This window comes from Pseudomonas sp. PDM22 (assembly GCF_014851965.1).
Classification (GTDB): Bacteria; Pseudomonadota; Gammaproteobacteria; order Pseudomonadales; family Pseudomonadaceae; genus Pseudomonas.
On record NZ_JACVAR010000006.1, the window covers coordinates 279,602 to 393,394 of the forward strand.

At 66.3% G+C, this 113,793-nt stretch carries 102 protein-coding genes and 1 riboswitch (1 of these 103 running past the window's edge); of the genes, 45 read left to right on the forward strand and 57 right to left on the reverse strand.

The window, feature by feature from the left end; all coding sequences use genetic code 11:
• The first annotated feature begins 619 nt into the window (after positions 1-619).
• Positions 620-856, forward strand: coding sequence for a hypothetical protein (locus IB255_RS21875; protein ID WP_081516640.1), 237 nt, complete (start codon positions 620-622; stop codon positions 854-856).
• Positions 857-1,119: 263 nt separating this feature from the next.
• On the opposite strand, the gene IB255_RS21880 is transcribed toward IB255_RS21875, so the two are convergent.
• Both IB255_RS21880 and IB255_RS21885 read right to left on the reverse strand, forming a co-directional pair.
• Positions 1,120-2,814, reverse strand: coding sequence for an amidase (locus IB255_RS21880; RefSeq protein WP_081516639.1), 1,695 nt, complete (start codon positions 2,812-2,814; stop codon positions 1,120-1,122).
• Positions 2,815-3,249: 435 nt separating this feature from the next.
• Complete coding sequence (locus IB255_RS21885) at positions 3,250-3,639, reverse strand: hypothetical protein (protein ID WP_225594958.1); 390 nt, start codon at positions 3,637-3,639, stop codon at positions 3,250-3,252.
• A 218-nt stretch (positions 3,640-3,857) separates the two neighbouring features.
• On the opposite strand from IB255_RS21885, the gene IB255_RS21890 reads away from it, so the two are divergent.
• Positions 3,858-4,277: a transcriptional regulator gene (locus IB255_RS21890; RefSeq protein ID WP_081516638.1), complete on the forward strand. Its 420-nt coding sequence runs from the start codon at positions 3,858-3,860 to the stop codon at positions 4,275-4,277.
• An 11-nt stretch (positions 4,278-4,288) separates the two neighbouring features.
• Here the strand turns inward: IB255_RS21890 and IB255_RS21895 are convergent, their stop codons facing one another.
• Positions 4,289-4,789, reverse strand: a complete 501-nt coding sequence (locus IB255_RS21895) for a GNAT family N-acetyltransferase (RefSeq protein ID WP_081516637.1) — start codon at positions 4,787-4,789, stop codon at positions 4,289-4,291.
• A 56-nt stretch (positions 4,790-4,845) separates the two neighbouring features.
• Between IB255_RS21895 and IB255_RS21900 the strand changes: the two genes are divergently transcribed.
• Positions 4,846-5,802 carry a LysR family transcriptional regulator gene (locus IB255_RS21900; protein WP_081516636.1) on the forward strand — a complete coding sequence of 319 codons (957 nt, stop codon included), beginning with the start codon at positions 4,846-4,848 and terminating at the stop codon, positions 5,800-5,802.
• Here the strand turns inward: IB255_RS21900 and IB255_RS21905 are convergent.
• Positions 5,799-6,197: a RidA family protein gene (locus IB255_RS21905; protein WP_081516635.1), complete on the reverse strand. Its 399-nt coding sequence runs from the start codon at positions 6,195-6,197 to the stop codon at positions 5,799-5,801. The genes IB255_RS21900 and IB255_RS21905 overlap by 4 nt on opposite strands.
• Before the next feature lie 162 nt (positions 6,198-6,359).
• Between IB255_RS21905 and IB255_RS21910 the strand changes: the two genes are divergently transcribed.
• Complete coding sequence (locus IB255_RS21910) at positions 6,360-7,283, forward strand: LysR family transcriptional regulator (protein ID WP_081516634.1); 924 nt, start codon at positions 6,360-6,362, stop codon at positions 7,281-7,283.
• Between the two features lie 11 nt (positions 7,284-7,294).
• Here IB255_RS21910 and IB255_RS21915 read toward each other — a convergent pair whose 3' ends face one another.
• Positions 7,295-7,960: an O-methyltransferase gene (locus tag IB255_RS21915; RefSeq protein WP_081516633.1), complete on the reverse strand. Its 666-nt coding sequence runs from the start codon at positions 7,958-7,960 to the stop codon at positions 7,295-7,297.
• A 96-nt stretch (positions 7,961-8,056) separates the two neighbouring features.
• Between IB255_RS21915 and IB255_RS21920 the strand changes: the two genes are divergently transcribed.
• On the forward strand, positions 8,057-8,713 hold the full coding sequence (locus tag IB255_RS21920) for a TetR family transcriptional regulator (protein ID WP_081516632.1): 657 nt from the start codon (positions 8,057-8,059) through the stop codon (positions 8,711-8,713).
• Between the two features lie 4 nt (positions 8,714-8,717).
• On the opposite strand, the gene fos is transcribed toward IB255_RS21920, so the two are convergent.
• Positions 8,718-9,128 (reverse strand): fosfomycin resistance glutathione transferase, encoded by a 411-nt coding sequence (gene fos / locus IB255_RS21925; RefSeq protein WP_081516631.1) that lies wholly within the window; start codon positions 9,126-9,128, stop codon positions 8,718-8,720.
• 69 nt (positions 9,129-9,197) lie between these two features.
• Complete coding sequence (locus IB255_RS21930) at positions 9,198-9,893, reverse strand: B3/4 domain-containing protein (RefSeq protein ID WP_081516630.1); 696 nt, start codon at positions 9,891-9,893, stop codon at positions 9,198-9,200.
• A gap of 432 nt (positions 9,894-10,325) precedes the next feature.
• Between IB255_RS21930 and IB255_RS21935 the strand changes: the two genes are divergently transcribed.
• The gene (locus IB255_RS21935; RefSeq protein WP_151186629.1) at positions 10,326-11,234 is read left to right on the forward strand and encodes an MBL fold metallo-hydrolase; all 909 of its coding nucleotides are present in this window, start codon (positions 10,326-10,328) and stop codon (positions 11,232-11,234) included.
• On the opposite strand, the gene IB255_RS21940 is transcribed toward IB255_RS21935, so the two are convergent.
• Positions 11,228-12,121, reverse strand: coding sequence for a LysR substrate-binding domain-containing protein (locus tag IB255_RS21940; RefSeq protein ID WP_151186628.1), 894 nt, complete (start codon positions 12,119-12,121; stop codon positions 11,228-11,230). The two genes, IB255_RS21935 and IB255_RS21940, sit on opposite strands and share 7 nt — an antisense overlap.
• A gap of 379 nt (positions 12,122-12,500) precedes the next feature.
• Here IB255_RS21940 and IB255_RS21945 point away from each other — a divergent pair, with 379 nt between their 5' ends.
• A complete protein-coding gene (locus tag IB255_RS21945; RefSeq protein ID WP_192210855.1) occupies positions 12,501-14,048 on the forward strand; it encodes a nucleobase:cation symporter-2 family protein in 1,548 nt (515 codons plus the stop codon).
• A gap of 70 nt (positions 14,049-14,118) precedes the next feature.
• Here the strand turns inward: IB255_RS21945 and IB255_RS21950 are convergent, their stop codons facing one another.
• Positions 14,119-15,045, reverse strand: coding sequence for a hypothetical protein (locus tag IB255_RS21950; RefSeq protein WP_192210856.1), 927 nt, complete (start codon positions 15,043-15,045; stop codon positions 14,119-14,121).
• 192 nt (positions 15,046-15,237) lie between these two features.
• Positions 15,238-16,116 carry a putrescine utilization regulator PtrR gene (ptrR, locus tag IB255_RS21955; protein WP_081516626.1) on the reverse strand — a complete coding sequence of 293 codons (879 nt, stop codon included), beginning with the start codon at positions 16,114-16,116 and terminating at the stop codon, positions 15,238-15,240.
• A 143-nt stretch (positions 16,117-16,259) separates the two neighbouring features.
• On the opposite strand from ptrR, the gene IB255_RS21960 reads away from it, so the two are divergent.
• Positions 16,260-17,645 (forward strand): NAD-dependent succinate-semialdehyde dehydrogenase, encoded by a 1,386-nt coding sequence (locus IB255_RS21960; RefSeq protein WP_192210857.1) that lies wholly within the window; start codon positions 16,260-16,262, stop codon positions 17,643-17,645.
• 78 nt (positions 17,646-17,723) lie between these two features.
• Here IB255_RS21960 and IB255_RS21965 read toward each other — a convergent pair whose 3' ends face one another.
• From IB255_RS21965 to IB255_RS21985, 5 genes are all read right to left on the reverse strand, one after another.
• Positions 17,724-18,251, reverse strand: coding sequence for a DUF3828 domain-containing protein (locus IB255_RS21965; protein WP_167523164.1), 528 nt, complete (start codon positions 18,249-18,251; stop codon positions 17,724-17,726).
• Between the two features lie 296 nt (positions 18,252-18,547).
• Positions 18,548-19,864 (reverse strand): NAD(P)/FAD-dependent oxidoreductase, encoded by a 1,317-nt coding sequence (locus IB255_RS21970; RefSeq protein WP_192210858.1) that lies wholly within the window; start codon positions 19,862-19,864, stop codon positions 18,548-18,550.
• A gap of 178 nt (positions 19,865-20,042) precedes the next feature.
• The gene (locus IB255_RS21975) at positions 20,043-20,714 is read right to left on the reverse strand and encodes a S8 family serine peptidase (protein ID WP_192210859.1); all 672 of its coding nucleotides are present in this window, start codon (positions 20,712-20,714) and stop codon (positions 20,043-20,045) included.
• A complete protein-coding gene (locus tag IB255_RS21980; protein WP_192210860.1) occupies positions 20,704-22,431 on the reverse strand; it encodes an ABC transporter ATP-binding protein in 1,728 nt (575 codons plus the stop codon). Before IB255_RS21980 ends, IB255_RS21975 begins: the two co-directional genes overlap by 11 nt.
• Positions 22,431-24,329: a sigma-54-dependent Fis family transcriptional regulator gene (locus IB255_RS21985; protein ID WP_192210861.1), complete on the reverse strand. Its 1,899-nt coding sequence runs from the start codon at positions 24,327-24,329 to the stop codon at positions 22,431-22,433. Before IB255_RS21985 ends, IB255_RS21980 begins: the two co-directional genes overlap by 1 nt.
• A gap of 250 nt (positions 24,330-24,579) precedes the next feature.
• Here IB255_RS21985 and IB255_RS21990 point away from each other — a divergent pair, with 250 nt between their 5' ends.
• From IB255_RS21990 to IB255_RS22040, 11 genes are all read left to right on the forward strand, one after another.
• Positions 24,580-24,984 (forward strand): MerR family transcriptional regulator, encoded by a 405-nt coding sequence (locus tag IB255_RS21990; protein ID WP_081516619.1) that lies wholly within the window; start codon positions 24,580-24,582, stop codon positions 24,982-24,984.
• Positions 24,985-25,152: 168 nt separating this feature from the next.
• Positions 25,153-26,316, forward strand: a complete 1,164-nt coding sequence (locus IB255_RS21995; RefSeq protein WP_024765596.1) for an isovaleryl-CoA dehydrogenase — start codon at positions 25,153-25,155, stop codon at positions 26,314-26,316.
• Positions 26,317-26,478: 162 nt separating this feature from the next.
• Positions 26,479-28,086 carry a carboxyl transferase domain-containing protein gene (locus IB255_RS22000; RefSeq protein ID WP_192210862.1) on the forward strand — a complete coding sequence of 536 codons (1,608 nt, stop codon included), beginning with the start codon at positions 26,479-26,481 and terminating at the stop codon, positions 28,084-28,086.
• 10 nt (positions 28,087-28,096) lie between these two features.
• On the forward strand, positions 28,097-28,894 hold the full coding sequence (locus IB255_RS22005) for a gamma-carboxygeranoyl-CoA hydratase (RefSeq protein WP_138216247.1): 798 nt from the start codon (positions 28,097-28,099) through the stop codon (positions 28,892-28,894).
• Complete coding sequence (locus tag IB255_RS22010) at positions 28,894-30,855, forward strand: acetyl/propionyl/methylcrotonyl-CoA carboxylase subunit alpha (protein ID WP_192210863.1); 1,962 nt, start codon at positions 28,894-28,896, stop codon at positions 30,853-30,855. The genes IB255_RS22005 and IB255_RS22010 overlap by 1 nt, the downstream gene beginning before the upstream one ends.
• A 178-nt stretch (positions 30,856-31,033) precedes the next feature.
• Positions 31,034-31,936 (forward strand): hydroxymethylglutaryl-CoA lyase, encoded by a 903-nt coding sequence (locus IB255_RS22015; RefSeq protein ID WP_192210864.1) that lies wholly within the window; start codon positions 31,034-31,036, stop codon positions 31,934-31,936.
• A 155-nt stretch (positions 31,937-32,091) separates the two neighbouring features.
• On the forward strand, positions 32,092-33,516 hold the full coding sequence (locus tag IB255_RS22020) for a sigma-54 interaction domain-containing protein (protein WP_081516613.1): 1,425 nt from the start codon (positions 32,092-32,094) through the stop codon (positions 33,514-33,516).
• Between the two features lie 323 nt (positions 33,517-33,839).
• Positions 33,840-35,090, forward strand: coding sequence for an OprD family porin (locus tag IB255_RS22025; RefSeq protein ID WP_081516612.1), 1,251 nt, complete (start codon positions 33,840-33,842; stop codon positions 35,088-35,090).
• A gap of 93 nt (positions 35,091-35,183) precedes the next feature.
• Entirely contained in the window at positions 35,184-36,575 is a 1,392-nt protein-coding gene (locus IB255_RS22030) for a GntP family permease (protein WP_081516611.1), read from the forward strand.
• 202 nt (positions 36,576-36,777) lie between these two features.
• Complete coding sequence (locus IB255_RS22035; protein WP_081516610.1) at positions 36,778-37,548, forward strand: 3-hydroxybutyrate dehydrogenase; 771 nt, start codon at positions 36,778-36,780, stop codon at positions 37,546-37,548.
• 101 nt (positions 37,549-37,649) lie between these two features.
• A complete protein-coding gene (locus IB255_RS22040) occupies positions 37,650-39,605 on the forward strand; it encodes an acetoacetate--CoA ligase (protein WP_081516609.1) in 1,956 nt (651 codons plus the stop codon).
• 317 nt (positions 39,606-39,922) lie between these two features.
• On the opposite strand, the gene pcaC is transcribed toward IB255_RS22040, so the two are convergent.
• From pcaC to IB255_RS22085, 9 genes are all read right to left on the reverse strand, one after another.
• On the reverse strand, positions 39,923-40,321 hold the full coding sequence (pcaC, locus tag IB255_RS22045) for a 4-carboxymuconolactone decarboxylase (protein ID WP_045208224.1): 399 nt from the start codon (positions 40,319-40,321) through the stop codon (positions 39,923-39,925).
• A 112-nt stretch (positions 40,322-40,433) separates the two neighbouring features.
• Positions 40,434-41,237: a 3-oxoadipate enol-lactonase gene (gene pcaD, locus IB255_RS22050; protein ID WP_192210865.1), complete on the reverse strand. Its 804-nt coding sequence runs from the start codon at positions 41,235-41,237 to the stop codon at positions 40,434-40,436.
• Positions 41,238-41,246: 9 nt separating this feature from the next.
• On the reverse strand, positions 41,247-42,617 hold the full coding sequence (locus IB255_RS22055; RefSeq protein ID WP_192210866.1) for a 3-carboxy-cis,cis-muconate cycloisomerase: 1,371 nt from the start codon (positions 42,615-42,617) through the stop codon (positions 41,247-41,249).
• Between the two features lie 145 nt (positions 42,618-42,762).
• Complete coding sequence (pcaF, locus tag IB255_RS22060) at positions 42,763-43,968, reverse strand: 3-oxoadipyl-CoA thiolase (RefSeq protein WP_192210867.1); 1,206 nt, start codon at positions 43,966-43,968, stop codon at positions 42,763-42,765.
• The gene (locus tag IB255_RS22065; RefSeq protein WP_081516605.1) at positions 43,965-44,747 is read right to left on the reverse strand and encodes a CoA-transferase subunit beta; all 783 of its coding nucleotides are present in this window, start codon (positions 44,745-44,747) and stop codon (positions 43,965-43,967) included. Before IB255_RS22065 ends, pcaF begins: the two co-directional genes overlap by 4 nt.
• Positions 44,747-45,595 (reverse strand): CoA transferase subunit A, encoded by an 849-nt coding sequence (locus IB255_RS22070; RefSeq protein ID WP_081516604.1) that lies wholly within the window; start codon positions 45,593-45,595, stop codon positions 44,747-44,749. The genes IB255_RS22065 and IB255_RS22070 overlap by 1 nt, the downstream gene beginning before the upstream one ends.
• Positions 45,596-45,988: 393 nt before the next feature.
• Positions 45,989-46,921 (reverse strand): catechol 1,2-dioxygenase, encoded by a 933-nt coding sequence (gene catA / locus IB255_RS22075; protein WP_192210868.1) that lies wholly within the window; start codon positions 46,919-46,921, stop codon positions 45,989-45,991.
• 46 nt (positions 46,922-46,967) lie between these two features.
• Positions 46,968-47,258, reverse strand: coding sequence for a muconolactone Delta-isomerase (catC, locus tag IB255_RS22080; RefSeq protein WP_081516603.1), 291 nt, complete (start codon positions 47,256-47,258; stop codon positions 46,968-46,970).
• Between the two features lie 41 nt (positions 47,259-47,299).
• The gene (locus IB255_RS22085) at positions 47,300-48,421 is read right to left on the reverse strand and encodes a muconate cycloisomerase family protein (RefSeq protein WP_192210869.1); all 1,122 of its coding nucleotides are present in this window, start codon (positions 48,419-48,421) and stop codon (positions 47,300-47,302) included.
• Positions 48,422-48,569: 148 nt separating this feature from the next.
• Here IB255_RS22085 and IB255_RS22090 point away from each other — a divergent pair, with 148 nt between their 5' ends.
• A complete protein-coding gene (locus IB255_RS22090; RefSeq protein ID WP_192210870.1) occupies positions 48,570-49,442 on the forward strand; it encodes a LysR family transcriptional regulator in 873 nt (290 codons plus the stop codon).
• Between the two features lie 18 nt (positions 49,443-49,460).
• On the opposite strand, the gene IB255_RS22095 is transcribed toward IB255_RS22090, so the two are convergent.
• The 19 genes from IB255_RS22095 to IB255_RS22185 all read right to left on the reverse strand — a co-directional run bounded on the left by IB255_RS22095 (position 49,461) and on the right by IB255_RS22185 (position 70,069).
• Positions 49,461-50,234, reverse strand: a complete 774-nt coding sequence (locus tag IB255_RS22095; protein WP_318652769.1) for a 1,6-dihydroxycyclohexa-2,4-diene-1-carboxylate dehydrogenase — start codon at positions 50,232-50,234, stop codon at positions 49,461-49,463.
• A gap of 101 nt (positions 50,235-50,335) precedes the next feature.
• A complete protein-coding gene (benC, locus tag IB255_RS22100) occupies positions 50,336-51,349 on the reverse strand; it encodes a benzoate 1,2-dioxygenase electron transfer component BenC (RefSeq protein WP_081516599.1) in 1,014 nt (337 codons plus the stop codon).
• Positions 51,350-51,427: 78 nt separating this feature from the next.
• A complete protein-coding gene (gene benB / locus IB255_RS22105) occupies positions 51,428-51,913 on the reverse strand; it encodes a benzoate 1,2-dioxygenase small subunit (protein ID WP_081516598.1) in 486 nt (161 codons plus the stop codon).
• Entirely contained in the window at positions 51,913-53,280 is a 1,368-nt protein-coding gene (benA, locus tag IB255_RS22110; protein WP_081516597.1) for a benzoate 1,2-dioxygenase large subunit, read from the reverse strand. Before benA ends, benB begins: the two co-directional genes overlap by 1 nt.
• Before the next feature lie 150 nt (positions 53,281-53,430).
• On the reverse strand, positions 53,431-53,874 hold the full coding sequence (locus IB255_RS22115; RefSeq protein ID WP_192210871.1) for a cupin domain-containing protein: 444 nt from the start codon (positions 53,872-53,874) through the stop codon (positions 53,431-53,433).
• Between the two features lie 355 nt (positions 53,875-54,229).
• Positions 54,230-55,183: an AraC family transcriptional regulator gene (locus IB255_RS22120; protein WP_192210872.1), complete on the reverse strand. Its 954-nt coding sequence runs from the start codon at positions 55,181-55,183 to the stop codon at positions 54,230-54,232.
• A gap of 221 nt (positions 55,184-55,404) precedes the next feature.
• Positions 55,405-55,818 (reverse strand): type IV pilin protein, encoded by a 414-nt coding sequence (locus IB255_RS22125; RefSeq protein ID WP_081516594.1) that lies wholly within the window; start codon positions 55,816-55,818, stop codon positions 55,405-55,407.
• A gap of 12 nt (positions 55,819-55,830) precedes the next feature.
• A complete protein-coding gene (locus IB255_RS22130; RefSeq protein WP_192210873.1) occupies positions 55,831-60,156 on the reverse strand; it encodes a pilus assembly protein in 4,326 nt (1,441 codons plus the stop codon).
• A gap of 31 nt (positions 60,157-60,187) precedes the next feature.
• The gene (locus tag IB255_RS22135; RefSeq protein ID WP_081516592.1) at positions 60,188-60,730 is read right to left on the reverse strand and encodes a PilX N-terminal domain-containing pilus assembly protein; all 543 of its coding nucleotides are present in this window, start codon (positions 60,728-60,730) and stop codon (positions 60,188-60,190) included.
• A complete protein-coding gene (locus tag IB255_RS22140; RefSeq protein WP_192210874.1) occupies positions 60,727-61,503 on the reverse strand; it encodes a PilW family protein in 777 nt (258 codons plus the stop codon). The genes IB255_RS22135 and IB255_RS22140 overlap by 4 nt, the downstream gene beginning before the upstream one ends.
• A 1-nt stretch (position 61,504) precedes the next feature.
• Positions 61,505-62,050: a type IV pilus modification protein PilV gene (gene pilV, locus IB255_RS22145; protein ID WP_192210875.1), complete on the reverse strand. Its 546-nt coding sequence runs from the start codon at positions 62,048-62,050 to the stop codon at positions 61,505-61,507.
• A gap of 8 nt (positions 62,051-62,058) precedes the next feature.
• Positions 62,059-62,571 (reverse strand): GspH/FimT family pseudopilin, encoded by a 513-nt coding sequence (locus IB255_RS22150; protein WP_225594959.1) that lies wholly within the window; start codon positions 62,569-62,571, stop codon positions 62,059-62,061.
• A 279-nt stretch (positions 62,572-62,850) separates the two neighbouring features.
• Entirely contained in the window at positions 62,851-64,200 is a 1,350-nt protein-coding gene (locus IB255_RS22155; RefSeq protein WP_192210877.1) for an MFS transporter, read from the reverse strand.
• A 290-nt stretch (positions 64,201-64,490) separates the two neighbouring features.
• Positions 64,491-65,333: an IclR family transcriptional regulator gene (locus tag IB255_RS22160; protein ID WP_017519476.1), complete on the reverse strand. Its 843-nt coding sequence runs from the start codon at positions 65,331-65,333 to the stop codon at positions 64,491-64,493.
• A gap of 406 nt (positions 65,334-65,739) precedes the next feature.
• Positions 65,740-66,819 carry a cell division protein ZapE gene (zapE, locus tag IB255_RS22165; RefSeq protein ID WP_192210878.1) on the reverse strand — a complete coding sequence of 360 codons (1,080 nt, stop codon included), beginning with the start codon at positions 66,817-66,819 and terminating at the stop codon, positions 65,740-65,742.
• Positions 66,809-67,414: a protocatechuate 3,4-dioxygenase subunit alpha gene (pcaG, locus tag IB255_RS22170; protein WP_081516586.1), complete on the reverse strand. Its 606-nt coding sequence runs from the start codon at positions 67,412-67,414 to the stop codon at positions 66,809-66,811. The genes zapE and pcaG overlap by 11 nt, the downstream gene beginning before the upstream one ends.
• Positions 67,415-67,426: 12 nt before the next feature.
• A complete protein-coding gene (gene pcaH / locus IB255_RS22175; protein WP_081516585.1) occupies positions 67,427-68,146 on the reverse strand; it encodes a protocatechuate 3,4-dioxygenase subunit beta in 720 nt (239 codons plus the stop codon).
• Between the two features lie 117 nt (positions 68,147-68,263).
• The gene (gene pcaQ / locus IB255_RS22180) at positions 68,264-69,193 is read right to left on the reverse strand and encodes a pca operon transcription factor PcaQ (protein WP_081516584.1); all 930 of its coding nucleotides are present in this window, start codon (positions 69,191-69,193) and stop codon (positions 68,264-68,266) included.
• 6 nt (positions 69,194-69,199) lie between these two features.
• Positions 69,200-70,069 (reverse strand): helix-turn-helix domain-containing protein, encoded by an 870-nt coding sequence (locus tag IB255_RS22185; protein WP_168190482.1) that lies wholly within the window; start codon positions 70,067-70,069, stop codon positions 69,200-69,202.
• 117 nt (positions 70,070-70,186) lie between these two features.
• Between IB255_RS22185 and pobA the strand changes: the two genes are divergently transcribed.
• The 8 genes from pobA (at position 70,187) to IB255_RS30855 (ending at position 78,597) form a co-directional block, all read left to right on the forward strand.
• Positions 70,187-71,371: a 4-hydroxybenzoate 3-monooxygenase gene (gene pobA / locus IB255_RS22190; protein WP_081516582.1), complete on the forward strand. Its 1,185-nt coding sequence runs from the start codon at positions 70,187-70,189 to the stop codon at positions 71,369-71,371.
• 473 nt (positions 71,372-71,844) lie between these two features.
• Positions 71,845-72,081, forward strand: a complete 237-nt coding sequence (locus IB255_RS22195) for a hypothetical protein (protein ID WP_081516581.1) — start codon at positions 71,845-71,847, stop codon at positions 72,079-72,081.
• A 264-nt stretch (positions 72,082-72,345) separates the two neighbouring features.
• Positions 72,346-74,253, forward strand: coding sequence for a di-heme-cytochrome C peroxidase (locus IB255_RS22200; protein ID WP_081516580.1), 1,908 nt, complete (start codon positions 72,346-72,348; stop codon positions 74,251-74,253).
• 400 nt (positions 74,254-74,653) lie between these two features.
• Positions 74,654-75,808: a catalase family protein gene (locus IB255_RS22205; RefSeq protein ID WP_081516579.1), complete on the forward strand. Its 1,155-nt coding sequence runs from the start codon at positions 74,654-74,656 to the stop codon at positions 75,806-75,808.
• Positions 75,809-75,865: 57 nt separating this feature from the next.
• On the forward strand, positions 75,866-76,651 hold the full coding sequence (locus IB255_RS22210; protein WP_139791489.1) for a hypothetical protein: 786 nt from the start codon (positions 75,866-75,868) through the stop codon (positions 76,649-76,651).
• Between the two features lie 331 nt (positions 76,652-76,982).
• A complete protein-coding gene (locus IB255_RS22215) occupies positions 76,983-77,489 on the forward strand; it encodes a Bro-N domain-containing protein (protein WP_081516577.1) in 507 nt (168 codons plus the stop codon).
• Between the two features lie 125 nt (positions 77,490-77,614).
• Positions 77,615-78,127 carry a hypothetical protein gene (locus IB255_RS22220; protein ID WP_081516576.1) on the forward strand — a complete coding sequence of 171 codons (513 nt, stop codon included), beginning with the start codon at positions 77,615-77,617 and terminating at the stop codon, positions 78,125-78,127.
• The gene (locus IB255_RS30855) at positions 78,124-78,597 is read left to right on the forward strand and encodes a hypothetical protein (RefSeq protein ID WP_225594960.1); all 474 of its coding nucleotides are present in this window, start codon (positions 78,124-78,126) and stop codon (positions 78,595-78,597) included. The genes IB255_RS22220 and IB255_RS30855 overlap by 4 nt, the downstream gene beginning before the upstream one ends.
• A gap of 294 nt (positions 78,598-78,891) precedes the next feature.
• Here the strand turns inward: IB255_RS30855 and IB255_RS22230 are convergent, their stop codons facing one another.
• The 3 genes from IB255_RS22230 to IB255_RS22240 all read right to left on the reverse strand — a co-directional run bounded on the left by IB255_RS22230 (position 78,892) and on the right by IB255_RS22240 (position 80,260).
• Positions 78,892-79,299: a type II toxin-antitoxin system VapC family toxin gene (locus IB255_RS22230; protein WP_081516575.1), complete on the reverse strand. Its 408-nt coding sequence runs from the start codon at positions 79,297-79,299 to the stop codon at positions 78,892-78,894.
• Positions 79,296-79,547 (reverse strand): type II toxin-antitoxin system Phd/YefM family antitoxin, encoded by a 252-nt coding sequence (locus tag IB255_RS22235; protein WP_081516574.1) that lies wholly within the window; start codon positions 79,545-79,547, stop codon positions 79,296-79,298. Before IB255_RS22235 ends, IB255_RS22230 begins: the two co-directional genes overlap by 4 nt.
• Positions 79,548-79,702: 155 nt before the next feature.
• Positions 79,703-80,260, reverse strand: a complete 558-nt coding sequence (locus IB255_RS22240; RefSeq protein ID WP_177429475.1) for a hypothetical protein — start codon at positions 80,258-80,260, stop codon at positions 79,703-79,705.
• A gap of 290 nt (positions 80,261-80,550) precedes the next feature.
• On the opposite strand from IB255_RS22240, the gene IB255_RS22245 reads away from it, so the two are divergent.
• Positions 80,551-81,789 carry a tetratricopeptide repeat protein gene (locus IB255_RS22245; protein WP_081516573.1) on the forward strand — a complete coding sequence of 413 codons (1,239 nt, stop codon included), beginning with the start codon at positions 80,551-80,553 and terminating at the stop codon, positions 81,787-81,789.
• 163 nt (positions 81,790-81,952) lie between these two features.
• Here the strand turns inward: IB255_RS22245 and ppk2 are convergent, their stop codons facing one another.
• The 5 genes from ppk2 to IB255_RS22270 all read right to left on the reverse strand — a co-directional run bounded on the left by ppk2 (position 81,953) and on the right by IB255_RS22270 (position 85,962).
• Positions 81,953-82,870 carry a polyphosphate kinase 2 gene (gene ppk2 / locus IB255_RS22250; protein WP_081516572.1) on the reverse strand — a complete coding sequence of 306 codons (918 nt, stop codon included), beginning with the start codon at positions 82,868-82,870 and terminating at the stop codon, positions 81,953-81,955.
• Between the two features lie 274 nt (positions 82,871-83,144).
• Entirely contained in the window at positions 83,145-83,597 is a 453-nt protein-coding gene (locus tag IB255_RS22255; RefSeq protein ID WP_138216286.1) for a PaaI family thioesterase, read from the reverse strand.
• Between the two features lie 145 nt (positions 83,598-83,742).
• Entirely contained in the window at positions 83,743-84,135 is a 393-nt protein-coding gene (locus IB255_RS22260) for a hypothetical protein (protein WP_081516570.1), read from the reverse strand.
• A gap of 338 nt (positions 84,136-84,473) precedes the next feature.
• A complete protein-coding gene (locus IB255_RS22265) occupies positions 84,474-84,629 on the reverse strand; it encodes a hypothetical protein (RefSeq protein WP_167523163.1) in 156 nt (51 codons plus the stop codon).
• A gap of 211 nt (positions 84,630-84,840) precedes the next feature.
• Positions 84,841-85,962 (reverse strand): M14-type cytosolic carboxypeptidase, encoded by a 1,122-nt coding sequence (locus IB255_RS22270; protein ID WP_081516569.1) that lies wholly within the window; start codon positions 85,960-85,962, stop codon positions 84,841-84,843.
• 221 nt (positions 85,963-86,183) lie between these two features.
• Between IB255_RS22270 and lpdA the strand changes: the two genes are divergently transcribed.
• From lpdA to IB255_RS22320, 10 genes are all read left to right on the forward strand, one after another.
• Entirely contained in the window at positions 86,184-87,584 is a 1,401-nt protein-coding gene (gene lpdA, locus IB255_RS22275) for a dihydrolipoyl dehydrogenase (protein ID WP_081516568.1), read from the forward strand.
• Positions 87,585-87,828: 244 nt separating this feature from the next.
• Entirely contained in the window at positions 87,829-88,098 is a 270-nt protein-coding gene (locus IB255_RS22280) for a hypothetical protein (protein ID WP_081516567.1), read from the forward strand.
• Positions 88,099-88,405: 307 nt separating this feature from the next.
• Entirely contained in the window at positions 88,406-92,089 is a 3,684-nt protein-coding gene (locus IB255_RS22285; protein WP_192210879.1) for a PAS domain S-box protein, read from the forward strand.
• Positions 92,086-93,087: a two-component system response regulator gene (locus tag IB255_RS22290; protein WP_081516565.1), complete on the forward strand. Its 1,002-nt coding sequence runs from the start codon at positions 92,086-92,088 to the stop codon at positions 93,085-93,087. The genes IB255_RS22285 and IB255_RS22290 overlap by 4 nt, the downstream gene beginning before the upstream one ends.
• Positions 93,088-93,148: 61 nt before the next feature.
• On the forward strand, positions 93,149-93,694 hold the full coding sequence (locus tag IB255_RS22295) for a DUF4256 domain-containing protein (RefSeq protein ID WP_192210880.1): 546 nt from the start codon (positions 93,149-93,151) through the stop codon (positions 93,692-93,694).
• 151 nt (positions 93,695-93,845) lie between these two features.
• Positions 93,846-94,928, forward strand: a complete 1,083-nt coding sequence (locus IB255_RS22300) for an efflux RND transporter periplasmic adaptor subunit (protein WP_081516563.1) — start codon at positions 93,846-93,848, stop codon at positions 94,926-94,928.
• A complete protein-coding gene (locus IB255_RS22305; protein ID WP_081516562.1) occupies positions 94,928-97,981 on the forward strand; it encodes an efflux RND transporter permease subunit in 3,054 nt (1,017 codons plus the stop codon). Before IB255_RS22300 ends, IB255_RS22305 begins: the two co-directional genes overlap by 1 nt.
• Positions 97,982-98,065: 84 nt before the next feature.
• Positions 98,066-99,070, forward strand: coding sequence for a GlxA family transcriptional regulator (locus IB255_RS22310; protein WP_081516561.1), 1,005 nt, complete (start codon positions 98,066-98,068; stop codon positions 99,068-99,070).
• A gap of 29 nt (positions 99,071-99,099) precedes the next feature.
• Complete coding sequence (locus tag IB255_RS22315; RefSeq protein ID WP_081516560.1) at positions 99,100-99,342, forward strand: DUF1272 domain-containing protein; 243 nt, start codon at positions 99,100-99,102, stop codon at positions 99,340-99,342.
• A gap of 9 nt (positions 99,343-99,351) precedes the next feature.
• Positions 99,352-100,521, forward strand: coding sequence for an MFS transporter (locus IB255_RS22320; protein WP_081516559.1), 1,170 nt, complete (start codon positions 99,352-99,354; stop codon positions 100,519-100,521).
• Between the two features lie 134 nt (positions 100,522-100,655).
• On the opposite strand, the gene nfuA is transcribed toward IB255_RS22320, so the two are convergent.
• Together nfuA and IB255_RS22330 are read right to left on the reverse strand one after the other, a co-directional pair.
• Positions 100,656-101,240: a Fe-S biogenesis protein NfuA gene (gene nfuA / locus IB255_RS22325; protein ID WP_045208304.1), complete on the reverse strand. Its 585-nt coding sequence runs from the start codon at positions 101,238-101,240 to the stop codon at positions 100,656-100,658.
• Between the two features lie 184 nt (positions 101,241-101,424).
• Positions 101,425-103,713, reverse strand: coding sequence for a fatty acid cis/trans isomerase (locus tag IB255_RS22330; protein WP_139791487.1), 2,289 nt, complete (start codon positions 103,711-103,713; stop codon positions 101,425-101,427).
• A gap of 171 nt (positions 103,714-103,884) precedes the next feature.
• Between IB255_RS22330 and metH the strand changes: the two genes are divergently transcribed.
• Both metH and IB255_RS22340 read left to right on the forward strand, forming a co-directional pair.
• Positions 103,885-107,577, forward strand: coding sequence for a methionine synthase (gene metH, locus IB255_RS22335; RefSeq protein WP_081516558.1), 3,693 nt, complete (start codon positions 103,885-103,887; stop codon positions 107,575-107,577).
• 185 nt (positions 107,578-107,762) lie between these two features.
• Positions 107,763-108,113, forward strand: a complete 351-nt coding sequence (locus tag IB255_RS22340; RefSeq protein ID WP_081516557.1) for a 50S ribosome-binding protein YggL — start codon at positions 107,763-107,765, stop codon at positions 108,111-108,113.
• 67 nt (positions 108,114-108,180) lie between these two features.
• Here IB255_RS22340 and IB255_RS22345 read toward each other — a convergent pair whose 3' ends face one another.
• From IB255_RS22345 to IB255_RS22360, 4 genes are all read right to left on the reverse strand, one after another.
• On the reverse strand, positions 108,181-108,540 hold the full coding sequence (locus IB255_RS22345) for a hypothetical protein (protein WP_081516556.1): 360 nt from the start codon (positions 108,538-108,540) through the stop codon (positions 108,181-108,183).
• A 71-nt stretch (positions 108,541-108,611) separates the two neighbouring features.
• Positions 108,612-109,022, reverse strand: a complete 411-nt coding sequence (locus tag IB255_RS22350; protein WP_081516555.1) for a roadblock/LC7 domain-containing protein — start codon at positions 109,020-109,022, stop codon at positions 108,612-108,614.
• A 32-nt stretch (positions 109,023-109,054) separates the two neighbouring features.
• Positions 109,055-109,585: a GTP-binding protein gene (locus IB255_RS22355; RefSeq protein ID WP_081516554.1), complete on the reverse strand. Its 531-nt coding sequence runs from the start codon at positions 109,583-109,585 to the stop codon at positions 109,055-109,057.
• Positions 109,582-110,181, reverse strand: coding sequence for a hypothetical protein (locus IB255_RS22360; protein ID WP_081516553.1), 600 nt, complete (start codon positions 110,179-110,181; stop codon positions 109,582-109,584). Before IB255_RS22360 ends, IB255_RS22355 begins: the two co-directional genes overlap by 4 nt.
• A gap of 121 nt (positions 110,182-110,302) precedes the next feature.
• A riboswitch (cyclic di-GMP riboswitch) is annotated at positions 110,303-110,390 on the reverse strand.
• 230 nt (positions 110,391-110,620) lie between these two features.
• Between IB255_RS22360 and IB255_RS22365 the strand changes: the two genes are divergently transcribed.
• The 4 genes from IB255_RS22365 to IB255_RS22380 all read left to right on the forward strand — a co-directional run.
• On the forward strand, positions 110,621-111,946 hold the full coding sequence (locus tag IB255_RS22365) for an MATE family efflux transporter (protein WP_081516552.1): 1,326 nt from the start codon (positions 110,621-110,623) through the stop codon (positions 111,944-111,946).
• Between the two features lie 33 nt (positions 111,947-111,979).
• Entirely contained in the window at positions 111,980-112,195 is a 216-nt protein-coding gene (locus tag IB255_RS22370) for a DUF2970 domain-containing protein (protein WP_045208331.1), read from the forward strand.
• A gap of 315 nt (positions 112,196-112,510) precedes the next feature.
• Complete coding sequence (locus tag IB255_RS22375; RefSeq protein ID WP_081516551.1) at positions 112,511-113,008, forward strand: PaaI family thioesterase; 498 nt, start codon at positions 112,511-112,513, stop codon at positions 113,006-113,008.
• Between the two features lie 261 nt (positions 113,009-113,269).
• A protein-coding gene (locus tag IB255_RS22380) for a nitrite/sulfite reductase (RefSeq protein ID WP_081516550.1) crosses the window boundary here: on the forward strand, positions 113,270-113,793 show its 5' end (the start). 1,135 nt of this gene lie beyond the right edge of the window; 524 of the gene's 1,659 nt are visible here — the first part of the coding sequence; the start codon lies at positions 113,270-113,272; its stop codon lies off the right edge, out of view.

Genomic DNA, 113,793 nt, shown 5'->3' on the forward strand with positions numbered 1-113,793 from the left:
CGGCCCCGTTCAGGAGGCCTCGTTGAAGCGGAGTTTCTGGGGTTGAGCGACATGGATGTCGCGAGAGCGCTGTCGGGCCAGGGATGGCCCGTCAGCGCGGCCCCCTGAAACTTCGGTTCAACGAGGGTATTTTTCGCCCCAAGCGAAAAACCGGATGTCCGGGGCAAGACCTTTGCCTTCTTTGGGGCGTTTGCCAAAGAAGGTCGCCCGAGGGGGCGAAACACGAAGCCGGCGCGCGTGCCGACGCGGCGCTGAAATGCCCAAACCGAGGCAGCAGACATGCAACACCAGAGCCAGAGAAAGCGCCGGCCCTGCCGGCGGATCGCGGGCAGGGCCCGCTCCTGCACGACAGAGCCGGACGCGTCCGATTGACACCCGCTAGCCGAGTCCCTACCGTTGCCCCGTTGCCCCAGATGGGCAGACGGGATTGGCGTCCCGTTCAAGAGAAGGTGCATGAACCTTGGTTCAGCTCCTCGCATGGTTGCACCCACGTTATGGGAGGGCCGTGCAGGGCATCTTCGGATGCGCCGTTTTCTCTTGACGGTACGCCAACCTGTACGGTCCGCCCACCCTGATTGGCGTCGGGGCGCGGTCACTCAAATCTCAAGAGATGCAATCCATGACCTTCACCGCCCCCACCCTGCTCCACCTCAACGACGAGATCACCGCACTGTCATTGCGGGATGCCGCCGACGGCCGCCATCACGCGCTGCGCCAAATGCTCGGCTTCCTCTCCGGCATTGGCGATCATGGGAATCCTTCTTCGGAGGTGCTGGCCGGCGTCTTCTCCTGCCTGCAATACCTCGCGGACGACTCTGCCCATCTCTACACCGCTGCCGACAGACTGCGGTCGTAGGATGGTGTGGAGCGCAGCGATACCCATCAGCTTCCTGTGCGACAGCATGGGTACCGCTGCGCTCCACCCTTCCTACAAGGCTAAAGCGGCGCTGGAACACCCAATCCAACGCAGCAAACCTGCAACACCAGAGCAAGAGAAAACGCCGGCCCTGCCGGCGGATCGCGGGCGTGGCCCGCTCCTACAGGGAGACGCCAGAGCCAGCCATAAAAAAACCGCGCCCCATGGGCGCGGTTTTCATTCTGCCGACAGCAACCAACCGATCAGGCCAGCGGCGGCGTGCTCGGCGGCACCAGGCGCTTGGAGCCGGTGGCTTCGAAGGCCGCTGCGAAGCGCAGCAGCGCGGAGTCGTCATAGGCGCGACCGGCGAAGGTCAGGCCCACCGGCATGCCGATGTCGGCCATCACGCCCATCGGCACGGTGACGGTCGGCACGCCCAGGTGCCGGATCGCCAGGTTGCCGTTGGCGACCCAGATACCGTTACTCCAGGCGATGTCGGCCGACTCCGGATTGACGTCGGCGTCCGCCGGGCCGACGTCGGCCACGGTGGGGAACAGCACGGCGTCGAGCTTCAGGCCGTCCATCCAGTCTTCCAGGTCGAGCTTGCGGGTCTTCTCCAGGCCGCGCAGGCCGTCGGGCAGGGATTCGATCTGGTCCCAGGTCTTCAGGCCGCGCTTGGCCATGTTGACGTACTCGTCCATGCCGGCGACCAGGTCGTCCTCGCGGTTCGGCAGGGTGCCCGGGTCGTGCGGGAAGATCTGCGGACCGTCGACATCGGCCAGCTTGTTCAGCTTGGGGTCGCCGTTGGCGCGGAGGAAATCGTCGAAGCCCCAGCCAGACAGCTCCCACAGCTCGTCATGCATGAACTGCTCGGTGACGAAGCCACGGTTGAACACGGTCGGCGCGCCAGGACGGTCGCCCTCGCAGTTGGAGACCAGCGGGAAGTCCACTTCGACGACTTCGGCGCCGGCGGCTTCCAGGGCCTTGCGGGCCTGTTCCCAGAGGTCGATGACCGAGGCGCGGGTGTTGATGCGCTGGCCGGTCGGGCCGCCGATGCCGGGCTTCTCGCTGGTGCCGGCGAGTTCGTCCTTGTTGATGAACATGCGCGGCACGCCCAGGCGCTTGCCCTTGAGGGCTTCAGGGCCTGCTGCGAGGTCCAGGTAGGACGCCGGGCGCACGTCGGCAACGGCGGGAATCGGCACCCACGGCTGCAGGCGCCAGAGGTCGCCACGCTTGTCGGCGTCTTCGGCAACGACCACGTCGAGCACTTCCAGCAGGTCGGCCATGGTGCGTGCATAGGGCACCACCACGTCCATGGTCGGGGTCAGCGGCCAGTTGCCGCGCACCGAGATCACGCCACGGGAAGGGGTGTAGGCGCACAGGCCGTTGTTCGAGGCCGGGCCACGACCGCTGGACCAGGTTTCCTCCGCCAGGCCGAAGGCCGAGAAGCTCGCGGCGGTCGCGGTGCCGGCACCGTTGGAGGAACCGGAGGCGAAGGGCGCGGTGAGGAACTTGCGGTTGTACGGGCTTTCCGCACGGCCGTAAACGCCGCGCTGCATGCCACCGTTGGCCATGGGCGGCATGTTGGTCTTGCCCAGGCAGATGGCGCCGCCAGCGCGCAGGCGCTCGACGGTGAAGGCGTCGCGGTAGGCGACCAGGTCCTTGAAGGCCGGGCTGCCGGAGGCGGCGGTCAGGCCCTTGACCAGGTAGCTGTCCTTGGCGGTGTAGGGGATGCCATCCAGCGGGCCGAGGGTCTCGCCACGGGCGCGACGGGCGTCGGAGGCTTCGGCTTCCTTCAGGGCCTGCGTGTTGCGCACGACCACGGCATTGAGCTTGCCCGGGCCATCGTAGGCATCGATGCGCGCGAGGTAGGCCTTGACCAGTTCGACCGCGGTGGTGCGGCCCGACTCCAGGGCTTCACGCAGCTGCGCAATGGAAACTTCGGTTACCTCGATCATGCTGTCACCGTCGGCTGAAGGGTGGTGGGAAGGGGCAGGTCTGCGTCGCGACGGACCCAGACGGCGCAAGTCGGAAAATGCGTGTTCATCTCGATTCTCTTGTACTTCTGTTACGCGACGGGAGTGAGTGTACCGTCGGCCGGCGGCAGCGTTCAGCGCCCGGCGGACAAACCGGATGCGCATCGACAGGCTGTGAAGGGCGAATACAGCCGCCAGGGCGCACACACTGGCATGACCGATCAGAATACACAACAGTCGTAAATTAAAAAAAACGCCCGCCGAGTGGGGGGACTCGCCGGGCGATAGTCGGGCGCTGGGAGGAGCGCCCCTGGAGAGTGAATCAGCGGCAGCCCGAAGGCAGACGCTGACGCAGGCTATTCGCCGCCTGCCGGCGCTGGGCGGGCCGCTGGGGGGAGCGGCCCGCTCGAAGACGGTTCAACTGTGCTGTGCGCACTGGTAGGCGGCATCCAGCAGCTCGCCCTTGTCCTGCCAGGCGCTGCGCTGGTAGGCGCTGAAGTGGTTGCCACCGGCAATCGGGGTCACCTGGACGATGCCACTGGCCTGCCGCGGATCGGCGCTGCCGGTGAGCAGCTGGCGGGTGGCGCCGCTGTCACTGACGAAGGTGGCGGTGCCGGGGGTGAGCCGGCCGTCGACGCAGCTCAGGTAGGTGCTGCTGTCCTGGGCGGTGGTACCGCCGAGGCTGTCCCAGCTCAGCCGGGTTTCCGAGGTCGCCGCGCAGCCGGTCAGACTGGCCACGGCCAGCAGCAACGGACAAAGGGCGATGCGGGCGGCCAGGCGATTGGGTGTGGGGCGCTGTGTGTTCATCGTTTCTGTCCCTTGCTCGGTTCGACAAGCTCTTGGGACAGATAGTCAGCTGCGCCCGGCCGGCGCACCACTCGATTGCATCGATAGTGAAGCTCGACGTCGTCGATGGTTGCGCAGCGCCGCATTGGCGCACCTCCGCGCAGGAAGTTCGAACCCTCCCCGCCCGGCCGGGTCGCAACTCAGGAAGGCCCTGCATTGATGACCCCGGAGGACACGCCATGAGCTACGACTGGGACCTGATCGAACGCCTGCTGCTGCGCGCCCAGGAATGCGCCGACCAACCCTACAAGGCCCGCGAGTGCGGCGAGGAAGTGGCCGAGCAGCACCGGCTGCAGGGCGAGCCGGTGGACGGCAGCGTCGATCACCTGAAGAAGGTCGCCGGCGACCTGGAGGGCGACCTGCTCGCCAACGGCTATATCCAGGAACGCCCCCGCGAGCACGGTGGCACCGGCAACAACTTCGAGCTGACCGAGCGCGGCACCGAGCTGCTGACACTGATCAGCCGCAGCTTCCCGGACCACCTGGTGTTCCGCCAACTGCTCGACGAACAGGGTGAAGCCGCGCTGCTGCCGGAAACCTTCGACCTGCTGGCCGAACGCGCCACCCGCGACCGGGTGAACGACCGGCCGGAGCGCTGACGCTTCAGCGATCAGGCGGCAGGCAGCTCCATCACCATCTCGTGCCACGCCATGCCGCCGTGGTCGGACGCCGACGGCTTCACGTAGCGATAGCCGAAGCGCTCGTAGAGCGGTACGTGACGGTCCTTGCACATCAGGTGGATGCTGCGCTTGCCCAGGCCGGTCATGCGTTCGATGAAGGTACGCATCAGCAATGTGGCGTAGCTCCTGCCCTGCTGCGCCGGGTCGATCACCACCGACATGATCACCACATTGGGCGCCGCCGCGTCGTGGCCGATGAGCTCCTTGAACTCCTCGTCGGACATCACCACCTCGAAAGCGCAGCCGCTGTTGATGAAGCCAATGATCTCGCCGTCCAGCTCCATGATCAGGAAGCCTTCGGGATACTGTGCGATGCGCGTGGCGATCTTCTCGCGGGTCGCGGCCTCGTCGCCTTCGTAGGCGGATATCTCGATCTCGAAGCAGCGGTCGGTATCGGCGGCTGTGGCGGTGCGGAAAGTCGGTTGGCTCATGGTGATGTTCCGGTGGATCAGGTGGATCGGAGACAGCAGGATAATGAAAGCGCAGAATGCACGTACTGCATTTTCTTCACCGGATACTGAACACCGTGCACGCCAACCTGCGCCGCCTCGACCTCAATCTGCTGCTGGTGTTCGACGCCCTGTTCCGCCACCGTAGCGTGGTGACCGCCGCCGACGAACTGGCCATGAGTCCCTCCGCCTGCAGCCACGCGCTGGGCCGCCTGCGCGACACCCTGGGCGACGAGCTGTTCGTCCGAGCCGGTAGCGCCATGCAGCCCACCGCCCAGGCCGAGCTGATGGCCGAAGGCATCGGCGAGGCCCTGGCGCTGCTTGCCGAAAGGCTGTCCAGCGCCGCGCCTTTCGACCCGGCAAGCACCACCCAGACCTTCGTCTTCGCCGCCACCGACTACACCAGCTTCACCCTGCTGCCGGGACTTGTTTCGCGGATCGAGAAACTCGCCCCGCACCTGCGCATCAAGGTGGTCTACGCGACGCAGCAGGACTCGCTGGACGACCTGCGCGAAGGCCGTGTGCACTTCGCCCTGGGCGTTACCCACGAGCGCAGCGAAGGCGATGCCCTGGAGGCCATCGAGTGCTTCAGCGACGACTACGTGGTAGTCGCGCGCAAAGGGCACTCGCGGATCAGCGGCGGGCTTTCACTGCAGCAATACCTCGCCGAGCGACACGTGGTGGTGCTGCCCTGGAGCGACGCCGTCGGCGTGATCGACGCTGCCCTGGCGCGTCAGGGCATTCAGCGCGACGTGGCGGTGCAACTGCCCAGCCTGCTGGCGGCACCGAGCCTGATCGCCGTCTCCGACTACCTGCTCACCCTGCCCCGCCGCGTGGCGCAACAGCTCAATGCCGACGGTGCGCTGGTGTTGTACCCGGCGCCCCTCGAGCTGCCGCGCTACAGCCTGCGCATCCTCTACCACCCGCGCCACGCGAGCCGCCCGGCGCACCGCTGGCTGCGCGAGCAGATGCTGCGGGCGCTGGGCGACACCTAGCGGCCTTCCGGCAGCCTGGCGATCACCTTGATCTCGAAGTCGAAGCCATACAGCCAGGTCACGCCCACCGCCGTCGCCGTCGGATAGGGCGCCATGCCCCAGTAGTCGGCAGCGACCTGCCAGGCACGCTCGAAATTCATCTGCGGATCGACCATGAATACCGTCACGTCGATCACGTCCTCGAAGCTGCAGCCGGCGGCGGCGAGTATCGCGTTGAGGTTGTCGAAGGCCCGGCGCACCTGGGCTTCCAGCTCCGGTTCGGGCGATCCGTCCTCGCGGCTGCCGACCTGGCCGGAGACGAACAGCAGGCCGTTGCTGCGGATCGCCGGGGAATAGCGGTTGCGTTCATAGAGGGCCTGGCGGCCAGCGGGGAAAATCACGTCGCGAGTAGTCATGGACTTGCTCCATCAGAGGGGGCCACAGCCCCGGTTTCAACGATGGAGTCAGGTTAGGGCGCAGCGCACCGGCGATAATCGGGCAATACGGGTCAGCATTGTTTGTAGAATCCAAACAATCAGCCCGGGGACAGCCCCTTTCACCAGCCAGCCGGAGCCACCATGGACCGTTTCGATGCGATGCAAGCCTTCGCCCGCGTGGTGGAAACCGGCAGCTTCACCAAAGCCGCCGACACCCTGCACATGAGCCGCACCAGCGTGACCCAGCTGATCCAGCAACTGGAGGCGCGGCTGCGTGTGCGCCTGCTCAACCGCACCACGCGCAAGCTCAACCTCACCGCCGATGGCTCTGCGTACTACGAGCGCGTGGTACGCCTGCTGGCGGACATGGACGATGCCGAGACCAGCCTCTCCAGCGCTGCCGCCCTGCCGCGCGGGCGGCTGCGGGTGGACGTCCCCAGCCCGCTGGCGCGCCTGCTGCTGATCCCCGCGCTGCCCGACTTCCACGAGCGCTATCCGGACATCCAGATCGACCTGGGCGTCAGCGACCGCATGGTCGACCTGATCGACGAGAACGTCGACTGCGTGGTGCGCGGCGGCGAGCTCACCGACCTGTCGCTGATGGCGCGCAAGATTGGCGAGCTGCAACTGGGGGTTTTCGCCGCTCCCGCCTACCTGCAACGCGCCGGTGTGCCGCAGCACCCGAGCGAGCTGGAAAACAGCCAGCAACGCATCGTCGGCTACCTCTGGGCGCGCACCGGCAAGCCGCTTTCCTATGCCCTGCAGAAGGACGGTGAGAGCGTTCAGGTCCACGGTCGCCCGGTACTCACGGTGGACGATGGCAACGCCTACCTGGCCGCCGGAATTGCCGGCATGGGCGTGCTCTGGTTGCCGCGTTACATGGCGCAGGATGCCCTGGCGCGCGGCGAACTGGTGGAACTGTTCGGCGACTGGAGCATGGAGAGCATGCCGCTGTACCTGGCTTTCCCGCCCAATCGCCACGTCAGCGCCAAGCTGCGGGTGTTCATCGACTGGGTCGCCGAGCTGATGGCGCGGCATGCACCGGTGGCCCACCCGCCGCTCTAGCCAGCGCAGCTTCAGCCCAGGCGCATGGACAGTTCCACATCGTCCGCGAAGGGAATCGACAGGTAGCGCCCGCCCGGCAGGCGAACTTCGGCCAGGTACTCGGGGCAGTAGTCGGCGTTGTCGGCGACGACCATCGCGCCGGGGCGAAGACGGCTTTCCACCAGGGCGAGGATCTCCGGATAGAGCGACTTGGCGCCGTCGAGCAGCAGCAGGTCGATGCTCTCCGGCAGGTCGCGGGCCAGGGTCTGCAGCGCGTCGCCCTGGCGAATCTCCACCAGGTCGGCGACGCCGCCGGCCTCCAGGTTGGCCTGGGCCCGCGCCACTTTCGACGGCTCGAACTCGCTGGTGATCAGCCGGCCACCGCCGTTGTCGCGCAGGGCTGCGGCCAGGTGCAGGGTGGAGAGGCCGAACGAGGTGCCGAACTCGACAATGTTTTTCGCGCCGATGCCGCGCGCCAGCATGTACAGCAGTGCACCGGTTTCCCGCGAGACGGGCAGCGGCTGGTCCTTGAGCTGGCCGTAAAGCTCGCGGTACTGCGTCTTGCTCTGCATCAGGCGGGTCAGCGCGGCCTGGTCGAGGTTGGTGAAAGCCGGGCTGGACTGCGGAGAAGCCGCGTCGGCCTCCTCGAACAGGTGTTGCAGCAGGGGCGCCACGGGGGCGGTAGTAAGGGTCGTCATGGTGGGTTTCCCGTGTGGAATTTGAGTGCGCACAAGCGCCCGACTAGAATGCGATCTTTTCGTCAGGTTTTACTATTCGCATTGCCGGAGCCAGCCATGAGCGAACGCCGCAGCCCGCGTATTTCCACGCGCAAGGAGCCGAAACAGGCACGTTCCAACGACCTCGTGACGGCCGTTCTCGACGCTGCTGTTCAGGTTCTGGAGAAGGAAGGCGCCCAGCGTTTCACCACCGCGCGGGTCGCCGAGCGCGCCGGGGTCAGCGTCGGTTCGCTGTACCAGTACTTCCCGAACAAGGCCTCGATCCTGTTCCGCCTGCAGAGCGACGAATGGCGGCAGACCACCGAGATGCTGCGCGGCCTGTTGGTCGATGAAAGCCAGCCGCCGCTGCAACGCTTGCGCAACCTGGTGCACGCCTTCATCCGCTCAGAGTGCGAGGAAGCGCGCATGCGCATCGCCCTGAGCGATGCCGCCCCGCTCTACCGCGACGCCCCCGAGGCCAGGGAAGCCAAGGCCGCCAGCGAAGGCATCTTCCAGGCGTTCATCGCCGAGGTCCTGCCGCAAGCCAGCGACACGCAGCGCACGCTGGCCCGCGAACTGATCACCACGACGCTGGGTTCGGTGGGCAAGCAGTTCTCGGAAAGCCCGCGCAGTGCGGAAGAGATCGAAGCATTCAGCGGAGCGATGGCGGATATGTTCTGCGCTTATCTGGAGCGGCTGACACTCGCGGCGCCCATGCACTCTCTCGCAGAGTGATGACTCAGTCGAAAAACTCCATGTCGCGATACGGCCGTCGCCGGCATTGCGCGAGGCGCGACTCCAGGCAGCCGACGTGGACTTCCAGGCGGTGACCATCCGGGTCGAGGAAGTAGAAAGAGTTGCCTTCGCTGGTGTTGTCCTTCCATTCCTCGACTGAAGTGGCCAGCAGGCGCTCGCGCAGCAGCACGAAGTCGCGCTGCGCGATGGAAAAGGCGTAGTGCGTGTAGTCTGCACGCGGGTTAGTACCGCGGTTTTCATCCAGCGACAGACATACCCAGAGATCACCCAGCTCCAGGTAGGCGCCGGCTGCCCAGCGCGCCCGTAGCCTCCCATCCAGGCTTCCCCGGTAGAACTGGATACTGCGCGACAGGTCTGTGACGGCCAGGGTCAGATGGTTCAGTCCGGTAAGCATGTCGGGGCTCCGCGATCGGGAAGCGACGAGCATGCCAGAAACTTGATGCTATCGGTGGGTACCACTTCTTTATCGAGCGTCCGTTCCCACCAGCAGCACCTCGGCCCGAGCCCCCGGCATCATCGCCAGCAATCCGGCGACAAGCTGGTCGCCCGCTTCGCGCAGGGCCTCCAGCGGCATCTCCGGCAGGCTTTCGAGGATGAACCACATGCGCTGCGCCTCGGCATCCAGACGGGTGCGTACGCCCTGTCGCCAGTTCCAGCGGCGGCAGGTGACACCCATCTCGTCGCGCCAGATGACTTCGCCGGCGTCGGGGGATTCATGGGCCGGCGCGCCGTCCTTCAGGGTGTCGAAGGTCTCGCTGCCCTCGGCGATTACCAGGCGCGGAGTACCGGCGTAGGCGGCGAGGTTTTCCCCGCCGACTGGAATGGCGAATTGCACGCTGATGGCGTTGTACAGGTCCACTACCGGGTCGATGCTGGGCAGGCTGCCGTCGCGCAGCGCGCGCTTGCGCAGCGCCTCCGCCGAACAGGGCGTGCGCTGGGGCTTGGCGCCGAAACGGCGGAACACCTCGGCCCAGGCCGCCAGGTGCGCGTCGCCCCAGGCCGGCTCGCCCGCCGCCAGTGCCGCGCAGGCACGCTGCAGCGCCAGCTCCGCCACCTCCGGATGGAGGATCGGTGCGGCGTCCACGGTGATGCTCAGGGCACGAAAGCCAGGAGCGAGGGTTGCGATGGCAGGGGCGATTTGCGGCGTAACGGCTTGCATGGCGGAATCCTTGAGGTGCAGCGGCAACGAGGTGGAACGGTCTGGCGCAGGGCCTGCCTCAGCGGCGGACGAAGTTGCGTTTGTTGTAGTCGCCCCAGGCGACAGAGAGGGTTTTCAGCACACACAGCAAGGCGGTCCATCTGGACGTCATTGGAATAACTCCGGAATCAGTGGGAATGGGCACGAACAGCGCGCCCGACCCAGATAGTTGTACCGGCATGGCCCCGTCGCTGCCATGAAATCCCCGAATGAATGATTAGCCTTACTTATGCGGGAGCACGAGAATCAGCTTCGCTAATTCCGCCAGGCTTTAGCTGAACTGAACTGTCAGGCCGCAGAAATCGTGCATTGAAGTACACCCTCGCCAGCGGTGAGATGGGCCGGCGGACAACCCGCCACCCCCGACAACAACGAGAAAGAGGTTCGCGCCCCATGCGCACGCTGATCAAAGCCCTGGCCCTGGCTTCCACCACACTCCTCGGCGCGCCCTTCGCCACGACCGCCGCCGAAGCCCCCAAGGCTGAAAAGCCGGCCTTCGTGGTACACAAGCTGACGGACTTCCTCTACGCCATCGGCGAGCCGAACTACTACCAGAAGAATTATTCGTACCTGCTGGTGGGGGCGAACCAGGCGCTGATGTTCGACTCCGGCGCCAACCAGAAGGAAGACATCACCCAGGTCGCCCGCCAGATCACCGACAAGCCGCTGTCGGTGCTACCTTCGCACCTGCACTTCGACCACCTGGGCGGGCTGCACAACTTCCAGAGCATCTACCTGGTGGATACGCCCTTCACGGCGAAATTCCGCCGTGCCGACGGCCTCTACCAGGTGCCCGAGCCGGTCTACCTGGGCAACATCGACCACATGACCCTAGCGCCCTTCAAGGTCTCGCGACTGGTGAAGCCCGACGAGGTGATCGACCTGGGCGGTCTCAAGCTGCGCCTGCTGAGCATGCCCGGCCACACCCCGGACGAAGTGGCGCTGCTCGATGAGGCGCACAACATCCTGCTCTCCGGTGACCACCTCTATCCGTCCTGGCTGCTGGCCGGGAATCTCAAGGACTACGTCGCCTCGCTGGACGCTACGCTGAAGGTGATCAACCCGCAGACCACTCTCTACGGCGCCCACGCCGACGAGGACCCGAGCAAGGTACCGGCCATGACCTACGCCGACGTGGTGGCGGTGCGCGACAAGATGCAGCAGATCCAGGCCGGCCGCGCCAAGGGCGAAGCCTTCAGCGACCCGGAGCTGATCAGGAGCTCGGAGCTGTACAAGGTGGAGAAGGACATCAGCATCCTCACCGATATCCAGTTCACCGATGGACGCGGTTACGGCTACTGAGCCGGCTCGCTGATCGACAGCAACCACTCGATGAACGCCCGGACCTCCGGGCGTTCGCGTTTCGCCTCCGGGCAGACCACGTAGTAGTTGTGCACCGCCGCCACCGAGATCGGCAGCGGGCGCACCAGCCGGCCTTCGTCGAGGTCGCGCTGTGACACCGTCTCATCGCTGAGCGCCACGCCGAAACCATCGCGCGCGGCCTGCAGGACCATGCCGAAGTCTTCGAAATGGATGTCCTCGGCACCACCCCGACTGTATCCAGCCTCGGCCAGCCATTGCTGCCACTGGCTGCCGTCATCCTCATGCAGCAACCGGTGCCGCGCCAGATCGGCGGCCTCGACGATGGCCAGCGGCCCGCGCAGGTATTGCGGGCTGCACACCGGCGTCATGCGGATGCCATGCAGCAGGCGCCACCAGACACCCGGCCACGGCGGTGTGCCGTAGATCACCGCCACGTCGGCGCGGCGCCAGTCCACCTGCGGCATGCCCGGCGCGGTGATCACGCTGACCCGCACCGAGCGCGACTCCTCCATGAAGCGCAGCAGCGGCCGGGTCAGCCACTCCACGCCTTCGGCCGGCGGGATCGACAGGCAGATGTCCACCCGGTCCTCTTCCAGCCGGACTCCCGCCTGCAACGCCTGGACCGCCTCGGTGATCTCGCCCATGGCACTGGCCACGCGCTTCTGCAGCTCGCGGCCGCTGTCGGTCAGCACCAACTGACGGCCTCGTTTCTCGAACAGCTCCACGCCCAGGCTGGCCTGCAGCGCCTTGACCTGCTGGCTGACCGCGCCCGTGGTGACGTGCAGCTCGACAGCAGCCGCGGCCAGGCTGCCCAGGCGGGCCACGCTTTCGAACACCCTGAAACTGTGCAGCGGTGGGAGGGCCATCTCTTTTCGAAATCCAACGAAAACCAAGGCGGACGGTTATAGCAGGAGCAGCCTTCGCCGGGGAGGACGGCGAGCACGGCGCATCACTGGCCCGCAATTTGCGATGACCTGTGTACAGGTGGCCGGCAAGAGTCTTTCAGAGCTTTGCATGCAGCCAAGTGGTGCTTTTGGATTCAAACATGCACACATTTCGTGCAACGCACTCCGGGTCAGGAATTCATGCAGAAAGCCGATTGCAGAGCCATCCACCCCGATAAAACACATAACCGACCGGTCAGATTCCGGACCATCGGCCGAAAACATGTATACAAAACAGTAGATATTCACCACGGACTTTGTCTACAGTGGCCCCACAACAAAAACAAGCGAGTCCTCAGCCATGAATGATCGTTCAGCTGTAGCGTCCGCCGGAGCACGCCCGGAAGACGAGAACCTCGGAATCGGCGCCAACCTGGCGTACGGCCTGCAACACGTTCTGACCATGTACGGCGGTATCGTCGCCGTGCCCCTGATCCTCGGCCAGGCGGCCGGGCTCTCCCCCAGCGAGATCGGCCTGCTGATCGCTGCCTCTCTCTTCGCCGGTGGCCTCGCCACCTTGCTGCAGACCCTCGGTCTTCCCTTCTTCGGCTCGCAGATGCCACTGGTGCAGGGCGTTTCCTTCGCCGGTGTCGCCACCATGATCGCCATCCTCGGCGGGGGCTACGAGGGCGGTGGCATGCCCGCTGTCCTGGGTGCCGTCATGGCAGCCTCCTTCATCGGCTTCCTGATCACGCCGGTGTTCTCGCGCATCACCAAGTTCTTCCCGCCGATGGTCACCGGCATCGTCATCACCACCATCGGCCTGACGTTGATGCCGGTAGCGGCGCGCTGGGCCATGGGCGGCAACCCCAAGGCGCCGGACTTCGGCAGCATGGCCAACATCGGCCTGGCTGCCCTCACCCTGGTGTTCGTCCTGCTGCTGAGCAAGCTGGGCAACGCATCCATCTCGCGCCTGTCGATCCTGCTGGCCATGGTGATCGGCACCGTCGTCGCCGCCGCCCTGGGCATGACCGACTTCTCCCGCGTGGCCGAAGGCCCGATGGTGGCCTTCCCGGCGATCTTCCACTTCGGCCTGCCGACCTTCCACATCGCCGCCATCATCTCGATGCTGATCGTGATCATGGTGACCCTGGTGGAAACCTCGGCGGACATTCTCGCCGTCGGTGAGATCATCGGCACCAAGGTCGACTCCAAGCGTCTGGGCAATGGTCTGCGCGCCGACATGGCGTCGAGCATCCTGGCGCCGATCTTCGGCTCCTTCACCCAGAGCGCCTTCGCCCAGAACGTCGGCCTGGTGGCCGTGACGGGCGTGAAGAGCCGCTACGTGGTCGCCACCGGCGGCCTGATCCTGGTGACCCTCGGCCTGCTGCCGGTAATGGGCCGGGTGATCGCCGCAGTGCCCTCCTCCGTGCTCGGCGGCGCCGGCGTGGTGCTGTTCGGCACCGTGGCGGCCAGCGGTATCCGCACCCTGTCCAAGGTGGACTACCGCAACAACATGAACCTGATCATCGTCGCCACCTCCATCGGCTTCGGCATGATCCCGATCGCCGCGCCCAGCTTCTACGAGCACTTCCCCAGCTGGTTCGCCACCATCTTCCACTCGGGCATCAGCTCGGCGGCGATCATGGCCATCGGTCTCAACCTGCTGTTCAACCACCTCAAGACCGGCAACTCCAACCAGCAGTCGGTGTTCGTGGCCGCCGAGGAGCGCACCCTGCGCTACCGCGACATCGCCGCGCTGAACGAGGGTGACTACTTCCAGAACGGCAAGCTGTACGACGCCGAAGGCAACGAGGTCCAGGTGGTCGGTGACGATCACGACCACGACGAGCACCACGCGCCAACCGCCAGAACGGTGAAGCGCGAAACGGTGAACAGCAGCGCCTGACGCTCAGTCAGATGCCCATGAAAAAGGCCCCTTCCGGGGCCTTTTTCGTTCTTGCCAGCCAAGGGCAGCTTCAGTGCAGCGCCACCGCAGAGTCTTCTTCGGCCGAAGCCACCACCATCGCCACCGGACCAGCGTGCGGCGGCTCTGATTCCGCTTCGGCCTGCGGCGGCGCGCTCACTTCCAGCATCAGCGACGCAGAAGGACCACCTCCTGGCGGCGGGTTGACCACCACCACGGCCAGGCTGCCGCCAACGGCGACATCCTCGGGCAACAGCTGGAAGGCCAGGCGCGAGCTGTCGGCCAGCGACGTGTCGCGCTCCTTTCCATTCACCTGCACCCGTGCGCCACGGCTGAAACCCTTGCCACGCAGGGTGACGTAGAGCGACTGGGCATCGAGGACCGGCGGCTGTGCTTCGGTGATGACGGCGAGGGGGTTTTCCAGCGGGTCCTTGCGCCGCGCGTCACCGGCCGGATGGCGGGTGCGAAATAGCGCATCAAGGAGGACGGCGAACTTGTCGGTACCCTGCTTGGACGCCATCCCCACCAGAGCGGCCATGGCCATCAGCCCATAGAGATTGACACTGGCCGGTTCGCTGGCGGCGCTCACCGTGAGCAACACCGCGCGCACGATCAGGTAGAGCATCAGCGCCAGCACCATGCCGATGCAGGGCTTGAGCAGGTACCACCAGATCCAGCTGGCCATGAAGCGGTCGTTGCCGACGAAGTCGCCGAAGGACTTCGCGACATGGACGAAACTGCCCAGCGCGCCTGCGACCATGACCATCACCAGCAGCCGCGCGTCCGGGCCAGGACACCAGCCGACCAGGCATTGCACGCCGGGGTCGCCCACCGCGCCGGCGCGAGGAAACTGCGGGTAGGACTGCGGCCACAGGCCGACCAGGGCGACCGCAAGGGTCAGGGCGAGGAGCATCAGCCCCGCCCCCATCAGGGTGATCTGCAGGGTATTGGCGCGTCGTCTCTTGCTGCGTGTCTCCATCATGCGCTCCGGGCAGAAGGCCAGCGGGGAAAACGCCCTGCCGCGAAGGGTGTTTCCCGCCTTCGCACGACGAACAGAGAAACTCACGTTAGCGCAGCGCCAAGCCGCTGCAAGAGGCCCTGGTGAATTTTTAACCGCTGTCTCGACTGCGTTACGTAACGCTGGCGAAACGGCGCGCGCGAAGTCCCGCGCTCAGGCCACTTCAGCCTCGGACAGGGGCGCATCCAGTAGTCCGATAAATGCCCGCAGCGCCGGCGTATCGGTGCCGCGCCGCCAGAACAGCCAGGTCGTCGCGTCGGCATGCTGCGGCGCCAGGCGATGGATCGCCACGTTGCGCCCGCCAGCCAGGCTTTCGAACATCGCCCGCGGGATGATCGCCACGCCGCCGCCCGCCGCGATGCAGGCGAGCATGCCGTGGTAGGACTCCATCTCCATGATCTTGCCCGGCACCACGCGGTGCTCGGCGAACCAGCCTTCCAGACGCTTGCGGTAGGAGCAGGTGTCGCGGAAGGCGAACACCGTCTCCCCCGCCACGTCCCGCGCGTCATGCACCGGTGCATGGTGCTTGGCACTCATCAGCACCAGCTCCTCGCGGTACACCGGCTTGCCGTCCAGTTGCGGATGGTTGGCAGGGCCGTCGGCAAAGGCGGCGATGAAACGGCCGGAGAGCACGCCGTCGATCATCTCGCCCGAGGGGCCGGTAGACAGGTCCAGCTGCACCTTCGGGCACTGCTGGTGATAGCGCGCCAGCATCTCGGGAATGCGCACCGCCGCCGTGCTTTCCATCGAACCCAGGGAGAAGCCGCCATGGGGCTCGGCGCCCACCGCCACCTGCCGGGCCTCTTCCACCAGATCGAGGATGCGTTCGGCATATTCGAGGAAGCTGCGGCCGGTAGGCGACAGACGGAGGCGCAGCTTCTCGCGGATGAACAGCTCGGTGCCCAGCTCCGCTTCCAGCTGCTTGATCCGCGTGGTCAGGTTGGAAGGCACGCGGTGTAGACGGGCCGCGGCGGCGGTGATGCTGCCCTCGTTGGCGACGGCGCGGACGATTTCCAGCTGGGTGAGGTCCATGATTCTCTCCGAGAGAAAGAGTCTTTCTTGATTATTCATTTTACATGAATGGTTGCGCATCTTAATTTCTGCGCCATCCCGGAGCCACCCCGCCCGGACGAACGACCGGCCTTGCGCCCCCCCTAGAACAAGCAGGACTCACCATGAACCAGATCGCCGCCATCCCCGCTGCCATCTCCCGCAGCCCCGCCACCGGCCAGGAACTGGCCCGCTACACCTTCGAAGACGCCGCCCAGCTGGAAACCTCGCTGGCCCGCACCGATGCCGCGTTCCGCCAATGGCAGGGCACCAGCATCGCCGAACGTGTCGCCGTGCTGCGCAAGATGGCCGAAGTCCTGCGCGCCAACGTCGAGCCGATGGCCCGCATGGAAGCCCAGGAAATGGGCATGCCGGTCAGCCAGGCCCGTGGCGAGATCAACAAGTGCGCCAACCTCTGCGAGTGGTACGCCGAGAACGGCCCGGCCATGCTCGAAGACGAGAAGACCAGCATCGAAGGCGCGTACATCTCCTACCTGCCGCTGGGCCCGGTGCTGGCCGTGATGCCGTGGAACTTCCCCACCTGGCAGGTCATGCGTGGCGCGGTGAGCATCATCCTGGGCGGTAACACCTACGTCCTCAAGCACGCGCCGAACGTCATGGGCTGCGCCTATCAGTTGCGCGACGCGTGGCTGCAGGCCGGCCTGCCCGAAGGCGTGTTCGAGGTGCTGAACGTCGAGCCGCCGCTGGTCTCCAAGGCCATCGCCGATGACCGCATCGCCTCCATCGCCGTGACCGGCAGTGTCGGCGCCGGCGCCGCCATCGCCTCCCAGGCCGGTGCCGCGCTGAAGAAGTGCGTGCTGGAGCTGGGCGGTTCCGACGCCTTCATCGTGCTCGCCGACGCCGACCTCGATGCCGCCGTGAAAGCCGCCGTCGCCAGCCGCTTCGGCAACTGCGGCCAGGTGTGCATCGCCGCCAAGCGCATGATCCTCGAAGAATCCATCGCCCCGGCCTTCACCGAGAAACTGCTGGCCGCCGTCAAGGCGCTGAAGATCGGCGACCCGCTGGCGGACGACACCTTCGTCGGCCCGATGGCCCGCTTCGACCTGCGTGACGAACTGGACGGCCAGGTACAGCAGGCCATCGCCGATGGCGCCACCCTGCTGCTGGGCGGCCACAAGCTCGACGGCGAAGGCAACTACTACGCACCGACCGTGCTGGCCGACGTAAAGCCGGGCAACACCGCGTTCAAGAAGGAAATCTTCGGCCCCGTCGCTTCGCTGATCGTCGCCCGAGACGCCGAGCACGCCCTGGAGCTGGCCAACGACAGCGAGTTCGGCCTCTCCGGCGCGATTTGGTCCGCCGACAAGGCCAAGGCCCAGCACATGGCCCGTCGCCTGGTCAGCGGCGGCGTGTTCATCAACGGCTTCTCCGCCTCCGATCCCCGCGTACCGATCGGCGGCGTGAAGAAGAGCGGCTTCGGTCGCGAGCTGTCGCACTTCGGCCTGCGCGAGTTCACCAACCCGCAGACCGTGTGGATCGACCGCAAGTAAGTCGCCCCACAAAAAAGGCCCCTCGAGGGGCCTTTTTTATTGCGCGTGACAACGTCCACACCGCTCCTACAACGTACGTCAGGGCTTGCTCGCGCCCTTCTTCAGCTGCAGCAGTTCCAGGGTGCTATGCCGCAGGTTCTCGGCCAGGCTGCCCTGCTCGTTGAAGCAGTCTTCGACGAGCCAGCCGCCAGCCGTGCGATGCAGCAACAGGCCGAGATCGCGATCCTCCCCCGTCAGGGCATCCTTGAGCACTACCCGTGCCTTGATGCGCTCGTCGTCCACCGGAGTGAACGCCAGCGACTTCACCTTGATATCGCCCCAGTCCTGGCAATCACACAAAGGGTCGCCACCGAGGTAGCCCAACTCGCCATCGGCGGCGTCCTGGTCAGCCTTCATCAGTGCGATCAGCGAGGCATCGTAGACGTCCTCTTCCTTCAATGTCGGGTTCGGCACGCCCGGGCCGTCCGGCGTATAGCTGGCGTACAGCCGGCGCAGGAAGCGTTCGGCGCTGGCGCTATCGGTCGCCGACGTCGAGGCCGCGAGCGAAGTATCGAAGAGCGTCAGCAGGATCAGCGACAGGGCGAAAGCGGATCGCAGGAAGGCCATGGGATTCTCCATCGGTCAGCCGGGCATCATCGCCCGACGCGGCCTCGAAATTCCGTGAAGTGGTTAAAGCTGTGGCTGATCGCCTCGGGACAACCGCCAGCCCTACCGCCCAGGTCCCCGGTCCCCGAATGGCACCTGAGTAAGATGGGTGGAGCTTGCGATACCCATCGAGCGGCCCCTCCCAGGAATTGATGGGTATCGCTTCGCTCCACGCCATCCTGCGAAGAGCCCTCACGCGAACTTCCAGCGGACCCATAACGCCAGCGGCGTTATCCGCCATGACGGGGGCTGCGCAATCAGGATCGCGGACGATATCCCTGGGACAGCAGCCAGCCCTGGAAGGCCCGGCGGCGCTCCGGCGGCAGGTCTGCCAGCACCTGGGCCTCGGGCTCCGCGCGCAACCGCCGCAGCCAGGGCGCCAGCTCCAGCCCGTCGAGGTGCCAGATGCCCAGCGGCTGGTCGGCGCTGACCACCACTTCCGCCTCGTCGACGAACTCACCCTTCAACACGGGAGCGCGCTCGATACGCAGGCTGGCGAAGTCCGCCGGCATGTGGCTCGGCTGCTCGTCGGGCCAGGCGCGGCGCGCCTGCCAGAACGGCAGATCGGCCCACTGCGTTTCGCTGGCATAGAAGTCGCGGCCGACACGGGCGAAGCGCAGGAACAACTGCTCGACCCGCTGCTGATGGAAGCGCTTGGCCAACTCCGCCCGCTCCGGCGCGCGCAGCAGCGTGTTGATCACCAGCGGCGCCTGCAGGGCCGAGGACAGCGACTGGAAGATGCCATTGCCGGACAGCGGGTCCACGGCCATCGCCGCATCGCCCACGCGAATCCAGTGGTCGCCACAGGCTTCCAGGCAGAGGATCGCCGTGCTGCTGCGGGCGTGCAGGTCCAGCTCGTGCTCGGCGGCATCGCCGAAGAACTGTCGGACCAGCGTCGACGCGGCGCGGCGCTCGCGGCAGTAGTCCAGCAACTGCTCGCGGGGCGGCAGTTGGCTGCTGGCGACATCCAGGGTGAGCTGCCAGTAGCAGCGCCCGTCCTCCAGCCGCGCCATCCATGCCCAGCCATCGGCCAGGCTTTCCACCGCCGTCGCCAGCGGGCCTGGCTCGCCTTGCCAGCGATTGAGCAGGCTGAGGGTTTCCGGGCCGCGCCGGGCCTTGCTGCCCTTCTGGTTCAGCGGCGCCTGGCGGCCACGGGCCTCGACCAGGAAGGCGCCCTGCACTTCCCGCCCACCTTCGAGCTTCACCCGCCAGCCGGTCCCCTGTTCCGCCACGGCCAGCACCTGGGCTTCGATCAGTTCGACGCCGGCCTGCTTCAGGTCCTCGCGCAGCCCGGCATCGAAGCGCGGGCGGTCGAGGACGCATTCGATGTTCTGCGCGCTTGCCACGCCGTTCCAGTGCACGCGCCGTTGCGACGGCGGCGCGGCGCACGCCAGTGCGCGCTGCAGGCCGGAATTGCGCAGGCCTTCCAGCACGCGCTGGGACACACCTTCCACCGCAGAGAAGCGACGCCATTCACTGATCACGGTGACGGGGTGGCCGAGGCGGCGCAGGCCGAGGGCGACCGCCGCTCCGGCAGGGCCGGCACCGAGGATCAGGATGGGGAGATCAGTCATGCTCCGGATACCCTCCCCCTAACCCTCTCCCAGAGGGAGAGGGGACTGTTCGGTGCTTTTGGAGGTTTCTGCGCACGCCGATAGCAATGGACAAACGCCAGAGATGAGCCCCTACGGAGGACGGCCCCCTCTCCCTCCGGGAGAGGGCTGGGGTGAGGGGGACGGACTCGACCTCCACTCACAACCCCACCCTCCGCTCAATCCCCCGAAAAGCCGCCCGCGCCTGCATCAGCTCGACGAGCTGAACATTCGACAGCTCCGGCCGCTCCGCCAGCAACGCCGCCAGATGCCCAGCGAATGCCGCGCATCCCAGGCTCGCACCCGAGCGCCCGCCCACCTTCACCGCCGCACCGAAATCGGCCTGCGGGCTGTCCAGCCAGGACCACTCGCCCTCGCCGCAACGGGCATCGCCGGTCACCCGGATCACCCCCGCGTAGCTTGCCGGGAACACCGGCTCGCCCCGCGCCGGGCTGGACGCGCAAACCAGTACGCCGGCCTCGATCAGCTCCGTCACGGCTTCGCGCAGGATCGGCCGGTCCTGGCGCACGCCCAGGCTCAGGTTGATCAGCCGCACACCCTGCTCGCCGAGCCAGTGCAGCGCGGCGGCGATCTGCAGCGGGCTGGTCACGCCACGCTCATCGAAGACCTGGGCGACGGAAAGGCGAGCTTCGGGCGCCTGGGAAAGAATCGCTTCGCAGACGACGCTGCCGTGGCCCAGTGCATCCACCACAGGCTCGCCGTCAGCATGACCGTCATCAGTCAGGAAGAACCGCCGCGCACCGCTGACGCTCGCGGATTGAGCCTCGGCAAAACCACTGTCGACCACTCCAACCCGCAGTTCAGGCCTCATGCTGCTGCACCGCCTGCGCCTCACGCACACGCATCTGCCCATCCTGCAACTCCAGGTGCAGGTCGGCGGCGGCCAGGGTCGAGGTGCGGTGGCTGATCAGCAGCCGCGTGCGCCCGGCGAACAGCCGGTCGATAGCCGCGATCACCTCGCGCTCGGTGCTCTCGTCCACTTGCGAAGTGGCTTCGTCGAGCACCAGGATCAACGGGTCCTGCAACAGCGCGCGGGCGATGGCGATGCGTTGCTTCTGGCCGCCGGAAAGCTGCTGACCCCGTTCGCCCAGGGGGCTGTCGAGGCCTTCGGGCAGGCTGGCGATCAGGCTGTCCAGCTGCGCCGCGCGGGCGGCCCTGTCGATGGCCTCGCGGCTCGACTCGGGCGCGCTGTAGGCCAGGTTGTCGGCGAGGCTGCCGCGGAACAGCACGATATCCTGGCTGACCACCGCCACGCGCCGGCGCAGGGCGTGCAGGTCGAGTTCGCGCAGGTCGATGCCGTCGAGCAGGATGCGCCCCTGGTCGGGGTCGTAGAAGCGTTGCAGCAGATCGATCAGGGTGCTCTTGCCGACCCCGGACGGGCCGCTCAGGGCGACCTTGAGGCCGGCGGGAATCACCGCCTGCACATCCTGTAAAACCGGCTGCACACGGCCAGGCCAGGCGTAGTGCAGATTCTCCAGGCGCAGCTCGCCCACCGCCGGCATCGGTCGCGGCGCGGCGGGCGAAACGATGGTCGCTTCCTCGCCACGCAGCTCCATTACCCGGCCGAGGCTGACGGTCATGCGCTGCAGCGCGACGTACAGGCCGAGCAGGCTCTGCACCGGCCCGATGGCCATGCCCAGGTAGGTGGAAAAAGCGATCAGCGAGCCGAGCTGCCAGGTGCCCTGCACCACCCAGTAACCGCCGACCAGGAAGGCGCAGGCGCGGGACAGGGACATCAGCGTGCCGGGCACCGCCTGGGTGAAGAACTCGGTGAGTTGCAGGCGCAGCAGTTGGCCGAGGTAGCCCTGCCCCAGGCCTTCCAGGCGCCCGGATTCGCGGGATTGCTGGCCGGCGGACTGGATGAATTTCATCGCCGGCAGCGTCTCGACGAAGAACGACGACAGGTCTGCCGAACGCTCGCGCAGGCCCCGCGCCTCGCGCTCCACCTTGCGCCGCATCCAGCGCAGCCAGAGCACGTCCAGCGGAATCAGCAGCGCCACCAGCAGCGAAAGCTTCCATGACAGGGTCAGCAGAAGCACCAGCGCGCCGACCAGGCCGATCACGCTGGAGACCGCGGAGAACAGCGAGTCCACGGCGAAGCGCTGGATCTCGGCGACGTCGCCATCGAGCCGGGACATCAGGTCGCCGATGCGGCGGCGGCCGAAGAAGCTTGGCGACAAGGTCTGCAAATGGCGGTACAGCGCATCGCGCAGGGAGAACAGGATGCGTCCGGACAGGCGCGTGTGCAGGTAGCGGTTCAGGCCGGACAACGCCGTGCCGACCAGGCCGACGACGATCATCGCGCCGGCCACCATCACCAGCACCGGGAAATCCTTCGCCAGCAGGCCGTCGTCGATCAGCGTCTTGGTCAGCCAGGGCTGCGCGAGCACCAGGATCGAGGCACAGAACGACAACCCGAGCAGGCCGGCAATGGCGGTCTTGTGCGGCCGCACGAAGCCGTACAGCCAGCTCAGCGAGGCCTTGAGCTGCTGCGGGTCCTCGCTGTCGATAAGGCGGGTGAAGAACATCAGCCCACCTTGAGTTGCTTGAGCTTGCGGTACAGCGTGGCGCGGCTGATACCCAGTGCGTCGGCGGCGGCGGAGACGTTGCCCTGGTGGCGCTCCAGTGCCTGGCGGATCAGCTCCAGTTCGTTCTCGCGGATGCTGCCGCTCTGCGGGCGCTCGCCGGCGGCGAGTTCGTCCAGGGTGCTGTCGGGCAGGTGCTCGAGGGCCAGTTCCTCCTCGCCCTCCTCGCGCATGGCCAGCGCGGTGCGCAGGACCATCTCCAGCTGGCGGATGTTGCCCGGCCAGTGGTACTCGCGCAGCAGGCCGAGCAGCTCGGCGGAGAGCTTCACCTTCGGCGCGCCCAGGCGCGCCAGCAAGCCAGTGGCGAGCTCGGCGAGGTCGTCGCGCTCGCGCAGCGCCGGCAGCTTCACGCTGATGCCGTTGACGCGGTAGTAGAGGTCCTCGCGGAAGTGCTTTTCCTCCACCAGGCGCTTGAGGTCGCGGTGGGTCGCACAGATCAGCGCGACGTCGATGTCCTGTTCCTCGCCCGCGCCCAGCGGCGCCACCTTGCGCTCCTGCAGCACGCGCAACAGGCGCGCCTGCAGGGCCAGCGGCATGTCGCCGATTTCGTCGAGGAACAGCGTGCCGCCATGGGCCTGCTGCAGCCGGCCGACCATGCCGCCGCGCCGCGAGCCGGTGAAGGCGCCGTCGCGGTAGCCGAACAGCTCGGATTCGATCAGGCCCTCGGGAATCGCCGCGCAGTTCACCGCGACGAAGGGTTTGTCGCTGCGCGCGCTGGCCTGGTGCAGGGCGCGGGCGACCACTTCCTTGCCGCTGCCAGTTTCACCCAGCAGCAGCACTGGTAGTTCGTTGACCAGTCCCTGGCGCGCCATGCGCAGGGCGCGGGCGTAGCGTGGGTGGCTGCCGGCGAGGGCTTCGAGTTCGGGGCCGGCGGCCGGGCGCGGCGCGCGGGCGCTGACCGGTACTGCGTGGCTGCGCAGCGGTGCCTGCAACGTCTTGTAGAACAGCTCGCCCTTGGGCGTCTGCAGGCTGCCGACGCCGCCCTGGTAGAGGCGGCCGAGCAACTGGTCGCCGCGCAGGCCGAGGAAATCTTCGCTGCGCCGGCCCACCAGGCTTTCGCGGTGGGCGCCGAGCAACTGGCAGGCCTGGCCGCTGACGGCCAGCACCTTGCCGTCCAGCCCCAGCGCCAGCAAGCCCTGCCAGGCGGAATCGAGGTACTGGCGACGGTAATGGAAGGCGATCACCACCTGCCCCGGATGGCTGACGGCGAACAGCCGCGCCTCGATCTGGAACACCGCGAGGCTGAGCAGCGAGAGGCTTTCGCGCGGGCCGGAGAGCGGCCCCTCACGGGTCATGTCGAGCACGCCGAGCAGCGTGCCCTGCGGCCCCTCGATGGGCACCGAGGTGCAGGAGAAACGGCTCAGGCGGTCGAGGAAGTGTTCGCCGCAGTCGATCTGCGTGGCGCGCTTTTCCACCAGCGCAGTGCCCAGGGCGTTGGTGCCGCGCGAGGCTTCGCTCCAGCAGGCGCCCTGGACGATGTCGGCCAGGCCCTTGCTCTGCATGCGCTCGCGGGCGCCTTCGACACAGAGGATGGTGGCGTCGGCGTTGGCCAGGATGATCACGCCGTCGTGGCCCTGGCGCTGTTGCAGGTAGTCGAGTTCGGGGGTGGCGGCGTCGAGCAGCAGGCGGTTGCCGGCCAGCAGCACGTCGGGTTTCACCCGCGTATCGAGGCCGTGCTCGGTGCCGCTGGCGCAGTCCAGGCCATGGCCGACACTGCGCCGCCAGGAGGCGTCGATTTCCTCGCGGAGCACGCCGCTGGGGACTTCGCCTTCCTGTTGCAGGCGCTCACGGGCCAGGTGGGCTTCGCGCAGCAGGTCGCTACTTATTGTTCTTGTAGTCATGCATCGCTCCGGTAGGTTCCGTGCCCCTTTTCAGGGATGTCGGGGCGCGGAACTCGCAGGCTGGTCAGGGCTGTGTACACCCGCAGACGGCGTCAGTAAAGGGGAAGCCCCAGGTAGGAAAGTCTAGTAGGGAGCAGCAGGCAATTCCCGCGCCACTCCCCCTTCCTACGCCGCCTTCGAGTTGTATTGACACTGACTCAAGGCAGGTTTACGTTAACGTAAAGGTAAACGACCTAGCAAGAGCATTCCCATGGCCACGACCTACACCATCTCCGAGCTTGCCCGCGAACTGGACGTCACCACCCGCGCCATCCGCTTCTACGAGGAGCAGGAAATGCTCAGCCCCGAGCGCCGCGGCCAGGAGCGCGTCTACAGCGCGAAGGACCTGGTGGCACTGAAGCTGATCCTGCGCGGCAAGCGCATCGGCTTCTCGCTGGCCGAGTGCAAGGAGCTGATCGACCTCTACGACCCCAGCAGCGGCAACACCAAGCAGCTGCAGACCTTCCTCGACAAGATCACCGCGCGCCGCGCGCAGCTGGAACAGCAGTTGCTCGACATCGAGCAGATGAAACTGGAACTGGACACGGCCGAGGAGCGCTGCCTGGCGGCCATGGCCGAGACCGACAAACCCCGCAAGCAGCGCGTGCCGGTTTAAGACAATCTCCTGGACCTCGCGAGCTAGAGCCAGGCAAGGCGAAAGGCGCCGAGAACGCGGAGTTTACGCTTGTAAATGAGCAGTTCTCGGCGGCTTTCAACGCAGCATGGCCGACGCGCAGCAGGTCCATTCACCCATCAGATTACAAATACAAGTACAGGTGATCCCATGAGCTACCCCTCCCTCAACTTCGGCCTCGGCGAAACCATCGACATGCTGCGCGAGCAGGTGCAGGGCTTCGTCGCCAGCGAACTCGCCCCGCGCGCCGCGCAGATCGACGCCGACAACCTGTTCCCCATGGACATGTGGAAGAAGTTCGGTGACATGGGCCTGCTCGGCATCACCGTCGCTGAGGAGTACGGCGGCGCCAACATGGGTTACCTGGCCCACGTCATCGCCATCGAGGAGATCAGCCGTGGCTCGGCTTCGGTCGGCCTGTCCTACGGCGCGCACTCCAACCTGTGCGTCAACCAGATCAAGCGCAATGGCAACGCCGAGCAGAAGGCCAAGTACCTGCCCAAGCTGATCAGCGGCGAGCACATCGGCGCCCTGGCCATGAGCGAGCCCAACGCCGGCTCCGACGTGGTGTCGATGAAGCTGCGCGCCGAGAAGCGCGGCGACCGCTTCGTCCTCAATGGCAGCAAGACCTGGATCACCAACGGCCCGGACGCCAACACCTACGTCATCTACGCCAAGACCGAGCCGGAGAAAGGCGCCCACGGCATCACCGCGTTCATCGTCGAGCGCGACTGGAAAGGCTTCAGCCGTGGCAGCAAGTTCGACAAGCTGGGCATGCGCGGCTCGAACACCTGCGAGCTGTTCTTCGATGACGTGGAAGTGCCGGAAGAGAACGTACTGGGCGCAGTCAACGGCGGCGTGAAGGTGCTGATGAGCGGCCTGGACTACGAGCGCGTCGTCCTCGCCGGTGGCCCGATCGGCATCATGCAGGCCTGCATGGACGTGATCGTCCCCTACATCCACGACCGCAAGCAGTTCGGCCAGAGCATCGGCGAGTTCCAGCTGATCCAGGGCAAGGTCGCCGACATGTACACCCAGCTCAACGCCAGCCGCGCCTACCTCTATGCCGTGGCCCAGGCCTGCGACCGTGGCGAGACCACCCGCAAGGACGCCGCCGGGGTGATCCTCTACACCGCCGAGCGCGCCACCCAGATGGCCCTGGACGCCATCCAGATCCTCGGCGGCAACGGCTACATCAACGAGTTCCCCACCGGCCGCCTGCTGCGCGACGCCAAGCTCTACGAGATCGGCGCCGGCACCAGCGAAATCCGCCGCATGCTGATCGGCCGCGAGCTGTTCAACGAGACCCGCTGATCAGCCGGAAAGCACCCTCACCCTAACCCTCTCCCAAAGGGAGAGGGAACCGGGCGGTGCCGGCTGAAATCCCAGCGTTCCGAATGCGCCCCCTCTCCCTCCGGGAGAGGGTCGGGGTGAGGGGAAAGCCCCCGCGCCCAGCTCAACCTGATGGAGCCAACCATGGCCATCCTGCACACCCAGATCAATCCGCGCTCTCCTGACTTCGCCGCCAACGCCGCGACCATGCTGGAGAACGTCCAGGACCTGCGCGCCGTCCTCGGCCGCGTCCATGAAGGCGGCGGCGCCGCTGCCCAGGCCAAGCACACCGCGCGCGGCAAGCTGCTGGTGCGCGAGCGCATCAACCGCCTGCTCGATGCCGGCTCGCCGTTCCTCGAAGTCTCCGCGCTCGCCGCCCATGAGGTGTACGGCGAAGACGTCGCCGCCGCCGGCGTGGTCGCCGGCATCGGCCGCGTGGAAGGCGTGGAATGCATGATCGTCGGCAACGACGCCACGGTGAAAGGCGGCAGCTACTACCCGCTGACCGTGAAGAAGCACCTGCGCGCCCAGACCATCGCCCAGCAGAACCGCCTGCCGTGCATCTACCTGGTGGACTCCGGCGGCGCCAACCTGCCGCGCCAGGACGAAGTGTTCCCCGACCGCGAGCATTTCGGGCGGATCTTCTTCAACCAGGCCAACATGAGCGCCCAGGGCATCCCGCAGATCGCCGTGGTGATGGGCTCCTGCACTGCCGGCGGTGCGTACGTGCCGGCGATGAGCGACGAGACCATCATGGTGCGCAACCAGGCCACCATCTTCCTCGCCGGCCCGCCGCTGGTGAAGGCCGCCACCGGCGAGGTGGTGAGCGCCGAGGACCTGGGCGGCGCCGACGTGCACTGCAAGACCTCCGGCGTGGCCGACCACTACGCCGAGGACGACGAGCATGCGCTGGCCCTCGCCCGCCGCTGCATCGCCAACCTCAACTGGAGCAAACAGGGCCAGCTCAACACCCGCGCCCCGCGCGCCCCGCTGTACGCCAGCGACGAGCTGTACGGGGTGATCCCGGTGGACAGCAAGCAGCCCTTCGACGTGCGCGAGATCATCGCCCGGCTGGTCGACGGCAGCGAATTCGACGAGTTCAAGGCGCTGTTCGGCACCACCCTGGTGTGCGGCTTCGCCCACCTTCACGGCTACCCGGTGGCGATCCTCGCCAACAACGGCATCCTCTTCGCCGAGGCCGCGCAGAAAGGCGCGCACTTCATCGAACTGGCCTGCCAGCGCGGCATCCCGCTGGTGTTCCTGCAGAACATCACCGGCTTCATGGTCGGCCAGAAGTACGAGTCCGGCGGCATCGCCAAGCACGGCGCCAAGCTGGTCACCGCGGTGGCCTGCGCGCAGGTGCCGAAGTTCACCGTGATCATCGGCGGCAGCTTCGGCGCCGGTAACTACGGCATGTGCGGCCGTGCCTACGACCCGCGCTTCCTGTGGATGTGGCCCAACGCGCGGATCGGCGTGATGGGCGGCGAGCAGGCCGCTGGCGTGCTCGCCCAGGTCAAGCGCGAGCAGGCCGAACGCGCCGGTAACGCGCTGTCGGCCGAGGACGAGGCGAAGATCAAGGCGCCGATCCTCGAACAGTACGAGCGCCAGGGTCACCCCTACTACTCCAGCGCGCGCCTGTGGGATGACGGTGTCATCGACCCGGCGCAGACCCGCGACGTGCTCGGCCTGGCCCTCTCCGCCTCGCTCAACGCGCCTGTCGAAGCCACGCGCTTCGGCGTCTTCCGCATGTAAGGCCGCAGCCATGACCGACTATCAGAACATTGAGCTTGACATCGACCCGCGCGGCGTCGCCACTCTCTGGCTGAACCGCCCGGAGAAGAACAACGCCTTCAACGCCCAGACCATCGCCGAGCTGATCCAGGCGCTGGCTGCCGTGGCCAGCGACGAGCGCGTGCGCCTGGTCGTGCTGCGCGGCCGCGGCCGGCACTTCTGCGGTGGCGCGGACCTGGCGTGGATGCAGGAATCCGTGCAGCTGGACTACCAGGGCAACCTCAACGACGCCCAGCAGCTCGCCGAACTGCTCTACAACCTGCACCAGCTGAACAAGCCGACCCTCGCCATCGTGCAGGGCGCGGCCTTCGGTGGTGGCGTCGGGCTGGTGGCCTGCTGCGACATGGCGCTGGCCGCCGAGGACGCGCAGTTCTGCCTGTCCGAAGTGCGCATCGGCCTGATCCCCGCGACCATCGGCCCGTTCGTCACCAAGGCCATCGGCCAGCGTGCCGCCACCCGCTACGCCATGACTGCCGAACGCTTCAGCGGCCTGCGCGCCCGCGAACTGGGCCTGGTGGACGAGCACTACCCGGCCGCCGACCTGGATGACGAAGCCGACGCCTGGATCGCCAACCTGCTGAACAACAGTCCGGCGGCCCTGGTGGCCTGCAAGGCGCTGTTCCACGAAATCGGCGCCGGCGAACTCACGCCCGAGCGCCGCCGCTACACCGAAGCCGCCATCGCCCGCATCCGCATCAGCCCCGAAGGGCAGGAAGGCCTGCGCGCCTTCCTGGAAAAACGCAAACCGGCCTGGCAGGAGCAAGTCTGATGAAGAAGATCGATACCCTGCTGGTGGCCAACCGCGGCGAGATCGCCTGCCGCGTGATGCGCACCGCCAAGGCCCTGGGCCTGACCACCGTGGCCGTGCACAGCGCCACCGACCGCAACGCCCGCCACGTCGAGGAGGCGGACATCGCCATCGACCTGGGCGGCGCCAAACCCGCTGAAAGCTACCTGCGCGCGGACGCCGTACTGGCCGCCGCGAAAGCCGCCGGTGCGCAGGCCATTCACCCCGGCTATGGCTTCCTTTCGGAGAACGCCGGCTTCGCCCGCGCCTGCGAAGAGGCCGGGCTGGTGTTCCTCGGCCCGCCGGCCAGCGCCATCGACGCCATGGGCAGCAAGTCCGCCGCCAAGGCGCTGATGGAAACCGCCGGCGTGCCACTGGTACCCGGCTACCACGGCGAAGCTCAGGACTACGCAACCTTCCAGCGCGAGGCCGAGCGCATCGGCTACCCGGTGCTGCTCAAGGCCGCTGCCGGTGGTGGTGGCAAGGGCATGAAGGTGGTCGAGCGCGAGGCCGAACTGGCCGAGGCGCTGGAATCCGCCCAGCGTGAAGCACAGTCCGGCTTCGGCGACTCGCGCATGCTGGTGGAGAAGTACCTGACCAAGCCGCGCCACGTGGAAATCCAGGTATTCGCCGACCAGCACGGCAACTGCCTGTACCTCAACGAACGCGACTGCTCGATTCAGCGTCGTCACCAGAAAGTGGTGGAAGAAGCGCCGGCTCCGGGCCTCTCCCTGGAACTGCGCCAGGGCATGGGCGAGGCCGCCGTGCGCGCCGCCCAGGCCATCGGCTACGTAGGCGCCGGCACCGTGGAGTTCCTCTACGACGAAGGCAGCGGCCAGTTCTTCTTCATGGAAATGAACACCCGCCTGCAGGTGGAGCACCCGGTCACCGAAGCCATCACCGGCCTCGACCTGGTCGCCCTGCAGATTCGCGTCGCCCGTGGTGAACCGCTACCGATCACCCAGGAACAGGTGCCGCTGATCGGCCATGCCATCGAAGTGCGCCTCTACGCCGAAGACCCTGAGGGCGGCTTCCTGCCTGCCAGCGGCCACCTCGCGCTGTACCGCGAACCCGCCGCCGGCCCCGGCCGCCGGGTGGACAGCGGCATCCGCGAGGGCGACGACATCTCGCCGTTCTACGACCCGATGCTGGCCAAGCTGATCGCCTGGGGCGAGAACCGCGAGGAAGCGCGCCAGCGCCTGCTGTCGATGCTCGGCGAAACCGCCGTCGGCGGCTTCAAGACCAACCTGGCCTTCCTGCGCCGCGTGCTGGCCCACCCGGCCTTCGCCAAGGGCGAGCTGGATACCGGCTTCATCGGCCGCTACCAGGATGACCTGCTGCCCGCGGCCACCGCCCTGCCTGAGCGTTTCTGGCAGCTCGCCGCCGAAGCCTGGGTGCAGAGCGAAGCCGCCCGCGTGCGTGGCGACGATGCCCATTCGCCATGGTCCGCCCAGAGCGGCTGGCGCAGTGGCCTGCCGGGGGAAACCGACCTGCACCTGCTGGCCAAGGGCGAGTCGCATGTCGTGCGCCTGCGCCACGCTGATGGCCAGCGCATTGCGAATCTGGACGGCCAGTATCTGGACGTGAAGGACGGCGACATCCGCCGCCGTCACCAGGTGATCCGCCGTGGCGACAGCCTCTACCTGGAATGGAACGGCGAGCTGGTCAGCGTGCAACGCTTCGACCCTATCGCCGAGGCCGAAGCCGCGCACTCGCACCAGGGTGGCCTGGGCGCGCCCATGAACGGCAGCATCGTGCGCATCCTGGTCGAACCCGGCCAGAGCGTCGAAGCCGGCGCCGCGCTGGTGGTGCTCGAAGCGATGAAGATGGAACACAGCATTCGCGCGCCGCACGCTGGCGTGGTGAAATCGCTGTATTGCAGCGAAGGCGAACTGGTGTCGGAAGGTACGGCGCTGGTGGAGCTGGAGGAGGCGTCGGCCTGACGCCGGCTTTTGTAGGGCGCATAACGCGCCAGCGTTATCCGCCGCCAGACAACGGCGGATAAAGCGTTCCGCTTTATGCGCCCTACACGACTTCCGCTTGATGCCGCATTTGCAGGAGCGAGCAAGCTCGCTCCTGCAGAAAGCACCGCCCTTCGCGTGAACCCAACGAGGACATTCCATGACCCTGCCCCCATCCGTCCGCCTGGTCGAAGTCGGCCCGCGCGACGGCCTGCAGAACGAGAAACAGCCCATCGCCGTCGCCGACAAGGTGCGCCTGGTGGACGACCTCACCGCCGCCGGACTGAGCTACATCGAAGTCGGCAGCTTCGTCTCGCCCAAGTGGGTACCGCAGATGGCCGGCTCGGCCGAAGTCTTCGCCGGCATCCAGCAGAAGGCTGGCGTCACCTACGCCGCCCTGGCGCCGAACATGAAAGGCTTCGAGGCCGCGCTGGAATCCCAGGTCAAGGAAGTCGCGGTATTCGCCGCCGCCTCCGAAGCCTTCTCGCAGAAGAACATCAACTGCTCGATCAAGGAAAGCCTGGAGCGTTTCGTGCCGATCATGGAAGCGGCGCGCCACCACAACGTGCGCGTGCGCGGCTACGTCTCCTGCGTGCTCGGCTGCCCCTACCAGGGTGAGGTGGACGCGGAACAGGTTGCTGCCGTCGCTGCGGAATTGCACGCCATGGGCTGCTATGAAGTTTCCCTGGGCGACACCATCGGCGTCGGCACCGCCGGCGCTACCCGGCACATGTTCGAAGTCGTCGGCCAGCGCGTGCCGCGCGCGCAACTGGCCGGGCACTTCCACGACACCTATGGCCAGGCCACGGCGAACGTCTACGCGAGCCTGCTTGAAGGCATCGCGGTGTTCGACAGCTCGGTCGCGGGCCTCGGCGGTTGCCCCTACGCCAAGGGTGCCACCGGCAACGTTGCCACCGAAGACGTGCTCTACCTGCTCAACGGCCTGGGCATCCACACCGGCATCGACCTGGACCTGCTGATCGACGCCGGCCAGCGCATCTGCGCCGTGCTCGACAAGCCCAACGGCTCGCGCGTGGCCAAGGCGCAGCTGTCCAAGCGCTGACAGGGATCCACGACACTCGTCGCAGACCGCAGGGCGCATAAAGCGGAACGCTTTATGCGCCGCCGAAGGATCGGCGGATAACGCCCTACCCGGCTGACCTCATCTCCACATCCCGGTACAGTGCGCCCTCTGCCCTCCTCGCGCACGGCCCACCGATGACCGATACCGACAGCCTCAAGGACTACCCCAGCGTCCGCCAACTGGCGATCCGCTCGCTGTTCGAGATCTTCGAGCAGTTCAGCGAAGGCACGGTGATAGTCGACCGCGAGACGCGCATCGTCTGGATCAACCAACGCTACGCCCAGCGCTTCGGCCTGGACAGCGCCGAGCAGGCCGTCGGCCGCCCGGTGGAACAGGTGATCCCCGGCAGCCTGATGCGCGAAGTGGTCAGCAGCGGCCGGCCGATGCTGCTGGACATCCTCGACATGGCCAAGGACCCGCTGGTGGTCATGCGCGTGCCGATCCGCGACGATTCAGGCGTGGTCATCGGCGGCATCGGCTTTGCCCTGTTCGACGAACTGCGCGCACTCTCGCCGCTGCTCACCCGTTACCAGCGCATGCAGGCCGAACTGGCCTCGACCCGCTCGCTGCTGCAGGCGCGCCAGGCCAAGTACAGCTTCGCGCATTTCATCGGCACCAGCCCGGCCAGCCTGGAAGTGAAGCGCCGCGCCCGCCGCGGCGCCGCCAGCGAGGCGCCGATCCTGCTGCTGGGCGAGACCGGCACCGGCAAGGAACTGCTCGCCCATGCCATCCATGCATCTTCGCCACGCGCAGACAAACCCTTCGTCAGCCTCAACGCCGCCGCCATCCCCGAGACCCTGCTGGAAGCCGAGTTCTTCGGCACCGCACCGGGCGCCTTCACCGGCGCCGACCGCAAGGGCCGCGCCGGCAAGCTGCAGATCGCCCAGGGCGGCACGCTGTTCCTCGACGAGATCGGCGACATGCCGCTGACCCTGCAGAGCAAGCTGCTGCGCGTGCTGCAGGAAAAGGAATTCGAGCCGGTGGGCTCCAACGAGGTGCTGCGCAGCGACATCCGCCTGATCGCGGCCACCTCCATCGACCTCGACGCCGCCGTGCGCGAAGGGCGTTTCCGCGCCGACCTGTTCTACCGCATCAACGTCCTGCCCATCGAGATTCCGCCGCTACGTGAGCGCCTGGAAGACCTGCCGGCGCTGTGCGAAGCCATCCTCGACGGCCTGCGCGACGACCGCCAGACCCTCTTCGAGCTGGATGCCGGCGGCCTCGCCCTGCTCGCCCGGCACGCCTGGCCGGGCAACGTGCGCGAACTGCGCAACCTGCTGGAGCGCACCGTGCTGCTGGGCGACCGCCCGCAGATCGATGCCGCCGCCCTGCGCTCGGCGCTGGGTGAGCTGCAACCGTTGCCGGTCGGCACAGCAGCGCCGTCAGCCAGGCTGGGCGAAGGGCAGGATTTCTATGCGGCACGGGATGCCTTCGAGCGCGAGCTGATCGCCAACACCCTGGCCGAGCAGGCCGGCAACGTCGACGCCGCCGCGCAGCGCCTCGGACTGGGCCGTTCCACCCTGTACAAGAAGATGGCGACACTGGGTCTGCAATCCTGACCCACCAATCCCGAAACAGAGACAAGTCTCAAAAAAGAGACAAGCCAGTTTCTCCACAAAATCACTGCCCCCTGGCATAGCCTTGCGGAAATCCGTCTCCATTCAGAGACAAACGATATCCATCAGCAGTCGATTTTCTCAAAATAAGACTTGAAAATCAGATAGTTACAATCCTGGCACGGTCCTGGCTATGTCGCCTCTCGCGGCCTTCGCGCCGCACAGCCGACATAACAACAATCAACGCTGCCCGAACGCGAACAGACCCCAGCGGACACCACGGCTAGTCCCGCTTCGCACACGGCGCCGCGCCAGGAGATCACCCGATGAGCCGTACCGCCATTCTGGCCGCCCTCGGTTCCACCCTCGTCCTTTCGCCCCAGGCCTTCGCCGAATTTCTTGCCGACAGCAAGGCCAGCGTCGAACTGCGCAACTTCTACTTCAACCGCGACTTCCGCCAGGACAACGCCGCGCAGTCCAAGCAGGACGAATGGGCCCAGGGCTTTCTGCTGCGCTACGAATCCGGCTACACCGAAGGCACCATCGGCGTGGGCGTGGATGCCCTCGGCCTGCTCGGCGTGAAGCTGGATTCCAGCCCCGACCGCGCCGGCTCCGGCCTGCTGCCGCGCGACAAGGACAAGGTCAACGGCGCGCCGGACGACTACAGCGAGCTGGGCCTGACCGCCAAGCTGCGCGCCTCAAAAAGCACGCTGAAGATCGGCACCCTGCTGCCCAAGCTGCCCACCGTGCTGGCCAACGATTCGCGCCTGCTGCCGCAGACCTTCGAAGGCGCGCACCTGAATTCCGCCGAGTTCGCCGGCCTGACTTTCGATGGTGGCCGCCTGCGCCAGGTGAGCCAGCGCGACTCGTCCAACCGCGAGGACATGACCGTCACCAGCGGCAGCGCGCGCGGCATCGTCGCCACCGACACCAGCGACCAGTTCGACTTCGCCGGCCTGAGCTACAAGTGGACGCCGCAACTCACCACCGGCTACAGCTACGCCAAGCTCGACGGGCTCTACGACCAGCACATCGTCAACCTGGTGCATGTGCTGCCCGTCGCTGCCGGCCAGTCGCTGAAGACCGACCTGCGCTACGCGCGTTCCGACGACGACGGCCACAGCAACGTCGACAACCGCGCCTTCGGCGCGATGCTCACCTACACCCTGGGCGGCCACGGCTTCGGCGCCGGCTACCAGAAGATGAGCGGCGACACCGGCTTCGCCTACATCGGCGGCACCGACGCCTTCCTGGTCAACTTCGTGCAGATCGGCGACTTCGCCAACCGCGACGAGAAGTCCTGGCAGGCCCGCTACGACTACGACTTCGGCGCCCTCGGGGTTCCCGGCCTGACCTTCATGACGCGCTACCTGTCCGGCGACAGCATCGAGCTGGGCGCGGGCAAGCCCGAAGGCAAGGAATGGGAACGCGACACCGATATCGGCTACGTGGTGCAGAGCGGCCCGCTGAAGAACGTCGGCGTGAAGTGGCGCAATGCGACGGTGCGCTCCAGCCACTTCGGCAACGACCTGGACGAGAACCGCCTGATCCTCAGCTACGTGCTGCCGCTCTGGTAACCAACTGACCGCCTGACTCCTGATCGTCAAGCAAGCCCACTACAACAAGAACGACGCGCGGCTCCTGGCCGCGCGACAACTGGAGATACTTCGATGAGCGTGGTCATCGCCCTTGCGGCCCTCGCCCTGCTGATGCTCGCCGCCTACCGCGGCTACAGCGTGATCCTCTTCGCCCCCATCGCGGCACTGCTCGCGGTGCTGCTGACGGACCCTGCCGCCGTCGCCCCGGCCTTCACCGGGGTGTTCATGGAGAAGATGGTCGGCTTCGTCAAACTCTACTTCCCGGTGTTCCTGCTCGGCGCGGTGTTCGGCAAGCTGATCGAGCTGTCGGGCTTCTCGCGCTCCATTGTCGCCGCCGCCATCCGCCTGCTTGGCACCAGCCAGGCGATGCTGGTGATCGTGCTGGTCTGCGCCCTGCTCACCTACGGCGGCGTCTCGCTGTTCGTGGTGGTGTTCGCGGTCTACCCCTTCGCTGCCGAGATGTTCCGCCAGAGCAACATTCCCAAGCGGCTGATCCCGGCGACCATCGCCCTGGGCGCGTTCAGTTTCACCATGGATGCCCTGCCCGGCACCCCGCAGATCCAGAACATCATCCCCACCGCCTTCTTCAACACCACCGGCTGGGCCGCGCCCTGGCTGGGGCTGATCGGCAGCCTCTTCGTGTTCAGCGTCGGCATACTGTTCCTGCGTCGCCAGGCCGGCAAGGCGCGCGCCGCCGGCGAGGGCTACGGCAGCGAGCTGCGCAACGAGCCGGAAACCGCCGACGACATCCGGCTGCCCAACCCGCTGCTGGCGCTCTCGCCCCTGGTGCTGGTGGGCGTCGCCAACCTGCTGTTCACCCACTGGATTCCCCAGGTCTACGGCAAGACCCACAGCCTGCAACTGGCCGGCATGGCCGCCCCGGTGGCCAGCGACGTGGCCAAGCTGACCGGCATCTGGGCGGTGCAGGCGGCGCTGTTGCTGGGCATCCTGCTGGTGCTGGTGACCAGCTTCACGGTGATCCGCAGCAAGCTTGCCGAGGGCAGCAAGACCGCCGTGGGCGGCGCGCTGCTGGCGGCCATGAACACGGCCTCGGAATACGGCTTCGGTGCGGTGATCGCCTCGCTGCCGGGCTTCCTGGTGCTGGCCGATGCGCTGAAGAAGATTCCCGACCCGCTGATCAACGAGGCCATCACCGTCACCACCCTGGCCGGCATCACCGGCTCGGCGTCGGGCGGCATGAGCATCGCCCTGGCGGCCATGTCCGAGCAGTTCATCGCCGCCGCCCACGCCGCCAACATCCCGCTGGAAGTGCTGCACCGGGTCGCGGCCATGGCCTCCGGCGGCATGGACACCCTGCCGCACAACGGCGCGGTCATCACCCTGCTCGCGGTCACCGGCCTGACCCATCGCGAGGCCTACAAGGACATCTTCGCCATCACCCTGATCAAGACCCTCGCGGTGTTCGTGGTGATCGGCACGTTCTACGCCACCGGCATCGTCTGAGAATCCGCTTGTGGCTAGCTGCGCGTCGGCATAACTGCGTCAAAAGCAGGCGATGGCTGCTCATTGACTACACGTCAACTCCGCGTCCTCGCCTGCTTTTTCCTTGTTCTGCTCTAGCTCGCAAGGCCACAAACGAATTCCGGGCAATCCAATGTTTTGATAGTCGCAGCAATGCGGCCAACCCGTTCCAGAGGAGATTTGCATGACTCTCAAAGGCAAGACCGCACTGGTCACCGGCTCCACCAGCGGCATCGGCCTGGGCATCGCCGCACGCCTTGCACAGGCGGGTGCCAACGTGGTGGTCAACGGCTTCGGCGATATCGACGCGGCGGTACGCGAGCTGTCGGTACATGGCACACGCATCGGCCACCACGGCGCAGACATGGCGCAACCCGAGCAGATCGCCGAGATGATCGCCTACGTCGAGCGCGAGTTCGGCGGCCTCGACATCCTGGTCAACAACGCGGGCATCCAGCACGTCGCGGCGCTGGAGGATTTCCCCGTGGAGCGCTGGAACGCGATCATCGCCATCAACCTCTCCTCGGTGTTCCACACCACCCGCCTGGCGCTGCCGGGCATGCGCCAGCGCGGCTGGGGGCGCATCCTCAACATCGCCTCGACCCATGGCCTGGTCGCCTCTGCCGGCAAGAGCGCCTACGTGGCCGCCAAGCACGGGGTGATCGGCCTGACCAAGACTACCGCCCTGGAAACCGCCACCAGCGCCATCACCTGCAACGCCATCTGCCCCGGCTGGGTGCTGACGCCGCTGGTGCAGCAGCAGATCGACGCGCGGATAGCAGCCGGTGCCACACCCGAACAGGCACGCCACGACCTGCTGGCGGAGAAGCAGCCGTCGCTCGACTTCGTCACCGCCGACCAGCTGGGCGAGCTGGCGCTATTCTTGTGTTCTGAAGCCGCCGCCCAGGTCCGCGGCGCCGCCTGGAACATGGACGGCGGCTGGGTCGCGCAGTGATTCACCCGCAGCGGCGAAGCACTTCCGGCGACGCTTCGTGTCAAGATGATGGGGGCCGCTGGTCGGCGGTGCCCACCGTTCCTTCGCTGGAGTCGTCGTCAATGAACCCACTGCTCTGGACACCCTCCCCCGAACGCATCGCCGCCACCCGGATGGACGCCTTCCGCCGCAAGGTGGCGCAGCAGCACGGAGTCGACCTGCCCGACTACGCCGCATTGCATGCCTGGAGCATCGCCGAGCGCGAAGCCTTCTGGCTGGCCATCATCGACACCTTCGGCGTGCAGTTCCACGAGGCGCCCACGGCGGTCCTCGAGGAAGGCCCGGAAATGCCCGATGCGCGCTGGTTCCCCGGCGCCACCCTGAACTTCGCCGAACACCTGCTGCGCCGTCGCGACAACAAGCCGGCGCTGATCGCCATCAGCGAGGATGAGCGTCGCGAGGTGATCAGCCATGCCGAGCTGGCCGCCCAGGTCGCCGGCCTGCAGTGTGCCCTGCGCGAAGCCGGCGTGGGCGTCGGCGACCGCGTCGCGGCCTTCATGCCCAACACCTGGCAGACCGTGGTCGGCATGCTCGCCACCACCAGCCTCGGCGCCACCTGGTCGAGCTGCTCGCCAGACTTCGGCACCCATGGCGTGATCGACCGCTTCGGCCAGATCGAGCCCAAGGTGCTGATCGCCTGCGCCGGCTACCGCTACGCCGGCAAGATGCTGGACCTCAGCGCCAAACTCAACGAAATCCTCGCCCAGCTGCCCACCCTGGAGCAGCTGGTGATCGTCCCCTACGCCAACGGCCACGCGCGACGCAGCGACTTCCAGACGCCGGCGCTGGTCAGCCTCTGGCAGGACTTCTTCCACAGCGGCGGCGAGCCGGTATTCACCCCGGTGCCTTTCGACCACCCGCTGTACATCCTCTACTCCTCCGGCACCACCGGCGTGCCCAAGTGCATTGTCCACGGCGCCGGCGGCGTGCTGCTGCAGCACCTGAAGGAGCACGGCCTGCACGTCGACCTGGGCAACGAAGACACGCTGTTCTACTACACCACCTGCGGCTGGATGATGTGGAACTGGCTGGTCTCGGGACTCGCCGTCGGCGCGACGCTGGTGCTCTACGACGGCTCGCCCTTCCACCCCGGCCCCGAGCGCCTGATGGACCTGATCGACGCGGAGAACATCAGCGTGTTCGGCACCAGCGCCAAGTACATCGCCGCACTGGAAAAGGCCAACGTGCGGCCGCGCCAGAGCCACTCGCTGGAACGTCTGAAGACCCTGCTCTCGACCGGTTCGCCACTGGCCCACGAGAGCTTCGACTACGTCTACCGCGAGGTGAAACCCGACCTCTGCCTGTCGTCGATCTCCGGCGGCACCGACATCGTTTCCTGCTTCGCCATCGGCAATCCGACCCTGCCGGTGTGGCGCGGGGAAATCCAGTGCAAGGCACTGGGCATGGCGGTGGAAGTCTGGGACGAGGCCGGCAGACCGGTGCGCGGCGAGAAAGGCGAGCTGGTCTGCGTGCGGCACTTCCCGTCCATCCCGGCGGGCTTCTGGAACGACGAGAACAACGAGAGATTCCTCGATGCCTACTTCGCCACCTTCCCCGGCGTCTGGGCCCACGGCGACTACGCCGAGGAAACCGAGCACGGCGGTCTGGTGATCCATGGCCGTTCCGATGCCGTACTCAACCCCGGCGGTGTGCGCATCGGCACCGCGGAAATCTACCGCCAGGTGGAGAAGATCGAACAGGTGCTGGAGTCCATCGCCATCGGCCAGGAGTGGCAAGGCGACGTGCGCGTGGTGCTGTTCGTGCGACTGCGTGACGGCGTGGAACTGGACGAAGCGCTGCAGGAACGCATCCGCCAGACCATCCGCAGCAACACCACCCCACGCCATGTGCCGGCGAAGATCCTCGCGGTCAGCGACATCCCGCGCACCATCAGCGGCAAGATCGTCGAACTGGCGGTACGCAACGTGGTGCACGGCCAGCCGGTGAAGAACACCGACGCGCTGGCCAACCCGCAGGCGCTCGAGCTGTTCAGGGACAGGAAGGAGTTGGAGAGCTGAGTCTCTCCAGATTCGTGGAGAGCGGCTCTTGATCTCGTAACAGAGCTTCTCCGCGATCCGGCTGGCAGGCCGGCAGGCCTGTTCCGCCATCGCGGGCATGGCCCGCTCCTACAGGGACATCGCATTCGGATGGGCTGGGGCACCCGGCCCATGCCCACGATCCATCGTAGGGCGCATAACCTGGAACAGGTTATCCGCCGGCGATCCTGCGGCGGATAACGCTGGCGCGTTATGCGCCCTACAAGAACAGCCCCTACCTGCGATCAGCGCTCTCGCCAATCAGTCACCGCCCGGATGCGTGGTCCGGGCGGCGCTGATCAGGCGTCGCCCAGCGACTCGGTGCCCAGCTCGTCCCACACCGCCTCGGCGAGGTGGAAGGTGGCGTTGGCGGCCGGGATGCCGCAGTAGATCGCACTCTGCAGCAGGACTTCCTTGATCTCTTCGCGGGTCACGCCGTTGTTGCGCGCGGCGCGCAGGTGCAGCGTCAGCTCGCCCTCGCGGTTCATGCCAATCAGCATGGCGATGGTGATCAGGCTGCGGGTGTGGCGCGGCAAGCCGGGGCGGGTCCAGATGTCACCCCAGGCATGGCGGGTGATCATTTCCTGGAACTCTTCGTTGAAGGCGTTGCGCTTCTGCAGGCTGCGGTCGACGTGGGCATCGCCCAGCACCGCGCGGCGCACCTGCATGCCGGCTTCGTAGCGTTCTTTCTCGTCCATCTCTAACTCCGGTGTTGGCCTGTAGGACCGAGGGGGGCGCCTAGCCCTTGCTCGCGAACCCGAGCCCGCAGCGGGGTTTGTTCGCGAGCAAGCTCGCTCCTACGAAAAGCAGTTATGCGCGCAGGAAGTCCAGCACGCGCTGGCTGAAGGCATCGCCGGCCTGCACGTTGGACAGGTGCGCGGCGCGGAATTCCGCCAGCTCGGCGCCGGGAATGCGCGCCTGCAGGAAGCGGCCGTCCTCGGTGGTGGTCACCGGGTCGGCAGCGCCGCAGACCACCAGGGTCCGCGCCGAGATAGCACCGATCTCTCCACGGAAATCGGCATCACGCACAGCCGCGCAGTTGGCTGCGTAACCTTCCGGCGAAGTCTGCGCCAGCATGCCGACGATAGGCTCGACCTTGCCCGGCTCAGCTTCGGCGAAGTCGGCGGTGAACCAGCGCGAGATCGAAGCATCACGCAGATTGCGCATGGCCTCGGCGCCGCCGCTGAGCACGGTCTCGATACGCGGGTTCCAGACTTCCGGGGTGCCGATCTTGGCGGCGGTGTTGCACAGCACCAGGCGCTCGATGCGCTCCGGCGCATGGATGGCCAGCCACTGGCCGATCAGGCCGCCCATGGACAGGCCGCAGAAATGCGCGCGCGGGATGTCCAGAGCGTCCAGCAGGGCCAGCACGTCGCGGCCATTCTGCTCGACGCTGTACGGGCCGGGAGTGACCAGCGAAGCGCCGTGGCCACGGGTGTCATAGCGCAGCACGCGGAAGTGTTCGGCGAAGGCGGCGACCTGCGCGTCCCACATGTGCAGGTCGGTGCCCAGGGAGTTGGACAGCACCAAAACCGGAGCGTCGGCGGGGCCTGAGAGTTGCGGCCCTTCGAGTAAGTAATTCAGGTCGCCATCGGCGAGACGTACGGCAGGCATGCAAGGCTCCTATGGGGATTCTTTGCGCGAAGAAAGTGCGTGGTGTTCGGCCAGCGCGCGCTCGACCCAGCGGCGCGCCTGGCCCAGGTAATGGGCGGGATCGAGCAGGCGATCCAGCTCTTCGGCATTCAGTTGGGCGGCGACTTCGGCGTTGGCACCGAGCACCGCGCGCAGGTGTGCACCCTCCTTCACCGCCTGTTTGCAGCACTGCTCCACCAGGTGGTGTGCGGCGTCGCGGCCGATGCGCTGGGCCAGGGCGATGCTCACGGCTTCGGCGAGCACCAGGCCACGGGTCAGGTCGAGGTTCGCCAGCATGCGCCCGGCGTCGACTTCCAGGCCCGGCACCAGGCTCAGCGCCTGTTGCAACGCACCGGAGACAAGGCAGCACAGCTCCGGCAGGCTTTCCCATTCGGCGTGCCACAGGCCGAGGCTGCGCTCGTGCTCCTGGGGCATGGCGGCGAACAGGGTCGAGACCAGGCCGGGCGCGCGGGTCGCCGCGCCAATCAGCACGGCGGCGCCCACCGGGTTGCGCTTGTGCGGCATGGTGGAGGAACCACCCTTGCCCGGCGCGGAAGGCTCGAAGACTTCGCCGGCCTCGGTCTGCATCAGCAGGCTGAGATCGCGGCCCAGTTTGCCCAGGCTGCCGGCGATCAGGCCGAGCAGGCTGGCGAACTCCACCAGGCGGTCGCGCTGGGTGTGCCAGGGTTGTTCGGGGAGTTGCAGGTCCAGCTCTTCAGCCAGCGCTTCGGCCACGGCGAAGCCCTGCTCGCCCAGCGCGGCGAGGCTGCCGGAGGCGCCGCCGAATTGCAGGCACAGCAGGCGCGGCTTGAGTTCGCTCAGACGCTGGCGATGGCGGGTAATCGCACCCAGCCAGCCGGCGATCTTCATGCCGAGGGTGACGGGCGTGGCGTGCTGCAGCCAGGTGCGGCCGACCATGGGCGTGCCGGCGTGGGCTTGTGCTTGTAGGGCGAGCGCGTCGGCCAGCTGGACAAGGTCGCCTTCGAGCAGCTCGATGGCGGCACGCAGTTGCAGGACCAGCCCGGAGTCCATGGCGTCCTGGCTGGTGGCGCCCAGGTGCACGTAGCGCTCGGCTTCGGCGTCCTCGGCGGCGATACGCTTGCCCAGCGCCTTCACCAGCGGGATCGCGGAATTACCGGCGCTGCAGATGGCCTGCGCCAGTGCAGCGAAATCGTAGAGTTCGGCGCGGCAGGCGGCGGCGATGGGCGCCACGGCGCTTGCCGGGATCACACCCACGCGGGCCTCGGCACGGGCCAGCGCGGCCTCGAAGTCGAGCATGCCCTGCACCCGGCCGTGGTCGCTGAAGATCGCGCGCATGGCGGGCTGGGTGAAGTAGGCGTCGAACAGAAGGTGGGTGCTCACGAGGTGGCTCCGGAGATCGGCGGGCGTTGTCGGACAGTATGACCGGAGAGTTGCCTTTCGTAGGGCGCATAACGCGCCAGCGTATCCGCCGACCCATGGCCGGCGGATAACCTGTTCCAGGTTACGCGCCCTACAAGGCCAGAGGTCAGACGCGCTCGACGACCAGCGCCACGCCCTGCCCTACGCCCACGCACATGGTGCACAGGCCAAGCTTGCCGCCGGACTTCTGCAGCTGGTGCACAGCGGTCAGCACCAGGCGCGCGCCGCTGGCACCCAGCGGGTGGCCGAGGGCGATGGCGCCGCCGTTGGGGTTCACCCGTACGTCGTCATCGGCGATGCCCAGATCACGGGTCACCGCCAGACCTTGCGCGGCAAAGGCTTCGTTCAGCTCGATGACATCGAACTGGTCGACCGACAGGTTCAGGCGCTCCAGCAGCTTGCGCACCGCCGGCACTGGGCCGATGCCCATCACGCGCGGGGCGACACCGGCGCTGGCCATGCCGAGCACCTTCGCGCGCGGCGTCAGGCCGTGTTTCTTCACCGCCTCGGCGCTGGCGAGGATCAGAGCCACGGCACCGTCATTCACGCCGGAAGCGTTGCCGGCAGTGACGGTCTTGCCTTCGCCGTTGACCGGCTTGAGCTTGGCCAGCGCTTCCAGGGTGGTGTCCGGGCGCGGGTGTTCGTCGGTGTCGACGACGGTGTCACCCTTGCGACCCTTGATCACCACCGGGACGATTTCCTCGGCGAAGTAGCCGTTGGCCTGGGCGACGCCGGCACGCTGCTGGCTGCGCAGGGAAAAGGCGTCCTGGTCGGCGCGGTTGACGTTGTAATCGTCGGCCACGTTGTCGGCGGTCTGCGGCATGGCGTCCACGCCGTACTGCGCCTTCATCAGCGGATTGATGAAGCGCCAGCCGATGGTGGTGTCCTCGATCTTCTGACCGCGGCCGAAGGCGCTGTCGGCCTTGCCCATCACGTAGGGCGCGCGGGACATGGACTCGACGCCGCCAGCGATGACCAGCTCGGCCTCGCCGCTGGCGATGGCGCGGAAGCCGGTGCCTACCGCGTCCAGGCCCGAGGCGCAGAGACGGTTGAGGGTCACGCCCGGCACGCTTTCCGGCAGGCCGGCCAGCAGCAGCGCCATACGCGCCACGTTGCGGTTGTCCTCGCCGGCCTGGTTGGCGCAGCCGAGGTAGACCTCGTCCAGCGCGGCCCAGTCGACTTGCGGGTTACGTTCCAGCAGCGCCTTCACCGGCACGGCGGCGAGGTCGTCGGCGCGCACACCGGAGAGCGAGCCGCCGAAGCGACCGATGGGCGTGCGCACGGCGTCGCAGATGAAGACCTCGCGGCTCATTCCTCACCTCCCAGCTGGCCGTGGGCGGCGGCGGTGCGAGCTTCGAGGGCGCGCAGAGCTTCCAGCTCCACGTCGGTCGGCGCGACGGTCTCGGTCACCTGCTCAGCGAAGCGGATCGCCCAGCCGGTGTTCTCGACCACCTGCTCGCGGGTCACGCCCGGGTGCAGGGTGGTGACGATGAATTCGTTGCTGCCGGCTTCCGGCTCCATGATGCACAGGTCGGTGATGATCGCCACCGGGCCCTTGCCTGGGAGGCCGAGCTGCTTGCGATGGTCGCCGCCCTCGCCGAAGCCGACCGAGGTGATGAAGGCCAGCTTGTCGACGAAGGTGCGGTGGGACTGCTTGAGGATGATCAGCACTTCCTTGGCGGAACCGGCGATCTCCGGCGCGCCACCGGCGCCAGGCAGGCGCACCTTGGGCTTGTTGTAGTCGCCGATGACAGTGGTGTTGATGTTGCCGAAGCGGTCGACCTGGGCTGCGCCGAGAAAACCGACGTCGATGCGCCCGCCCTGCAGCCAGTAGCGGAAGATCTCGCCGGTGGGCACCACGGTGTCGGCGGTCTCGGCCAGCTCGCCGTCACCGATGGACAGCGGCAGCACGCTGGGCTTGGCGCCGATGGGGCCCGATTCGTAGATCAGGACCACGTCCGGCGAGGCGGTCAGACGCGCGAGGTTGGCGGCCTTGGACGGCAGGCCGATACCGACGAAGCAGACGGCACCGTTCTTCAGGCGGCGGGCGGCGGCCACGGTCATCATTTCATTGGTGCTGTAGGCGCTCATTACTTGGCCTCCGCGAGCTTGGCTTTGAACTCGTTGAAATCTTTCGTGCCGCGGATGTAGGTATCGATCCAGGCGTTGAAGGTGTCGCGGTCGCGGGCGATCGGGTCCCAGGCCTGGTAGAAGCGGTTGTCGCGTTCGGAGTAGCCGTGGGCGTAGGACGGGTGCGAACCGCCAGGCACCAGGCAGACGGCGGACAGTGCCCAGGTCGGCAGCACGCAGGAGTTCATCGGCGCATTCAGGTCGTCGACGATTTCCTCGACGGTGACGATGCAGCGCTTGGCGGCCAGGGCGGCTTCCTTCTGCACGCCAAGGATGCCCCACAGCAGCACGTTGCCCTTGCGGTCGGCCTTCTGCGCGTGGATCACGGTGACGTCCGGGCGCACCGACGGCACGGCAGCCAGTTGCTCACCGGTGAACGGGCAGTTGATGAACTTGATGTTCGGGTTGACCTTCGGCAGGTCGGAGCCGGCGTAGGCGCGCAGCACGGCGAACGGCAGGCCCGAGGCGCCGGCGACGTAGGAGTTGGCGAGGTCGGCGTGGCTGTGCTCGTCGATCTCCAGCTCCCGCGGCCAGCCCTTCTCCACCGCGTCACGCAGGCGATGCAGCGAACCGACACCGGGGTTGCCGCCCCAGGAGAAGGTCAGCTTGCGCACGCAGCCGGCACCGATCAGCAGGTCGTAGACCAGGTCGGGGGTCATGCGCACCAGGTGCAGGTCTTTCTTGCCCTGACGGATCAGCTCGTGGGAGGCAGCGGTCGGGATCAGGTGGGTGAAGCCTTCGAGCGCGACGGTATCGCCGTCGTTGACGAAGCGCTCGACCGCTTCGCGGAGAGTCAGGAGTTCAGCCATGGTCGGTCTCGTGGTGTAGGGGGTGCCGATGGGAAAACAGTACCGTCGGGGGGATGAGCGAACAATGCGATAATCGACTATTGGTGCGAATATCGAACACTTCTCTTAGGGGGCTAACGGCTGGTTTTCACGGGATCGGAGGTGTCTGAAGGTGGACGCAGACGTTGTCCGCGGGTCGCGGGCATGGCCCGCTCCTACAGTGTTGGCACAGCGTTGATCTGTAGGAGTTGACCATGCCTGCGACAGCCCGAGCTGCGGAGCATCAGGGCGCTCTGCGTAGGATGGGTAGAGCGCAGCGATACCCATGCGGTCGGTGCACGGATCGATGGGTATCGCTGCGCTCCCCGCCATCCTACGTCGGGGTTACGGGCAAAGTCGGAGCGTTGGCGGGAATCAGGCTTCCTGCAAGGCGCGAGGACGGTTGCTGCGATCCTCGGCATCGGCAGAAACCGCCTGCTGCAGCTGGAAGTCGAACTCGATCTCGGCGAAGCGCCCTCCCACACCGCGCGCCTTGGCGGCAGCCGCGTCCTCGACAAAACGCACCTCGCCGATCAGCCCATCACGGGTGGCATAGGCGAAGTCGTCCCACAGGTACTGGTCGCCTGCGAGGTTGATCTGCGTGGTCAGGTGGCGATGCCCCGGCGCGGAGATGAAGAAGTGGATGTGCGCCGGGCGCTGGCCGTGGCGACCGAGCTGGTCGAGCAGCTCCTGGGTCGGGCCGTCCGGCGGGCAGCCGTAGCCGCTGGGCACGATGCTGCGGGCCTTGTAGCGGCCTTCGGCGTCGGTGACGATGCGCCGGCGCAGGTTGAACTCGGACTGGGTGCTGTCGAAGTACGAGTAGGTGCCCTGGGTGTTGGCGTGCCAGAGGTCGACCACGGCGCCGGCCAGCGGCTTGCCCTGCGGGTCGAACACGCGGCCGGAAAGGAACATCACGGTGCCCGCGTCCTTGCCGTCATCCATCCGCGCTTCGCCTTCGGACAGCGGCGCGCCGGCCACATACAGCGGGCCTTCGATGGTGCGCGGGGTACCGCCGCCGATGCCGGCAGCCGCGTCCTGGGCATCCAGCAGCAGGTCGAGGTAGTGCTCGACGCCGAGGCCGGCGACGACCAGGCCGGCTTCCTGACGGGAGCCGAGACGGTTGAGGTAGTCCACCGCCTTCCAGAATTCGTCGGGGGTGACGTTCATGTCTTCGATCAGTTTCGCGGTGTCCTGCAGGATGCGCAGGACGAGGTTCTTCACGCGCGGGTTGCCCTGGTCATTCAGGGCGCCGCTGGCCTCTTCGAAGAACTTCTGGATGTCGGCAGTCTGGGAAATCTTCACGGTCATGATGCGATCCTCAAGTCTTGTTCTTGTTGAGTCGTTCGGACAGAAATCAGCGGTCGTCGGTATGGATCGAGGACGGATGGCGGCAGAGCCCGTCGACCTCGATGTCCATGTACGGGAACAGCGGCAGCTGCATCAGGGTGTCGTGCAGCTCCTCGACGCTGGCGAGGTCGAACACGCTGTAGTTGGCGTAGTGCCCGGCGATGCGCCACAGGTGGCGCCACTTGCCCTCGCGCTGCAGGCGCTGGGCCAGCTCCTTCTCGTCGGCCTTGAGCTGGGCGGCCTTGGCCGGGTCCATGTCGACGGGCAATTTCACGGTCATCTTCACGTGGAACAGCATCGGGTCTTCTCCTCTATCGGGCAGTCGGAAAGGGTTGCAAATCAGTGGCGGCGGAAGCGCGCCAGGCGCTCCTCGTCGAGAGTCAGGCCCAGGCCGGGCGTGCGCGGAACGTGCAGCTGGAAGTCGCGGTAGACCGGCGCCTCGGTGACGATTTCCTTGGTGAGCAGCAGCGGGCCGAACAGCTCGGTGGCCCAGGTCAGCTTCTCCAGGGTGAGGAAGGCGTGGGCCGAGGCCAGGGTGCCGACCGCGCCTTCGAGCATGGTCCCGCCGTACAACGCGATGCCGGCGGCTTCAGCGATCTGCGCAGTGCGCAGCACGGCGCGCGGGCCACCGTTCTTGGCGATCTTCAGGGCGAAGATGCTGGCGGCGCCGTCAGCGGCGAGGCTGAAGGCGTCGGCCACGCTCTCGATGGATTCGTCGGCCATGATCGGCGCCGGGCTGCGCTGGTTCAGGCGCACCTGGCCGCTGCGGTTGATGCGCGAGATGGGTTGTTCGATGAGGTCGATGCCGTTCTCGCCGAGCACCTGGCAGCCACGGATGGCCTGGGATTCGTCCCAACCCTGGTTGACGTCCACGCGCACGCTGGCGCGCTCGCCCAGGGCCTTCTTGATCGCCACCACGTGCTTGAGGTCCTGCTCCAGCGGGTTGGCGCCGATCTTCAGCTTGAAGATGCGGTGGCGGCGGATGTCGAGCATCTGCTCGGCTTCGGCGATGTCGCGGGCGGTGTCGCCGGAGGCCAGGGTCCAGGCCACTTCGAGACTGTCGCGCACCCGACCGCCGAGCAGCTCGCTGACCGGCAGGCCGAGGCGCTTGCCCTGGGCGTCCAGCAGCGCGCTCTCGATACCCGAGCGGGCAAAGGTGTTGCCCTTGATCGACTTGTCCAGGCGCTGCATGCAGGCGTTGATGTTGCTGGCGTCCTGGCCCTTGAGCAGCGGCGCGAAGTGCGCGTCGATGTTGGCCTTGATGCTTTCCGGGCTCTCGTTGCCATAGGCCAGGCCGCCGATGGTGGTGGCTTCGCCGATGCCCTCGACGCCGTCGGAGCAGCGCAGGCGGATGATCACCAGCGTCTGCTGCTGCATGGTGTGCATGGCCAGCTTGTGCGGGCGGATGGTCGGCAGGTCGACGATGATCGACTCGATGCGTTCGATGACGGGGCTACTCATGGACGGCGTTCCGGTCTTGGATTTGTGGATGGGCCGGGCCGCATTGCGGCGATACCCGACAGGTCTTTTCACGACTGACGAAGGATTGCGCCGGGGCCTGCAGGCAGTCCAATATCGTTGCCATCTTGTTGCATACCCTGGAGGTATCATGGAGCTGCGACACCTGCGCTACTTCCGCGAAGTGGCCGGCACCCTCAACTTCACCCGCGCCGCCGAGCGCCTGCACATCGCCCAGCCGCCGCTGAGCCGGCAGATCCAGCAACTCGAGGAACTGCTTGGCGTAGCGCTGCTGGAGCGTGGCCGGCCGCTGCGCCTGACCGACGCCGGGCGCTACTTCCACGAGCAGACCGGCACCCTGCTGGCGCAGCTGGAAAGCATCTGCGAGAGCACCCGGCGCATCGGCCAGGGCGAGCGCCAGTGGTTCGGCATCGGCTTCGCGCCCTCGACGCTGTACGACGGCTTGCCCGAGCTGATCCGCGAGTTGCGCGGCGACGCCGCTCTGGAGCTGGGGCTGCAGGAAATGACCACGGTGCAGCAGGTCGAGGCGCTGAAAAGCGGGCGCATCGACATCGGCTTCGGGCGCATCCGCATCGACGATCCGGCAATTACCCAGCAGGTCTTGCGCGAGGAGCCGATGGTCGCCGTGCTGCCCGCCGGCCATCGCCTGCTCGGCACGCTGCTGAGCCTGGAACAGCTGGCCGGCGAGGACTTCGTGCTCTACCCCGCCAATCCGCGCCCCAGCTACGCCGACCACGTGCTGGCGCTGTTCGCCAACCACGGCCTGGGCATCCGCGTGGCGCAATGGACCAACGAATTGCAGACCGCCATCGGCCTGGTCGCCGCCGGGCTGGGCGTGGCGCTGGTGCCGGCGTCGGTGCAACAGCAGCACCGCGCCGACATCGGCTACGCCACGCTGACCGACGCCGGGGCGGTCTCGCCGATCATCCTCAGCCAGCGCCGCGGCGACGTCAGTGCGCCGCTGCAACGCTGCCTGCAACTGATCGGCGCAAACCTGCCGTAAGGGCATCATGGCGGCGACTCAGCCCAGGTCGCCGCCGCCCACCGGCAGGGTCACGCCGGTGATGTAGCTGGCTTCGTCGGAGGCGAGGAAGAGGATCGCGCCGACCTGCTCGTCGATGCTGCCGTAGCGCTTCATCAGGCTGCTGTCGAGGGTCTGGTCGACGATCTGCTGGTACCAGGCTTTCTCCTCCTCGCTCTGCTGCGCCGCGTTGCGCGGGATGCGCCGCGGCGGCGCTTCGGTGCCGCCGGGCGCGGTGGCGTTGACCCGCACGCCGCGCTCGGCGGTCTCGAAGGCCAGGCACGCAGTCAGCGCGTTCACCCCGCCCTTCGCCGCCCCGTAGGGCACGCGATTAACCCCACGGGTGGCGATGGACGAGACGTTGACGATGGCGCCCGCGCCCTGCTCGAGCATCGGCACCAACGCCGCGCGGCAGCACCACAGGGTCGGGAACAGCGAGCGGCGCACCTCGGCTTCGATCTCGTCCTCGGCGTAATGCTCGAAGGGCTTCGCCCAGATGGTGCCGCCGACGTTGTTGACCAGGATGTCGAGGCGGCCGAAGCGCTTTACTGCCTCATCGACTACGTTCTGGCAGTCGGCGTAGCGTTCCAGGTCGGCGGTCAGGGTGAGCACTTCGCCGTGCTGGCCGATGGCGTCCTGCAGTTCGTGGACGATTTCCGAGCGGTCCACGGCGATGACCTTGGCGCCCTCTTCCACCAGGCGTTCGGCGACGCGCCGGCCGATGCCCTGGGCGGCGCCGGTGACGAGGGCGGTTTTGTTATTGAATCGGTTCACGGTGACCTCTTTTGGCATCTTCGTTTGGTCCACCACCCTCTCCCCTGCCCTCTCCCTGAAGGGAGAGGGTTAGGGAGAGGGGCTTTACCGGCGGAGCGCCATCAGGCCGCACTCGCCGCAAACTTCTCGAAATAGAAATTCGCCGGCGTAATGCCCTGCTCGCGGATGTGCTGGCTGACTGCCTCGACCATCGGCGGCGGACCGCAGAGGTAGATGTCCACCTCGCCGTCGTTCAGATGCACCGGCTCGATGTGCTGGGTGACGTAGCCCTTGCGCGGATAGCTGCTCTCCGGGCTGGCCACGCAGGCGCTCCAGGTAAAATTGGGGATGCGCGCGGCGAAGGCTTCCAGGCGGTCCATCTCCACCAGGTCGAAGTCATGGGTGACGCCGTAGATCAGGTGCAGCGGATGTTCGCTGCCGCGCTCGGCGATCTGTTCGAGCATCGCGGTGAAGGGCGCCAGGCCCGTGCCACCGGCCAGCAGAAGCAAGGGCCGCTTGATCTCGCGCAGGTAGAAGCTGCCCAGCGGGCCGGCCAGGAACAGCGCGTCCCCGGCCTTGGCCAGACCGGTGAGGAAGCTGCTCATCAGGCCGCCCGGCACGTTGCGGATCAGGAAGCTGACCTCGCCGTCCTTCTGCAGCGAGCTGAAGGAGTAAGCGCGGCTTTGCTCGCTGCCCGGCACCTGCAGGTTGACGTACTGCCCCGGCAGGAAGGCCAGCCTGCTCAGCGACTCGCCCTTGATCGACAGCGCGATGGTGCTTTCGGAGAGCTGGCGCACCGCGCTGATGCTGGCCTCGAAACTGGCCTGGGCGGTCTTGCAGACTTGCGAGGAGGCCGGCACGCGCACCACGCAATCGCTCTGCACGCGCATCTGGCAGGTGAGCACGTAGCCCTGCTCGGCTTCGTCCTCGGTGAGCGCGTCCTCGATGTAGTCCTGGCCCAGGTCGTAGCGGCCGGCTTCGGCGAAGCACTTGCAGGTGCCGCAGGCGCCGTCGCGGCAATCCAGCGGAATGTTGATGCCCTGGCGGTAGGCCGCATCGGCCACGGTCTCGCTGGGGCTGGCGTCGATGAAGCGGGTAACGCCGTCTTCGAAATTGAGGGCGATCTTGTGGTTCATGGCGTGCACCTCGGTGCCGCGCAGGCAGCATCGCGCGCGGCGAATCCACGCACGCGCCGCACAGCCTGCGACGGCGAATCAGATGTGGTAGATGTCGATGACTTGCCTGACGTAGTCGTTCTTCAGCACGACCTTCTTCGCCTTTACCAGCGGCTGCTCGCCACGCACGTCGAGCGTGTAGAAGCTGGTGCCGAAGTAGCTGTCGACGGTCTTGTAGCGGAAGCTCAGGGTGTGCCAGTTGAAGCGCACCTGGCACTGCCCGTCGGCCTCGCCGAGCACCTCGATGTTGCTCAGGTTGTGCGAGGTGCGCGTGTCCGGCAGGGTCGCGCTGGAGCGCTCGGTCTTGATGCGGAACACGCGGTCTTCCAGGCCGCCACGGCTGCCGTACCAGATCAGCGAGATTTCCCGCTGCGGGTCTTCGGTGAGCTGGTCGCGGTCATCCCAGGAGGGCATCCAGAAGGTGGCGTCGGCGGCGTACAGCTCCAGCCACGCATCCCAGTCCTTGTCATCGAGGTAGCGCGCTTCGCGGTAGAGGAAGTCGCGGACGCTCTCGTAGCGGCTCATCACACGCCCTCCTCTGTCACGGCGATGCGATTGGCCTGCTCGGCGGCCAGCGCATCGATCATGATCTGCTGCCAGTACTGGTGCTGCAGCACGAACAGGCCTTCGTCCTCGGTGCGTACGCCGGACAGAGCCGGCGCCAGGTCGATTTCCCGCGCCGCATCGTCGGCGCCGTCGATCCAGTGCTGCGCCCCGCGCGACATGTCGTTCCAGCCGCCCGCGCTGCCCTGGTAGGCCTGCTGGCAGGAACGGAATTCCTCCAGGTCGTCCGGCGTGGCCATGCCGCTGACGTTGAAGAAGTCCTCGTACTGGCGGATGCGCTGGGCACGAGCCTCGCTGCTCTCGCCCCTGGGCGCGATGCAGTAGATGGTGATTTCGGTGCGGTTGACGTCGATGGGCCGGGCGATGCGGATCTGCGAGCTGAACTGGTCCATCAGGTAGACGTTGGGGTACAGGCAGAGGTTGCGCGAGTTCTCGATCATCCAGTCGGCGCGGGCGCGGCCATGGTCGCGGGCCAGTTCGTCGCGGCGCTCGAAGGCCGGGCGCGCCTCGGGGTTGGCCCAGCGGCTCCAGAGCAGTAGGTGGCCGTGGTCGAAGGAGTAGAAACCGCCGCCATGCTTGGCCCAACCACCGGCGCTCATGGTCTTCACTTCTTCGCCGGCTTCGCGCTGCTGGCGCTGGCTCTGGGTGGCGGCGTAGTTCCAGTGCACCGAGCTGACGTGGTAGCCGTCGGCGCCGTTTTCGGCGGTGAGTTTCCAGTTGCCTTCGTAGATGTAGCTGCTGGAGCCGCGCAGCACTTCCAGGCCTTCGGGGGACTGGTCGACGATCATGTCGATGATCTTCGCCGACTCGCCCAGGTGCTCCACCAGCGGCTTGACCTCGGCCTTCAAACTGCCGAAGAGGAAGCCGCGGTAGGACTCGAAGCGCGCCACTTTCGTCAGGTCGTGGGAGCCTTCGCAGTTGAAGCCTTCCGGGTAGCCGGCCTCGGCCGGGTCCTTGACCTTGAGCAGCTTGCCGGAGTTGTTGAAGGTCCAGCCGTGGAACGGGCAGGTGTAGCTTGCGCGGTTGCCGGACTTGTGCCGGCAGAGCATGGCGCCCTTGTGGCTGCAGGCGTTCAGGAAGGCGTTGAGCACGCCGTCCTTGTTGCGCGCGATGAAGACCGACTGGCGACCGATCATCGTGGTCAGGAAGTCGTTCTTCTCGGGGATCTGGCTTTCATGGGCGAGGTAGACCCAGTTGCCTTCGAAGATGTGCTTCATCTCCAGGTCGAACAGGCGCGGGTCGGTGAACATCTCCCGCCGGCAGCGATAGACGCCTTTGGCAGGGTCTTCCTCAAGCAGCGAACGCAGGTAGTCGATACCCAGGGACATGGCCGGGGCCTCCGTTGTTATTGTTCAGGCAGGCTCAGGTTAGGGCTGGGTTCGGCGGGGCAATATCCGCTTTGTGCAGAGTGCTATCCGTTTTCTGCAGGGTTGCCGTGAAGCCGCAACGAAGGCCCGCGCGAGCAGGCCGCCGGGGATTCAGAGGTGGAAGATAACGCCGTATTCAGCGGCTACTTCGACGGTCTTCGGTACGTCCACGGGGCCGGGCGCAAGCTCGCGATCCAGGGCGCGGAACATCTCGATGGCCTGGCTCTGGGCGCCGGTGATTTCGAGCATCTCGCCACCGCCGGGGCCGAAGTTGAAGCCATGCAAGGTGCCGGCGGGAATGTGGATCAACGTGCCGGCCTGGCAGGCGGCCGTGCGTTCGGCGACCGTGAAGACGACTTCGCCGTGGAGCACATAGAAGGACTCGTCCCAGTCATGGGTGTGCGGCGGCGGCCCGGCACCCTCCTCGCCTGCCTGAAAGGTAATCCGCTGCGCCGCCGAGTCGGTGTCGGCGACCAGCACGTTGATGCGGATGCCGACGACATTGAGGGCCGGGCTGCGCGCTCCCGGCGAGAGAATGAACGGGGTGGGATTCATGGACGCGACCTCGCTGGGATTGCGCAGGAATTGCGCACGCCTCTTCCCAGTACAGCCCCACCCCGGCAAGCGAAGCGGGGAATCGGAGGAACGGCAGCACGTAGGGCGCATAACCCGGAACGGGTTATCCGCCGGCCACCTCGCGGCGGATAACGCTGGCGCGTTATGCGCCCTACCAATCGGCTTTCGCAGGAATGGCCTGGTGCCCTGCCGCCTTCCCCGGCGAACGCTTGAGTAGGATGGGTGGAGCTTGCGATACCCATGCTGTCGGTGCGCCGGAATTGATGGGTATCGCTGCGCTCCACGCCATCCTACGTTGGTGCTCAAGCATAACGTCGGCGTGAGCCAGCAGAGATCAGCTGCGGCGCTTGAGCGTCTCCGAGGGCAATTCGCCGAACTGCTGGCGGTAGCCTTCGGCGAAGCGCCCCAGGTGCAGGAAGCCATAGTCCAGCGCCAGCTCGGTGACGTTGCGCACCGGGCAGGCCGGGTCGCTCAGGCAGGCGCGGATGCGCTCCAGCTTGAGGCGGCGGATGTACTGGCGCGGCGTGGCGCCTGCATGCCGCTCGAACAGCGCATAGAGCGAGCGCAGGCTCATTGAAGCCTGGCGCGCCAGCGCTTCGACATCGATGTCCTCGCGCAGGTGGCCCTCGATGTACGCCTCGATGCGTTCGAAGGAAGCGCTGGCACCGGCGATGGGTTCGCGGCTGACGTTGGTCTTCAGCAGGGTCAGCAGCTTGCTGGCGACTATCTGCTGGTAGTGCTCGTCGACCCGCGCCAGGCGCTCGCCGGCTTCGGACTCCTGGCAGACCATCGACAGCAGGTTGACGAAGCCTTCCAGATCGCCCAGCTGGTAGCGGTTCTCGGTGAAGCGCACACCGGCGCGCGGGTGGTTCCAGCGCTGCTCGGCGCAGACGGCTTCGAGCAGGGTCACCGGAATCTTCAGGATGAATTTCTCGCAGTCGTCCGAGTAGGTCAGGTCGACCGGGTCGTCCGGGTTGATCAGCAGCAGCTCGCCCGGCGCCAGGTAGTGCTCCTGGCGCTGGCCGCGCCACAGGCAGTGGCCGCTGAGGAGGATCTGCAGGTGGAAGATGCTCTCCAGCGCCGGCGAGGTGACGCGCACCGCGCCGCCATAGCTGATGCGGCACAGGTCGAGGCTGGCAAAACGCCGGTGATTGAGGCTGGCCTGGGGATGGCCGTGGGCCGGCAGGCGCAGGTCGTGGGTGCCCACATGCTGGTTGACGTAGCCGGACACCGCATAGGGATCGGCACGCTCGAACACGCGGCTGCGCTCGCTCAGCAGGCTTTGCATACAGGCACTCACTCTTGTGGTTGGCCGCGCTCTTCGTCGCGGCTCGTGCGCCCAGTCTATGCCGTGGTCCGGAATACGGGCATCGGCCGGGATGGACGGTCGCGCGGGTAATCCAGGTGCAAGGCAGGCCCACGAATCCGCTTCACCCTAGGGGCCGGTACCGGCCGGCGCAATTCGACCTGTGGCGCAGTGTTCGCCAATCGCACGCTTTCGTCGCCCACTCATTGCCAGCAGGTGGTGCCGGTTCCGGTGCCGGTATTGCTGCGAGTGCCGGCCTGGTCGAGGCTCAGGCTCAGGCACGGCGTATCCTTGGCCTGGGAGCCCGTGGCGGTGGCGGTGAGCGTGTAGGTGGTGGCGGTGATGTTGGAAATGGCCAGGCTGTAGTACTGCAGAGCGTTGACATTGCTGGTCATGTTCAGCGCGGCGGCAGTGCTGGCGTAGGCATTGTTCTGCGAGTAGTAGCGCTCCTGCCGGGCCGCCGCCTCGCTGAGCACGGCCTGGGCTTCGACCCGGTGGCCGCGCAGCACGTAACGCTGGTAGCTGGGGAAGGCGATGGCGGCGAGGATCGCCACTATCGCCACCGTGACCATCAGTTCGATCAGGGTGAACCCCCTCTCCTGCCGACGTTGATTCATGCTTTCTCCCTGTCAGTTGGCTGGCTGGATCTGCCAGGTACGCCGGCCGCTCACGGTGCCGGAGTTGGTGCGGATGGCGTCCGGCAGCAGGTTGGTGCCGCCGCCCTCGCCGCCGGTGTAGGTGTAGCCACCGGAGACGGTGATATCGCCACCGCCGGTGATGAACGCCGAGAGCGCATCGAAGCTGCCGTCGTTGTTCAGGTCGAAGACGTTGTACGGCGTCAGCCCGCCGCGCTCGGGATCGATGGCGTAGCGGGTGCCGGAGAGGCCGGCGGCGCAGGTGCCGGTCTGCGGCGTGGAGCTGCTGAAGATGAGGGCGGAGCCGTAGAGCGTCATGTCGTAGATCTGCCGCTCGCCGGCCACCGGGAAGTCGAAGTACCAGCCCCATTTGTTGACGTTGGCATCGGCGGTGTTGCCAGAGGTGTCATACCACGCCACTTCGTTGTTGCTCAGGGTGTAGGTCGAGGTGCTGTTGAAGGTCCCCGTGCTGAGCGTCTGTGCCTGCAGGTTGCTGCGCGTGCGCGCCGCCGTCAGTGAGGAGGTGGTGGCCTCGCCGGCGATCTTGCGGTCCCAGATGCCGTAGACACTCTGTTGCGCCGTGGAGGTCTTGTCGGCGGTGAGCAGATAGCGGCCCGTGCCGAAGGCGACGATGTAGCCGGTGCCGCTGGGGTGATCGACCAGCGACGGCGCGGTGGTGATCGGTTGGCGCGTACCGCTGGCATTGCGCGCAACGTACAGCGGGTTGCCGCCGAAGGAAACGGCGTATCGCGCCTCCGAGGCCGTGCTGTTGAGCGGGTCGCCCCCGCTGGTGTCGATCAGGTCGAAACGCCAGAGGTTGCCCAGCAGGTCGCCGCCGTAGGCATAGTCGGCGATGCCGTCATTGTTGGTGTCCGCCACGAACAGTCGCGACAGGCCGTTGTTGAGGGCATCCAGAGAGGCGGTCTCGGCGGCGGTCAGGCTCGGCGTGGCGGTGATCTTCTTCAGCAACGCACCGGTCTGGATGTCGATGATCAGCAGCGACGCAGTGCTGCTGCCGATGTCGTAGCCATTGGGCACCAGTGCCACCCACTTGCCGTTGTGCAGGCGCGCAATGGAAGGACGCGCCGCCGTGTAGCCGAGGCTGCTGTCGTTGTCGCTGGTGAACTCCCAGAGCAGCCTGGGCGCGGCAGGGTCGGTGACGTCAAGGGCGAACACCTCGCGGCCGCCGGCGCCAAGGCTGCCCAGCAGGACCTTGTGCCAGGCCGAGCCGTAGTAGACGTCGGACACCACGGGCGTGCCGTCGACGAAAAAGCGATGCTCGGTGCCTTGCTGCTTGCCGTAGTCCGGCGCGGTGAGGGCGTTCAGGTTGGGGATCACCGCGCTGGGGATGAAGGCGAAGATCTCGGCGCCGGTGGTCGCGTTGAAGGCATGCAGCATGCCGTCGTTGGCGCCGACATAGACCACCGAGGGCTTCGCCGCCAGCGCGGTGGCGAACGCCGCATAGGTGGTGCTGCCCTCCAGGGCGTCGGCGCGCGAGGACAGATAGTCGGAGCCGCTGACCAGCACCGGTGCCGAATTGATCATGTCGCCGAGTAGCGTCGTGCGGGTGCGGAAGGTGTTGTTCTCGCCGCGCAGGAATCCGACCCGTGCCTGCCCCTGGGTATCCACCACTCCGGCGACGGTGCGGTTGAGCTGGGTCTGCTGGGCGGCGGTCAGGTTGCTCCAGTTGAAGGCGGTGAGCGCTCCGCTCTTGGCGAACAGGATGTTGCGCGCGCTGGGTGTGCCCAGTTGCGCCGACGCCCGCCACAGCGTGGTTGTGGTCGTGGTGACGGCGCCGGAGCTGCTGGTGGTCATGGTTCGCTGCTTCTTCAGCAGGTCGCCGGTCCAGTCGCCGGTGACGAAGCTGGTGCCGTAGGTGTAGCTGCCACTGTCCAGCGACTGGGAGTCGACCGCCACGGCGGCGACCGACGTATTGAGCTGGAGGATGTCGTCGAAGGCCGACTTGAGCTGGGAGGCGAGTTTGCTGGGGTTGCTGACCAGGAAGTAGTTGTCCGGCACGCCATCGCCGTCGCGGTCCCAATTGGTGAGGTCGGTCTTGCCGTACTTGGCGGCGTACCACATGGGGTCCTGCAGGCTGGTCACGGCGGTAGTGGCCGACGGCGTGAAATTGCGCGTGTGGTAGGCCGGCCGGTTGCCGCTGAGCGCCCCGCTGCTGCCGCTCAGGCCAGGCAACAGCGCGCAGGTGATCGACGAGCAGTCGCCGGGGGAACGGCCATCCGGAGTGTCGAGCCGGAAACGCGAGCTGCCGCTGCCACCGCCGGTGACCTCCAGGTACACGCCATCCTTGGTGGTGCCGGCCATGGTGTAGCCCATGTGCGATTCATCGCCGGCCACCGAGTATTCGGTCTGGCTGGTCACGTCCACGGTACCGTCGCTCCTGGCCGTCACCGTGTAGAGCACGATGGCGTCCATGTCGTAGTCACGGCCCTGTGCGGAGTCGTCGTAGACCACGCGGAAGGTGATGGAGGTGAGGTTGCCGGCGCTGTCGCGGGTCAATGTGTCGATGTAGAAGCCGGTGATCTGGCTGACCACGCTCTGGCTGACGTTCATGCTGAACGGCACCAGGCGCAGCGTCCCCTTGCTGGTCTTGATGCGGATGTTGGGCAGGGTCGAGGACTGGGCGATGGAGAAGCTCTGCACCCGGTTCGAACCCGCGGTGGTGAGCGCGTTCTGGCTGCCGAAGAAAGACACGGCCGAGGTCGCGTAGCTGCCCTGGCGCGTGGGCTCCTCGGCAAGCCCGCGAATGGTGGCGAAGCTGCTGGCGGTCTTGGCGGTGGGCGCCGAGTCATTGGTGCCGCCGGACTGGCCGACGTTCACCGAGGCACTGCCGCCGACCTCGCGGCTCCACAGGGTGGCGCCGATGCTGGCGAAGTTGAAGCTGATGTCGTTGGTCGGCTGGCTGTCGGTGCCCAGGGAGCTGCCCGGCACATCCGAGTCGTAGCTCGGGTTGACGTCGCTCATCAGCGTCATGAACGGCCGGGTGCAGGACGGGTAGGTGCTGTAGGGGTTGGCCCAGCTGGTCAGGCTGGAGAGGCCCAGGTTGGTGTCGGCTGTGCCGGCCGCGTAAGCCGCGGTCGGCGCCTTGCCGGCGTAGTAGCGCAGCGTCTCGTAGGCCATCTCGCCGAGCGGGTTGCCCCAGTCGACGCACTTGCCGTTGGTCAGCGGATTGAGGTTGTAGCCGCTGGAGTCAGTGCAGCCGGCGGAAAACACCAGGCGGTCGAGATTGGCGACTATGCCGCTGTTGTTCACGTAGCAGCGGCCGTTGAGGCAGCCGGTGCCGGTGGTGGAGTCGGTCAGAAAGCGCCCGGTGGAGCTGTTGTATTCGTTGCTGAAGGACGCCGCCGCCTTGCGCACCACGCCACCGCGCAGGTTGTTGGCGTAGGTGCCGGTGACCAGGCCGAAGTACATCTTGTCCGAGGCGCCGTAGTCGTGGAGCACACCGGTAGGTTTGTAGAGGTTGCCGTACTGGGCGCAGTTGCTTTCCAGCAGGCCGGCCACGCACACCTGCACCCGGACGTTGAGGTCGTACGCGGGGATGATGGTGGTGTCGCTGTTGGTGGTGCTGGTGACGGTGTTGGTGCCCTGGGCCGACTCGCGCGACACCCAGCCCCAGATCCGGTAAGTGCCCAGCAGCGCCTGCTGCAGGCTGGTGATGATCCGCAGCCGCGGCGTGGCGCTGCTGTTGTACGAGCCCAGCGTGCTGGAGCCGATCGAGGTGTTGGCGAAGAGCACGTACTTGCCGTTGGTCGGCACCGGGATCGGGGTGTAGTCCGCCAGGCTGTAACCGTCGCGGGCGACGCTCAGGTACTCCTTGCCCCAGCTGTGCGCGTCGTTGGGGATGAAGGCGCGCTCGAGCACCGTGGAGAAGGCGCTGTCGGTAGAGCGGTAGCCGCCGTAGAGCACCTTGCGCAGCACATCCTGGCGCGACATGGTGAGGTAGTTCAGGTAGTCGCCGCTCCAGCGGCCGATGGCGCTGGTGCACTTCTTCGTGCTGGTGGTGCTGGACGGCGCGAAGGTGCCGCTCAGGACGTCGTAGACGTAGCACTTATAGGAATCGAAGTAGCCGGTGTAATCGATGCTGGGCTTGTAGTAGGTGTCCAGCTGGCCATCGCCGTCGATGTCGGAGGCGTCGTTGTAGGCCGGGAAGTAGAGCTTCTGGTCGCGGCCCACCACCAGCATGTTCATCGGCGGCGCGATGTTGCTGACGAACAGTGGCGTCTGCGCCAGGGACGCGCCCCAGGCCTGGCCACCCGCCAGGCAGGACAGCAGCAGGAACAGCGTCGCACGCAACGACTTCATGGTGTCGGCATCCTTGTACGACCGGAAAAATTCACTGGATCACCAGCCCGAAGGTCGAGCGCAGGCACAGCGCGTCGGCACCGCAGGCCTTGCTGGTGGCCGTGCCCTTGTAGGCCTGGGAGTTGACCTCGTAGTAGTAGGTGCACCCCACCTGCCCCTTCGACAGGTAGGAATTCGCGCTGCCTCCCGCGCCGCCCTTGCAGTTGTTGGAGATGTAGCGCAGGTACCAGCGCGCACTGCGCAGCAGGCTGGTGCCGCCTTCCATGCCGGAGTACAGGTTGGACTTGCTGAAGTCGGTGCTGTAGTTGGTCGCCGCTGCGGTGAAGCACGGCGAGGTGCCCGCCGTGCAGTTGTCCAGTGCGCGGGTACTCTTGCGCAGGCGCCCTTCTCCTTCGCGCAGCGCGGACTCGGCCGCGCTCATCAGCCGTTGCTGCTCCAGGCGATTGCCGGTCATCCGCCCTTCCAGCTGCATGCCGCGCATGCCGCTGACGGCAGCCAGGGTGATCAGCAGCAACATCACCAGCGCGACGAACAACACCGCGCCACGCTGCCGGCGGGAAGACAGTCGTTTCATGGCATCAGGTTCCTCAACATGCTGGTGCCGCTGACGATGCGCCGCACGGGCCCGTCGCCATCGGTGCAGGCCTTGCTGCCGTAGAGGTCCTGCCAGCGCTGGCAGGTGGTGGCAGCCAAGCCGCCGCTCACCGAGCTGCTGCTGGCCAGCAGCAACGCGTAACGCAGACTGCGCACTGTCTGACCAGCCGCCGGCGTGGCGACGTACTGCGCCACCTGGCGATCGAATTCGTCGCTCTCGCTGTCCACCCCGAAATCGAAGCGCAGCGCCACCACGTTCTCCACCAGAGCGCTGCCGTTGCAGGCCAGTTGGCCGTTGCTCAGGGTGAGTTTCTCGACCACGTTGTTGCTCGGGCTGTAGTTGCTGTAGGGCTTGTTGACCCCGGCGCGGCCGGCCAGCGATGCGCCGGTGCAATCGACGTCAGTGGTGTCGCGCGGCTGGTAGCGCAGGCAGACGGTGTTGGCATCCACCCGCACCAGCGCCTGGCCGGCTGCGAAGACGCAGCCATTGCTGGTCTGCGCGGGAAACGCGGCGGTCATGCGCGAGGACGGCAGGCGCCGGTAACCGGCTTTCGACAGGCGCCCATCAAGCATTTGCTGGGCGTAGCGCGCGCTGTCCTGGTTCTGCGCCTGGCCATCGAAGTAGCGCGAACGGTTCTGCCCGTCGAGGAACATCTGGGTGATGCCCAGGATCAGGAACAGGCTCAGGCCCATGGAGATCATCAGCTCGATGAGCGTCACCCCAGCCTGGGCACGCACGCCTGACCTGCGCATCCTAGGGTTCCTCCCGCAGCACGTAACGGCAGATGGTGTTGTCGCCGGTGGCGTTGGCGTCCAGGCATTCGCCGGCCTTCACCCGCCAGGCCAGCTGGATCTCGATGGCTGACCCGCTGTTGCTGCACTTGCTGCTGCCATTGGTGCGGCAGACATAGAATTCGCTGGCCAGGCCGGAAGCGCCCGGCAGCGCCTGATTAACCCGCTGCGACCAGCAGGCCAGGCGCTGGCTGGCAGTCAGCGAAGCCAGTGAGGCGCAACTGCTGGGAGCGGTGGGAAATGACGCGCTGGCAGCCTTGTAGTAGCCCCAACTGGTCGGTGGCACCACCTGGGCCGCGCTGCCGTCCTGGGTGGAGTAGATATCGGTGCGCATCATCTCCATCAACTCGTCCGCCAGCTCCGCCGCGTTGCTGCGCAGAATGGTGTCCTGGGCATAGGCGATGGTTCGCCCCTGCATCGCCAGCATGCCGAGCACGCCGAAGCAGGTGACCAGCAGGGCCACCATCACCTCCACCAGGCTGAAACCGGCCATGCTCCGGCTCGCCATGTTCCGTTTCATTGCCCGGTCGCTCCCTGCAGGCTGATGTAACCCGAAGCGGCCACCTTGATGCTGAATGCCTTGCTGGTACCGCTGCTGGAGATGTCCAGGTCAGCTGCCGCGGCGCTGCCATCAGGCTTGAACGAGAGGTTGCTGATGGTGCTGCTCACGCTGAGGCTGCTCGGCAGGTCCAGGCGCTGGCTCACCGAGGTGGAGGTGATCGAACCACAGGTGCTGGCGCGCACCACCACCCACTGCAGGTTTCCACTGCTGGGGCAGAGCGTGAGGGTCTGGCGGGTATTCACCGCATCGGCGCGGGAGGCCTGGAACAGCCGGAAAAGCGTCGAGGCGCCGCTCTGCACCCGGCTGGATTCGATCAGGTAGCGAAAACCCGGCAGGGCCACGCCAGCGAAGATCGCCAGCAGCGCGACAACCACCATCATTTCCACCAGGGAGAAGCCTTCCTGGCGTCCGGGGCCCCGCCGCGATTTCAGGCGGGAAAATGAGCATCCAACTGCATGAAGAACCATGGACTTTTCCAACGATGGTCAGGTGGCCGGGCCCCGTGTGGAGCCCCCCTTTTGGGGTGCCAGGACAAAGATTGGCTATTGGTCCGACAGCAATTTCTTCAGGGAGTTGAATCTATTTCAGCGAAACGGGGCGATTTTTCGACCGTTCACTCCCACCCAGAGACCGTTCATCCTATTGACGCCAGAACAACCGACATTGCGTCGAGCTCTGCAGCGTAGGAAACGTTCGCCGGCGGAAGGGCCACGACCTTGCATCGCGGCCCCTTTCAGACGCGTCCGTCAGGTCGCGTCGGCGTGGCTCACCAGCCCCTTGATCAGCACCGCGGCGGTGGCGATGGCGGCGGGCACCATCAGCGCGGTCAGCACCTGCTCGAAGTTCCAGCCCAGGCCCAGCAGCGTGGCGCCGATCCAGGCACCGAGGATGGCGCCGAAACGACCAATGCCAAGCATCCAGGAAACCCCCGTCGCACGACCCTGAGTGGGATAGAAGCGTGCTGCCAGCGACGGCATGGCCGACTGCGCGCCGTTCACGCACATGCCGGCCGCCAGCACCAGGGTCGCCAGCAGCGTGACGGTGCCCAGGCTCTGCCCCACGCAATAGGCGAACACCCCGGCCAGGCAGTAGAAGATGCCGATGACCCTGTGCGGATTGAAGCGGTCCATGGCCCAACCGACCGCCACCGAACTGAGCACCCCGCCGAGCTGGAACAGCGCACCGATGAAGGCAGCCTGTTCCATGCTCGCGCCGGCGTCGCGCATCAGCGTCGGCAACCAGCTGGTGAGCAGGTAGACGATCACCAGGCCCATGAAGTAGGTCAGCCACAGCAGCAGGGTTCCGGCGCTGTAGGTGCCGGAGAAGATCACCCTGAACACGTTGCGGCTCTGCACCGTCTTCTGCTCGGGCACGCTGAAGTCACGGGCGGCAACCACCTCGGCCGGCGCGATGGGCGCCAGGGCGCGCTTGACCTTGTCCGCCCCGCGATTGCGCACCACCAGGAAGCGCGCCGACTCCGGCAGCCACACCAGCAGCACCACCGCCAGCACCAGCGGCAGCACGCCGCCGAGCAGCAGCAGGCTATGCCAGCCGTAGGCCGGGATCAGCTTGGCGGAGACGAAGCCGCCCGACGCCATGCCCAGGTTGAAGCCGCAGAACATGCTGGTCACCAGCAGCGACTTGAGGCGCTCGGGGGTGTACTCCGAGAGCAGCGTGGTGGCGTTGGGCATCGCCGCGCCGAGGCCGATGCCGGTCAGCAGGCGCAGCGCCATCAATTGCTCAAGGTTGCTGCTGTAGGCCGAGATCAGGCTGAACAGGCCGAAGAGGAACACCGCCACCACCAGCACGCCCTTGCGCCCGAAGCGGTCGGCCAATGGGCCGGAGCCCAGGGCGCCGAACACCATGCCAATCAGCGCGGCGCTCATCACCGGGCCGAGGCTGGCGCGGTCGATGCCCCAGTCCTGGGTCAGCGCCGGGGCGATGAAGCCCATGGCGGCGGTATCCAGGCCGTCGAGGAAAACGATGAGGAAGCACAGCAGCACGATGCGGCACTGGTACAGCGACAGCGGCTGGGCGTTGATGAAGGACTGGACGTCGAGGGTGCCGGCAGCGGGCACGTGGGCGGAGCTGGTCATGCGAAGACTTCCTGCGAAGGCGTCGTCGCGGGAAGGCCGGCTGGATCGCCCTGCACTCCCGCAAGCTGGACAGGAATGAGGCGCGAGCCGGTGGACGCACGGACCGGCGGATGAAGCAGGCACACAAGGGCCATGGCTGACGCTCATTGTTGTTATTGCCCGTCCGGCTGGACGGGTCGCTCAACAGTACGAAGAGACGTTCAGCCGTTCAATTCGATAATCGCGCCTGTGGGCGGTTAGCGAACAGGGAATGCCGAAGGCCGGCGAAAGACGCCCGACCTCCCTCACACTCAATGGAACAGCCGCGTGCCCAGCTCGCGGCTGGCTTCCAGCAGCACCGGCAGGAAGCGCGTTTCCAGTTCCTGGCGGGAGACGCGGCCGGCGTGGGTGCCGACGTTCAGCGCGGCCAGTACCTGGCCGGCGGAATCCTTCAGCGGCACGGCGATGGAGCGCAGGCCGACCTCCAGTTCCTGGTCGATGATCACCCAGCCCTGCTGGCGGATCTCGGCGATGCTCGCACGGAGCATTTCCGGGGTATGTACGGTGCGGCTGGTCTTCACCTGCAGGTCGGCGTGGGCCAGGTAATCCTCCAGCGCATCGTCGTTCAGCCCGGCAAGCAGGATGCGGCCCATGGACGTGCAGTAGGCCGGCAGGCGGCTGCCGACGCTCAGGTCCACCGAGATCAGGCGCTGCGGCGTGGCCGAGCGGGCGATGTAGAGAATCTCGTCGCCTTCGAGCGTGGCCATGGAGCAGGCCTCGTGCAACTGCTCGCTGAGACGGTCGAGGATCGGCTGGGCAGTGACCGCCAGCGGCGTCGAAGACAGGTAGGCGTGACCGAGGGTCAGCACCTTGGGCAGCAGCGAATAGGTGCGGCCGTCGGAGGTGACATAGCCGAGCTTCATCAGCGTGTGCAGGCAACGGCGCACGGCGGCGCGGGGAATCTCGGTACGGTGGCTGATCTGCGCGATGGTCAGGTGGCGCTTGCGCTCCTGGAACGCATGGATCACCGCCAGGCCACGGGCCAGCGAGGTCATGAAATTCGGGTCGCCGGTGAAGGCCTCGATGCGCTTGGCGGGCGAAGCGATGATCGGCGGCGCGAGGGGCGGCAGGCTGGCACGGGGAGCGTCGGTCATTGTTGTTGTCCTGGCAGGCGAATGCCGGGCGATTATCGACACGCGCGGGCGATTATCGCAATACGAGTGATCGATTATCGAACAGAGCTTCTCCCCACCCGGAAATGCCCCTCCTTCGCCTGAGCGTAGGAGCGGACTCCGTCCGCGATGGCTTCCCGTTGGCACTTGGTGTAGGGGTTGGTTCGCGAGCAAGCTCGCTCCTACAGGTCCGTGCGCGCTCTTCGTAGGAGCGAGCTTGCTCGCGAACAGCAGGACGCGCGCCACGTGCGCCGCCGCTCCTGGCTCTTCACCACTCCCCCGCCCAGCCTGATCGTTGGCACGCACCCTGTAGGAGCGAGCCATGCTCGCGATCGCGGGCATGGCCCGCTCCTACAGGTTGAATCCGTCCTTCGCTGAAACAGCGCGGCTACAGCGGCTCCAGCTTAAGCTGCCGCAGCCGGCTCAGCGTGCGCGAGAAATCCAGTGCTGCGCCGCCTGCCGCCAGCTCCTCCAGCGATACTCTGGCGAACAGCTGCAGCTTCAGCTGCCGGTCGTAGGCGATGTCGATGAAGTTGAGGAAGCGCATGCTCACGTCCGGCGGGTAGTCCGCCAGCGGACCGAGACCGCTCACCGCCATGCGCGGGTAGTGTTCGATCAGCCACAGGTAATCGTTGGCCGAGCGCGGACGTTCGAACATCTCGCTGAAATCCATCCACGCACAATGATCGTCGTGGGCGTGTACCTTCAGCGGGTGGTGGTTGACGCTGAGCACCTCGTCGAACTTCGCGTCCGCTGCCAGCCCCAGCCTGGAACCGATCAATTGGAGGTCATCGGCACGTGCCGGCCAGAAAAAGCTGCCCCACTCTTCCAGCGACGTACTGTGCTCGCGGTAGTCCTGCCCGGCATCCACCGAAATCACGTCGAAGCGCTTTTCGATCAGCTCGATGGCCGGGCGGAAGCGCTCGCGGTACAGCGGATTCGGACAGAGATTTTCCGGCTCGTAGTTGGACGTACAGACCAGGCCTACGCCCTCGTCCACCAATACCTTCAGCATCCGCCCCAGGAGCATGGCGTCGCCGATGTCATGCACATGGAATTCGTCGAAGCACAGCAACCGGGTTTCTTCGGCGATGGCGCGGGCCACGCGCACCAGCGGGTCGGACTGCCCGGTGATCGCCAGCATGCGCACCTGCAGTTCCTGCAGGAACGCATGGAAGTGCACGCGGCGCTTGGCCTGGGTCGGTGCGGCGGCGAAGAACTGGTCCATGACGAAGCTCTTGCCGCGCCCCACCCCGCCCCACAGGTAGACGCCCGCCACCGGCTTGCGCAGGAAGCCATGGCGACCGGCAAGGAAGTCGTCGAGCCAGATGGCGAGGTGGTCCACCGCCGCCATCTGCGCATCGTCGGCCCGGTAGCCGCGCTCATCGAGCGCGGCAGCGAAGTGCCGCCGGACACGGTCGGCGACCGGCTCGGCGGATGTTTCCTGTAGTCGTGTATCAGAAGTCAAAGAACACCGTTTCCGCATTTCCCTGGACGCGGATATCAAACCGGTAAGCGAGCTTCCCGTCCACCTCGCAACGCTTTGCGATGAGGGTTTGCCGACGTTCGGGCTGCTCGATCAGGTTCAGCACCGGGTCCACCGCGTTCGCCTGCGCCTCGTCCTCGAAGTACAGGCGGGTCTGCAGGTGGATGTTGATGCCACGAGCGAACAGCGACAGGTTGATGTGCGGCGCCATGGGCACACCGGCGGCGTTTTTCACCACTCCGGGCTTGATGGTCTGCACCTGCCACTCGCCGGCATCGAAGGTCGTTGCCGTGCGTCCGAAGCCGTTGAAGGGCTTCTCCTGATCGTAGGCAGCGTCATACACACCTTCGTGATTCGCCTGCCACAGCTCCAGGAAGGAGTCGCGGATCAGGTGGCCGTTGCCGTCGTACACGTTACCGATCAGCAGGATGTGTTCGCCGGGCGCGCCGGGCTTGGCCATCTCGCTCCAGATTTCCTGGTCACGGGCCGGGTTGCCGGCAGCGGCCAGCGCCAGGCCGATGTGTACGTAGGGGCCGGCGGTCTGCGAGGGGGTTTCCGGCAGCAGTTCGATAGGCATGGTCGGTCCTCCTCACTGGTTCTCGAAATGGGTCTTGCGTTGGCCGCGCAGCACGATGTCGAAGCGGTAGGCCAGGCAGTCCATGGGGTTGGCGTTGCTCATGTCGAGCTTCGCGATCAGCGACTCCACCGCGTCCGGGTTGGCGATGGATTTGACGATGGGGCACATCGGGATCAACGGGTCACCCTCGAAGTACAACTGGGTGATCAGCCGCGTGGAGATCGACGGACCGCTGATGGAGAAGTGGATGTGCGCCGGGCGCCAGTCGTTCGGGCCGTTGCGCCATGGGTACGGGCCGGGCTTGATGGTGCGGAAGACGTAGCGCCCTTCGCTGTCGGTCAGCGCACGGCCGACACCGCCGAAGTTCGGGTCCAGCGGCGCCAGGTAGCGGTCGTTCTTGTGCCGGTAGCGGCCGCCGGCGTTGGCCTGCCACATCTCCACCAGGGTGTGCGGCACGGGCTTGCCGTACTGGTCCATGACCCGGCCGGAAACGATGATGCGCTCGCCGATGGGCAGGCCACCGTTGTTGAAGTTGAGCAGCAGGTCGTTGTCGTGCTCGCCCATCTTGAGGTGCGAGAAATCCGGGCCGCTGGTTTCGGAGACCGATTGCGGAATGCTCACCAGCGCCTGGCGCGGGGAACGGGCGATGGAGGTCTTGTAGTCGGGGGTGAGGGCTTTGGGGTGCCAGTTTCGGTCACGAATGACGAAGCGGCTGTTCTCCGCGTCGGACATGTCGGTCTCCTCTTGTTGGATTTATAGGAGCCTGTTGCATCAGGCAGTGCGACGGAGTGTCGCCCGCAAGCCCGACGCCGAAAACTGAAAAGATGCCCACAATCCATAACCATTCAGTTATGGATAAGCACCCTCGCGGTACGCTTCCCCGACCTCGCGCAGCACCTCCAGGCACCAGTGCGCACCGAGCGAAAGCGGCAGCGTCGAGTTGCTGCAAACCCCTACTGAACCGCCCGGTTCCTGTACGTCCAACGGCAGTTCGACCATCTCCCCGGAACGCAGGTCCAGGCGCACCGAATCCAGCGGGGCGATCCACAGCGCGTCGCTGGTCAATACATAACGGCGGCTGAGTACCGTGGACAGGGTTTCCAGTCGACGACGCGGCTGGCCGAGGCCGCTCTGCACCAGCAGGCTGTCGGCGGACTTGCGGATGGTGGTGCCGGCCAACGGCAGCACCAGCGGCCAGTCGTCCAGCGCCGAGGGCGGCAGCGGGCGACCCAGCAGCGGGTGCCCGGCGCGGGCCACCAGGGTCATGGATTCGCTGTACAGGTGTTCGAAGGCAAGACCCTGGATCTGCGGGCTTTCGGTCATGCGGCCGACCACCAGGTCCAGCTCGCCCACCCGCAGTTGCGAGAGCAGGTGCGCGCTCGGCCCGGTCACCACGCTGACCACCAGCGCCGGGTGGCGCTCGTGCAGGCGCCGCACCGTCTCCGGCATCAGCAGGCTTTCCACGGTGGAGAGCACGCCAAGGCGCACGGTGCTGGAGGCGTACTCGCCGCCGCGCAGGCTGTTCACCCCGTCGCGCAACGCCTGCACGCAAGGGCCGGCGTAGCGCAGGAAGGCCACGCCGGCCTCGGTCAGGCTGGCGCCGCTCTTGCCGCGCTCGAACAGGCTGGCCTCGAGCAGGTCCTCCAGCTCCTTGAGCGTCTTCGAGATGGCCGGCTGGCTTACCGCCAGGGCGTCCGCCGCCCGAGCCAGGCTGCCCTGCCGGGCCACTTCGAGGAAACACACCAGGTGACGGAACTTGATACGCGAATCGATATTCATGGCGGCTCAACGCGGCTCGCGGAACGCGCGGGGCGAGACCCCGGCGTAGCGCTTGAAGAATCGGGAGAAGTAGGCGGGTTCGGAGAAGCCCAGGCTGTCCGACACCTGCTGGATGGTCATGGCTGTGTACACCAGGTTGCGCTTGGCCTCCAGCAGCAGGCGCTGGTGGATCATCTGTAGCGCCGACTGCCCGGCCAGTCGCCGGCACAGCGCATTGAGGTGCGCGGCGCTGATCCCCAGCGCCGCCGCGTAATGCTCGATGGGCCGGTGTAAACGGAAGTCCTGCTCGAGCAGGCGGGAGAACGCATGCACATGCTCGACGCCGCGATCCTGCAGGCTCGCCTGCGCGCGAGCCTGCTCCAGCGCCCGGCGGCTGAGCCAGACCAGCAGCATGTTGAGCAGCGACTGCAGCATCAGGTCGCGGCCCGGCGCCTGCTGCGCGTACTCACGGTCGATGGACTCGAACAGCGCATCCAGCTGGCGCTTGCCCTCGCCCACCGTGAAGCACGCCGGCTGCTCCAGTACCGGGCTCTGCAGCAGGCCGCCGAGCTGCTCGGCCAGCGGCAGGCCCATGCTCAGCACCCAGCCCTGCACGTCCTCGGCAAAGCGGAAGCCGTGCACAGCCAGCGCCGGCGTGACCTGCAGCGAAGCCTCGCGGACTGGCGTCACCCGCCCCTCTACTTCCAGCTCCGCCGCGCCGGACTGCACATACAGCAACTGCACCAGATCGCCGTGGCGATGCGGGCGGATTTCCCAGTCATGCAGGCGGCTGCGCGAGGCGATGGATTCGCAGTGGATCAGGTCCGGCGTCGGCCACACCGTCGTCTCGCCATACAGGCGGAACACCGGGACCGGCGTGTCAGCGCGTTGTTCGATCACCGCCCACATCCATGAAAAATCCAAGAAGACTGTTGGAAATTACCTTCAAAGGCCGATCCCATCCACAAAAAATGCAGGAGACAAAAACAACAGCGCTCTCCAAGGAGCCACCCCATGAAGACTCAAGTCGCCATCATCGGCGCCGGCCCTGCCGGCCTCCTGCTTGGCCAGCTGCTGCACAAGGCTGGCATCGACAGCGTGATCCTCGAACGCCAGACGCCTGACTACGTGCTCGGCCGCATCCGCGCCGGCGTACTGGAACAAGGCACCGCCGACCTGCTGCGCGAAGCCGGCGCCAGCGCCCGGATGGACGCCGAAGGCCTGCTCCACGACGGCTTCGAACTGGTCCTCAACGGCCGCCGCGAGCGCATCGACCTCAAGGCCCTCACCGGCGGCAAGCAGGTGATGGTGTACGGCCAGACCGAAGTCACCCGCGACCTGATGCAGGCCCGCGCAGCCAGCGGCGCGATGAGCGTGTACGAAACGGCCGACGTGGCGCTGCATGACGTAACAAGCGAAAAGCCCTACGTCACTTTCACTCACCAGGGCGAACACGTGCGCCTGGACTGCGACTACATCGCCGGCTGCGACGGCTTCCACGGCGTGGCCCGGCGCAGCATTCCCGCCGAGCGCCTGAGCGTCTTCGAGCGCGTCTACCCGTTCGGCTGGCTCGGCCTGCTCAGCGACACCCCGCCGGTCAACCACGAACTCATCTACGCCAGCAGCGAGCGCGGCTTCAGCCTGTGCAGCCAGCGCAGCGCCACCCGCAGCCGCTACTACCTGCAAGTGGGGCTGGAAGAAAAGGTGGAAGACTGGTCCGACGAACGCTTCTGGGAAGAACTCAAGCGCCGCATTCCCGAGGACGCCGCACGCCAGCTGGTCACCGGCCCGTCGCTGGAAAAGAGCATCGCCCCGCTGCGCAGCTTCGTGGTGGAGCCGCTGCAATACGGCCGGCTGTTCCTCGTCGGCGACGCCGGCCACATCGTCCCGCCCACCGGCGCCAAGGGCCTGAACCTCGCCGCCAGCGACGTCGACGCGCTGCACCGCATCCTCGTGAAGGTCTACGGCGAGGGCCGCGTCGACCTGCTGGAACAGTATTCGCCCATCGCCCTGCGGCGCATCTGGAAGGCCGAACGCTTCTCCTGGTGGATGACCTCGATGCTGCACCAGTTCCCCGACAGCGACGCCTTCACCCGGCGCATGCTGGAGACCGAACTGGACTACTTCCTCGGCTCCGAAGCTGGCCGCACGACCATCGCGGAAAACTACGTCGGCCTGCCGTTCGAGAAAGTGGTCTGACGGCATTTCTCCAGCCCCGTAGGGCGCATAACGCGCCAGCGTTATCCGCCGTTCAAGAGCCGGCGGATAACCTGTTCCAGGTTATTCGCCCTATGATTCTGCAGGAGCAAGCTTGCTCGCGAACCGCCCTACACCGGAGCTGCCGGTAACGCCATTCGCGAGCAAGCTCGCTCCTACAAACAGCCCACGACTATCCTTACCCTCCAGCCACGCCGCTCGCCGCGACACCGCCGGAGGCCGTCATCGACCCGGACGAAGCGAACTTCCTCAGCTACCTGCTTGCCGAAAGCGGCGACGGCGACGCGCGCGCCTTTGCCACGCTGTACCGCAGCACGGCCTCGCGCCTCTACCCACTGGCGCTGAAGCTGAAGACCGATCAGACAGAAGCGGAAGCCCTGCTGGTCGACACCTTCCTCCACGTCTGGACAGACGCCGATCGCTACCACCCTACGCGCATCGCCGCGCTGGACTGGATGATCGCCCTGCTCTACCAGCTCGCCGACCACCCTTCCCCACCAGCCAGCGACGAACCCTGGCCAGAACTGCCGCCGCCGGACGAACTCTGGCCCGCCATCCACGCGCGCATTCCCGATGACGAGGCCGACAGCCCCCACCTGCGCTGGCCGCTGATCATCGCCAGCGTGGTCGGTGTGCTGATCGGCGCGGCAATCTGCCTGAGCCTGCTGCTGGAGCTGCGCCCCGCGTCCTAGGCATTCACCTGAAGGGCGATGGGTATCGCTTCGCTCCACACCATCCTACGAAGTGCCAACTGTCCGCCTAGGAGCTTTCCGTAGGATGGGTGGAGCGCAGCGATACCCATGCTGTCGCTCTTCGAACAAAGCCAGAAACACGCCGCCCCAGCCCCGTAACCCGCCATAAAAACCCTGAATTCCGTACGGCATCACCTTGCCAAGCCGCCGCGTACTTGGCATAAACGTCCGATTCTTTTTCGCACACATAACAAGGAAGTTTCGATGCGCATTATCGGCCGCGTCCTACTTGCAGTCCTGCTGCTGCTTTTGCTCATCGGGGGCGTCATCGCCTGGTACACCGCGCATCCCAATCTCCCCGAGTATTCCAGGCCGGAGAAGATAGTCCACCTCGACCAGTGGAGCCCGGCAGACCGCGAAACCTACTACTACACGCCCCAGGGCACCCAGGTGAAAGGCCTGCGCTACGACTGGTTCACCCACCTCGAGCAGCCCTTCTCCAGGGACAAGTTCGCCAGCCCCGAAAACCTTGCGCGCTTCGGCTTCCTCATCGAGCCCGAACAGATCGGCCGCGACGCCGACGACACCCTGGCGGCCACCTCCAGGAACCCCGGCAACCTGCCGGTCGGCTTCGCCCGCCACCAGGACGGCGAGAGCGGCGCCTGGTACCTCGACATCACTTGCTCCGCCTGCCACACCGGCGAGCTTCGCTACAAAGGCACCGCTGTGCGCATCGACGGCGGCGCCGCCATGCACTCCATCGCCTCCACCGTGCCTACCCTGCGCGGCGGCGCGTTCGGCCAGGCGCTGGGCGCCAGCCTTGCCTCCACCTACTACGTGCCGTGGAAATTCGACCGCTTCGCCAAGGGCGTACTCGGCGACCGCTATCCCAAGGGCAAGGCCGCACTCAAGCGCGACGTGCGCAACGTGCTTGGCACCCTGGTCTCCACCGCCTGGAACGACACCCACCGCGGCCTCTACCCAACCCTGGAAGGCCCCGGCCGCGCCGACGCCTTCGGCCGCATCGCCAACAGCGTTTTCGGCGACGGCATCGACGCCTCCAACTACCGCGTCGCCAACGCCCCGGTGAACTACCCGCAGGTGTGGGACATCTGGAAATTCGACTGGGTGCAGTGGAACGGCTCGGCCATGCAGCCCATGGCACGCAACATCGGCGAAGCCCTCGGCGTCGGCGCCACCCTGCGCATGTTCGAGAGCGACGGCAAACCGGTGATGGGCGATGAGCGCTACGCCTCCAGCGTGCGCCTGCGCGACCTCTACACCCTGGAAGAGACCCTCAAACAGCTCAAGCCGCCGGCCTGGCCGAAGGACGTCTTCGGCGAGATCGACCTGAAGAAGGCCTCCCAGGGCCGCGCCCTGTTCCAGGCCAACTGCGTCTACTGCCACGGCCCGCACGTCAAGGAGCCGGGTGCCAAGGACTACATCGCCCCGGCCCGCGTGCCCGAGTGGCGCATGAAGATGGTGCCCACCAGCGAGATCGGCACCGACCCGACCACCGCCGACAACATCGCCGACCACACCTTCGACGTGCGCCCGCTGAAGCTCAAGCTCGATGAGCTGCAGAACATGAACGTGGTCCTCGTGCCCAAATCCGACGCGCCGCTGGACCTGTCGAAGATCTCCGCCGCCAAGGGCCTGGCCTACGTCACCGCCTTCGTCGAGCAGCGCGCCTACCGCGACGCCCACATCAGCCCGCTGCAGCAGCAGGAAATGAACGGCTACGGCCTGCCCATCGGCGTCCGCGAACTGCGCGCCTACAAGGCCCGCCCGCTGGACGGCATCTGGGCCACCCCGCCCTTCCTGCACAACGGCTCGGTGCCCAACCTGTTCCAGATGCTCTCCCCGGTGGCTGAGCGCGACAGCCAGTTCTGGGTCGGCAGCTTCGAGTACGACCCGAAATACGCCGGCTACCGCACCGAGCGCTTCCCCGGCGGCTTCCTCTACAAGACCAGCGTCACCGGCAACAGCAACGGCGGCCACGAATTCCGCGACGGCTGCCGCAAGGACGGCGCCATCGGCCGCGCCCTGTCGCCGGAAGAACGCTGGGCACTGGTGGAATACCTGAAGGTGCTGGGCAACCCCGACTACGAAAGCAAGCTCGACCCGAACGTCCCCACCCCGCCGTGGACGCCGGGGCCGAAGTGCGAGTGACGACACGCTTTTCGTAGGACCGAGGGGGACGCCTGGTCATTGCTCGCGAACAGATTCCCCGGCAGCTCCGGCGTTGGCCGGGTTCGCGAGCAAGCTCGCTCCTACATGTGAAGTGCAACTCCCAGCCACCACCGAAACATCGATCCGCCCCCTCTCCCTCCGGAGCGGGGCGCGTAGCCAGGGCTGGGGTGAGGGCCAGCCCCCACTCTGAAGTCCCACCGAGTCGCCGAACCAGTTTCCTCTCCCTTCAGGGAGAGGGCTAGGGAGAGGGAAACGCCCAGCGCCATTCCCCTCCCGCAACACCGATCCGCCAAGCAGTCCCCTCTCCCGAGAGAGAGGGTCAGGGAGAGGGAAGCTCCTGGAATCCCCTCCATAAAAAGAACACCAAAGGACTCGTGCCATGCGCTCCCTGCTCACCCGAATCTGGCTCTTCCTCGGCAAATGGCTCGGCCGTCTGCTGCTCGCCGTCGCCACCATCGGCCTGCTCGGCTGGGGCATCGGCAGCCTCTACTACGCGTGGAAATTCTCCGGCCCGGTCTCCGCCCAGGAACAAATCCCACCGGGCGAAGCCCAGCTCACCCAGGCCATCATCGAAGACGCCGTGCGCATCGTCGAACAGCACCGCGACAACACCCGCGTACTGCGCGACGCCCACGCCAAGGCCCACGGCTGCGTGAAGGCCGAAGTCACGGTCGCCAGCGACCTCGCCCCCGGCCTGCGCCAGGGCGTGTTCGCCGAACCGGGGCACAAATGGGCGGCCATGGTCCGCTTCTCCAACGGCAACGCCTACCCGCAATTCGACAGCGCCCGCGACGCCCGCGGCATGGCCATCAAACTGCTCGACGTACCCGGCGCCAAGCTGATGCCCGGCAAGGGCCACGACACCGAGCAGGACTTCGTCATGTTCAACCACCCGGTATTCTTCGTCCGCGACGTCGCCGAGTACCGGCAGAACTTCGCCGCCCAGGCCAGCGGCCAGAAGGTCGCCGCCTTCTTCCCCAGCTGGAAGCCCAGCACCTGGGAAATCCGCCACCTGGTCATCGCCCTGCAGACCCTCGCCCCCGCCCCGGACAGCCCCCTGCAGGCCGGCTACAACGGCATCGCCCCCTACAAGCTGGGCGACGCCAACAACATCAAGTACCGCGTCATCCCGCTGAGCGAAGGCTGCCCGGCCTACCAGTTGCCCAAGCTCAACGAAAAGCTGCCCAACTTCCTGCGCACTGCGATGTACCAGCAACTCTCGGTCGACCGCGTCCCCGCCTGCTTCGCCCTGCAAGTGCAGAAACAGGACCCGAGCCACTACATGCCCATCGAAGACGTCAGCGTCGAATGGAGCGAGAAGGACTCCCCCTTCCAGACCGTCGCCACCGTCAGCATCCCGCCCCAGGACTTCGACAGCCGCGAGCAGAACCTCGCCTGCGACAACCTCTCCTACAACCCCTGGCACGCCCTCCCCGAACACCGCCCGATTGGTGGCATCAACCGGCTGCGCAAGGCGGTTTACGAGGCGGTGAGTGTTTATCGGCATGAGCGCAATGGGGTGGGTGGGGAATGAAAGAAACCGCAGACGCACCGCCCAACAGCGAGTCTATCGAATGACCAAGGAACACTCATGAACCGCCTCCTACGCACCTCCCTCCTAACCTTGACTACTGCCGTGCTATTCCCTATTGCCAGCGCGCATGCCGCCCAGGAGTACTTGGTGATGGCTCCGCTGGATGAAGTACGGCACAAATGCGATAGCGACCTGCCCCGCCTTGGAATCGGATGTACCCTCGACGGCAACCCGATCGGTGGCGAGGCACAATGGATCAAGGTCACCGAGAACCTGTCGCAGGACGAGTGGGCCGCTGGAGTGACCGTCAGCGCTGTACTTCAGCTGACGACGCGCACCACGGCCAACGGCATTCCCTACCTCGCCGCCACCAGCTACCAGGTCACCAGCCAGGCACCGAAGCAAAAGGAAACTCGCTTCGGCAGCACGTTCTGGAAAGTCATCCGCGCCCAGGTGTACAGCAAACCGATCGACGACCCGATCTCCGTGCAATACCTGAAGGACGCCAACGACAACCCCACGCCTGAGCAGCTGGCCGCCCGCGACTTCGCCGCGAAGCACGCCGAAGCTCGCCAGTACGCCGCATCCCCTGAAGCACAGCGCGGTATCTCCGCCGACCTGATTCTTGATTGCGATCTGCGCATAAAAGAAGCGCGCGAAACCATCGCCTACGAAAAGAAGGTGGGCGCCACTTCCGGCTTTGTGAACAAGCTGAACCTGCGTCAGGCAGGCGAGCAGATCGTTCAGTGCCAGGAGGACATGAAAGAGTACTGGAGTGACTACAAGAGCAACGGCGGCAAGTCGCGTAACATCGAACAACTCAGGGCCGAGCGAGCGAACTGAATGAGCGGCTTGAGCAAGTCTCCACTGCTTTCGCGAACGAAATGGCTACAACATTGACCGCAATACTGAGACAGAGAGTGCAGTTCCGCCTCCGAAGCGAACTGTCCCCGCCACCTCTGTTGTCCGAGACAACTTGATTCTTCTATCGTCCACCCGCCCCGTGAAAAAGACGGGGCCGGGATTAGCAGCCCGAAACCCTAGAGACAATCGCCGATCTGTATCGGCGGCCCAACCATTTGGGCCGTCCACCGGAACGCGGCGTGTTGGTTCGTATGGCTGCTGATCCAACATCGTCCGTAGGTGGTCTGCTCGTAGTAGAGATGCGACTGAAATGGACGATTCTTCCCTGCCAATCCCACTCCCTTTCCTCCGTAATCGCCGCACCCTGCGCGCGCTGCTGATCGACGATCAGGTCTGGTTCATCCTCGCCGACTTCTGCCGCGTGACGGGTTACACGCACGAAGAACGCCTGGCCATGCGCATGGCCGACGACCAGATTCGCCAGGAGCGGCTGCTGACCGAGGACGGCCTCGAACTTGATTACGTGCTGCTGAGCGAATCCGCCGTGTACCAGGCGCTGGTGACGTTCAACGTGCCGGACTATGGCGCGCTGCGGCGCTGGATCAGCGGCACGGTGGTGCCGCAGGTGCGCAGCCAGTTCAACGCCGCGGGCCCACGCCATGTGCAGCTGCAATTCGAACGGCACTGCCTGCGGGTGCTGGATTGGCAGGATGATCTGTGGGTGCGCTTCGGCGACCTGCCGCGCGTGCTCGGCGGGCGCTCGCCGATTGCCGGGCGCAGCGGCTGGCGCGGTTGGGCGAAAAGGCTGCGGACGTAGGGCGCATAACGCGGTACGCGTTTTCCGCCGTGGCAATGCGGCGGCGGATAACCGCTTTGCGGTTATTCGCCCTACGGAGCTTTGCGATAAGGTGCAAAGCTCATTTCAAGTCGCACGGACGCTCCATGCACATCGAGTTGTTGCCATTGCAGATGATCGGCCACTGGGAGCCCAGCCCTGGGGTCAGCCAGTGTGAGTTCCAGTTTGGCCAGCGGCTGATCTATATCGAACACCCGTCAAGCAGGGCGCTGGAGCCATTTCTGCGCGCCGCCCAGCCCCTGGCGCAGGCGGCCTGGAACGACATCGAGGCGGTCATAGCATTTGCCCAGCGAACGCTTCGCCCCGGCGAACCGGAACTATGGCAATTACTGGAGGCAGCCACTTTCATGGGCTCTCCGCTGGAAGTCTTCTCGATCCACATTGACGCAGTGAGCGGCACGGTGGCCTACACGCTGTCGTGGAATCCGGACTTCGATTGGCAGCAGCAGGTCTACGACGAGTTAGACACCTGGAAGGACTCGCCGATTTCGCTGCAACGCTTCGAGCCGGAAAGTGACCTGTGGCTCAGCATCAGAAGAATCTGCGCCGGCGACTTCGAGCTGGAGCCCCCTCAGACGACCTTTGTGGAACCTCAATGAATCGCCTGTCCTGCAAGCTGCATAAATCGCGCTACAGCATGGATTTTTACCCGGCGCTGAGCATCGACGGACTCCCGCTGGAAATCTGGCTGCCGCAATACGACCCGAACGCGGAACACGATCTGGTCTGTGCTCATGCCGGTCTTTACAGCGATGAGGATTCAGCGCTGATCTGGGACAGGTCGTACTCCGTGGCGCCGGGCTGGCAGACAGTGGTTCCGCTGCTGGTGTGCCCTAATGACCTTGACCTGAGCTGCACGGTGATCGCAGCGCAACAGGTAGCGGATGAGAAAACCGTTCGCTGGGAGCACTTCGGATTGCTGCGCGAGCGCGTTACCCATCCCCGCCCCATCACTGAGTTCTTTGACATCCCTCCCGCAGTTTTCGACCGTGACCAGTACATCGCGGCGCTGGACGATTTCCGCCGGGAAATCGGATTGCGGATGGAATGGGACCAGCCAGAACAATAGTCAGGTCGTAGGGCGCATAACGCGGTACGCGTTATCCGCCATGGCGGTCCGGCGGCGGATAACCGCTTGGCGGTTATTCGCCCTACGGTGCTGGAGTGGCAGGACGATCTGTGGGTGAGCTTCGGCGATCTGCCGCGCGTGCTCGGCGGGCGTTCGCCGATTGCCGGGCGCAGCGGATGGCGCGGTTGGGCGAAGCGGTTGCGGACGTAGGGCATCGTCTGACCGAAGCTGCGAAGCTCCCTGTAGGAGCGCGCCATGCGCGCGATCGCGGGCATGGCCCGCTCCTACAGGTACTTACCGGCTTTTCAGATAGAGAACGGCAGAGCCGTAACGCTCCAGCTTGGCGTCCGCCGTCACTAGTTGCAGCCCCTCGACCTGTGCCTGGGCAACCAGCATGCGGTCGTGCGGGTCCTTGTGATCCTCATGCAGCGGCAGCGCGCGCAGTGCAACTGCATGAGCGCCGACGAAGGGCAGTTCGCGCAGACCGCCATCAAGGGACGCTCGGCGCAGATCATCGGGCTCCACGCCCAGCGACTTTTTCGCAAGGCTGGCCTTGATGGCGACTTCCGCCAGGCTGATGGCGCTGAAATGCACAGGCTGGCCATTGTCCAGCGCGCGCTCAATCATCTGGCGGGCTTTGGGAGTCAGGCGTGGGTCATCCGTGGCGGCCCAGATCAGGATGTGGGTATCCAGCAATATCAATCGGATGGCTCCTCGAGATAAAGCTGGGCAATTTCGTCATCCAGGGCATCGAACTCGTCGGACAGACGTCCTTTCAGGCTACCGATGAAGGGTTTGCGCTGCCCCTCTCCATAGGTCAGCGATACCAGCTTGGCGACGGGCTTGCCTGCCTTGCCAATGATCACCACCTCCCCTTTCGCCGCCTGATCGACAAGCTTGGACAGGTTGGATTTTGCGTCATGGATGTTGTGGACGTCAGGTGCTTGCATGGCTGCGCCCCTCCGGGGACAGGTTGGCGACGAGTCCAGCTTAGCTAAGATGTTAGCTAAAATACATCGACGTCCGCCGAATCACCTGTAGGAGCGCGCCATGCGCGCGATCGCGGGCATGGCCCGCTCCTACAGGGTTAGCCAAGAGTGTCCCGTCAAAGCTCCCCGCCCAGCTTGAGGAGGGTCATGATCAGCCCGCCGATGGTCATGAAGGACGCGAGCAGTGTGCCGAGGATCAGCGGGACGACGCCGCCCGGCGAGACGTAGGGCGTCACTTCCAGCAGGAAGCCGGGGCGGATGTGGTGCGGGGTCAGGCAGGTGATCCGGTAGTCGCCGGGGTCGCTGCAGTGGAATTCGCCCAGGGGATTGCTGGAGTTGCCGCCCATGTCGCTGCGGCGCACGGTGAAGACGTTGAAGCGGCTGAACGCCTCGTAGGGCACGGGATTGCCGCTGGCGCAGGCGGTGACGGCGAAATCGGCGTTGAAGTGCGCGGTACCGGTGACGACGGTGAAGGGCGGGAAGACGATGTTGACCACGTAGCGCCCCGGCTGCGGCAGCGCGACCACTTCTGCGCGGGCGGGATCGGCCCAGCGGTAGCAGACGTCGGGCGCGATCACCCGGCGCAGGCCGCCGATGCAGCGGATCAGCAGGTAGCCACCGAGCAGCATCACCAGCGGTGCGCCCCACAGGAGCATCGACAAGTCTGACTTCATTCCACCAGCCCTTGGTTAACCATCATGCTGTCCCTTTGCGACGCGGCGGACAGACCGTCTACATCAGATCACAGGCCAGTGCTTCAGCTCTTGGCAGGAACGCACCAGTCATGCATCAGCCGCCGAAGTTGGCCACGAGAGACTTCGTAATTATCGCCGCTACGTGCAGGAATTTTCCGATAGAGCTCATTCCCTCGGCTCCCTAGCCTTGCGCTTCATGTCATCGACGCGCGCAAGCTGCTCATCCCGTGCAGCACTTTCCGCCGTCGTCGTGCCCTGGAGAATCCTGCATGTCTGCCGCCGAGAAGAAGTTGAACAAGCTGGCCGCCACTTTTCGGGCGGCGCTGGCCAAGGGGAATTACCGACTGGGCCGCGATACGGCGCGCGAGGCGCTGAAGATCGCGCCGAACCATCCCACGCTGCTGGCGGATTACGCCCTGTGCCTGATGCGGACCAAGGACTACGAACAGGCCTACAAGACCTACCTGAAACTGCTGAACAAACTGGGCGAGGAGAATATGCCGGGCACGGCGCTGGACGGGCTGACCGAGGCCTGCGGCTGGCTGAAACGCGAAGACCTGGTGCGCCGCTACGGCAACCTGTCGCTGAGCGTGGCGGACCGCAAGTACAGCCAGTTCCCCGCCCACCCGCTGCCCGACGCGCCGCCACCGGCTTTCGACGGGAGCAACCCCGAGCACAACCTGATCGTCTTTTCGCTGTTCGGCGCCCGCCCGCGCTATTGCGAGAGCGCGCTGAAGAACGTGGAGGCCGCGCACGAGCTGTTCCCGCAATGGCGCTGCCGCTTCTACGTGGATGACTCGGTGCCACAGGCAGTGCTGACCCGATTGAAGGAGTCTGGCGCGCAGGTCGTGCTGGTGGACGAAGCGACTCGCAGCGCCATCCCCGCGACCATGTGGCGCTTCCTGGTGATGGAGGACCGCGAGGTCTCGCGCTTCCAGGTGCGCGACGCCGACTCGCTGCTCTCCGAGCGCGACCGCGCGGCGGTGGAGGCCTGGCTGCAGAGCGGCTGCTGGTACCACCACATGCGCGATTACTTCAGCCACACCGAATTGCTGCTGGCGGGCATGTGGGCCGGTTGCCACAACCCGAACCTGCCGGGCATCCGCGAGTTGATCGCCCAGTACCTGAAGGAAGAGAAAGCGCACCAGCGCTTTGCCGACCAGTACTTCCTGCGCCGCAGCCTGTGGCCGACCATCCGCCAGAGCCTGCTGAGCCATGACGATCTGTTCGGCTTCCTCGAGGCGCAGCCCTTCCCGCCGCATGAGCCGGTGCGCTGGCGGACGGAGTCGTTCCATGTGGGCTGCAATGCCAGCTACCAGGGCATCAAGGTGCAGAGCAAGCTGAAGGACGGTGAGTTGCAGCCCTGGGGGTTGTTCGATACCGAGGGCACGCTGCTGTGTCGTTACGAATCGCCGGTGGCCAGGGGGCACTGGGAGGAATGGATGCCCTACTTCCTCTGCGAGGCCATTGCGGATGGCAGCTGCTCGGTGCGCAGTCTGGCCAAGTGAGGGGATCGCTTCGGGAGCGGGTCCGTTCCAGCTACGCAGCCGGGGCAACCGTAGGATGGGTGGAGCCTGGGCGATACCCAAGCTGTTGGTGCGCCGGACAGCATGGGTATCGCCCAGGCTCCACGCCATCCTACAAAGCCGCCCGAAGTCAGCCGGTGCAGCGTCAGTAGACTTCCGGCACCTGCAGTTCCTGCGGCGTGGGATGCCGGCGATAGCCTTCGTGGCGCTGCCGCTCGGGCAGGTCGACGGCGGGCTGTTGTACTTCCTGGTAGGGAATCTGGCTCAACAGGTGGCTGATGCAGTTCAGCCGCGCGCGCTTCTTGTCGTCGGCCTGCACGATCCACCACGGCGCTTCAGGGATGTGGGTGCGTTCGAGCATCACTTCCTTGGCCTTGGTATAGGACTCCCAGCGGCGGCGCGATTCCAGGTCCATCGGGCTGAGCTTCCACTGCTTGAGCGGGTCGTGGATGCGGCTGAGGAAGCGGTAGTGCTGTTCCTCGTCGGAGATCGAGAACCAGTACTTGAGCACCTGCACGCCGGAGCGCACGAGCATGCGCTCGAATTCGGGCACGCTGCGGAAGAATTCCTCGTACTGGGCGTCGGTACAGAAGCCCATTACCCGCTCGACGCCGGCGCGGTTGTACCAGCTGCGGTCGAACAGGACGATCTCCCCCGCCGCTGGCAGGTGCGAGACGTAGCGCTGGAAGTACCACTGGGTGCGTTCGCGATCGTTCGGCGCGGGCAGCGCGGCGACCCGGCACACGCGCGGGTTCAGGCGCTGGGTGATGCGCTTGATCACCCCGCCCTTGCCGGCGGCGTCGCGACCTTCGAAGAGGATGACCACCTTGTGGCCGGTCTTCACCACCCAGTTCTGCAGCTTGACCAGCTCGGCCTGCAGGCTGAACAGGGTGTGGAAGTAACGCTGGCGCGCCAGGCGTTCCTCGTGGGTCTGCAGGCTGCCTTCGCGCAGCCCTTCGAAGTCGTAGAGTTCGTCGAACAGTTCGAGTTCGAGCTCTTCGTCGCGGTCATCCAGCAGGTCGCGCTGGACGCGTCGTGGGAAGTTCTTGTCATCGAGCAGCATGGTGGGTTGCCTTGTGCCGTCACTGGCTCAGTCACATCGAGTGACACTTTCATGACAGAAAAATGTAATCACGCTTTATGACGAATTCATTACAGCCAGCGAAAGATATTTCTTACAAAGCCCGTGCTAGAGCGTTCTTCGATAGGACACCCGAAAAATCAGGAAGGTCTTGATGACGCGGGCGAGCCGCCGGACGGAGCTGATATCGAGGCGATATCAGCGCAAGGAAACGGCCGCGAACACCCATTCACGGCCGCCAACGAGCGGGGAAAAGTCAGGCGTCAGCCAGCGGGCGCGGCTTGTTGACGTACTTGAAGGTGCCGGAAGCGGTCGCGACGACCACGCCCTGGCTGTTGCGCAGTTCGCCCTCGCAGAAGGCGATGGAGCGGGTGTGGTGCTGCACCTTGCCGTGGGCTTCGAGTACTTCGCCGACTTCGCCGCCGGGGCGCAGGAAGCTGGTCTTCATCTCCACGGTCACCACGCCGCGATAGGCTTCGTCGGCATCGCTGGCACTCAGGGCCATGGCGACATCGAGCAGGGTCATGATCAGGCCGCCATGGGCGTTGGCCCAGCCATTCACATGCTGCGGTTCGACGCGTATGACCAGGCGGCCCGGCCCGTTTCCATCTTCCGCCGGGGCATGGCGGAACTGCAGGAAGTCGAGCATGGGAATGGCGATGCCACGGTGGGCGGTGTAGAGCTTGAGCTGGTCGATATCGAGGGGCATGGGGCTTCCTGGTGCACGAGTGAGGCCAGGCGATGTTCCCCGCTCAGGCCAGCGGATCGCAAGCCCGAAGTGGCTTCATGCACGACAGGAATGCCCGGCGATTGCAGCGCTCGGGCGAACAATCGGCGCCCCTCGCCCCGGGTGGTCAGCGCGAGCGGCGGGTGCCGTTCTTCTTTTCGCTCTGGCGCTCGACGGCCTGGACAAAGAGTTCCTCTACCAGCAGTGACTGGATTGGCGTGCGGGTCTCCAGCGACAGGCTCATGGCCTCCAGCTTCTGGTTCACCCCCAGGCGGGCGATGCCGCACAGCAGGATGCGCTGGGCGCCGAAGATATTTCCCTTGTCGACCAGCACTTCCCGGGGCTTTTCGCCGTCCAGGTAGCTGATCTTGAGGGCGATGGCGGTGTCATCGCGCACGGCCAGGTTGAGCCAGGTGGCGACGTTGAACTCGACCACCCAGCCCAGGCCTGTCTTCTTGGCCACGGCTTCACGGACCAGATGAGCGGGAACCGGACCCAGGGGGGTGCTGTGGTTTTCCATGGGGCTACTTCTGACTGCTGCGGGTAGAGCGAAATGCGCTAACGGTATCCCCGATTTTATGTGAAGCAGTTCAAGTTTTCAGTCTGAATTTTGTAAGACAACTGCTATCAGGTATGCGTGACATTACAGAAGCGGGCCGCTCTGGAATGCCGCTCTGCTGCCGGAATGAGCTGAAGGAAGGGCGCGCGGCAGTGTCGGGATACCGAATACTGTCCGACGAAGTGAATGAGTGGGGTCAAGCGTCACGCAAGGCCGGTCCGGCGCGATGCCGAATCGACCCTGCCGTGTCTCCTTGGCTGGCGCAAGCGCCAGTGAGGCCGGGCCTGGGGCCCGCTTGCTCAGGCCGCGCCAGCGAAAGTGCGGGGCCTGTGTTCGCCCGAGCGGTTCTTGCGCACTTCCCGGCGCTCTCTGAAGTCCAGTTCTTCCAGGGCGTCCATGCGTTCCTGCAGGTCTTCGATGACCTGCGGGGTCAACAGCTTGCGATGTCGAGTCATACGCACCTCCTGCGTGCTGATGCCTCATTAATTGGACTAGCACGCGGGTACGAAGATTCAACAGCCAGGCGGGGTGGATTGACCAAACGGTCAGGCGGGCGAGGTGTAGGCATTGTGCAGAAAAGCGTCGCGGGCATGGCCCGCTCCTACACGGAATGCCGGTGCAGGAGCGGTCCATGCCCGCGATCAGCGCCTGAAGGCGCTCAATCGATCAACGCAATTCGTCGATCAGGCTCGCCACGGTCACCAGCACCGCCCCCGCCAGCGCCTTCGAACGCGCGCCGCTCCACCCGGTGCGGGCATTGGGCGACAGGTTGTGGTCCTTGAACGGCATCTCCAGGGTCAGCGACAGGCAGTCGTAGGTGCGGCCGACGTGGTTGCAGGCCAGGGTCAGGTTGGCCTGGCCGGGGGCGTCCTTCGGGTAGCCGTGCACGCTCTGGAATTCGCCGTTGGCTTCCAGGCGCTCGCGGAACAGGCTTTCCAGGCGATCCAGGCGCGGCGTGAACTCCGGGTTGCCCTCGCAGCCGGCGGCGAACACGAAGGGGATTTCCTCGTCGCCGTGCACGTCGAGGAACAGGTCCACGCCGTATTTCGCCATCTGCTGCTGAACAAACAGCACTTCCGGGCTTTCCTCGGCGCTGGGCGCGGCCCAGGCGCGGTTGAGGTCCTTGCCGGCAGCGTTGGTGCGCAGGTGGCCGTGGAAGGCGCCGTCCGGGTTCATGTTCGGCACCAGGTAGAAGTCGGCGCGCTCCAGCAGGCGCTGGATGTCAGCGTCGCCGGATTGCAGGCGGTCGATCAGGCCTTCCATGAACCACTCAGCCATGTGCTCGCCGGGGTGCTGCTGGGCGATCAGCCAGATCTTGCGCGCACCCGCCGCGCCCTTGCCGATGCGCAGCAGGGGCAGCTCGCGGCCTTCGAGGCTATGGCCAGTGGCGAGCAGTTCGGCGCCACTGGCCTGGGCGCGCTTCACCAGTTCGGCGTGGCGTTCGCGGCTGTAGGGCTCGAAGTAGGCGAACCAGGCCTGGGGCTGCTCGGCATCGAGGCTGAAGTGCAGGCCATTGGAGTCGTAGGTACTCGGCACGCGGAACCACTCGCGCTGATCGAACGACGCCACGGCGTTGTAGCCCGGCCAGCCGCCGATGTAGCTGGAGCCGGGGGTGTTGGTCAGGCTGAACTGGTACTGCTGGCCGGGTTCGAGGCCTTCGGCCTTGAAGTGGAACCACTGGAAGTGCGGGCTTTTGCTGTCCGGGCGCAGCGCCAGGCGCACGTGGCGCGGATCGCTGTCGTCAATGACCTGGATGTTGCCGCTGTCGAAATCGCAGTCGATCTTCATGAATTCTCCGTAGGCGCACGAACCTGAGGCGCCAAAGCCCTGCATTTTCGCCCTCCCCGCCGCGCCTGTCATGTAGCGGCGACTTGCCCGCACAAATATATTATGCATGTAATATAAATCAGGTAACGGATTGAAGCGGCCCTGCGCTGGTGATCCAGCGACCACCGGCTAACCTCGATTGACCCTTTCCACTGACTCTTTCCAAGCATGGAGAACACGGCATGAGCGCATACGATGTGATCGTCATTGGCGGCGGCCCCGGTGGCTACAACGCTGCGATTCGCGCGGGCCAGCTGGGCCTGAAAGTCGCCTGCGTGGAGGGTCGCGAAACCCTCGGCGGCACCTGCCTGAACGTCGGCTGCATGCCGTCCAAGGCGCTGCTGCATGCATCCGAGCTGTATGAAGCGGCGGCCGGCGGCGAGTTCGCCAACCTTGGCATCCAGGTCAATCCCAAGCTGGACCTGGCGCAGATGATGAAGCAGAAGGCCGAGAGCGTGGCCGCGCTGACCAAGGGCGTGGAATTCCTGTTCCGCAAGAACAAGGTGGACTGGGTGAAGGGCTGGGGCCGCATCGACGGGCCGGGCAAGGTCGAGGTGACCGACGCTGAAGGCAGCAAGACCACGCTGACCGCCAAGGACATCATCATCGCCACCGGCTCGGAGCCCTCCCCGCTGCCGGGCGTCGAGGTCGACAACAAGCGCATCCTCGATTCCACCGGCGCGCTGTCCATCCCCGAGGTGCCCAAGCACCTGGTGGTGATCGGCGCCGGCGTCATCGGCCTGGAGCTGGGCTCGGTGTGGCGCCGCCTGGGCGCGGAAGTCACGGTGATCGAATACCTCGACCGCATCTGCCCCGGCATGGACCTGGAAACCGCCAGGACCTTCCAGCGCGCACTGACCAAGCAGGGCATGAGCTTCAAGCTGGGCTCGAAGGTCACCCAGGCCAAGGTCAGCAGCAAGCAGGTGACCCTGAGCGTGGAGCCGGCCGCCGGCGGCGCGGCGGAGTCGATCCAGGCCGATTACGTCCTGCTCGCCATCGGTCGCCGCCCCTATACCCAGGGCCTCGGGCTGGAGAGCGTGGGGCTGGCCACCGACAAGCGCGGCATGCTGGAGAACCACGAGCACCGCAGCAGCGTGCCGGGCATCTGGGTGATCGGCGACGTCACCTCCGGCCCGATGCTCGCGCACAAGGCCGAGGACGAGGCCATCGCCTGCGTCGAACTGATCGCCGGCAAGGCCGGGGAAGTGAACTACGAGGTGATCCCCAGCGTGATCTACACCCACCCGGAAGTCGCCACCGTGGGCAGGACCGAGGAACAGCTCAAGGCCGAGGGCCGCGCCTACAAGGTGGGCAAGTTCCCCTTCACCGCCAACAGCCGGGCGAAGATCAACCACGAGACCGAGGGCTTCGTGAAGGTGCTGGCGGACGAGCGCAGCGACGAGATCCTCGGCGTCCACATGATCGGCCCGAACGTCGGCGACATGATCGCGGAGTACTGCGTGGCGATGGAATTCCGCGGCGCCGCCGAGGACATCGCCCGCACCTGTCACCCGCATCCGACCCGTTCCGAGGCGCTGCGCCAGGCGGCGATGAACGTGGACGGCTGGGCCATGCAGGCCTGACCGCCCGTCGCTTCTGACGAGCGGTAGGTGCGGCGCGATAGCGCACCCACCACAACGCTGCAGGCCACGGCTGACGGGGCCTGCAGCGATTAACTCGGATTAATTTGCGACTACTTTGTGTACAAACGCGACATGGGCTGTGACTTTCTTCGACTCTGAAACCATCAATTGCGTGAACGAACACGAAAGTGGATGAACCGCTTTCGCCACCTTCGCAATGGATTACCGCAGAGAGATCACAACCATGCATGCGACTCTTCGTTTCAACGAGGCTCTGCTGATCACCGGACGAGCCTTCCAACCCTTCAATTGTGTGACCTGGGTTGACCAAGGGGGCGACGGCAGCCTCGACCTGTCCGTCCTCGATCGTACCGGTGCCCGTCTGCTGGGCCTCACCCGCATTCCCAGCTCCGCCTACTCCGACCCGGAGCAGCTCGAAGGCCTGCTGAACCAGGCCCGCGACGAGCTGAACCGCGAAGGCTACCGCCTGCAGGAATGGCACATGCCCGCCTGATCCGCAGACAGGTACCCGCGAAAAAGCCCGGCCTCCGCCGGGCTTTTTCATGGGCGCTGCCAGCCGTCGGCAAGCGCTCAATTTCCCGCCTCTTCCGCCGATAGCGCGTTATCGGTCGCCTCACCGGCTGCATCGTTTCAGCTTCGATTCCGAACCCTGGCTTCCCACTCGTCTGAATCCGTCCTCGTGACGCGGCTTTCGCGGGTGCAGCGACCGACAATGATGGCAATTTGCAGCCATCCTGTGTTTTGCTTCCCCCAGTCTCGTCTTCCACCGGGCCTTCGGCACGCAGTACGGTCTTCGTTCAATGCTCGATCTGCAGCGATATTTCTACAGTGGCGACACCCCTTCGCTGCTGGTTTTCGGCGAGCACAACACGGCGCTGGTGGCGCTCTCCATCCTCATCGCCATCTTCACCTCGGCCATGGCCCTGCAGCTGTCGGGCGTGGCGCGGCTGGCGCGCAGCCCGTTCTACCGCCAGCTGGCCATCGGCACCGGCGCGGTGGCGCTGGGCGGCGGCGTGTGGGCAATGCACTTCATCGGCATGCTGTCCTTCCAGCTTTGCGCGGCGGTTCGCTATGACCCGCTGATCACCCTGCTCTCCGGCCTGCCCAGCCTGTTCGCCTCGTGGATCGCCCTGAACCTGCTGGCCCGGCGCAACGTCAGCCCCCTGCAGCTTATCGGCGGCGGCGTGCTGGTCGGCGCCGGCATCGGCGCCATGCACTACAGCGGCATGGCAGCGATGCAGATGGCTCCGCTGCTGCGCTACAACCCTTGGATGTTCGCGCTGTCGATCCTGGTCGCCGTGGTACTGGCGGTGATCGCGCTGTGGGTGCGCTTCGGCCTGCGCGGGCGGATGCGGCCGAACCTGACGATTCTGGTCAGCGGCGTGGTGATGGGGCTGGCGATTGCCGGCATGCACTACACCGGGATGGCCGCCGCGCGTTTCGTCGGCCGGGAGGAATTCGGTGTGCCGCAGGGCGTGCAGGGCAGTTTCTACCTGGCGATGGCAGTGTCCATGGCCACCATCAGCCTGAGCATCTGCGTCGCCGCGGTGAACGGCCTGCTGCGCTACCGCCAGCTGTTCCAGGAACTGCAGCGCCGGCGCAAGCACCTGGACTCGCTGCTCGACGCCGCCGTCGAGGCGATTCTTACCATCGACCACAGCGGCGTGATCCGCTCGGTCAACCACGCCGTGCTGCGCCTGTTCGGCTGGCACCCTCACGAGCTGGTCGGCCAGCCGATGCAGGTGCTGATGAACGAGGCCTACGGGCAGCAGTTCCGCATCGCGCTGGAGAACTACAAGCGCAGCGGCGAGCGCCAGTTCCACAACTCCGAACTGGAGCTCGAAGGCCTGACCCGTGACGGCCGTGAATTCCCCGCGCGGGTCAGCCTTGGCGTCACCGACCACGACGGCAAGCCCTGGTTCGTGGTGTTCGTTGCCGACATCAGCGAGCGCCGCGCGATGGAACAGGCCCTGCGTACCAGCGAGGAACAGTACCGCTCGCTGATCCGCAACATGCCCGGCATCGCCTTCCGAGTCCTGCCGGACGACGTCTGGAGCACGCTGTTCGTCAGCGACGCCGTCGAGGCCGTCACCGGCTGGTCGGCACAGGACTTCATCGACCGGCGCATCACCTTCGGCGAGCTGTATCACCCCGATGACCAACCGGCGGTGAACGAAGAAGTCCGTCGCGCCATCGCTGAACGCCGCAGCTATGTCGTCGAATACCGCATGTTCGACCGCAGCGGCGCGGAGCATTGGATCTGGGAAGGCGGCAGCGCCTGCTATGACGAAGCCGGCAAGCCGCAGTGGATCGACGGCGTGCTGCTCGACCAGACCGAAACCAAGTTGCTGAGCAACGAGTACGAAGGCAAGGTCACCGCCATCGGCCGCGCCATGGCGCTGATCGAGTTCGACCTCGACGGCCGCGTGCTCGCCGCCAACGAGAACATCCTCGAACTCTTCGGCTACACCGAAGCCGAGGTGCTGGGCCAGCACCACAGCCTGTTCTGCCCGCCGGACGTCGCCGCCAGCGCCCGCTACCAGACGTTCTGGCAGGGGCTGCGCGACGGCGAGTACAGCGCCGGCGAATACCGCCGCCTGGCCAAGGACGGACGCGAGGTGTGGATCCACGCCACCTACAACCCGATCCTCGACTTCGACGGCAAGCCGGTGAAGGTGGTGAAACTGGCCACCGACCTCACCCCGCGCCGCGTCATGGAGCAGGAACTGCGCAGCGCCCGCGACCGCGCCGAACAGGCCGCTGCCGCGCGCAGCAGCTTCCTCGCCAACATGAGCCACGAAATCCGCACGCCGATGAACGCCATCATGGGCTTCACCGAACTGCTGCTGGATTCGCCGCTGGAAGAGAACCAGCGGCGCTACCTGACCACCGTGCAGAACGCCTCGCGCTCGCTGCTGGGCCTGCTCAACGACATCCTCGACACCGCCAAGCTCGACCGGGGCGCCATCGAACTGGAAGCGCTCGACTTCTCCCTGCCGGAGCTGTGCGAGCAGGTCTGCGCGGCGCTGCGACTGTCCGCCGAGCGCAAGGGCCTGAGCCTGCAGATCGACTACGGCCAGCGCGCCGGCGAGTACTTCCAGGGCGACCCGCTGCGCCTGCAACAGGTGCTGACCAACCTGCTGGGCAATGCGGTGAAGTTCACCGAGCGCGGCGAAGTCCGGCTGGTCATCAGCGGCGAGCCGGGCGCGCTGCGCCTGGCCATCCGCGACACCGGCATCGGCATTGCCGCCGACCGCCTGGAACGCATCTTCGACCCCTTCGCCCAGGCCGACGCCTCCATGAGCCGGCGCTTCGGCGGCACCGGGCTGGGCACCACCATCTCGCGCCAGCTGGTGGAACTGATGGGTGGGCGCATCACCGTGGAAAGCGAAGTGGGCCGCGGCAGCGTGTTCACCGTCGACCTGCCGTTGCCGGCCGGGCGCAGCGTGCAACCGACGGCCCGCAGCCACGCGCCGAGCCTGCCACCGCTACGCATTCTGGTGGCCGACGATGTACCGCAGAACGTCGAGCTGCTGGAGCTGAACCTGCGCCGTCTGGGCCACCAACCGTACAGCGTCGGCGACGGCCAGGCCGCCGTGGATGCGTACAGCGCAGAGGACTTCGACCTGATCCTGATGGATGTGCAGATGCCCGGCATGGATGGCCTGGAAGCCACCCGGCGCATCCGCAGCATCGAACAGGAAAGGGGCATTGAGGCCGTGCCGATCATCGCCCTCACCGCCAGCGTACTCGACCGCGACCGGCAGAACGCCCTGGACGCCGGCATGAACGGCTTCGCCAGCAAGCCGCTGGACCTCGCCGGCCTGCTGGATGAAATGGCCCGCCTGCTCGGCGCCGCTCCGGCAGTACGTAGCGCGCAGGCCAGCGAAAGCACGCCACTGGCGACCCTGGACTGGGCCGCCGGCGCACGCCTGTGGGGCGGCCCGCTACCCATGGCGCGGGCCATTGTGCGCTTCCTCGACGAGCAGAAAGCCAGCCTGGATACCCTGGAAATCGCCGTGAGCGAAGGTGACCGCGCCGGCATCGCCGCCCTCGCCCACCGCCTGCGCGGTGCCGCTGCCAACCTTGCCCTGCCGCGCCTGGCCGGCGCCATCGGCGCGCTGGAAGGTGCTGCCGAGCATGGCCCGGCTGAACAGCTGGGTTCCGCGCTGGAGCGCGTCCGCGCGGAGTTCGCTACCGTCCGCGAATCAGTGCCGCTGGTGCCGGAAGCGGTTACCGAGGCGGTCGGCCAGATCGTCGGCGAGGCCGCCTCGCAGGACCTGCGCGACGCGCTGCAAGCCTTGCAATTGGCGCTCTCCCGTGGCGGTCTCGACGACCAGGCACTGGAACGCCTGCGCCTGGGCACCGCCCAGGGCGAGCACCGCGAGGCCTTCGAGGCCCTGCGCTACGCCATCGACGATTTCGACTTCGACCAGGCCCTGGAATGGGTCCGGACCCTCGGCACCCGCCTGGAGCAAGCATGACCCAGACCGCCCAAGATCATCGGCCCTGCCTGCTGCTGGTGGACGACGAAGCCACCAACCTCCAGGTGCTGCGCCACATCCTGCAGGATGACTACCGCCTGCTGTTCGCCAAGGACGGCGACAAGGCGCTGGAGCTGGCCAACCGCGAGCGCCCCGACCTGGTCCTGCTGGACGTGATGATGCCCGGCATGACCGGCTTCGAGGTCTGCCAGCGGCTCAAGGCCGAGCAGGCCACCTGCGCCATCCCGGTGATCTTCGTCACCGCCCTGGCCGACGTGCCGGACGAGGCCAAGGGCTTCGAGGTGGGCGCGGTGGACTACATCACCAAGCCGGTCAGCCCGCCCATCGTCAAGGCGCGGGTGCGCACGCACCTGTCGCTGGTGAGCGTGGAGGAGCTGCGCGAGACGCGCCTGCAGATCGTCCAGCGCCTGGGCAAGGCCTCGGAGTACAAGGACAACGAGACCGGTCTGCACGTCATCCGCATGAGCCACTACGCCCACCTGCTGGCGCGCGCCGCCGGCTACTCGGAGAAGGCCGCCGACGACCTGCTCAACGCCGCGCCCATGCACGACGTGGGCAAGATCGGCATTCCCGACGCCATCCTGCGCAAACCCGGCCGGCTCGACGAGCACGAATGGCAGGTGATGCGCCAGCACCCGGAGATCGGCGCGCGGATCATCGGCGAACATGACTCCAACCTGCTGCGCCTGGCCCGCAGCATCGCCCTCACCCACCACGAGCGCTGGGACGGCACCGGCTACCCGAAGGGCCTGCGCGGCGAGGAGATTCCCGTCGAAGGGCGCATCGTCGCCATCGCCGACGTGTTCGACGCGCTGACCAGCGTGCGCCCCTACAAGCCGGCCTGGAGCATCGACGAGGCGGTGGAACTGCTGCGCCGGGAGAAAGGCAGCCAGTTCGACCCTGAGCTGGTGGAGCTGTTCCTCGGCTGCCTGCCCGACATCCTCGCGGTGCGCGAGCGCTGGGCCGACGCCGGCTGAACGGCGGACCGCGCAAATCCTGCTTTACTCTCTGACCTTTCCCCTGCCGAGAGTAAGCAAGATGAATGCGAAACAGCACGACACCCTGCTGGCGACACTGCAGGCCCGCTTCGACCAGCACCCCGAACGCCACCAGGGCATCGACTGGGCGGACGTCCAGGCGCGCCTGAAGAGTGCCCCGGCCAAGCTCAAGGCGCTGGAGCAGATGGAAGCCACCGGTGGCGAGCCTGACGTGGTCGGCCGCGAGAGCGCCAGCGGCGCCATCCTGTTCTTCGACTGCTCCGCCGAAACCCCGACCGGGCGCCGCAGCCTCTGCTACGACCGCGAGGCGCTGGACGCCCGCAAGAAGGACAAGCCCGCCGGCTGCGCCACCGAGCTGGCCGCACAGATCGGCATCGAGCTGCTCGACGAGGCGCAGTACCGCCAGTTGCAGGAGCTGGGCAGCTTCGACCAGAAGACTTCCAGCTGGCTGCGCACCCCCGGCTCCATGCGCAAGCTGGACGGCGCGCTGTTCGGCGACCGCCGCTACGAGCGGGTCTTCACCTACCACAACGGCGTGCAGTCGTATTACGCGGCGCGGGGCTTTCGCGGCGTGCTGAAAGTCTGACGGAAGACCGGATGTAGTCCGTTTCTGAACGATTCCTGTACCGCCGCTGAACTTTCCCAGGGCCGCCCGGCGGCCCTTGATACAAGTCAGGCGGATTCCTCCGAGTGGCGCGCAGCCTTGTCGCATCCCACTCGATGACGAGGAATCTTCCGTGAAAACCCCCGCCTGCCTTCTGCTCGCCAGCCTGCTCGTCGGTTGCGGCCCGACGCCATCGGTGCCGGCCGACAGCGTGCGCCCGGTGAAGCTCTACAGCGTGCCCGCCGCGGCTGCCGAAGGTGTGCGTCAGTTCCCCGGCCAACTGGTGGCCTCGGATGAAGTCGACCTGTCCTTCCGCCTCGCCGGGCATCTCAAGACCCTGGCGGTGAAGACCGGCCAGCGCGTGGAGCGCGGCCAGCTGATCGCCGAGCTGGATGATGCCGACCTGCGCCTGCGCCTGCGTGACCGCGAAGCCACTTTCAACCTGGCCCGCGCCCAGTACCAGCGCGTCGCCACGCTCAACGAGCGGCAACTGGTGGCCCGCGCCGAGCTGGACCAGCGCAAGGCCCAGCTGGACTCCGCCGAGGCCGCGCTGAAGCTGGCGCGCCAGGAGCTCGGCTATGCGCGCCTGACCGCGCCGTTCGAGGGCGTCATCGCCCAGCTGCCGGTGCAGAACCACCAGATGCTGCAACCCAAGCAGCCGGTGGCGATCCTGCAATCCGCCGATACCTACGACGTGCAGTTCCAGCTGCCGGAAAGCCTGCTGGAGCGGGTCGACGGCGCCAGCCTGCGTACCGACTACCAGCCCATCGTGCGCCTGGCCCGCGTGCCCGGCCGCGACTTCCCCGCGCAGTACAAGGAGCACAGCACCCGCCCCGACCCGGCGACCCTGAGCTACACCGTCACCCTGACCCTGCAGCGGCCGCAGGACGTCACCCTGTTGCCGGGCATGAGCGCCACCGTCGAGGTGGACTTCGCCCAGCTCGGCCGTGATGCCCAGGCCATCCTGCGCATCCCGGTGGAAGCGGTGTTCAGCGCCGATGACGGCGCGCCGGGGCAGAGCCAGGTGTGGGTGGTGAAAGGTACTGGCGATGCGCTGCACGTCGAGCGCCGCGCGGTGCAGCTCGGCCAGCCGGGCGCCGCGGGTATCCAGATTCTCTCCGGGCTGGAGCCGGGCGAGCGCATAGTCGCCGCAGGCACCGCCGAGCTGCGCGAAGGCCAGCACGTGCGCCCGTGGCAACGCGAACGGGGGCTGTGATGGACATCAGCGGCTACTTCATCCGCAACAAGGTGAGCAGCTGGATCGTCATCCTCCTGCTGGCCCTCGGCGGCCTCTACGCGATCTTCGAGATCGGCCGTCTGGAAGACCCGGCCTTCACCGTCAAGACCGCCGTGGTCGCCACCCGCTACGCCGGCGCCTCGCCGCAACAGGTCGAGGAAGAAGTCACCTATCCACTGGAGAACGCCATCCAGCAACTGGCCTACGTCGACAAGCTGACCTCGATTTCCAGCGCCGGCCTCTCGCAGATCACCGTCAACGTGAAGCCGCAGTACCGCGCCGGCGAGCTGCCGCAGATCTGGGACGAACTGCGGCGCAAGGTCAACGACCTCGCCCCGCACCTGCCGCCGGGGGTCTCGCCGCCGCAGGTGAACGATGATTTCGGCGACGTCTACGGCATCCTCCTGTCGCTCTCCGGCGACGGTTACAGCTACCAGGAACTACGCGACTACGCCGACTACCTGCGCCGCGAACTGGTGCTGGTGCCGGGCTTGAGCAAGGTGGTGGTCTCCGGGCTGCAGGCCGAGCAGGTCCAGGTGGAAGTCTCGCGGGAGAAGATGAACGCCATGGGCGTGCCGCTGCAGCGCCTGGTCGACCTGCTGAACCGGCAGAACGTGGTGTCCGACGCCGGTAGCCTGTGGGTCGGCAGCGAGAGCATCCGCCTGCACCCCACCGGCGAGTTCGCCGACGTCGGCGAGCTGGAGCGCCTGCTGGTCAGCGCGCCGGGCAGCGCCCAGTTGATCCGTCTGGGCGACATTGCCACGGTAAAGCGCGGCTTCACCGACTCGCCCAGCCACCTCTGGCGCGCCGATGGCAAGCCGGCCCTGGCGTTGGGCATTGCCTTCGCCCCGCAAGTGAACGTGGTGAAAGTCGGTGACGCGGTGCACCAGCGTCTTGACCAGCTGGAAAGCGAACGCCCGGCCGGTATGCAACTGACGCCCTTCTATGACCAGGCCGTGGAAGTGCACGGCGCGGTCAACGGCTTCCTGCTCAGCTTCGTCACCGCGCTGGCCATCGTCGTCGGCACCCTGCTGGTGTTCATGGGCCTGCGCAGCGGGCTGGTGATCGCCGGGGTGCTGGCGCTCAACGTGCTGGGCAGCCTGCTGCTGATGTACCTGCTGGGTATCGAGCTGCAGCGCATCAGTCTCGGCGCGCTGATCATTTCCCTGTGCATGTTGGTGGACAACGCCATAGTCGTGGTCGAGGGCGTGCTGGTCGGCCGCCTGCGCGGCCAGGGCATCGACGCCGCGATCCGCCACATCGTCCGCCTCACTGCCCTGCCCCTGCTCGGCGCCACGGTGATCGCGGTGCTGGCCTTCGCCCCCATCGGCCTGTCCGCGGACTCCACCGGCGAATACTGCCGCTCGCTGTTCGACGTGCTGCTGGTGTCGCTGCTGCTCAGCTGGGTCACCGCCATGACCCTGGCGCCGCTGTTCGCCCGCTGGGCCTTCGCTAAAATGCCGGTGAAGGCGGACAGCGCCGAGCCGCACGCCGGCTGGCTGTACCGTGCCTACCGCAGCCTGCTGGAAGCCTGCCTGCGCCAGCGCGCGCTGACCCTCGGCGTACTCGCCGTGGCGCTGGCCGCCTCGCTGCTGGGCTTCTCCCAGGTGCGGCAGAACTTCTTCCCGCCGGCCAACACGCCAATGTTCTTCGTCGACCTGTGGCTGCCCCAGGGCACCGCCATCGAGCACACCCGCGACCTGGCCGCCGAGATCGACCGGCACATCACCGCCCTGCCGGGCGTGGAGCGCACGGTCACCAGCATCGGCCAGGGCGCGCCGCGCTTCATCCTCACCTACGGCGCCGAGCGCCAGCACGCCAACTACGCCCAGGTGCTGGTGCGCACCGAGAACCGCGCGCAGATTCCGGGGCTGATCGCAGGCCTGCAGCACTACCTCGACGAGAACTACCCGCAGGTACAGACGGGGCTGAAACGCCTGATGTTCGGCCCCTCCAACGGCAGCGCCATCGAAGTGCGCCTGACCGGCCCGGACCCGCAGGAGCTGCGCCGCCTCGGCGCGCAGGTGGGCGACATCCTCGCCGCCGACCCGGTGGCCACCGGCGTCAGCCACGACTGGCAGGCCCGTGCGCTGCTGGTCAGGCCGCAGTTCAATGAGGCCCGCGGCCGCGAGCTGGGCATCGACAAGCGCGACCTCGACAGCCTGCTGCGCATGAGCTTCAGCGGCCTGACCGTAGGCCTCTACCGCGACGGCACCCAGCAGATGCCGATCGTCGTGCGCGAACGCGACGTGGACGCCGGGCAGATCAACGACCTGATGCTGTGGAGCCCGGTGAGCCAGCGCTACCTGCCCATCGAGCAGGTGGTCGGCGGTTTCGACAGCGTCTGGGAGGACCCGCTGATCCTGCGCGAGGACCGCAAGCGCACGCTGACGGTGATGGCCGACGTCGCCCCGCAGAGCGGCGAGACCTCCTCGCAACTGCTGAATCGGGTGCGCCCGCAGATCGAGGCGCTGCCCCTGCCGCCGGGCTACGAGCTGGCCTGGGGCGGCGACGTGGAAAGCTCCAGCGACGCCCGCAACGGCGTGCTCGGCAGCCTGCCCATGGCCTTCCTGGCGATGTTCATCATCACCGTGCTGATGTTCTCCTCGCCGCGCAAGGCGCTGCTGATCTGGCTGACCGTGCCGCTGGCGATGATCGGCGTGACCCTGGGCTTCCTGCTCACCGGCATCCCCTTCGGCTTCATGGCCCTGCTGGGGCTGCTGAGCCTGTCCGGCATGCTGGTGCGCAACGGCATCGTATTGCTGGAGGAAGTCGACAACCTTGCCGAAAGCGGCCAGCCGCCCCGCGAGGCACTGGTGAACGCTGCCTGCGCGAGGCTGCGGCCGATCTGCCTGACCGCGCTGACCACCATCCTCGGCCTGGCGCCGCTGCTGCTGGACGCCTTCTTCCAGAGCATGTCGGTGGTGATCATGTTCGGCCTGGGTTTCGCCACGCTGCTGACGTTGATCGTGCTGCCGGTGCTGTACGCCAGCGCCTACCGCCTCGGCGGTTCGAAGGTGGCTACCCACTGATTTGGCAAGATCCGTGGGGTGACTGACGTTGCCGCCAGCGTCGGTCACCGCCACACTCGTGGCATCCAATGAACGAGCCTTGCCATGGAATCGCCACGCCGTATCGCCTGCCTGCTCTACCCCGAGGTCATGAGCCTGGACATCACCGGGCCGCTGCAGGTGTTCGCCTCCGCGAACGTCGAGCGCCAGCGCCAGGGCCTGGCGCCGCTCTACGAGCTGCTGGTGCTGGGCGAACAGGCCGGACCGGTGGCGACCTCGGCTGGCATCCGCATCTGCGCCGACCAGGCGTGGCGCGAAGTCGATCCCTCGAGCCTGGATACCCTGCTGGTGCCCGGCGGGCTGGGCGTACCGGCACAATGCGGGAACAGCGAGCTGCTGCACTGGCTGGCAGCCGCCGAACCCCAGGTGCGCCGCCTCGGCTCGGTGTGCTCCGGTGCGCTGATCCTCGCCGCCGCCGGCGTGCTCAATGGCCGCCCGGCCACCACCCACTGGGCGGATGTCGACGAACTGTGCGCCGGCTTCCCCGAAGTCCTGGTCCAGGGCGACCGCCTGCACACCTACGACCCGCAGCGCCGCGACGGCGACGATCACGTGTTCACCTCAGCGGGCGTCACCGCCGGTATCGACCTTGCCCTGGCGCTGGTGGAGGCCGACCTCGGTCGCGCGCTGGCCCTGGCGGTCGCACGGCGACTGGTGATGTTTCTCAAGCGCCCCGGCGGACAGGCGCAGTTCAGCCACTGGCTGACCCCGGAGCCGACCCGCACGCCAAGGCTGGCCGCGCTGCTGGAGTGGATTCCAGCGCATCTGGGCACCGACCTGTCGCTGGAAGCCCTGGCCGAGCAGGCCTGCATGAGCCCGCGCACGCTCTCGCGGGTATTCATCAACGAACTGGGCATGGGGCCCGGCCGCTACGTCGAACGGGTGCGCCTGGAAGCGGCTCGGGCGCTGCTGCAGGACGCCCAGGCGTCGATCAGCACGGTGTCGCGGCTGTGCGGTTTCGGTCATCCGGAAAACCTGCGCCGCACCTTCCACAAGCACCTGGCGATCAGCCCGCAGGAATACGCCGAGCGCTTCGGCCAGTTGCACTGACAACGACAACCACCCAAAGGAAGATTGCCATGCTCGAACTCCGCCCCGGCTGCGAGTGCTGCGACCGCGACCTGCCCGGCGACAGCGCCGACGCCCGCATCTGCAGCTTCGAATGCACCTTCTGCACCGACTGCGCCGAGCAGGTGCTGAAAGGCCAATGCCCGAACTGCGGCGGTGAGCTGGTGCCGCGTCCGCGCCGCCCGCTGGCGAAGCTGGCGGCCAATCCGGCCTCGACCCAGCGGGTGCTCAAGCCCAACGGCTGCCAGGGCTGAGGACGGACCATGCTGCTGCGCACCCCGGCAATCCGCCTGCTGTTCACCAGTCAGGCGCTGTACTGGTCCTGCTCGCTGATCGGTATCACCCTCACCTCGCTGGTGGGCGCCCAGCTCGCTCCACTCAACAGCCTGGCCACGCTGCCCCTGGCGATCCTGGTGCTGGGCAATCTGCTGGCGGTGCAGCCGCTGTCGCTGTTCATGCAGCGCCACGGGCGCCGGCGCGGTCTGTTGCTGGGCGCGGCCTGCGGCGTGCTCGGCGGCCTGCTCTGCGCGCTGGGTGTGTGGCTGGCGGATTTCCTGCTGTTCTGTCTCGGCGCGCTGCCCATCGGCGCGTACCAGGCGTCGGCGATGTACTACCGCTTTGCCGCACTGGAAGCGGTCGATGAAACCCACAAGGGCCGCGCCACGGCCTACGTGATCGGCGGCGGGGTGCTCGCGGCACTGCTGGCGCCGAGCCTCGCCCTGTGGTCGCGCAATGCCCTGCCTGCGCCTTTCGTGGGTTCCTACCTGGCGATTGCCGCGCTGGCGCTGGTCGCCATTGCCGTACTCAACCGTCTGCCGGAGGGTGCGGCACCCGCGCCATCCACCGGCGGCTGGAAGGTGATGCGCGAGCTGCTGTCGCGCCCGGCGGTCCGCGCGGCCATGGCCTGCACCGCCGCCGGCCACGGGCTGATGATCCTGATCATGAACGCCACGCCGCTGGCGATGAGCTTCTGCGGGCTGCCGCTGGAGCGCTCGGTGAGCGTGATCCAGTGGCATGTGCTGGGGATGTTCCTGCCTGCCTTCATCGCCGGTCCGCTGGTGGACAGGTTGGGCGCACGACGCGTGGCCTGGGTCGGCATGGCGCTGCTGGCGGTGAGCGCCGCGGTGGCCCTGAGCGGGCAGTCGGTGGCGCAGTTCCTGGTCAGCTCGCTGCTGCTGGGCATGGGCTGGAACCTGATGTTGGTGGCAGGCACCACGCTGCTTGCCTTTGGCCACACGACCCAGGAGCGCGGCCATGCGCAGGGCCTGATGGAGCTGGGCAATGGCAGCCTGGCGGCGCTTATGTCCTTCAGCTCCGGCGCGCTGATCACCAGCGTCGGCTGGAGCGCGGTGAACCTGCTGGTGTGGCCGGTGCTGCTGGTGGCGCTGGTGATGGTCTGGTCGGGGCGCAGGGAATTGGCGGCCGCTTCGTAGGGCGCATAACCCGGAACGGGTTATCCGCCGCATTGGCGGATAACGCTTGAGGCGTTATGCGCCCTACGACTGCGTGGAAGTCCACCAATGAAAAAGGCGACCCGAAGGTCGCCTTTTCGCTACCAGACGCCGACTCAGTAGTAGGCGTTCTCGCGGTTGCTGTGGTCGGTGACATCACGCACGCCCTTCAGCTCCGGGATGCGCTCGATCAGGGTCTTCTCGACGCCATCCTTCAAGGTCATCTCGACCGCGCCGCAGCCCTGGCAACCACCGCCGAAACGCAGCACGGCGATGTTGTCCTCGACCACGTCCACCAGGCTCACCTGGCCGCCGTGGCTGGCAAGCCCTGGGTTGATCTCGGTCTGCAGGTAATAGTTGATGCGCTCGGTGATCGGACTGTCTTCGTTGACCATCGGTACCTTGGCGTTGGGCGCCTTGATGGTCAGCTGGCCGCCCATGCGGTCGGTGGCGTAATCGACCACGGCGTCGTCCAGGAACGGCTCGCTGATGGCGTCGATGTAGGCGGTGAAGGCTTTCAGGCCGACCGGGGTGTCTTCCGGCTTCTGCTCGCCCGGCTTGCAATAGGCGATGCAGGTTTCGGCGTACTGGGTGCCCGGCTGGGTGATGAAGATGCGAATGCCGATGCCGGGAGTGTCCTGCTTGGACAGCAGCTCGGCCAGGTAATCCTGTGCGGCTTCGGTGATGGTGATAGCGCTCATGGCAACTCCTCGCAAACGTGGCGCCAGTTTACGCCATTCGGGGAGGAAGGATAAAGCCCTACCGTTTTAGTAGGAATAATTCGCAGCTGGATCGACAGCAGGTAACTCCCTGCAGGATGGGCGGGGGCGCCTGGCCCATGCCCGCGATCACGGGCATGGGCCGTTCCTACAAAGAGCGTACCGGTCAAAGGTTCTCGTAGCGGTTCATGTCCAGCACGCCCGCTTCCACCGGCTCGGTTTCGCGCAGGTAAGCGTCCAGGTCATGGAAGTAGAACCAGAACTGCGGGTGGCTGCGGCGAATGCCCCAGCGGTCGGCGACCTTCTCGAAGTCCGCCGCGCTCTTCACCTGCTCCAGCGCGGCGACGAAATCGCTCACCTCGGCGGCCTTCAGGTTGAACATGAAGTTCGGGTAGCTCGACAGCACGCCGGGGTAGATGGTCAGGGTGTCCAGCCCCGGCTGGTAGCGCAGGGATTCGCCCGCAATGAAAGCGACGTTGCTGTGCGCGCGGTTGCGCAGCACGGTGTAGATCTCACGCTGCCCGTCCGGCAGTTCCACACGCAGGATGGTCGCCTCGGGGAACTGGTCGATCACCGGCAACCCGGCGGCCGGTCGGCTGACCAGCCGGCTGAAGGCCTGCTCGGCGTCCTGCAGCGGCGCCGCCACGGTGTTGCGGTAGCAGGCACCGTTCTCACACAGGTTGATCGGGTCGGGCCGCGCATTGAGCGCCACGTAGTTCTTCAGCAACTGCTTGGCGAAGGCCAGCTTGGCGCCTTTCTCCGGCAGGAACAGGCCGGTCGGCTGGTCACTGTCATTGCTGTAGTAGTCGGCCCACATCTTGATTTTCCCGCTGTTCTGGTACCAGTCGTCGAGCAGCTTCTTGCGTGCACCGACAGGCATCAGCCGCAGGAAGTTCTGTTCGGCGCCGTTGCGGATCAGGTCGAAGTACAACCGCGTCTGCGCCTGGTGGGCGACGTTGCCGAACACGTCGAAGTTCACCACCAGCCCGTAGTAGGTGCGCTCCAGCAGCGGGTAGTCGAGCCACCAGATGGTCTGCGGCACGCCGCCGATCAGGCCCTTGCGCACCGAAGCGCTGTCGTACTGGCGGAAGATGCTCAGCACGGCATTGTCGTTGCCGGCCCAGATATCGGCCCAGGTCGGCGTCGGCGCATCGTCGTAGACGTCCTGGCGCAGCTCTTCGTACTGGTTGCGCTTGTCGCGGTAGGAGCGCCACTGGGACAGCATGGCGCCCACGTCATCGATCTGCCCCGGCAGCGCCAGCAGCGGCGAGGCCTGGTGCTGGAATTTCGGGTCGGTGACATAAAGGTCATGGTCCGGGTCCTGGAACAGCGCCCAGAAATTGTCGCGGATCACATCGGTGGCGATCTGCCCGCGGCACACCGGACCGCGAATGAAGGTGCGGACAAAGTACTCGGCATTGTCGAGCATGAACTGGTAGCGCGCCCGCGCCGGGATCGCCTCGAAGGTCACGAAAGGATTGGCGCGGTGCTGCAGGCCGTAGCCCGGTACCTTGTCGGTGTTCCAGTCGCTGCCATAGAACAGCTCCTGGTTGCGCTTGAGGCGTGCCTCGTTGAGCGGATAGGTGATGTGCGTCTTGTGCACGATCACGCCCTGAATGGGCCACAGGCGGTAGTAGAAGGTATTGCCCGGATCGTCGTTGGGCCGACGCGTGGCGATGGGGTCGATGGGCTGGCCGCTGGGCGTGCGCGAACGCACCAGCTGGAAGAAATGCCCCGGCTCGCCGCGTTCGGTGAAGTACAGGTGGGCAAGGAACAGGTGCTCGTAGATCCAGCGCTGCACCAGGCTCTGGCGCGCGCCGGGCTGGTTGAGGAAGGCTTCCCAGTCGGCGATCTGCGCGGCCTCGCCGGCGCCCGGCTGCCAGGCCTTTTCGTCCACCGGCGCGCCCTGGGCCAGCCAGGTCTTGATGGTCGACAACTGCTTGTCGCTCAGGCCGGTGACGGCGAACGGCATGCCGCTGCGGGGATTTTTGGCAGCGAAGTCGTCGATGGAATCGGGTGTCGGGCACTGGTTGGTGCGGTTGATCGACAGGTCCAGCCCGTCGGGGATCTTCGCGTTGGGCACCAGCGGATGCTCATGTCCAAGGTCGATCATCCGCGCCATCAGCGCCGCCTGGCTGCCGCGGCCGTCGAGCACCGACCAGAAGTCCTTGCGCCGCCAGGCATCCGCGCCCTGGGCGTCGAGGAACAGCCGCGTCGGGTCCTGCGCCTTGCTGCGCCCACCGTCGTAGACCGGCAGCTTGTTCGCCCCGCGCTGCGCGCCTTCGGCGGCCGTCAGGTTGAGCTGGCACGGCGAGTCGTAGCAGGCGTGGCAGGCCACGCACTTCTCGGTGAAGATCGGCTGGATGTCCCTGGTGTAGGACAGCCCTCCCGCCAGGGCCTGCGCCGAAAACGCCAGGGATGCGATGAGCAACGTGAAACGGGCTCGCAGGGACATGAAGGACTCCGGACATCAGAATGGAGCGGATTCTAGCGGGAGTACCGGCGCAATGCGCTCCAACCAAAGGCGGAACATGAGGAATCTTCATGTAAAACCGCGCCCGGTCAAATTTCCTGCAGCTTTGTTATCATCAGCGACCTTTCGTCACGCCTTTTTCCGAGAATTCCAATGATCGACCGTGCCGCACGCCTGCAAGCCCTCCAGCAAGCCCTCAAGGAGCGCATCCTGATCCTCGATGGCGGCATGGGCACCATGATCCAGAGCTACAAGCTGCAGGAAGAGGACTACCGTGGCGCGCGCTTCGCCGACTGGCCGAGCGACGTGAAGGGCAACAACGACCTGCTGCTGCTCAGCCGCCCGGACGTCATCCAGGCCATCGAGAAGGCCTACCTCGACGCCGGTGCCGACATCCTCGAGACCAACACCTTCAACGCCACCCGCGTGTCCCAGGCGGACTACGACATGCAGGAACTGGCCTACGAGATGAACGTCGAGGGCGCGCGCCTGGCCCGTGAAGTGGCCGACGCCAAGACCGCCGAAACCCCCGACCGCCCGCGCTTCGTCGCCGGCGTCCTCGGCCCGACCAGCCGCACCTGCTCGATCTCCCCGGACGTCAACGACCCGGGCTTCCGCAACGTCACCTTCGACGAGCTGGTGGAGAACTACAGCGAATCGACTCGCGGCCTGATCGAGGGCGGCGCGGACCTGATCCTGATCGAGACCATCTTCGACACCCTCAACGCCAAGGCGGCTATCTTCGCCGTGCAGGGCGTCTATGAGGAACTGGGCGTCGAGCTGCCGATCATGATCTCCGGCACCATCACCGACGCTTCCGGCCGCACCCTGTCGGGCCAGACCACCGAAGCCTTCTGGAACTCGGTAAGCCACGCCAACCCGATCTCCGTCGGCCTGAACTGCGCCCTCGGCGCGAAAGAGCTGCGCCCGTACCTGGAAGAGCTGTCGAACAAGGCCGGCACCCACGTCTCCGCGCACCCCAACGCCGGTCTGCCCAACGCCTTCGGCGAATACGACGAGACCCCGGCGGAAATGGCCGTGGTCGTGGAAGAGTTCGCCGCGTCGGGCTTCCTCAACATCATCGGCGGTTGCTGCGGCACCACGCCTGGGCACATCGAAGCCATCGCCAAGGCCGTGGCCAAGTACGCGCCGCGTGCGATTCCGGAAATCCCCCGCGCCTGCCGCCTGTCCGGCCTCGAGCCGTTCACCATCGACCGCAATTCGCTGTTCGTGAACGTCGGCGAGCGCACCAACATCACTGGCTCGGCCAAGTTCGCCCGCCTCATTCGCGAGGAGAACTACGCCGAAGCGCTGGAAGTGGCGCAGCAGCAGGTGGAAGCCGGCGCCCAGGTGATCGACATCAACATGGACGAGGGCATGCTGGATTCGAAGGCCGCCATGGTCCGGTTCCTCAACCTGATCGCCTCCGAGCCGGACATCTCCCGCGTGCCGATCATGATCGACTCCTCCAAGTGGGAAGTGATCGAGGCAGGCCTGAAGTGCATCCAGGGCAAGGGCATCGTCAACTCCATCTCCATGAAGGAAGGCGTCGAGCAGTTCAAGCACCACGCCCGCCTGTGCAAGCGCTATGGCGCCGCCGTGGTGGTGATGGCCTTCGACGAAGCCGGCCAGGCCGACACCCAGGCGCGCAAGGAAGAAATCTGCCAGCGTTCCTACGACATCCTGGTCAACGAAGTGGGCTTCCCGCCGGAAGACATCATCTTCGACCCGAACATCTTCGCGGTCGCTACCGGCATCGAGGAACACAACAACTACGCGGTCGACTTCATCGAGGCCTGCGCCTACATCCGCGACAACCTCCCCTACGCCCTGACTTCGGGCGGGGTGTCCAACGTGTCCTTCTCGTTCCGTGGCAACAATCCGGTGCGCGAGGCGATCCACTCGGTATTCCTCTACTACGCCATCCAGAACGGCCTGACGATGGGCATCGTCAACGCCGGCCAGCTGGAGATCTACGACGAGATCCCGCAAGAACTGCGCGACAAGGTCGAGGACGTGGTGCTCAACCGCAGCCCGGACGCCACCGAGGCCTTGCTCGCAATCGCGGACAACTACAAGGGCGGCGGCGCGGTCAAGGAAGTGGAAGACGAAGAGTGGCGCAGCCACAGCGTCGAGAAGCGCCTGGAGCATGCACTGGTCAAGGGCATCACCACCTTCATCGTCGAGGACACCGAGGAGTGCCGGCAGAAGTGCGCGCGCCCCATCGAGGTCATCGAAGGCCCGCTGATGAACGGCATGAACGTGGTCGGCGACCTGTTCGGCGCCGGCAAGATGTTCCTTCCGCAGGTGGTGAAGTCCGCCCGCGTGATGAAGCAGGCGGTGGCCCACCTGATCCCCTTCATCGAAGCCGAGAAAGGCGACAAGCCAGAGGCCAAGGGCAAGATCCTCATGGCCACGGTGAAGGGCGACGTGCACGACATCGGCAAGAACATCGTCGGCGTGGTGCTGGGCTGCAACGGCTATGACATCGTCGACCTGGGCGTGATGGTCCCGGCCGAGAAGATCCTGCAGACCGCCCGCGAGCAGAAGTGCGACATCATCGGCCTGTCCGGCCTGATCACCCCGTCGCTGGACGAGATGGTCCACGTCGCCAAGGAAATGCAGCGGCAGAACTTCCACCTGCCCCTGCTGATCGGCGGCGCCACCACCTCCAAGGCGCACACTGCGGTGAAAATCGACCCGCAGTACAGCAACGACGCCGTCGTCTACGTCACCGACGCCTCCCGCGCAGTGGGCGTGGCGACCACCCTGCTGTCGAAGGAAATGAAGCCCGAGTACACCCGCAAGCTGCGCGAGGAGTACGCGGAAGTCCGCGAGCGCACCGCCAACCGCAGCGCACGCACCGAGCGCCTGAGCTACGAACAGGCCATCGCCGCCAAGCCGAAGTTCGACTGGGCCGGCTACCAGCCGCCGGTGCCGAGCTTCACCGGCGTCAAGGTGCTGGATGACATCGACCTCAACGTGCTGGCCGAGTACATCGACTGGACGCCCTTCTTCATCTCCTGGGACCTGGCCGGCAAGTACCCGCGCATCCTCACCGACGAAGTCGTGGGCGAAGCGGCGACCAGCCTGTTCAACGACGCCCAGGCGATGCTCAAGAAGCTGATCGGCGAGAAACTCATTCGCGCCAAGGCAGTATTCGGCTTCTGGCCGGCCAACCAGGTGCACCACGACGACCTGGAAGTCTACGGTGACGATGGCCACAAGCTGGCTACCCTGCACCACCTGCGCCAGCAGACCATCAAGCCCGACGGCAAGCCGAACTTCAGCCTGGCCGACTTCGTCGCGCCGAAGGACAGCGGCGTGAAGGACTACGTCGGCGGCTTCATCACCACCGCCGGCATCGGCGCCGAGGAAGTGGCCAAGGCCTACGAGGCCAAGGGCGACGACTACAACGCGATCATGGTCAAGGCCCTGGCCGACCGCCTCGCCGAAGCCTGCGCCGAATGGCTGCACCAGCGTGTGCGCAAGGAATACTGGGGCTACCAGCCCGAGGAGCACCTGGACAACGAGGCGCTGATCAAGGAGCAGTACGTCGGCATCCGCCCGGCGCCCGGCTACCCGGCCTGCCCGGACCACACCGAGAAAGGCACGCTGTTCAAGCTGCTCGACCCGAAGGGCCTGTCCGGCGTGACCCTGACCGAGCACTTCGCCATGTTCCCCGCCGCCGCCGTCAGCGGCTGGTACTTCGCCCACCCGCAGGCGCAGTACTTCGCCGTGGGCAAGGTCGACAAGGACCAGATCGAACGCTACAGCGTGCGCAAGGACCAGGAAATCACTACCAGCGAACGCTGGCTGTCGCCGAATCTGGGCTACGACAACTGAGCACCCCATGTCGCGACCGGGCCCGCCCGGCGCGACATCCTCGTCAGGGCTTGCAACTGCCCGGGCAAAACCTTCGCTGCACTTGCGGCGCAGATGCGGGATAATCCCGCCATCCTGGGTACCCCCGGGCCACAACGGACCGAAGCCGGCCACCCGCCAGGCTTCCGCTGACGAGAGCAATGCGAATGAAATACCTCACCCCCGAACAGATGGCCAAACCGCGCAAGCGCCGCCTGCTGAAGAAACTGCGCCTGGCCGAGTTCCAGGAATTCGGCTTCAGCCTGGAAGTGAACTACAGCGGCGACCTGGATGACGTGCTCGACCAGTGGATCGCCTTCGTCGAGTCCGAGGGCTGGGTCTTCGTCGGCGGCGCCACCGAAGACGGCGAGTTCACCGGCTACCTGTGCCTGAACGCCGTCGGCAGCCTGACCGAAGCCGACCGCGAGACCACCCGCCTGTGGCTGGAAAAGCAGTCCTGGGCCAAGTCCTTCGAGCTGGGCGAGCTGAGCGACTGCTGGCACGGTCTGTTCGAGTAATACGCGCACCAAAGGAAACGTGGGCAAGCCTCCCCGGCAAGCCCACGCTTTCACCCCGCCCTTTTCGTTACATCGCCATCTGCCCCTCCACCTCCTGCAGCTTGCGCCGAGCCAGCGCCAGATTGGCTTTCACCTTGTCCAGCACGTAGTACATGAACACGCCTTCATGCTTCGCCATGGGGCGGATGATGTGGTACTGGCGGCCCAGGGTGATGAGGATGTCCTCGATCACATCGTTGAGCGCCAGCGACTTCATGGTCTTGAGCTTGGCGCGGACCACCTCGGTGTTACCCGCTGCCGCCAGTTCCAGGTCCACTCCGCCACCCGCCTGCCCGAGCAGCATGCCGCTCTTGGCATCCACCACGGCCGACGCCAGGGCACCATCCAGGTTCAGCAGTTCGTCCAGCGATTGTTGCAGTGCTGCCATAGCGATTACTCCTTGAGTGCGCGTCCTGTTGTAGGGACCCCGCAGCCGCGCGCGCCGCGAAGCCTTTTGTCTCAGCCGGCCAGCGACAGATCCGCCAGCCGTGTTGCCGTGCGTTTTGCCTGGTAGAGCACCTGACCGAGCATCTCCTCGCGGTCGGCGACCAGGTTGAGGATCATCGGGTGGCTCGGGTGCGGGATGTCGACGATGACGATGTAGCCTTCGCTCGCCTCGACGATCACGTTCTGGTGCGGCCCGACTTCGCTCTCCTGGCCGACCATCGCACCCAGGGCAGAGATCGAGCAGGCCATCGCCGCCAGCTTGGAAATCTCCAGCCCCTTGCCGGCGCGGGAGGCGACTTCGAAACCATCGGTGGTGGCAATCACCGCCGCGCTCAGCCGGCCGAGGCTGGCGCCCAGTTCGTCCAGCGCCAGCTCGGCGTCGTGGCGCAGTCTTTCCGGCAGGCTCATCAGGGCATGTTCCATGGTCGACTCCAGTCGGTGGCGAACGTCAGGCCTCAGGCCGCCGTGCATTCCAGTTGCAGCAGGAGCAGGTCGAGCAGCAGCCGCACCTCCTCCGCTTCGCGTACGTCCACCTCGATCACCGGGAAGCTGTATCCGGCCTGCGCCAGGGCAGCGGCGTAGTCGTCCAGGCCGGGATGGGGATTACCCGGCAGGCGGCCGACACCGATCACACAGGGCGCGCGGCCGATACAATCGGCGAAGCCTTCGAGGTAGACGCGCAGGTCGCCCAGCGGGTCTGGCCGCGAGTTGTCGATCAGGATCACCAGCCCGAGCGCACCTCGGGCGAGGATTCCCCACATGAAGGCGAAGCGCGCCTGGCCTGGGGTACCGTACAGGCGCAGGCGCTCTTCCGGGCCGAGGACCACTTCGCCGTAGTCCAGGCCGACTGTGGTGCGCGCCTTGTCCAGGCTCGGGTCGTTGTTCTGCACATCGGTGCTGACCGGGTCGATATCGCTGATCGCGGCGATGGCGGTGGTCTTGCCGGCGCCCATGGTGCCGGTGAAGAGGATCTTGTATTCCCTCATCGGCTGGCCTCCGCAGTACCGCCCAGACCGAGATGACGACGGATGCGCGCCAGCAGGCCGATGGGCGCTGCGGTTTGCTGCGCGGGCGCAGCAGGCATGGCCTCGACGGGTTGAAGCATCTGCTGGGCGTCCATCAGGCGGACGAAGCTTTCCGCCACCTGGCGCGGCACGCCGGAGCGCTCGCACAACTCATCCAGGCTCATGGCCCGCGCGCAGAGCAGTGTGGCCAGGCGCACGTAGCGATGCTCACCCTTGAGCAAGGAAGCCGCCGGCCAGTGCTTCAGGCGCAGCGCTCCGCCAGGAGTCTCCACTGGCCGGTGACCGATGGCACGGGCGGCGCGCTCAAGACAGTCGAAGACTTCACTGGCACGCAGTGGCCAATGGACCCAGAGCGGCTCGCCTTCGGCGGTGCGCAACTGGACGCGGGGCTCGCCTTCCTCCCCCTCGACCAGCAGATCGGCCGGGCCATCGACATACGCCCAGCTCGCCAGCGTGCGACCGCTGAGCAGGCCGACAATGGATTTGAAAACCACCTGATCCCGCAACGCCATCCGGGCGAACCCGTAGGTGTATTGAACCTGATACGGCTGATTCATCGGCGCGCTCCCTTGGGCCAACAAACACCATCAACCTGCACGGGTTGATCAGGAGGCTCACCGGGACGTTGGAAGATGCCGAGCGCAAGCTCGCAGAAGGCGCGGACGAACGTCCGGCCTGCTTGGCAACCCCGCGGTCATGGCCCTTTCGGGCTGTAGATCGGTGGCTTTGCGTCCCTGGCTTTCGCACAGGTTTGCCCTGGTCAATTGAATCTCAGCGTAGTACGCCGATTTCGTTCGCCAAGGCGAAAAAACGTGACGCGCCTCACACAAATATCGGAAATATCGCCGGAACAACTTCGCAATATTCGTAGGCATATTCCGTTCTAAAAGGGGGCGGGAAGCGCTCCCTTCGGCTAGGATTTCCTGCAGCGAAGCCCTACCGGCACGGGCCCGCCGGATGTCCAGAACAGGCCGGAGCTTACTGCCCAGAGACGCCATGCTAGAGCGCCAGCGGTTCCAGAATATTCTCAGCCTGGGCTTGCCGATCATCGGCGGGATGCTCAGTCAGAGCCTGCTTAACCTGGTGGATGCGGCCATGGTCGGCCACCTCGGGGAAAAGTCCCTCGCCGGGGTCGGCATCGGCAGTTACGCCAACTTCGTCGCCATCTCGCTGGTGATGGGCCTGGGCGCAGGCGTGCAGGCACTGGTGGCGCGCCGGCGGGGTGAAGGCCGCAACGCCGAGCTCGCCGCTCCGTTGAACTGCGGGCTGCTGGTGGCGCTGGGCCTGTCGCTGCCGATCACGCTGATCTGCCTGTTGTTCGCCGAGCCCATTGTCCGCGCTCTGTCCAACGACCCCGAGGTGCTCGCGGTCGGTATTCCCTACTTCGAATGGCGCGCCTTGTCGGTGCTAGCCGTCGGCCTGAACTTCTCCTTCCGCGGCTACTGGAACGGCACCCGGCGCTCGGGCATGTACATGCGCACCCTGGTGGTGATGCACCTGGCCAACGCGGCGATCAGCTACAGCCTGATCCACGGCCTGATCGGCCTGCCCCGGATGGGCGCGGTGGGCAGCGGCCTGGGCACCACGCTGGCGCTGTACCTCGGCTCGCTGATCTACGCCTGGATCACCTGGCGCGACGCCCGCGCCCAGGGCTTCCACCCGCGCCTGCCAAGCGAAAGGGACATCCGCACGCTGCTGCGCCTGTCGCTGCCCAACTCGTTGCAGCAGTTCTTCTTCGCCGCCGGCATCACCCTGCTGTTCTGGATCATCGCCCAGGTCGGCACCCGCGAGCTGGCAGTGGCCCACGTGCTGATCAACCTGGCGCTGTTCCTGATCCTGCCCGGCGTCGGCCTGGGCATGGCGGCCACCACGCTGGTCAGCCAGAGCATGGGCGAGCGCGACTTCGACAGCGCGCACCGCTGGGGCTGGGACGTGGTGAAGGTGGCGGCCTGCGGCCTGGCACTGCTGGGCGCGCCGTTCTGGATTTTCCCCGAGGCGATCCTGCGGCTGTTCGTCAGCGATCCTGCGCTGATCGAACTGGGCCGGGTGCCGCTGATGCTCACCGGCATGGGCATGGTGATCGATGCCACCGCGCTGGTACTGACCCAGGCGCTGCTGGGCGCAGGCGCCGTGCGCACGGTGATGGCGGTCAGCCTGGGCAACCAGTGGCTGTTCTTCCTGCCGCTGGCCTACCTGGTCGGCCCGGTGCTGGGCGGCGGGCTGCTGGCGATCTGGAGCATGCAGATACTCCAGCGAGGGCTGGCCTCGGCGATCTTCGCGGTGATGTGGCAGAAGCGCCAGTGGACGCAGATCGAACTCTAACGTCTAGGATTGGATGCAAAAGGAGGACGAACGATGGACGAGCAACAGAACAAGCCGCCGAGCTTCTGGCAGATGCTCCACAGCGTGCTGGCCGCGGCCTTCGGCGTACAGAGCGGGCGCAACCGCGCGCGCGACTTCACCCACGGCAAGCCCAGTCATTTCATCGCCATGGGCATTCTCTTCACGCTGGTCTTCGTGTTGCTGCTCTACGGGCTGGTGCAGTTGGTGCTGCATTTCGCCGGGCTGTAGAAAAGCCGGCCGGGAAGTGAGGTACCGGGCGGGCCGCAGCGCGACCCGCCGGCACCGCTGTCACTGGTGGCTGACCCAGAATACGGCGGTCGCGACCACCAGCAGGATCAGGATGAATGCGGCGCGGGCATCGACGACGCTGTCGCTGGTCTTGCTGGACGTTTCTTCGCTCATGCTTCCCCCATCTTCTCGTTATTGGCTGAAGGACCACAGCCCAGAGTTAAGACCAGCCCGGCCCGCAGCTCAAGGAACCGCCCCTTTCCGCCACTGCGCAAATGCCGTTAGGCTGCTGGCTCCATAAGAACAAGCGAGTGGATGAAGCACGTGGACTCACTGCAAGACACTGTCGCGCCGGAAGGCGTCTGCTACGGCTGCGGCGGCAGCAACCCGCACGGACTGCACATCAAGAGCCGCTGGCACGAGGACGGCATCCACGTCGTCGCCGAACACCTGCCCGAAGCCAAGTACTGCGGCTGGCCGGAACTGGTCTACGGCGGCCTGATCGCCATGCTGGTGGACTGTCACTCGAACTGGACCGCCATGGCCTACCACTACCGCGCCGAAGGCCGCGAGCCGGGCAGCCTGCCGCGCATCGACTGCGTCACCGGCAACCTCGGTATCAAGTACATCAAGCCGACGCCCATGGGCGTGCCGCTGACCCTGAAGGCCCATGTAGAAGGTGAAGTCGGACGCAAGAGCCGGATCATCTGCGAGGTCTACGCCGGGGACGTGCTGACCTGCGTCGGCGACTCGATCTTCGTCCGCGTCGACACCTCACAACTGCGCGACGCTGCCCACGGCCGGGATGCCTGATCGGCTCCCGTTGCGCCGCCGCCCATAGCCAGGCGAAGCGGCGCAACGGAGCAACGGCCGTCCTGCTTCAAGTCCCCGTCCCGCCTGTGTTTCAGGCCTGGCGCGACTTATACCCGAAAGTTCTCGCCATATACTCAAACATCACTTTTGCGCATATTCCCGAACTGGTATCGTGCGCCCCACTCCGCGTGGAGCGCGTTGCCGTGCGCGCTGGGATACGCAATACGCCCTGAGCGCTATAGCCTGACAGCAGGATGATTCATGTACGTATATGACGAATACGATCAGAGGATCGTAGAAGATCGCGTCAAGCAGTTCCGCGATCAGACCCACCGTTACCTGGCGGGCGAACTGACCGGCGAGGAATTCCGCCCGCTGCGTCTGCAGAATGGCCTGTACATCCAGCGCTACGCGCCCATGCTGCGAGTGGCTGTGCCTTACGGCCTGCTGTCCTCCCGGCAGGTCCGCAAGCTGGCGCAGATCGCCCGCGACTACGACAAGGGCTACGCGCACATCAGCACCCGCCAGAACGTCCAGTACAACTGGCCGGAACTGGAAGACGTGCCGGAAATCCTCGCCGAGCTGGCCACCGTGCAGATGCACGCGATCCAGACCAGCGGCAACTGCATCCGCAACACCACCACCGACCAGTTCGCCGGCGTCGCCCGCGATGAACTCGTGGACCCGCGCCCCTGGTGCGAGATCATCCGCCAGTGGTCGACCTTCCACCCCGAATTCGCCCACCTGCCGCGCAAGTTCAAGATCGCCGTCAACGGCGCCGTGAG

Excerpts from the sequence above, each read along its gene's own strand:
- IB255_RS21875 (WP_081516640.1), top strand. The coding sequence starts at position 620 with ATGACCTTCACCGCCCCCACCCTGCTCCACCTCAACGACGAGATCACC.
- IB255_RS21880 (WP_081516639.1), bottom strand. The coding sequence starts at position 2,814 with ATGATCGAGGTAACCGAAGTTTCCATTGCGCAGCTGCGTGAAGCCCTG.
- IB255_RS21885 (WP_225594958.1), bottom strand. The coding sequence starts at position 3,639 with ATGAACACACAGCGCCCCACACCCAATCGCCTGGCCGCCCGCATCGCC.
- IB255_RS21890 (WP_081516638.1), top strand. The coding sequence starts at position 3,858 with ATGAGCTACGACTGGGACCTGATCGAACGCCTGCTGCTGCGCGCCCAG.
- IB255_RS21895 (WP_081516637.1), bottom strand. The coding sequence starts at position 4,789 with ATGAGCCAACCGACTTTCCGCACCGCCACAGCCGCCGATACCGACCGC.
- IB255_RS21900 (WP_081516636.1), top strand. The coding sequence starts at position 4,846 with ATGCACGTACTGCATTTTCTTCACCGGATACTGAACACCGTGCACGCC.
- IB255_RS21905 (WP_081516635.1), bottom strand. The coding sequence starts at position 6,197 with ATGACTACTCGCGACGTGATTTTCCCCGCTGGCCGCCAGGCCCTCTAT.
- IB255_RS21910 (WP_081516634.1), top strand. The coding sequence starts at position 6,360 with ATGGACCGTTTCGATGCGATGCAAGCCTTCGCCCGCGTGGTGGAAACC.
- IB255_RS21915 (WP_081516633.1), bottom strand. The coding sequence starts at position 7,960 with ATGACGACCCTTACTACCGCCCCCGTGGCGCCCCTGCTGCAACACCTG.
- IB255_RS21920 (WP_081516632.1), top strand. The coding sequence starts at position 8,057 with ATGAGCGAACGCCGCAGCCCGCGTATTTCCACGCGCAAGGAGCCGAAA.
- fos (WP_081516631.1), bottom strand. The coding sequence starts at position 9,128 with ATGCTTACCGGACTGAACCATCTGACCCTGGCCGTCACAGACCTGTCG.
- IB255_RS21930 (WP_081516630.1), bottom strand. The coding sequence starts at position 9,893 with ATGCAAGCCGTTACGCCGCAAATCGCCCCTGCCATCGCAACCCTCGCT.
- IB255_RS21935 (WP_151186629.1), top strand. The coding sequence starts at position 10,326 with ATGCGCACGCTGATCAAAGCCCTGGCCCTGGCTTCCACCACACTCCTC.
- IB255_RS21940 (WP_151186628.1), bottom strand. The coding sequence starts at position 12,121 with ATGGCCCTCCCACCGCTGCACAGTTTCAGGGTGTTCGAAAGCGTGGCC.
- IB255_RS21945 (WP_192210855.1), top strand. The coding sequence starts at position 12,501 with ATGAATGATCGTTCAGCTGTAGCGTCCGCCGGAGCACGCCCGGAAGAC.
- IB255_RS21950 (WP_192210856.1), bottom strand. The coding sequence starts at position 15,045 with ATGGAGACACGCAGCAAGAGACGACGCGCCAATACCCTGCAGATCACC.
- ptrR (WP_081516626.1), bottom strand. The coding sequence starts at position 16,116 with ATGGACCTCACCCAGCTGGAAATCGTCCGCGCCGTCGCCAACGAGGGC.
- IB255_RS21960 (WP_192210857.1), top strand. The coding sequence starts at position 16,260 with ATGAACCAGATCGCCGCCATCCCCGCTGCCATCTCCCGCAGCCCCGCC.
- IB255_RS21965 (WP_167523164.1), bottom strand. The coding sequence starts at position 18,251 with ATGGCCTTCCTGCGATCCGCTTTCGCCCTGTCGCTGATCCTGCTGACG.
- IB255_RS21970 (WP_192210858.1), bottom strand. The coding sequence starts at position 19,864 with ATGACTGATCTCCCCATCCTGATCCTCGGTGCCGGCCCTGCCGGAGCG.
- IB255_RS21975 (WP_192210859.1), bottom strand. The coding sequence starts at position 20,714 with ATGAGGCCTGAACTGCGGGTTGGAGTGGTCGACAGTGGTTTTGCCGAG.
- IB255_RS21980 (WP_192210860.1), bottom strand. The coding sequence starts at position 22,431 with ATGTTCTTCACCCGCCTTATCGACAGCGAGGACCCGCAGCAGCTCAAG.
- IB255_RS21985 (WP_192210861.1), bottom strand. The coding sequence starts at position 24,329 with ATGACTACAAGAACAATAAGTAGCGACCTGCTGCGCGAAGCCCACCTG.
- IB255_RS21990 (WP_081516619.1), top strand. The coding sequence starts at position 24,580 with ATGGCCACGACCTACACCATCTCCGAGCTTGCCCGCGAACTGGACGTC.
- IB255_RS21995 (WP_024765596.1), top strand. The coding sequence starts at position 25,153 with ATGAGCTACCCCTCCCTCAACTTCGGCCTCGGCGAAACCATCGACATG.
- IB255_RS22000 (WP_192210862.1), top strand. The coding sequence starts at position 26,479 with ATGGCCATCCTGCACACCCAGATCAATCCGCGCTCTCCTGACTTCGCC.
- IB255_RS22005 (WP_138216247.1), top strand. The coding sequence starts at position 28,097 with ATGACCGACTATCAGAACATTGAGCTTGACATCGACCCGCGCGGCGTC.
- IB255_RS22010 (WP_192210863.1), top strand. The coding sequence starts at position 28,894 with ATGAAGAAGATCGATACCCTGCTGGTGGCCAACCGCGGCGAGATCGCC.
- IB255_RS22015 (WP_192210864.1), top strand. The coding sequence starts at position 31,034 with ATGACCCTGCCCCCATCCGTCCGCCTGGTCGAAGTCGGCCCGCGCGAC.
- IB255_RS22020 (WP_081516613.1), top strand. The coding sequence starts at position 32,092 with ATGACCGATACCGACAGCCTCAAGGACTACCCCAGCGTCCGCCAACTG.
- IB255_RS22025 (WP_081516612.1), top strand. The coding sequence starts at position 33,840 with ATGAGCCGTACCGCCATTCTGGCCGCCCTCGGTTCCACCCTCGTCCTT.
- IB255_RS22030 (WP_081516611.1), top strand. The coding sequence starts at position 35,184 with ATGAGCGTGGTCATCGCCCTTGCGGCCCTCGCCCTGCTGATGCTCGCC.
- IB255_RS22035 (WP_081516610.1), top strand. The coding sequence starts at position 36,778 with ATGACTCTCAAAGGCAAGACCGCACTGGTCACCGGCTCCACCAGCGGC.
- IB255_RS22040 (WP_081516609.1), top strand. The coding sequence starts at position 37,650 with ATGAACCCACTGCTCTGGACACCCTCCCCCGAACGCATCGCCGCCACC.
- pcaC (WP_045208224.1), bottom strand. The coding sequence starts at position 40,321 with ATGGACGAGAAAGAACGCTACGAAGCCGGCATGCAGGTGCGCCGCGCG.
- pcaD (WP_192210865.1), bottom strand. The coding sequence starts at position 41,237 with ATGCCTGCCGTACGTCTCGCCGATGGCGACCTGAATTACTTACTCGAA.
- pcaF (WP_192210867.1), bottom strand. The coding sequence starts at position 43,968 with ATGAGCCGCGAGGTCTTCATCTGCGACGCCGTGCGCACGCCCATCGGT.
- IB255_RS22065 (WP_081516605.1), bottom strand. The coding sequence starts at position 44,747 with ATGAGCGCCTACAGCACCAATGAAATGATGACCGTGGCCGCCGCCCGC.
- IB255_RS22070 (WP_081516604.1), bottom strand. The coding sequence starts at position 45,595 with ATGGCTGAACTCCTGACTCTCCGCGAAGCGGTCGAGCGCTTCGTCAAC.
- catA (WP_192210868.1), bottom strand. The coding sequence starts at position 46,921 with ATGACCGTGAAGATTTCCCAGACTGCCGACATCCAGAAGTTCTTCGAA.
- catC (WP_081516603.1), bottom strand. The coding sequence starts at position 47,258 with ATGCTGTTCCACGTGAAGATGACCGTGAAATTGCCCGTCGACATGGAC.
- IB255_RS22085 (WP_192210869.1), bottom strand. The coding sequence starts at position 48,421 with ATGAGTAGCCCCGTCATCGAACGCATCGAGTCGATCATCGTCGACCTG.
- IB255_RS22090 (WP_192210870.1), top strand. The coding sequence starts at position 48,570 with ATGGAGCTGCGACACCTGCGCTACTTCCGCGAAGTGGCCGGCACCCTC.
- benC (WP_081516599.1), bottom strand. The coding sequence starts at position 51,349 with ATGAACCACAAGATCGCCCTCAATTTCGAAGACGGCGTTACCCGCTTC.
- benB (WP_081516598.1), bottom strand. The coding sequence starts at position 51,913 with ATGAGCCGCTACGAGAGCGTCCGCGACTTCCTCTACCGCGAAGCGCGC.
- benA (WP_081516597.1), bottom strand. The coding sequence starts at position 53,280 with ATGTCCCTGGGTATCGACTACCTGCGTTCGCTGCTTGAGGAAGACCCT.
- IB255_RS22115 (WP_192210871.1), bottom strand. The coding sequence starts at position 53,874 with ATGAATCCCACCCCGTTCATTCTCTCGCCGGGAGCGCGCAGCCCGGCC.
- IB255_RS22120 (WP_192210872.1), bottom strand. The coding sequence starts at position 55,183 with ATGCAAAGCCTGCTGAGCGAGCGCAGCCGCGTGTTCGAGCGTGCCGAT.
- IB255_RS22125 (WP_081516594.1), bottom strand. The coding sequence starts at position 55,818 with ATGAATCAACGTCGGCAGGAGAGGGGGTTCACCCTGATCGAACTGATG.
- IB255_RS22130 (WP_192210873.1), bottom strand. The coding sequence starts at position 60,156 with ATGAAGTCGTTGCGTGCGACGCTGTTCCTGCTGCTGTCCTGCCTGGCG.
- IB255_RS22135 (WP_081516592.1), bottom strand. The coding sequence starts at position 60,730 with ATGAAACGACTGTCTTCCCGCCGGCAGCGTGGCGCGGTGTTGTTCGTC.
- IB255_RS22140 (WP_192210874.1), bottom strand. The coding sequence starts at position 61,503 with ATGCGCAGGTCAGGCGTGCGTGCCCAGGCTGGGGTGACGCTCATCGAG.
- pilV (WP_192210875.1), bottom strand. The coding sequence starts at position 62,050 with ATGGCGAGCCGGAGCATGGCCGGTTTCAGCCTGGTGGAGGTGATGGTG.
- IB255_RS22150 (WP_225594959.1), bottom strand. The coding sequence starts at position 62,571 with ATGGTTCTTCATGCAGTTGGATGCTCATTTTCCCGCCTGAAATCGCGG.
- IB255_RS22155 (WP_192210877.1), bottom strand. The coding sequence starts at position 64,200 with ATGACCAGCTCCGCCCACGTGCCCGCTGCCGGCACCCTCGACGTCCAG.
- IB255_RS22160 (WP_017519476.1), bottom strand. The coding sequence starts at position 65,333 with ATGACCGACGCTCCCCGTGCCAGCCTGCCGCCCCTCGCGCCGCCGATC.
- pcaG (WP_081516586.1), bottom strand. The coding sequence starts at position 67,414 with ATGCCTATCGAACTGCTGCCGGAAACCCCCTCGCAGACCGCCGGCCCC.
- pcaH (WP_081516585.1), bottom strand. The coding sequence starts at position 68,146 with ATGTCCGACGCGGAGAACAGCCGCTTCGTCATTCGTGACCGAAACTGG.
- pcaQ (WP_081516584.1), bottom strand. The coding sequence starts at position 69,193 with ATGAATATCGATTCGCGTATCAAGTTCCGTCACCTGGTGTGTTTCCTC.
- pobA (WP_081516582.1), top strand. The coding sequence starts at position 70,187 with ATGAAGACTCAAGTCGCCATCATCGGCGCCGGCCCTGCCGGCCTCCTG.
- IB255_RS22195 (WP_081516581.1), top strand. The coding sequence starts at position 71,845 with ATGATCGCCCTGCTCTACCAGCTCGCCGACCACCCTTCCCCACCAGCC.
- IB255_RS22200 (WP_081516580.1), top strand. The coding sequence starts at position 72,346 with ATGCGCATTATCGGCCGCGTCCTACTTGCAGTCCTGCTGCTGCTTTTG.
- IB255_RS22205 (WP_081516579.1), top strand. The coding sequence starts at position 74,654 with ATGCGCTCCCTGCTCACCCGAATCTGGCTCTTCCTCGGCAAATGGCTC.
- IB255_RS22210 (WP_139791489.1), top strand. The coding sequence starts at position 75,866 with ATGAACCGCCTCCTACGCACCTCCCTCCTAACCTTGACTACTGCCGTG.
- IB255_RS22215 (WP_081516577.1), top strand. The coding sequence starts at position 76,983 with ATGGACGATTCTTCCCTGCCAATCCCACTCCCTTTCCTCCGTAATCGC.
- IB255_RS22220 (WP_081516576.1), top strand. The coding sequence starts at position 77,615 with ATGCACATCGAGTTGTTGCCATTGCAGATGATCGGCCACTGGGAGCCC.
- IB255_RS30855 (WP_225594960.1), top strand. The coding sequence starts at position 78,124 with ATGAATCGCCTGTCCTGCAAGCTGCATAAATCGCGCTACAGCATGGAT.
- IB255_RS22235 (WP_081516574.1), bottom strand. The coding sequence starts at position 79,547 with ATGCAAGCACCTGACGTCCACAACATCCATGACGCAAAATCCAACCTG.
- IB255_RS22240 (WP_177429475.1), bottom strand. The coding sequence starts at position 80,260 with ATGAAGTCAGACTTGTCGATGCTCCTGTGGGGCGCACCGCTGGTGATG.
- IB255_RS22245 (WP_081516573.1), top strand. The coding sequence starts at position 80,551 with ATGTCTGCCGCCGAGAAGAAGTTGAACAAGCTGGCCGCCACTTTTCGG.
- ppk2 (WP_081516572.1), bottom strand. The coding sequence starts at position 82,870 with ATGCTGCTCGATGACAAGAACTTCCCACGACGCGTCCAGCGCGACCTG.
- IB255_RS22255 (WP_138216286.1), bottom strand. The coding sequence starts at position 83,597 with ATGCCCCTCGATATCGACCAGCTCAAGCTCTACACCGCCCACCGTGGC.
- IB255_RS22260 (WP_081516570.1), bottom strand. The coding sequence starts at position 84,135 with ATGGAAAACCACAGCACCCCCCTGGGTCCGGTTCCCGCTCATCTGGTC.
- IB255_RS22265 (WP_167523163.1), bottom strand. The coding sequence starts at position 84,629 with ATGACTCGACATCGCAAGCTGTTGACCCCGCAGGTCATCGAAGACCTG.
- IB255_RS22270 (WP_081516569.1), bottom strand. The coding sequence starts at position 85,962 with ATGAAGATCGACTGCGATTTCGACAGCGGCAACATCCAGGTCATTGAC.
- lpdA (WP_081516568.1), top strand. The coding sequence starts at position 86,184 with ATGAGCGCATACGATGTGATCGTCATTGGCGGCGGCCCCGGTGGCTAC.
- IB255_RS22280 (WP_081516567.1), top strand. The coding sequence starts at position 87,829 with ATGCATGCGACTCTTCGTTTCAACGAGGCTCTGCTGATCACCGGACGA.
- IB255_RS22285 (WP_192210879.1), top strand. The coding sequence starts at position 88,406 with ATGCTCGATCTGCAGCGATATTTCTACAGTGGCGACACCCCTTCGCTG.
- IB255_RS22290 (WP_081516565.1), top strand. The coding sequence starts at position 92,086 with ATGACCCAGACCGCCCAAGATCATCGGCCCTGCCTGCTGCTGGTGGAC.
- IB255_RS22295 (WP_192210880.1), top strand. The coding sequence starts at position 93,149 with ATGAATGCGAAACAGCACGACACCCTGCTGGCGACACTGCAGGCCCGC.
- IB255_RS22305 (WP_081516562.1), top strand. The coding sequence starts at position 94,928 with ATGGACATCAGCGGCTACTTCATCCGCAACAAGGTGAGCAGCTGGATC.
- IB255_RS22310 (WP_081516561.1), top strand. The coding sequence starts at position 98,066 with ATGGAATCGCCACGCCGTATCGCCTGCCTGCTCTACCCCGAGGTCATG.
- IB255_RS22315 (WP_081516560.1), top strand. The coding sequence starts at position 99,100 with ATGCTCGAACTCCGCCCCGGCTGCGAGTGCTGCGACCGCGACCTGCCC.
- IB255_RS22320 (WP_081516559.1), top strand. The coding sequence starts at position 99,352 with ATGCTGCTGCGCACCCCGGCAATCCGCCTGCTGTTCACCAGTCAGGCG.
- nfuA (WP_045208304.1), bottom strand. The coding sequence starts at position 101,240 with ATGAGCGCTATCACCATCACCGAAGCCGCACAGGATTACCTGGCCGAG.
- IB255_RS22330 (WP_139791487.1), bottom strand. The coding sequence starts at position 103,713 with ATGTCCCTGCGAGCCCGTTTCACGTTGCTCATCGCATCCCTGGCGTTT.
- metH (WP_081516558.1), top strand. The coding sequence starts at position 103,885 with ATGATCGACCGTGCCGCACGCCTGCAAGCCCTCCAGCAAGCCCTCAAG.
- IB255_RS22340 (WP_081516557.1), top strand. The coding sequence starts at position 107,763 with ATGAAATACCTCACCCCCGAACAGATGGCCAAACCGCGCAAGCGCCGC.
- IB255_RS22345 (WP_081516556.1), bottom strand. The coding sequence starts at position 108,540 with ATGGCAGCACTGCAACAATCGCTGGACGAACTGCTGAACCTGGATGGT.
- IB255_RS22350 (WP_081516555.1), bottom strand. The coding sequence starts at position 109,022 with ATGGAACATGCCCTGATGAGCCTGCCGGAAAGACTGCGCCACGACGCC.
- IB255_RS22355 (WP_081516554.1), bottom strand. The coding sequence starts at position 109,585 with ATGAGGGAATACAAGATCCTCTTCACCGGCACCATGGGCGCCGGCAAG.
- IB255_RS22360 (WP_081516553.1), bottom strand. The coding sequence starts at position 110,181 with ATGAATCAGCCGTATCAGGTTCAATACACCTACGGGTTCGCCCGGATG.
- IB255_RS22365 (WP_081516552.1), top strand. The coding sequence starts at position 110,621 with ATGCTAGAGCGCCAGCGGTTCCAGAATATTCTCAGCCTGGGCTTGCCG.
- IB255_RS22370 (WP_045208331.1), top strand. The coding sequence starts at position 111,980 with ATGGACGAGCAACAGAACAAGCCGCCGAGCTTCTGGCAGATGCTCCAC.
- IB255_RS22375 (WP_081516551.1), top strand. The coding sequence starts at position 112,511 with ATGAAGCACGTGGACTCACTGCAAGACACTGTCGCGCCGGAAGGCGTC.